The sequence below is a fragment of the Phocaeicola vulgatus ATCC 8482 genome (assembly GCF_000012825.1).
GTDB classification, from domain to species: domain Bacteria; phylum Bacteroidota; class Bacteroidia; order Bacteroidales; family Bacteroidaceae; genus Phocaeicola; species Phocaeicola vulgatus.
Map to the genome: position 1 here is coordinate 1,038,084 of NC_009614.1, position 115,343 is coordinate 1,153,426.

A 115,343-nucleotide genomic window follows, 5' to 3' on the forward strand; every position below is an offset into this window, starting at 1 on the left:
TCTCTTGAATCACATTGATCACTTTATTCATAAACTCCTCATCCGCCTTGTTCATCTGCATATTATGCACAGGGAAAAAAGGACGTTTGGAGAATGCCTCACGCTCTTTCCTTCGATTACTGAGTAAAGATAAAATCTGAGTCTTCAAATAGTTGAAAGAAAAAGGCTTTTCCACATAAGCTTCTGCTCCTATCTTCAATCCGTTAATTTTACTCTCCAAATCGTTCTTGGCGGTAAGGAAAATAACCGGAATATGGCACAAATCAATATCCGCCTTTATTTCCTTACATAATTCATAGCCATTCATCACCGGCATCATTATATCACTGATAACCAAATCTATGTGATTACTACGTAAAATATCCAACGCTTCCTGCCCATTCACAGCAGTTTCTACTGTAAACAAGGCTTCCAATCGTTCAAAGATAAAAGATCTCATGCTTTCATTGTCCTCTACTAACAATAAAGTATAACCTTTCATCTGATCTGTTTCTGTTGATGTTTCCTCATCCAATACTTCTATATTTTGCTCAACGACCTTCTCTATTTGCTGCCTTACTTCCTCCTTATTCAAAGGAATGGTCAAAACAAATGTATTCTCCGGTTGTTCTATATCCAAATAAAGCCTGCCTTTATGCAAAGTGGCTAGCGAACGAGCTAAAGGTAACCCTATGCCTACTCCCATCCGAACTGTATCCTTCTTCTTTTCTACCTGATAAAAGGGTTCAAAAATCTGCTGGCTGGACGCTTCAGGTATCTTTTCTCCATCACTGACAACACGAACTGTAAAATCTGCTCCATCTTGGAATAAATCTATCATAATGGTATGACGGGCATATTTCAAAGCATTATTCAACAAATTACTCAATACTTTTGTGATAGCCTCCTTATCTATGGCAGCCATAATTCTTTCTTGGGGAATATGTTGCAATAACTCTTTCTGCTTTTGCAGAATAGTAGGCTCAAAACGAGTAATCGTTTCATTCAGCAATGCCGTTACATCAACCGTTTCAAATTTCAGTTCAAATTTACTCGCTCCTATTTTTTGAAAATCAAGCAGCTGGCCGGTCAGGTCTAATAATCTCTTGGTATTCTGCCCGATTACTTTCAAATTCTTGTTCAATTTCTGATCCTTGATATCCATTTCCTCAATGGCTTCCAACGGACCATTAATCAATGTCAAGGGCGTGCGCACCTCATGAGCTATTTCAGTAAAGAAACTGACTTTTGATTCATAGAGTTCTTTCTCTTTCTCAACTTCAAATAACTTCTGCTTTTCTTCCATCTGTTTCTCTTTACGTCTTTTATACCAGAAGAACCAACAAAGTACAACACAGATTCCCCAGATAATATACAGGAAATAAGCCCAAACCGACTGCCACCAAGGAGGCAGAATAACAATAGATAAAGACCGGGTAGCATAGGGACCTTCTTTGACACTATTGGTAGCCCGAACCTGTAAAGTATAATTTCCCGGAGGCAATTTTGCATAAGAGATATTCTGATTACTTGCCGCTCTTATCCAATCTTTATCCAAGGGAACCAACTTATAATAGTATTGATTGGATTCCGTAGTAGAATAACTTAATAAAGCAACATCAAAACTAATATTTGACTGATCATAAGGCAATACGATTTCATCCGTATGTTCTATACACTTTTTCAAAGGAGAATTAGGAGTATGAACTGTTATCTCCTGATTATAAATACTGAATTTTGAGATATAAACAGGTGGCAAGAAATTGATTTTTTCCGAAGAATTAGGATCAAATGCAATCAATCCGTCTATACCGCCAAAATAAAACTTACCATCCTCCCCCTTCAAAGCTGACTTATAATTAAACTGATTCCCTAACAAACCATCCTTAGTAGTATATACCCGCACGTCCTTCGATTCCGGATTAAACCTGACCAAACCCCGATTTGTCCCAAACCATAAATTTGATTGCTCGTCTTCCAATATCTTATAAGCCACATCATCCGGCAAACCGTCTTTAATGGAAAAAGAGGTAAAATCATCCGTTTGAGAATTATAACGGCAAATTCCACCACGATCAGTAGAAATCCAAATCCGCCCTTTGCTATCCTGCATTACCGAACTGACAGAATTGGATCCCAAAGTATTCTCCTTACCTTCCTCATAAGTATACTTTTTAAAGCTATTCTTTCCCGGATCATGCTTCCATAACCCGCTTCCCATGGAAGCGAACCATATCATTCCATCCTTATCTTGAAATACATCGAAAATCCAATCATAACCCACTTCTTCCACCTTTTCAAAATGAAAACTTGCAGGAGCTGCTTTATAAAGTCCCCAACCCGTACCAATCCACTTATATCCTGCCTCATCTATAAAGAAAGTGTAAACACTTCCTTCTCCTATATTCAACTCCTCAGGAGTATAATGATAAACTTTATTCTCTGGCAACTGAATCACATCCAATCCTTGTTTGAACAAACCACAAAACAGTTGGTTTCCTTTAACAAACATCCCCAAAGTAACCATATGACTCCTTTTATCATCATCATCTAACCTCAATCGGTTTACCTGTCCAGAAGCAATATCCAATATATTAATTCCATCGTCTTCAGTTCCAACCCATATATTGCCCTTATTATCAGAAGCTATTTCCCTTATCCGTTTTGTAGTCAACGAACGCCCATCACTTCCAGGCACATATTTATCAAATAACAAGTCATGATGAGGCAGATAATTCACTCCGCCAAACATGGTCCCCAGCCAAATTCCACCTTCCCGATCTTGATAAATAGTATAAATAATCTTATCCGACAGACTGAACGAACGCATCAAATCTTGTTTCAAATGAACTCTTTTATTCTTCCTCTCATTCACAACAAATAAGCCTTCATGAGTTCCCACCCACAGTTCATCGTCAAAACAAGCCACATTACGTACAAATGTATGGTTAGCCTCAGGTATATCTATTTTTACAAGCTGATTCGTACCGGGATTATATTTCATCAATTCCCCTTCATGAATAGCCATTGCAATCCAATCACCATAATTACAAATAGAATTAATATTCTTTCCCTTTAACGAACGCCCGGTTTTATCAACACAATATTGTTCAAATTTATCCGTATTTCTATCATATCGAAAAAGTCCGACCCCCCATGTACCAACCCAGACATCACCATCAGGGCGTACCAAAATACAATCCGGAGCTTCTGTTTTAAAATGCTCTTTGTTGGTTACTTCATAAAAATAAAGTTTCTCATCCTTATAGCGAAAAACTCCCTGATCAGGAATCACAATCCAAATATTACCAATAGAATCCGCCACAATATTAGATACCCAATTATTCATATTCACCCCTTCCTCTGTTTCCATATTCATTGCCGTGAATATATCCAAGGCAGGATTATAACGATAGACTCCTCTATCCGTTCCTACCCATAACTGACGTTCCTTATCTTCAAACAAAGCAGAAATATTATGGTTTCCGGTACCGACTACATAGTCATCACAGTTCATCTGTACAATAGAAGTTCCATCAAAACGGTTCAAACCATTTTTTGTACCAAACCACATAAACCCGTAACTATCCTGAATGATAGCCTTCACATTACTTTGTGATAGTCCATTTTCACCCGTTATATGAGAAAAATAAAAATTGGATAATCCCTTATCAACAGCCTGTAATGTAAATACAACATACAAACAACATAAAATGAGCAAAGTCTTTTTCATAGCCTGTTCAAAATTTGAGCCAAAGATAAAAGAAAAAAAGGATAAATAATGCCAATATAAAAGAAATAGAGGATTGCCCTCTATTACTTTTCACGAATGACCATTACAAATCCCCCACCAGAAGCCATAAACATTTCAATAATATTCTTATTATCCATATCCATTATTTTATGTTCGTATAAATTAGCATTCTTGTTACTTCTTTTTTTATCCTGAAAAATTTCAATGGTATATTTCTTATCCTGAAGCAGGAAAGAGCAATCCACCTGAATTGTTCTCTCACCCCAAGCGTTCAATCCGCCTATATACCAAGTATTTCCTTTCTGCTTAGCCAACACAGCATATTCGCCCACACGAGCAGCTAAGGGAATCGTCTGATCCCATGAAGTCGGTACTTCCGCTAAATACTTTAAAATATCAGGATACTTACGATACTCATCCGGAGAATCACATAAACTGGCAAATGGTGCGGAAAGTACAACAAACAAGGCCTATTCATGTGAACGAGTCCCCAATGAACTAGGCAACCCCGGATCGATCGGCTTAAATTTTTCCAATGTGCTGTTACGCATCGACCCCGGAGTATAATCAATTCCACCTCCCAACATACGGGCAAAGATACATTGAAGCTGATAATCCGGATTAGAAGTGGTATCCCACTTAAAACACTCCGCACATCGCATGGCTTCATAAGAAAGGATATTAGGATATGCCCGATGAAGTCCGGTAGGCTTGCTGCATCCATGAAAATCCACCATAAGATGCCGCTCAGCACAAGCCTTTGCCAGATTTTCATATTGAGGGATTATTTGAGCATCATCACGATCAAAAAAATCTATTTTCACCCCAACAGCACCCCACTTGCTGATAGAATCCAAATAACAATGCGGATGCTGGAATAAAGTAGCAGCAACAGTCCAAAGCCATACACCTACTTTTTTTTCTTTTCCATAGCGTATCACCTCTTTTATATCAATATTCTTATTCAAATCTGCATGATTAAAAACATTGCTCCAACCGGCATCGACCAGCAGATAAGGTATTTTGTTTTCGGAAGCGAAATCAATATAATACTTGTACATCTGTGTCGAAAGATTTTGATGACCAGAAGGGAAAGGAGCTTTTTCCAAAATAGCACAATGCCACCATTCCCAAGTTGCTTTACCAGGACGAATCCAATCCGTATCCTTTATTTGTTGGGGCTTGGCCAGTAAGTAAATCATTTCATTAGTCAGTAGTTCCTTATCATCCTTGGCAACAATAGCCATACGCCAAGGGAAAGCATGGTTACCAGCAGTACGTGCTAAATAATTCTCCCTTTCTTTTACCACCGTAATAAAATTTCCCCAACTGCCCATCTCTATTTTTTTAGGATAGGTCGCCCAATAACCTTTCATCTTGCCATCTTCTTTACGAAGATACATACCCGGATAGTTATTTAAATCCGATTCAGCCACCACAACACGCACATTTTGCATCTTGTTTGTAAATAAAGTTGGTGTAATACCATATTTATGTTCTTCTATTTTAGAAATGCCCTCGTAAAGCACATTGCTCAACTCCCAAGCTGTAAAATTAGTTGTTTCAGGTAAAATAACTGCCGGATCATCAGCCAGATTAAAAGAAGCTTCTTCATCAACTACAATCAAAGAATCCTGCTCCGGAAGATTTCCACAAAAACGATATGCCATTCCTTCATTATACATCCGGAATATAACTGAATAACCATCCTTGAATTTCAAGGAAAGTTCATTATAATGGTCTGTTAATTCACGATAATTACCAGCTACCGGATAAACCTTCTCAGAAGTACTACTTGTAGAAGTCCCTACCACTTCACCATTCTTTCCCCATATATTACCATTTTGCATCGTCATACAAATATCAGAGGGATGAATGACAGACCTACCTTCCAAACTTAAAGAATATTGTAAGACCCTTCCATTCTCTACAGTAAGTACCAATTGCCCGTTTGGGGATGATAATTCATAAACAGACAGCATTTGTGCCTGTGCAAAAATGCACAGACACAATGTTACCAACAAAAGGAAAAAATTCTTTTTTCTCATACAGCACACAAATTACGATGGATTTGTCCACCTTGATGGTTTATGTCCAATTCTCGCACCTTATCCAAAAAATCAATGGCTTTTCCCATTTCACGCAATCCTAAATACCCCAACCCCATCACATAATTACAATGAATGCAGTTACGTTTATCCAAGTCATCTTCCCAAATAGCCAGATCAGGCAGAGAAACAGCAAAATAATCAATCCGACAGTGGTCAAACAAATGCTTCTCACCATGCTTTATCAATTTGTTAAAGCAGCTGCATGCCTTATCCTCTCTACCCAACGCACGCCATGCCAAACCTTGATAGAAAATTTTGTCAGGCTGTTGGTCATTGTAGAAGAAAGCCTGTTGTGGTTCTGAAGAACCAATGGTCGCTTTGGTAAAGCAATCTATAGCTTGTTGCTCATTTCCCAAGCCACGAAACGCCTCACCTTTATAATACCAGATATCATTCTCTTCAGCATTTGCCAATTTTCCCTCACCCAAATTAAATGGATAAGCATCCGTTTCATCCAAAAGAACTAAAGCATCGGCATAACGTTTTTCACTTAAAGCAATCTTTGCTAATTCTATATGGCACAATACATATTGTCCGGTGATTTTTCCTTCTCCTCCTTCCCATGGATGGAATTTACGTGCAGCAATCAATTCTTTTGCTTCAGTATAGCGCCCTAGTTGATTATACAAAGTGATACGCTCAATGGACAGATCATCACGCTGTTCCACTTCAGGCAGATGTGCTTCCAAAAAAGCCAAACGTTCTGTATGAGGTCGGCCTAAACGCTTATAAAGTTGATCCAGCTCCATTAATATACGAGAATCGTGCTCATCCAATGCATAAGCTTTTTCCAGAGTTTCCAAAGCTCTTTGTTTATCATTACGCTTATTATAATAAGCCAAAGATAAATTACGCCATACGGTAGGGAATGTTGGCTCTATAGCAGCCGAATCTTCCCAACAAGCAATGGCATTATCATACTGACGATTAGCATACCAAAAATTTCCTAAACTATATGCCGCTTTTGCTCCATGAATATTCAAACGTAAAGCATCTTGAAGAATCAATACTTCTTCTATACGATTCGGGAAACAATATGAATGATTTTCCTTTTCTGCCCGCTGATAATATTCCAATGCTTTGCTCTCATCTCCCTTACAGGTATGGAAATACCCCATTGTATAATAAACGACAGGATATACTTCTGTAACTCCGATTACGTAGCATTCCAGCAAAGAAAAAGCTTCCTCGTACAGTCCGGCAGCAGCAAAATCCAATGCATATTCTATATATCCGTGAGCCCAGCTACGCATCAACTTTTTCATTTCCTCCAACACTTCCACATCCCGGGTCAACAAATAATGTTCAAAACGGCATCCCATATTAAAACGATCTATCTGCAATGATTCAGCTACGAGCGCCAAAGCTTCCTCTTTACGACCCAATTTGCGTAGAATGGAAGTTTTCAACTGACGCGCTTTGTGATTATGCCAATTACGAATCAATGAACGGTCTATCTTGTCCAAAGCACTTTCATACTTTCCTTTACGAGTGTCAAGTTGTGCTAGTGCATAATAAGCCGCATCCTGCCAAGCAGCATTCCATGCCGACTTAAAGAAAGCATCATAAGCCTCATCCCACTTCTGTTGCATCATACAACTCCAGCCCAAATTATAATAAGGTTCACCGTCATAAGGATTCGGATTACGTTCAGTCAAGGTTTCCACCGCTTTCCGGAAATAGCTTTCTGCCATTGCAAATTGTCCTTTACGCATCAACAATAACCCCACCGCATTGTTACAACGTACATCTCCCGGTTCACGCCTTAATGCTTCCATATAATAATCCATCGGATTATAAGTAGCATGGCGATATTGTTCCAAGTGTAGTCCGGTCAAAAACAGTTGTTCAACAGAAGCAATATTCTGAGGATCTTTAGCAGCCTTAGCAGGATCAGGAACCGGCCTGATTTCCGGTTTATCCGCCTGATAAGAAAGCAAAATTTGTCCTTCCTTATCACGAACCTCTGCACATACCTCCTCTTCTTTTAGTCCTTCTGCCGCAAAAGTCGTAATAAACGGTTCTGATGGCGAAATTTGTGTAGTCTTATCCAATAATACAGTGCCTTTAATAGCTTTTACTATAATACGTACTCCACTATTCGCTCCCGTAGTATAAAGCACCAAACGGGCTTTACCTTCCTTTATTTCCAAATTCAACAAAGCATCTTTGGTTGCATTCTTTACATAACCCACTTCACTATAAGGCATAAAATACTGTACCCATGATTTTTCCTCATAGGGCTGTAACCAAGTAAAGTCCGGTTGGTTATCCGTATACATACCGGTCATCAGCTCAATATAAGGTCCGTCCTCATCAGTCAGATTACGATCCCAAGCCTTACCGAAATCACCATTTCCCCATGTCCATTGTTTCTTTCCCGGAGAAACATGATGATCGGCCACGTGCAGAAGTCCCCCACGAACATCTTCTTCATAGCCACCCACAAAATCATATTTAGACTTGATAGCCATATATGATGTAGGAACCGGAATATTCTTATATTTAGAGATATCCACACCAGCAGAATAATCCTGCTTATAATAAACCCCTGTAGCAATAGGGAAAGAAGAGACATCGCGCTTGCCGTGATCGAACACCGCATTCACATCAGGCGGGAATACCGAATGATAATGGTCATTGACCACCACTGCAGGGTTGGCCCACCACAAGAAAGTCTGAGGGAAAGACGTACGATTATAAATCTTCACTTTAATTTCTATATAAGCCTTGCCCGGATAAAGCGTAAATCCCTGCATACCTTTAGTACGAAACATTCTCTCCACTTCATTGCACCATATTGTCTTGCTGCCATCCGCATTTTCCTCTATCAAGAAATCAGTAGGCAAAAAAGTAGAAGGACGGTGATGCTGAGGCCAGTTAAATTCGATTCCTCCAGAAATCCAAGGTCCTGTCAGTCCCACCAATGCCGGTTTCACAACTTGGTTGTAATAAACAAAGTGACGTTTCTTCACCTTATCATAAGCCATGTGTATACGTCCTCCCAACTCGGGAAGCACCATCACCTTAATGTATTCATTCTCGATAAACAACGCATGATATTTCTTGTCTGCTTTCTTATCTGAAATCTTCTCGACTACCGGATAAGGATAAACAGCTCCACAACTTCCCTGATAAACTCTCTTTTCAAGAAAAATAGGATTCTTCTCTTCCTCTCCTATCTCATAAGTAGGAAGCATAATATCTTCCTCCCATGCACGCACCTCACTGCCATGAACGGTACTTTGAATTAAATATTGAGTTATTTTTTCCATAATAAATGATTGTTATTTCACTAATTCTTTTTCTATTTCCTCCAGACTCTTTCCTTTGGTCTCCGGCAAACGGAATACAACAAATATTCCCCCACTCAGGCAAATCAGCCCATACAGCCAGAATGTCCCGGCAGCTCCCAAACCACTATTCAACATCGGGAAAGTATAGGTCAGTATAAAGCAGGCCGCCCACAAAGCGAAAGTGCAAACAGACATGGCAACTCCACGAATACGGTTCGGGAAAATCTCAGAGATAATGACCCACATCACTGTAGCCAAAGTCATGGCATAACAGGCAATAGCCATCACAACAATAATCAACAGCACAACTCCTGTGATATGAAAATAATAAGCGGCTCCCATAAAGGCATAAATTACTGCCAGTCCAAATGATCCGATCAGTGTCAACGCCTTACGTCCCCAACGGTCTACCACAAACATGGCTAGAATAGTAAATATGACATTTGTAATACCGGTCACCACAATATTCATCAAGACATCAGACACGCCATAACCTGCCGCCATAAATATTTCCTGTGCATAGTTGAAAATAACATTAATACCACACCATTGCTGCAAAATAGCCATGACAACACCTATAGTCAGCACTTTATACATAGCAGGATTCAATAATTGACGAAAACCTCCTTCTTGCGTCTGACAGGCTGAAGCCGCTTCTATGGCCGCCAACTCAGTAACAGCATATTCCTTTCCTCCCATACGGGTAAACACCTTGAGTGCAGCCTCCCGCTTTCCCGAAGAGGCTAACCAACGAGGACTCTCCGGTAATATAAAACTAAAAACAAAGAACAAGGCGGCCGGGACAGTCATTGCCCAAAACATCCAGCGCCATCCCATCTGTCCGTTCCATGATTCACGGATCATTTCATGAGTAGCTCCTAATGCCACAGGCTCGGCTATCTGCCAATTAACAATCTGAGAAGTCAAGATACCTAACACTACCGTCAACTGATTGATGGACACAAACCGTCCCCGCAAATGTGCCGGAGCTATTTCTGCTATATACATAGGTGACAAACTGGAAGCAATCCCAATGGCAAAGCCCCCCACCAAACGAAATACATTAAAGAAAGTAAAAGAATGCACCGCCCCTGTACCGACAGCCGTACAGATAAATAATCCTGCCGCCAAAATCAAAATAGGCTTACGTCCCAAACGGTCACTCAGCTTACCGGCACTTAGCGCCCCAAACAAACAACCAATCAAGGCACTGCTCATAGCCCATCCCTGCATAACAGGGTTACCAGCTATACCAAAATATTGTTCATAAAAAGGTTTTGCTCCTCCGATCACTACCCAGTCATATCCAAACAGGAAACCTCCCATAGCAGAAATCAAAGCAATAAGAAATAGATAAAAATTAGATTGTGTTTTCATGAATATCATATATTAGTTATTTTTATGATGCAAAGTAACAAGGATTCAAGGACTTAAAGAATAGAAAAAATTACTGAGGATATGGACAATATTACTATTTCTAATTTAAAATGAGACGCAAGCCTTAGGCAGAAGCTGTACCGGATAAAAAAATGGCCACGCCCAAATCGGACGTAGCCATGCCAAAAGTCTCCTGTCTAATCTGATTATATCAAACATCAATCAACTGTTCCCCAATTCTCATTTGGAGTATCTCCCAACCATAACTCCAATAAGCCCCCCTGTGCAAAGACCGAATGTGGAAGCTGGAATGAACTATATTCTTTTCCGTTTAAACGAGCACATTGAATGTAACAATTTTCCTTTGAATTATGATAAGTCTTGATTCTGAATTCCCTCCCTTTATAATAAGCCGGATCCAACTTTATAGTAACCTCATCGAATATCGGACTTGTTATATCATAGGCAGGATGTTGCCCGGATCCGCCATCCAAGCCAAATAGTCCAATCGCCATCAATACACCAACACCTCCCATTTGTCCTTGATCTTCATCATGCCCGCCATACCCTTTATCGGGTGTTATGGCACCATGCGCCTGTTCCTTTACCCGCCGCACCCAATACTGGCTCAGCCAAGGCTTTCCTGCATGAGCAAACACATGTGCATTTGAACACCCGGGTTGATTGGCATAGCTCACATAGCCACCTCCATATCCAAATACAAAATCCGTAGCCGTAGCTTTTTCAAAAGCATCGTTCAACATGGCACATAATGTATCATTACCTCCCATTTTACTAGCCAATCCCGGAATATCATGTGACAAGCCAAAAGTAGCCTGCCAGGCATTAGCTTCCACATATCCCCAACCATTAGTCAAGTCTGTATGCAACCAGCTTCCATCTTCCCTACGCGGAAGTATCAGTTTCGCTCCCTCATGAAATGAAGCAGGCCACCCCATAGAACGTTGATGAAAATAAGCGTAGTCCTTCCACTTCCCCATCCTGGCAGCCATTTCAGCCAAAGCCCAATCTTCAAAAGCCCATTGAATAGTCAGCCCCGCATTATCAGGACAATACCCATTTTGTATATAAAAGTCCAACTCTTTATCCATATCCAAAGCAAGCATTCCTCCTTTTGCATGATTCTTTTTCATCATACGATAACCAGCGGATGGTGACCACTTCCGAGTTATTCCTCTTTGATAGGCACTTGTAATCAAGGAAGTAGCGGGGCAGCCGGTCATAATATAAGAGTATCCTCCGGCACAAGGTCCGCGAGGCAATAAATCTCCATTCAGACTGTACCGAATGAGTGAAGCAGCAAAATCATCGAGCACAGACGGATAGGCAAGTCCCCACAATGTATTCAGATTCCATTGAGTCAGCCAAAAAGCATCGGAATTATACATGTGATGAATGGAATTTCCCATCTTGTCTTTCTCCAGTTGCCTGATTTGGCATTCAGCATTCAAGGTATGTGTTCCTTTCCGTGTGCCTCCCTGGGTATAATCAGGATATTCACCATTACAGTCGTCTATTTTATGACGCCCTAGTAAAGTATGCCATAAATCGGTGTAGAATTTAATTTTTTGTGCATCTGTCCCCCCTTTTACATCTATCTTTCCAAGCCATTGGTTCCATTCCTCTTGTGAATCCCTGCGGACTTTATCAAAATCCCAATGGTTGCACTCCGTTTCCAAATTCTCTTTTGCATTGGCTATACTTACATAGGAAACTGCCATTTTCAAGCAAACCTGTTCCCCGCGACGAACCTGGTACTGGGCACTGACTCCCGATGTAGGCGCATCATGATAACTCCAGCCGGAGTCACTTCGAGGAGTACTTTCCGTAGTTCCCTGCAACTCCTCTATATCCGGGAAGCATTCTTTATCAGCCCAACCGTCCAAAGATTCGAAAGGCTTGTCAAAACAGACTGCAAAATAGATTCTTACCACATCCGGGCCTCCCCATAAACGCCCCTTGGTATCAAAATATCCGGTAAGTTCGTTGCTGCTTGTTTTATTTACATGAGCATTTACCATAGTGGAAGTGGCAACATATCCACCCAGATTGAGCAAAATATGAGCTGTGGCATCTTCGGTGTAAGTCAATCTGTAAAAGCTGACCCGGTCTGTAGTAGTCTGTTCCACCCAAGTATTATATTTTTCCAGATACAAACGATGATAGCCCGACTGCACTATCTCTCCGTCATGGGAAAAAGAGGATTGCCAGCCTTCTTCTCCGAGGGTAGGATTCACATGACCGGTAGTCGGCATAAGTGTCAGGCCGGACAGCATCCAGCAATGAATCTGAGGGAAACCCAGTACATGGGTGGAATTATAGTTATACCCCCCTCCATATTGATTTTTATTCCGGGGCAATGGTGCTGCACCGATCATTCCAAAAGGCTGGTTACCGGTAATAAAGAAAAAGTATCGCCCTCTGGCAGACTCTATGTACGGGTCTACCCATGAAACATAATCAGAATAATCTTCGGGGGCTGGGAAAACTTCTATTTCTGACAATCCTAGATTCTCCCCATCGCCATCTGTTACTTCAAAGCGCATCCATTGCGTTTTCCGGGCAGGAAATTCAATTACTTTCGGAGCGCCGTCATTGGGAATCTGACAGACATTGATTGAACTTCCATCACTGAAATGCAGCGTCCCTCCGGCTATATGTGTTTCTTTCTCCGGACGGTCATACAAGATGACTTTATTGATGCATACCGGTGTCTCCCAGTCCAATTGTATCCAAGGATAATCAATCTGCCCCCAAAAGGTCATTGTACTTTTTGATGCCCATGCTCCTTTTCCCGGTATGCGTATCACTTGGTCGGTGACATTCTCTGCATCATACTCTCCGCTACATACAGAAGAGGCGGAAACACGACTTTTCGCTGCTATATTATAAGGTGAGGCATACATGGCTGTTACAGCAAACAAAGCAAGCAAACCGAGCAATAAAAAAGATTTTTTCATGAGCAAATTATAATCTTATCCAATGCAGGGACAGAATAAATCCGTCCCTACAATGAACTAACAATTTAAATTATCTTATTTCCAACAAATCATTCTTCTTCATATCCACTGTTATCAATCCTTTGGCATCCGGATTGGCAACCGCTTCTTTTCCGTTCAGCATCACCTTATAACTCTTTCCCTGAGGAAGTTTCACTTTGAAAGTCTGATTGGCTGTAGCCTTCAATGAAGCACTATTGATGACCGCATTCGTCCACTCGGCCGCTACTTCGGCTCCCCCACGGATGCACAGACCTTTGAAGCTACCCTCTTTCCATTCATCGGGCAAACAAGGAAGGAACTCTACATAACCTTCGTGGTTCTGCACCAGCATTTCTGCCATACCGGCTGTACCGGCGGGATTTCCGTCGAATGAATAAATATCACCTTCCGCACCTGCAATGCCACCTGGAGATACAGTCATTAAATTCTCACGTGAAAGCTTGCCCTGCAATAATTGAACACTCTTATATGCTTCCTGTGCATCTTTCAAGCGGGCATACATACAAATCATATTGGCACGACTCCACTCTGTATCTTCCCAGTTCTCGGCAGACAAACGATTCTCGATGGTCTTGCGGGCAGCTTCCGCCAATTCGGGAGTCTTCTCCAAAGTGATTTGGGAGAAAGGATAGAGTGCCAGCAGGTGGGAAGTGTGACGATGGTTGGGATGAGCTTCCTCGAAATCTTCAAACCATTCACGAATGGCACCATTGGCACGCAACTGGATGGGAGGAAGTTGGGCGATGGCAGTACGCAGGCTATCGGCAAACTCGCGGTCGGTATTCAATATCTCTGAAGCCTGAACACAATTCGACAAGATCTCGTAGGCCAGTTCACGGTCACAGGCAGGCATCATGGAGGCAACCATTTCTTCACCGCCTGCTGTACGAAACCAGTTTTCGGGTGAGATGCTCGGCCCTGTCATCAGATAACCACTCTTCGGGTCTTTTGCCAAGAAATCCAGGATGAACTGTGCATTACCTTTCAAAAGCGGATAGGCCGTTTCGGCCAGATATTGCTTGTCCTGTGTAAATTCATATTGTGTCCACAGATGGGAAGCTATCCATGAGCTTGCCATCGGGAACAGTCCCCAAATAATGGTACTGGAGGCAGGAGTATATCCCCAGACATTGGCTGTTGTGTGAGCAGTCCAGCCTTTACATCCATAGACCACTTCGGCAGTCTTCGCACCGTGATGCGCCAAATCCTTAATATAGGTAAACAGGGGGGCATTACATTCGGCAAGATTGCCAACATTGGCTGCCCAATAATTCTGTTCAGTATTGATATCCAGATGATAGTCATTGGTCCAGCCCATGTTGCACGCCTTGTTGTCATTGAAAAAACCCTGCAAGGCAATGGGCAATGGAGAGTTTTCGCGGGAACTGGCAATGGTGAGGTAACGGCCATACTGGAAAAACAAGGCATCCAGACCAGTATCAGTTTTGCCTTCCTTCACTTGTTTCCAACGGACATCCGTAGGCAACGCGCGGTTAGCGTCTTGTCCGAAATGAATAGAGACACGATTGTACAACGTGTTATAATCCTTTATATGCGCCTGCTTCAATTCATCATAAGATTTAGCTGCAGCCTTCTTCACGCCATCAGCACAAAGAGTCTTGTAATCAGGACTTTTATAATCGGTACGCACATCGACAATCAAAGTCACGGCATCAGCTTCTTTTATACCTACTTCAGACTGTTCCATCTTTACCTCTCCATTATCAGCCAGAACGGCTATTCTTCCTTCAAAACAGACTCCGCCCGGACCATGCAAGGGAAAATCTACTTTCCCGGTAAATACCAATTGGTTATCTTCTACAGAAAGATCGGCTTGACGCATCAAATCCAATCCCATATTCATAGTAATGGACTTTTGCTTATCAGCGGTCAAGCGGAGTACGAGAACATTATCCGGGTTTGTAGCAAAATACTCACGTTTATAGTTCACACCGCCGGAGTTGAAAGAAACGCTGCTGACAGCCTCATCCAAGCTTAACGAACGACGGTAGCCGGTCACTTTACCTTCGGGGTAAATGAATTGCATCTTCAAATCTCCAATGGGAAGATGAGTTCCGAAAGAAGTCTGGTTGCCATGAAGATTATCTCCGGCTATACGGTTTCCTTCCGATAGTTTTCCCTCAAAGAACAACTTTCTGAGCTGGTTCATTTTCTCTCGTCCGAAAGGTATGTTCTGGTTCTCATTGTACTGGCCGGACCACATTGTCGATTCATTCAACGCCAGTTTCTCTTCCTCTATTCCACCATAAGTCATAGCTCCCAAGCGTCCATTACCAATAGGTAAAGATTCCATCCAAACTTCTGCCGGCTGGGCATACCATAATTCTGTAGTTTCGCAGGAATCAGTCGCACTCTGGCATCCGGAAAGCGCCAAAGCCATTGCTCCCAAATAAGTCTTAAAATGTTTCATATTTTTCATGATTAATAGTTTCTTCCAAGGCAAAAGTAAACATACCTCTCCCATCAGGTAGAGAATATTTCGCCATTTTTAGGCTCTTTTGCTTCAATTACAGCCTATAAAAGGAGGATTCAGTGCTTAGGATCTTTTCCCAGCACAAATTCCAGAACGCCACCCTTTGTTATCTCTTCATGGGTAATCCAAAGACGGTTCAAAGGCTTTCCATTCAAGGAAACAGACTGGATATATACATTCTCCGGAGAATTATGATGTGCTATGATCGTAAATGTCCTTCCTTTATAATATCGATTATCTAAAGACAAAATAACTTTACGGAATACAGGACTTGTCAATTCATAACGGTTATTGCCGGGACAAATAGGATGGAATCCCATAGCCGCCAGAATATACCAGGCAGACATCTGTCCCACATCCTCATTTCCACACAATCCGTTCACTGTATCACCGTATGCATTCCGGCAGATACGCCGTGTCCAATATTGGGTGAGCCACGGACGCGAAGTATAGTTCAACATGAAAGGTACCTGATGATCAGGCTCGTTAGGATGATTATAGTAATCCCCCCACATGAAACGTTCATCTGCTCCCTCGAAGAATGCTACCAATTCCCGTTCAAAGTACTCTTTTCCCATAAGAGAAATCAATCCTTCCAGATCATGCGGGACAAACCAGCCCTGCTGATAATTATTACTTTCTATACAACCTTGCCAATGTACATTCCGCCCCTTCCACGGCATCCAGCTACCATCTGCCGAACGTGCACGGAACCATTTCACACTATCACACCATACCTGATGATAAGATTGTGCCTTCCTCTCAAATGCCACAGCTTCCTGTTCCCTTCCCATATCACGAAGCATAGTGCTGACACACCAGTCCGTATAAGCATACTCCAACGTTTTCGAAAGATCATCCGGCGTATATCCCTGCTCATTATTGCCAAATGTGCGGACTGTGTTCAAAGAATATTCCAAAGCTTTCCGGGTATCATAATTCCGGATACCTTTATTGTAAGCATCCGCCACCACCGAAACGGCCGGATTACCCACCATACAACCCGAATAGGCATTCAAGAATTCCCAACGTGGAAAATATTTCTTACCGCTCAGTTCCGCCAGTTGAATCAATGAGTTTATTTCATCGTCCACCAGCCGGGGATTGGTAATGGTCTGTAAAGGAAACTGGCTACGGAATACATCCCAGCCGCTGAAAATAGTACGATAGATAAAATTATCCGCATAATGCACCTTGCCATCCGCCCCCGGATAGGCGCCGTCCACATCCGAGAAACAACGCGGATCTATCATCGTGTGATATAAAGATGTATAGAAAATAGTCTTATCCTTTTCCTCTCCTTCCACCTGTACACCCGAGAGAGCCTCATTCCACTGCCTGCGGGCACGCTGACGCACTCCATCAAAATTCCAATCGGAAATATCGCTTTGCAGATTCTTTCGCGCACCCTCTATGCTGACAAACGAGATGCCGCATTTCAACAAAGCCTGCTCCCCTTCACGAGTGGAGAACTCAGTATAAAAGCCCAGATGTTTCCCTTGAGCTATCTTTTTCCGAGGAAATACATGAGCATTCTTGATATATTCATGGTAAGCCGGATCATCATTGGAAGCATTCTTACGTTCCACTCCCTCGGGGATATCCGCACTCCATAAGCCAAAATTTTTCAAAGGACGGTCAAAGCAGCAATAGAAATAAGCTGTATAGTTACCTTGTCCTGCCCCATCTCCCCAACCGCCACCATCGGGGGTACATTTCATCCAACCTTTAATGGTATAATCGTCCACCACTTCTACATATTGTTCGGTAGAAGTACCTCCGATACGGCGTGCCAAATCTATCTGTATGCGGGAAACCTCAGACTGAGGATAGGTAAAACGCATCATTCCCGAACGGGAAGCCGCTGCCAATTCCACCTGAATACCATAATCATCCAGCATCACAGAATAACCGTCCACTTTTGCCACCTCACGGTCATGAGAGTAACGGGAACGGTAACCGCTTTCGGGATTCTCTTCCGTACCTTTGAACGTATGCAGTTCTCCCGTGGTAGGCATAACCAGGAAATTACCCAAATCGCCATACCAACCGATGCCGCTCATGTGGGTGAAGCTGAATCCTTCGATGGTAGAATGATGCCAGGAATACCCGGGGCCGTTATCTCCTCCGGTCTTTGTATCGGGACTCAATTGCACCAGGCCGAAAGGAGTGCACACACCGGGAAATGTTTTTCCCAGTCCGTGATCGGAGCCAGCCATTTCATCGGCGGTTGTAGCACCGATAATCGGATTGACATAATCTGCGGGAGACTTCTGAGCCCACGCATTCAGTACATTCAAACTGATAAACAACAAATATACAACGATAAGTCTTTTCATAAAATAATCAAACTAAAGGACAACAAACCATTCATTATTTTCGCGGTGTGGCACTCATTACAAACTCCAGCGTTCCGCCATTCATAATATCCTGATGGGTAATATAATTCTTTGTATATTTCTTGCCTTTCAGTTTCATGGAACGGATATAAATCTCATTGTGCTTTTTACGTGGGGCTTTGATGGTAAAAGTCTTTCCATCAGGCAACTGAATAGCCGCTTCCTCCAACATAGGAGTACCGATAATGTACTCTCCGCTGACCGGATTTACCGGATAAAAGCCAAGTGCGCCAAACACATACCAAGCAGACATTTCCCCGCAATCATCATTACCGGCATAGCCCGAAGAAGAATCGTTGTACAGTTCATTCATGATATGCGCCACATATTTCTGTGTCTTCCAAGGTTCTCCCGCACAAGCATACAGATAAGCCACGTGATGGCTCGGCTCATTGCCATGCGCATATTGCCCTACAAAACCGGAAGCATTGTCATTCAGCTCACCACTTTGATAATTGACAGTGAAGAAGGTATCCAATTTTGCGGTAAAAGCGTTGTTGCCCCCTGTCAGTGAAATCAAGTCGGGTATATTCTGGGGTACATACCAGAAGTATTGCCAGGCATTCCCCTCAGTGAAAGGATAGCCGCCATTGGCTCCATATTTATAAGGATCGAAAGGTTCCATCCATTCTCCTTTCTTATTTTTCGGTTGAAAGAATTTTGTCTCTGCATTAAACAGATTCCGGTAAAAAGCAGAACGCCTCATAAAGCGGCTATAATCTTCTTCTTTCCCTAATTTCCGGGCCAACTGTGCGACACACCAATCATCAAAAGCTTGTTCTAAAGTAATAGAAACAGATTGTGTCTGAATGTCCTCAGGCATATATCCATATTTCTCCCATACTTCAAAAGGAGAGTTCGGATGAGATACGATGGAACTGCTATGAACCGCTTCATAAGCTTTTTCCGCATCCACTCCTGCAACACCTTTCAGCACAGCATCCACAATAACAGGAATGGAGTGATTACCAATCATACAATAATTATCCTGCCCCCATAATTGCCACACAGGCAAATAACCATAATAGTCATATTGCCTCATCATGCTTTTAATAAAATCAGGAATGCGGTCGGTATGCAGCAAAGTATAAAGCGGATGAGCTGCTCTGAATGTATCCCATAAAGAAAAAGTGGAATAATGAACTTCATTATCGGCTACCTTACGTGTCGTATAATCGGCAGCCATATATTCACCATTTACATCGCTCATCGTATTAGGTTGTATCATAGTATGATATAAAGCTGTATAAAAAATCTTTTTCTGCAAACCGGTACCTTGGATGATGACTTTCTTCAATTCTTTCTCCCAGCTGGCTTCGGCAGCAGAAGCAATATGTTCAAAGTTCCATCCGGGAACCTCAGCTGCCATATTCAACCGGGCATTTTCAATGGAAACTGAAGATAAAGCGACTTTACATATCAATTCATTATTCCACTTCTTGTCGAAACAGAATAATCCACACAGTTCTGTACCATTAATGACAGGAGTATTCTCATACCTCCGATTGCCATCATGTAACTGACTGGATAAGATTGGTTGGGAAAATTCAAGATGGAAATATATTTTCCTCAGTTTTGCCCATCCTGTAATAACACGATATCCTTCTACTACTGTAGGAGAAACTACACGGATTTGTGATTGAATTATCCGGCGGTTCCAACTCTCCTTATTTGCCGAATGATCTAAATCCAACCATAATTTCAACTGACCGCCATCAGAATAGATATAGCGATGTATCCCTACATGCACAGAAGCCGTCAACTCCGCTTGAATCTTCTCATCCGTTAATAATACTTGATAATACCCCGGACGCGCCTGTTCGTTTTGATGAGTAAAAGACGATTTCCTTTTATCACTCATGGTAGGAAATAGAAGGATATCTATAAAATCGGAAGCACCGGTTCCGCTTAAACGTGTATGACTGAAACCATAAATAATAGAATCATTATAATCATATCCCGAAGCTTGTGCCCAATCAGGCGCTTCACGAGTATCGGGACTCAGCTGCACCATACCAAAAGGGACAGTAGCTCCTGGATAATTATTCCCGGAAAGACTGGATTGAACAGCACCGGTTCCAATAAACGGATTAACCCAACGAGTTAGATTTTGGGCACTAATACAATTTACAGAAAGAATAAAAACAGCCAATAAATTTGCAAATCTTTTCATCATAGATTTAAGTTTCATTTATTGGCAAAATTAGTATATCCACACTCCCCACACAGATAAATTCTCGTCTATTTTAGCTTCATTTGCTTCATAAAGGCAAGTTTCTTGCCTCATCACCACTAAATATTACCATTATTCCGTTCATCCCAATTCATTTACCGCTAATAATGATTATCCCGACATCTCCAATCCCTCTTAATGTAAAAAAATCATAAATTCAGGAATGTTACCCCAATTACCGTATTCTTTTCACCTATTTTCTTATATTTGTAAATTATTCCATCACACAAACGTAAAAACAAATGGACCAGACCTTACTAAAATACTGGAAAACTTGTCTTCAAGATGCAGAGCGCAAAGCTATTGCTCTCAAAGGACCACGAATCACCCTAAACATTGGTGACAAGATACTTAAATTCATTCCTCTCAAAAGTATTCCTGTTATTTTCCCTGATTGGAAAGCAGAAGACAGCAATGAAAAACAAAAAGTAATGATTGCTCCTTGTATTCTTTTGCCCGAATTTGAAAACGGCTGGACTTCCCAATCTGAAAGACCGGAATATCCCTTCTTGATTACTGCCACCATGTTGCCTGACGGCAAACTAACCGTATGCGGGAACGAATCAGACAGAATCCCAATATTTATTCGTAAATTTTTGGAGCCTAATGCAGCCAATGACCGCACTATAGCTTCTCTTTCAAAAGTAGATCAACTACTATCCAATTTTAACACTGAAGAAACAAAATGGGAGGCCTATTGGCAAGCATGCGAGCAGCTTTTCAAGAAAGCAACCGGCAAAACTTTCAGCGCAATGAATTACTATGATAATCCAGAAATCATTATCATAAAAGCCTCCGAGCGCAATATGGCACAGCCCATAATCACACTATATGACAAACTCTTAAAAGATGACAATACCACTCCACATCCCCTGTTGAATTTATTAATACAAACAAAATCTGCTAACGCTCTTCCTATTCCAACTAACCGGAAAGTATATTGCAACCAAGAACACTGGGCACAAATGAGCAGCGACTTTCCTTTGTCCATATCTCAACGCGAAACACTAGCAATGTACACAACACCGGAATGTGCTGATATTTTTGTCGTCAACGGTCCTCCGGGAACAGGAAAAACCACTTTTCTGCAAACTGTCATCGCAAACAGACTTGCTCATAATATTCTAAACAATCCGGAAGAGCCGGAAATTATAGTTGCAAGTTCAGCTAATAATCAGGCAATCACCAATATCCTGAAGGATTTCAAAGCGGAAACAACCAATGACACAACACATCCCCGGTTGTCCAACCGCTGGCTACCCGAACTGGATACATTAGGCTTATATCTGTCAGGGAAAAAAGAGCTGCAACAACAGTACAAAATGATGTTCAATCCCAAAGGGGATGGATTTCCGGCAGCATACGATACACCTGAACGTCAAGAAGAGTACAAACAATTCTATCTGCAATGCTTCAATAACTTTTTCAAGAAAAACTATCAAGACGAAACAAAATGCCGACAATTTCTCCGTAAAGAAATGCAAGCCCTCCAAAAAAAGATTATTCTCTGTATCCAAGCTGCCGAAACAACAGAATACGGAAACCGGAAGGAAAACAATATATTACAGAAGTTTATCCGCAAATTCCATGAGCCATTACCCTCCTACGACAAAGTAATAGAACAGTGGACTTTGACAGAAGAATTCAAAGAACGTTACGAAAAAATAAGTTCCAACCCTGAGTATGGCAACTTGCCTTATACAGAAGACATGGCAGTAAGGCTGGATATCAGCTATCGGTATCAAATGTTCTGGTATGCCATACATTATCGGGAAGCCGAGTTTATTCACCGGTTAAGCAAGTGCGATGAAGGCAAGCAGCGCACACAAGAAGCCTATACCCAAAGATTAAAACGTTTGGCTTGCGTAATGCCTGTTTTCATCTCTACTTTCCATTCTCTACCCAAGTATATGACCTATGCGGAGAACGGAAAATGGGATATTCCTTTATACAATGGAATAGATCTGTTGATTGTAGATGAATCCGGACAAGTTTCACCCGAACTTGCCGTTCCCTCCTTCAGTTTGGCCAAGCAAGCGATTTTAGTAGGTGATATTCAACAAATAGAGCCTGTATGGTCCATTTCTGATGAATATTCATTCATTAATTTAAAGAATCTGGGCATTGTTTCCAACCAGTCCTCGGAAAAATACCGTTTTTTAGAAAACAATGGTTTCCTTTCTTCTTCCGGAAGTATAATGAAACTGGCACGTAAAAGCTGTAATTTTACAGTAAAAGGTGAAAAAGGAGCTTTTCTGACCGAACACAGACGATGCGTAGATTCCATTATTGCCTATTGCAATGATTATGTTTACCACGGCAGGTTACTTCCTAAAAAAGGTAACGAAGTAAAATACAAGTCCCTCCCTTCCAAAGGATATGTACACATCAACAGTTACAGCAGCCCTGGAAAAACAGGAAGTCGCCTCAACCGGGCTGAAGCGGAAGCCATTGTCTGTTGGCTGGAACTGGAAAAAGATAATCTGGAAAAGACCTATAAAAAGCCTATTCATGAAATTGTAGCCGTAGTAACTCCTTTTAAAGCCCAAGAAGCCGAAATACGGTATCAAATACAAAAAATATCAGGAAATGAGAAATATAAAGATATGATCATCGGCACAGTACATTCCCTGCAAGGTGCCCAATGTCCGATTGTTCTTTTTTCAACAGTCAACTCTCCCGAAGACCATTCTCTTTTTATGGAGCGTGATGGAAAATACAATATGCTCAATGTAGCGATATCGCGCGCTCAGCATCATTTCATTGTTTTTGGCAACATGAATATTTTCCATCCGGAAGAAAACACCCCGGTAGGAAATATGGCTAAATGGCTTTTCGATGATCCATCCAACGAGATTTCCAACAACTTTATTTACCAACAGGAAGTTCCGCTGTGCACCTACCACCCCACCCTTCGTCTGTCCACCACAGAAGAGCATATCCAGGTTCTGCACCAAGCTTTTGAAAAAGCAAGACACCGTCTGCTGATTGTATCTCCATTCATATCTATCCACGCCATAGAAAACGACCAGTTGGTTCCGCTGATACGCCACACGGTACAACGAGGAGTGGATGTCACAGTCTACACCGATTCGTCTCTAGATTATGATACGAAAACCAATCAGTTGCTCAGCCGTGCCGAAGAGGGACGGAACATATTAATAGAAAATGGCGCAACCCTCATTGAAGTAAAAGGTATCCACAATAAATCATTGGCCATTGATAACCATACACTTATAGAGGGTTCTTTCAACTGGTTATCTGCCAACCGCCATAAAGAATACTCCCGCCACGAATGTTCCATAGTTGTATCATCTGTTCAAGCCGATGAGTACATCAACAATCTGATAAAGGAACTAGAAAGCAGAGAAAAAACCTTTCAATCCCTATCTAAGCCTACAATCAATCTTGACATTGACCAAAAATATCCGGGGTTCTTTACAAAAGAATCTTTTAATGATTGTACAGAAGAAGATATTTGCCGTATAAAACAAAAAGTCCAAGAGTTAGGCATTCAGAAAACAGTCCTTCCACCTTATATCCATAAACAACGTGAAACTTTCCCACGTGCTTATGAACCTTGGTGCACAGAAGAAAAGGAAATTATATGTGAGTTGATGCAAAAGACCAATCATCTTTCTATTTTTATAGAATGTCTGCAACGTACAGGACAAGCAATTCAAATTCAGATAGAAGGCAAAAACAATTGATTATAATCCTGAACTGATATCCTTTTTATGATATTCGGGAAACTTGGGAAACAAGAATCAGTCCCTATACGGAAGAGAGGAAAAGACAAATTACTTTTTGCCTTTTCCTCTCTTCCGTATAGCATATGCAACTCCTGCCCAGAGTTCCTTATTTTTTGGAATACATCCAGGTCCATTTATGCCAAAGACTCTCTAACGGTCCCTGCTTATGTCCTTTCAACCACCACTTGCAGAACTGTACTTGCAACAAAAAGAGTACAAAACCAACCAACAAACTCAACGTATATCCACAGTACGGAGCCAGATAAAGTCCGAAAGGGAAATAAATAATAGCTCCGGCAATAGATTGAGTGATATAATTAGTCAGACTCATCCTACCATAATAACGAAGATTTGATACAAAATTCTTGAACCTATCCCGTTGATAAAGCAATACAAAAGAAGCAACCAGTACAAATGTAAAAGCGAACTTTTGCCACATATCAAAAGCAGTTCCGGCAGTCTGGCGAATGAGTTCACTGTCACTAGCCATAATCAACTCTTTCAGTTGGAAAAGCGGAGCAAAAGAGATAGCGGAAATGATAAGAGCCTTCACCCAAAAACGAGTATGTTTTTCGGAAGTTACAAATAATTGTTTGCGTCCGATATACAACCCCATCAAGAACAAGCCGGCAGTCTGCCAGAAACGCCCTGCTCCCAGAGCCCAATATAGACTGGCTTTCTGACCAAAGGTCATATTCTTACCCAAAAACTCCCACAAATTCCCCTCTTTGGTATATTCCGCCACTTCTTTATACATCGCGCCCACTCCCCAATCGGGCAAAGTATGAGAAGGATCAAACAGACCTACTATATAATGATACCACTCAACGGGCTGCAATAAAAACAAAATAGCCGTAACAAGTATGGCACAGTCACTCCACTTGCGCACCACAAACAATACGATTCCCACTACCGAGAACAGCAACAGCACATCTCCTGCCGGAAAAAAAGCTGCATTCAGCGTAGCAAAAGCTACCAATAACAGCAAACGCCACAGAAAACGATAACCAAAATCTTTTCCTTTACGCTGTTGGTTAGCCGACTGAATATAAAATGTAAATCCAAACAGCAAAGCAAAAATGGCATACGATTTTCCAGCCAATAAAGTAAATGTAACATTGAATACCCCGTCATTCAGTATATTCAACCATGCAGGCTGGTCTACCGGATAAACCGGAAAGATGAAATGCTCCAAACTATGCACTAAAAGAATTGCCATGACTGCAAATCCCCGTAAAGCATCCACCACCTCAACGCGTGGCAGTTTTTCTGATAATTGTTTTTCCATGAACTAGTTATTATTGTTTATTTAAAATTCGTTTTACCCAGCGGTTGCTCGGTTTCTCAAAATAATAATAAGAAAGCAGACTCAGCCCGATAGTGACTGCAAAGATAAGCGGAATACTGATATACAGACTGATATGCCAATCGTATGTTTGCGCCAACTGCACATAAGCAAATAATATCCACTATACTCTCCTCTTCGGTGCTATTCCTGCTCTACATATCCGGGGGAGCGGTGAGCAACATTGGATAATAGACTACAGACAATATCATCAGAGTTTTGACAACTCTTACCAAAAACTGTATATTAAAAAGAGAAACTGATTTCCTACAATATTTCCTTTAAATTCCAAGCCTGTATATGCCTGACCCCTTCATTGGAAGGGAATTGTACCTCATCCATGGAAACGACATATTTTTCATAATTATCACCTATCGTCAGCAAAGGAGCATATTCCCGTTCCATGGTTTGTGCCGTTTCCAACATGTAAGTTGCTTGAAGATAAATCACTCTATCGTCCTTCATAGCAACAAAATCAACTTCTTTATCCCGAAAAGAACCTGTATATACAATATAGCCTAAACGACGAAGTTCCAAATATACTGCATTCTCCAACAAATACCCGACTCCATAAGCAAAGCCCGGATAAAGAAAATTCTTAAAGGACAAGTCATTCAGATAATACTTGCAATTACCTGCCACCACATCCTTTCCTTTTATATTGTAACGTTCTGTTTTATAAGCAAGAAAAGCTTCTTCTATATAACCTAGATAATTAGATAAGGTATCATAACTCACCTTCCGGTTCTTGGATTTAAAGAAATTAACAATATGCTGAACGGAAAACAGATTGGACGCATTATTCACCAAATAAATAAAAATATCATCCAATAACCTTACATCACGAACGGGTTTACGCTTCACTATATCACGCAACAAAATCGTATCTTTCACAGAAGCGACGTACTGTTTTTCTGACTCGACAGTGGGCAGGTTGTACAATTCGGGCAAACCGCCTTTCTGTAAATAGGCCAAATAAGAAGCCCGACCGGCAGGTTGCTGCATCAACTGTAAATATTCAGCATAACTATAGGGGAATATATGAAATTCTACATAACGTCCCGACAAAAGAGTGGCAAGTTCACTGGAAAGCATTTTAGAGTTAGAACCGCTGATAAACAATTCACTCTCTTCGACAAAGTCTTGCGAATGGGAGTTTACAAACCTTTCCCAGCCATCCACATTTTGAATTTCATCGAAAAACAAATATACTTTTCCTTGCGGTTTAAGCTTTTCCCGATAAAAACGATACAGACTTTCCAATGCTTTATAATCATCAATAAAATCAAATTCCAGATACTCCTTATTTATATATAGGATATTAGCCGGATTTACTCCTCGTTCCGAGACAAGACTTGAAGCAATTTGCCTGAGAATATAACTTTTGCCCGAACGACGTTGTCCTATAAGTACCTTCACCAAGTTATTCCCCACAAAATTGCCAATCTTGTCGGTATAAGATTTCCGTTCCAGTCCCAATTGATACGTATTTCCACCCCAAAGGTTATACTTTTCTAAAGCTTTCCATTTATCGTCCATACTCGAATCTTTTCCCACAAAGATAGTTTTTTTCGAGTATAATCGAAAAAAAAGCACTGTTTATTTCTTTTTTCGAGTATAATCGAAAAAACGTATCTATCTCAAACTGAATTAAAGAAAACGAATACAATCCGGCAGTATGTAAAATTTAACAAATTACTTAAACAAGCAAACTATTATTTTCCTACATTTGTTACCAGTGAAACTTTAAATACGAAAGAACATGAAAGCAAATCCTGTATTTAGTTTATACATCCCTACCAAATTAGTATTTGGCTGCGAAGAAATCAAGAAATTATCCAGTGAAAAATTACCGGGAAAAAAGGCACTGGTCGTCATCTCATCCGGAACTTCCATGCGAAAATATGGATATTTGGAGAGAGTACTTGCCCAATTAAGACTGAATAATGTAGAAACACTGGTTTACGATAAAATCCTTCCCAACCCCATCAAAGAACACGTCATGGAAGCAGCCGCCATCTGCCGGGAGGAAAAGTGCGACTTTGTAGTAGGACTGGGAGGCGGAAGTTCCATCGACTCCGCCAAAAGTATAGCTGTTATGGCCTGCAACGATGGTGACTACTGGGATTATGTATCAGGGGGTAGTGGTAAAGGACGCCCTGTTACCAAAGCACTTCCCATTATCGCCATACCTACTACCGCCGGAACCGGAACAGAAATGGATCCATGGACAGTGATTACCCACGAAACGGCTCAAGAAAAGATAGGCTTCGGTTGTCAGCTGACTTTCCCTACCTTATCTATTGTAGACCCGGAACTGATGGTTTCCATTCCTCCGCACCTCACCGCCTATCAAGGGTTCGATGCATTCTTCCATGCCGCAGAGGGTTTTATCGCCAATTGTGCAACACCCATCAGTGATCTTTACGCCTTAGAAGCCATCCGTCTGATCTACAAATATCTGCCAGTAGCCGTAGCCGACGGAAAGAATTTGAAAGCGCGTGCCAAAATTGCTTGGGCCAGCACCTTGGCAGGCATGGTGGAAGCCACTTCAAGCTGCACTTCCGAACATTCATTAGAACATGCCATGAGTGCTTATTATCCACAACTTCCTCATGGAGCAGGACTCATTGCCTTGTCTGAGGCATACTTCGAAACTTTCCGGCATGACTGTACAAAACGTTACATGAAAATGGCTGAAATGATGACCCAGAAAAAGAGCAACCGTCCGTCCGATTTCATTGATGCATTGATTACACTGCAAAAAGAATGTAAAGTACATTCTATCAAACTGAGCGAATTTGGTATCCAATCCGAAGATTTCCCCAAATTCCTGCAAAATGCAAGAGATACGATGGGAGGACTGTTCACTCTCGACCCACGCCCGATTACAGACGAAGAAATCCTGCATATCTTTAAAAATTCTTATAAATAATGGATAAAGAACTAGACCTTGCCGTAACCTGTTACGGCAAGGTAAAACCATTGAAATATGATTTGGTCCTCCTCCCTTGGGGAGCTACCGAACCGCATAATCTGCACCTGCCTTATCTGACAGACTGTATTCTAAGCCACGACATCGCACTAGATGCTGCAAAACTGGCAAAAACACATTACGGTATTCGTTGCATGGTCATGCCTTACGTCACTGCCGGTTCACAGAATCCGGGACAACGCGAGCTGGATTTCTGCATCCATTATCGCTATGAAACGCAAAAAGCGATTTTAAGCGACCTAGTTGCCTCTCTATACGCCCAGGGATACCGCAAAATGGTCATTATCAACGGACATGGCGGCAATACATTCAAAAGTATGATACGTGACTTGTCACTGGACTATCCCGACTTCCTGATAGCCAGCAGCGAATGGTTTGCCTTTATCCCTGCTAAAGAGTACTTTGATGAACCGGGTGACCATGCAGATGAATTGGAAACTTCTGTTATGATGCATTATCATCCGGAATTGGTAAACCTGGATGAAGCCGGAGATGGAAATTATAAGAAGTTCGCTTCGCAAATGCTGAATGAAAAAGTGGCATGGATTCCGAGAAACTGGCAAAACGTTTCGCAAGATACCGGTATAGGCAATCCTAAAAAAGCAAGTGCCGGAAAAGGGAAGAAATACGCCGAAGCAGTCGTCGCAAAATATGCATTACTGTTTGAAGAGTTGGTACATAAAGAACTTTATTAATGCCTCATCACTCAAGAAGATCATCTGACCTTTTTAAACGATGGTCTTCTATATTCATATCACCTCCGCTTCTTCGTTATCAGATACATTTTCAGCTACCTTAGTTATACTTGCCATTTCAAAGTCCATACATATCCATATAAATATATGTATAACCATCGACTATGAAAAGAATAAATGTCCCCATGTGCCCATAAACAAACCACTCCCTGCACTATCTGCACAAGGATACTTCTCCAAATAATTTATTTCATCTCCAAAGGCTGAAATAAAATTCATTTAACAAAATAAAGAGATTTCCTTTATAGGATAAGTTCTACCAGAACTACATTTTTAAATTAAGATTATATCACATCGCAAATATAGGATATTTTTTATTAAATCAACTTTAATTATAAAATTATTTTTTGATATACGACACAAAAAGTACAAAACGGTCAATATTTACGGATAAATAAGCTAAATAAAAGTATATAAAAAGGGATATCTTTTATCTTTTTCCGTCTCAAAGTAGCATAACAGTAGAAATTCAGTAGAAAAATCCTTTTAAAATTCCTTCTTAAATAAAATAAAATACAATCTATTTTCCCTTTATGGACACGGAATAGTTCTGGTAGAACTTCAAACAGTAACTTTAAAAACAAATCTATGAAGAAAACCTTATTCATGCTTTTTTGCCTGTTATGCTCCATAGGAGCCATGGCACAAAAGAAAACAATCACGGGTGTGGTCACAGACGCCACAGGTGAAGCGGTTATTGGCGCCAGTATTGTAGAAACAGGCACCACGAATGGTACAGTTACCGACTTAGATGGTAATTTTACACTTTCCGTAGCCAACGATGGCAGTATCAGAGTATCATTTGTCGGTTATCAGACACAAACTTTAAGCGTAAAGGGAAAGTCAACTTTTAAAATAGCATTGAAAGAAGACTCAGAAATGCTCCAAGAAGTTGTTGTAACCGGATATGGCGGCAAACAGTTGCGCACAAAAGTAACCAACTCCATTTCCAAGGTAAAAGAAGAAACATTAAAACAAGGACTTTATTCCAATCCGGCACAAGCCTTATCAGGAGCCGTGGCAGGTCTGTCCGTCAGCCAGACTTCCGGTAATCCGGGAGCAGCTCCTACCTTGGTACTTCGAGGAGGTACTAATTTTGACGGTTCAGGTTCACCTTTAATCCTGGTAGACGGCCAAGTACGCGGTTCTTTAAGTGACATCAACCCGGCCGATATTGAATCCATGGAAGTATTAAAAGATGCCGGAGCCACCGCCATCTATGGCGCCCGAGCCAATGACGGTGTAGTACTAGTCACTACCAAACGAGGCAAAGAGGGAAGTACACGTGTAGAGCTTTCGGCCAAACTAGGCTGGAACTACTTCCACAACTCTTATAACTTTATGAATGCGCGTGATTACATTTACTGGATGCGCACTGGTTACATGAATGCTTACACGGGAGACATGAAACATCCGGACGGATCGGCCGTACAAGGATGGTCTTCACTGACCGGTCTGACCGGTGCCACTCCTTATGGAACAGGCAACAAATATTGGGCAGATGATGACAAGACAATCCCGCTGAATGGAAACGAAAACAGCCAGGCTATATGGAGTACCATGAAATATTCGGACGATCTGGCTTTCCTGCTCAACCAAGGATGGGAAACCATGACTGATCCTATTTATGGAGACCAACTGATTTTCAAGAATACAGATATAGCGGATTTCAATATCAATTCCCCATCTTTCTCACAAGACTACAACCTGAGTGTAAGCGGAGGAAATGAAAAGGGAAACTACTATGCAGGCTTGGGATACAACCATAGTGAAGGTACAGCCGTAGGAAACAAGTACCAACGTATCACTTTCACATTCAATGCCGATTACAAGCTGAAACCATGGTTAACCTCCAACTCCAGCTTCAACTTTGCAGATGCAACCTGGAACGATCTTCCTCCTACCCAAAGCGCAGAAGCCAACTACTTCTCACGCGTTTTATCATTACCTCCCACTTTCCGTGGATATAATGCTGACGGTGAAATGCTTTTGGGACCCAATTCAGGCGACGGAAACCAACAAATCAATTTTGACAAGTTTGTCCGTGACAACAATACAGACAAGTTCACCATGAACCAATCTTTTACCGCAGATATCATGAAAGGACTCTCATTAAAAGTGAACGCCATCTGGTTCTATTCAGAAGAAAAATATGAAGCTTTCAACAAAGATTATTTATCTTCTCCCGGAAACTGGGTAACCTCACACAGCACCTCGGCTTCCTACGGACGCACATTGGACCAAACTTATAATGCAGTGTTAAACTACAACTATCAAATAAACAAAGACCACTATCTGGATGCCATGGCCGGCTTCGAGTACTACGACTCATATTATAAAGGTTTCAGTGCCTCAGGATCGGGAGCTCCCAGTGACGCTTTCGGCGATTTGGAATATACCAGTGATGACAAAGGCAAACGCAGCATAGACTCCTCACACAGCCGCCAGCGTATCATGTCATTCTTCGGTCGTGTAAATTATGACTACCAGTCAAAATACTTGCTGTCTTTTGTTCTAAGACGGGACGGCTACTCCAAACTGGCCAAAGACAACCGCTGGGGTGTCTTCCCCGGAGTATCTACCGGATGGGTGTTCTCCAAAGAAAAATTTGCCAGTGAATGGGCCGATATCATCTCATTCGGTAAATTGCGTGCCAGCTTCGGTCTGAATGGTAATGTAAACAAAGATTTTGTAGGAAACTACACAGTACAAGGTGCTTATGCAGGCAGCAAATACAACGGCAACGCTTACTTCCTGTTAAACAACCTTCCTAATCCCTACTTGAAATGGGAGAAGTCAAGAACTTTCGAAATCGGTCTGGATCTAGGCTTTCTGGCCAACCGCATCAATGCCAATTTGACTTACTACAACCGACTGACCAGTGACAAGTATGCCAACATCACCATCCCGTCTACTTCGGGTGTTTCTTCCTTTACCTCCAACAACGGTAAGTTCCAGAACCAAGGCTTTGAATTCGAACTGGCATTCAAAGTTATCGACTCCAAAGACTGGAAATGGAATCTGAACTGGAACGGCGCATTAAATAAAAACAAAGTAGTGGCATTGCCCGACAACGGTCTGGAAAGAAACCGTCAAAATGCATTTCAAGTATATACCGGACGCCAGCTGGAGGACGGAAGCTATGAAAAAGCATGGGTAGGCGGTTATCAGGAAGGACAACGCCCAGGTGATTTGTACATGTTCGTAGCCGAAGGAATCTATCGTTCCGAAGATGAAATACCAGGAGGACTGATCGACTTGTCAAGTGGTAACAACGGCTCAAGCAACCGTCCCCTTTACGGAGGTGAGGAAGGATATAACAAACTGACAGCCAATCAGAAAGCGAATTCTCTCCGCATACAGCCGGGTGATGTGAAATGGAAGGATGTAAACGGTGACGGCATCATCGACAATTACGACATGGTGAAAGTGGGCAACACTGTACCCAAATGGACAGGAGGTATCAATACTTCAGTCACCTGGAAAGACCTTACTTTATCAGCACGTTTTGACTATGCGCTTGGTTTCAAAGCGGTAGACTGGAAAACCATGTGGATCATGTCTTGCGCACAAGGTACTTATAACACCATTGCGGAAACCCACGACACCTGGTCACCCGAAAATCCCGGTGCACAATATCCTACTTATGTATGGGCCGACCAGTTGGGCAAGCGCAATTACTGCCGTCAATCCTCCATGTTTGCCTACAACGGTAACTATCTGTCTTTCCGTGAAATAGCCTTGTCATATAATCTGCCAAGCAACTGGGTGCGCAAAGCAGGACTAGGCTCAGTCATGCTCTCGGTAACCGGTCAGAACCTGGGTTACCTGACAGAAGCCAAACATTTATTCTCTCCGGAAAAGACAGACAACAATGGTGGATACCCATTGCCCCGCACTGTCATTCTCGGCGTAAACGTTTCTTTCTAAACTTATAAACTCTAACAGATTATGAAAAAAATATTCTATATCCTTTCAATATGTGTGATGACCATTCTCCAACCGTCCTGTGACGCACTGGATCTGGCACCGGAAGATTATTATGGAGCCGGAAATTTCTGGAAAGAAGCTTCCCAGCCCAAAGCATTCATGTTGGGTCTGCACGCCCAATTAAGAAGTTACTATGACATGTTCTACACCTTGGGCGAACTCCGCGGCGGCACACAACGTGTGGGCACCTCCTCGCTGAACACCAGCTTGAACTATGCCGATATCCGGTCACAGAATATCTCGGAAGATATTCCCGGCATATCCAATTGGAACGGGCTATACTCTCCCATCATGCAAGTAAACCATTTTATCCAAGAAGTAGAAAATGGGTGTACGTTTCTGGATGATGCAACCCGGAGCCGGTACTTGGGACAAGCGTATGGCATGAGAGCCCTGTATTACTTCATGCTATACAGAACTTTCGGGGGAGTACCTCTCATCACCAAAGTAGATATACTGGACGGCAAACCATCGGCAGACAAATTCTATGTGGAGCGCGCCACACCCGAAGCCACCATGGAGTTTATCAAAGCGGATATTAATAAATCCGAAAACTATTTCGGAAATAACACCTCTTTTGATGCATACGACTGGTCACGCTATGCCACTTTGATGCTTAAAGCAGAAATCTATATGTGGGCAGCGAAAGTATCCATCACCGGATTCACAGCAACCGGGGCAACCGATTTACAGACTGCCAAGACTGCCTTATCCGGGATCATAGGACATTTTGAATTAATGGACAACTTTGCCTCCATCTTCTCATGCGACAATAAAAAGAACACTGAGATTATTTTCGCCATGCCGTTTATAGAAGGTGAGGCCAGCAATGACGGAGGCAGATTCCTTTATCAGGATGCTGTATTTCTGGGGCAAGCATATGGTCGTAACGGTAAGGTGATTGAAAAAGATACCTTAAACTTGAAAGGTACCGGTGGAGTATTCCGTGACGAGTACACTGAAGATTTCTGGAAAACGTTCAAAGAAGGAGACAGCCGCCGTGATGCCACATTCATGGAGTATTACATGAAAAATGATAATGGCACGCTCAGCGAATTCGGATGCGTAATGAAAAAACGTATAGGTACAATCAATTCCAATGACAACCGCATCTATATTTCGGACATCCCCGTTTACCGCTATGCCGATGCGTTACTGATGATGGCGGAAATTGAAAACGGATTGAACAACCCTTGCGCTTCGTATATCAACGAAGTACGCAAACGTGCATACGGAGACACCTTTGAAGAAAACAAATACACGGAAGGCAGCTATGCGGAAAATGAACTAGCCATTTTGCAGGAACGGGACAAAGAGTTTGTCAGTGAAGGCAAGCGCTGGTTTGACGTATTGCGTATGCACGATGCATCCGGACGTTCTTTGGTCTTTTCTGCCAATGCCAACTATCCGGGCACAAATCCTATCCTCGGTACAGAAGAAGCATATAAAATGCTTTGGCCGGTTAATATCGGTACTTTGAATGTGAATCCGTTATTAACTCAAACTCCGGGATACGGGAAAAAATAAGCCAAATCCTCCTGTTTAGTTTTCAGGACAGATATTTTAACATAGAAAAATAAAGGTGTGTCGTGAGATACACCTTTATTCATTATGCATATAGTTGATAAAACATCAATAACACAGAAAATCAATAACTATTTCCGTTCTTTTGAAAGTTCCTCCAATGTTTTTTCCTCGTACCTGCAAATCGCCTCCTTATAATCCTCGGAAATCAATTTCGGTTCTTTGTTTCTGTTAAATCAGTCTGATATATCTTTTTTAAGTTTAGTCACTTCAAAGAAAAAACTATCCGACTGATATGAAAACCTCATAAGAAAAATATTTCAGAGATTTTTAAACAGGCTATCAAAATATATTTGATATAATAAAATTTTAATATACATTTGTGAAGTTAACTATATACTAACCTTTAAAAGCAGATCTTATGAAAAACAAATCACTTTTTTTAGCCCTAGTCATTCTTTGTTTGACTAGCGTAGAGATCTATTCTTCCCGACAAGAATTAAAGTTTGATGCACCTCTTCCGAGCAACACAGAAAACGGAAATGCTCGCAGTGATTACGGACCTCCCGGTGAAGGAGACGGTTGCTGGTATTTCGGAGGTTCCGGATGTGTAAAATTTTCACACAATAATTGTGCAGCTGAAGCACATAATAATTGTGAAGGATTTACAACACAACCAGGACACCCTGAATGAGCAAGACAATTATCTAAATAACTTTTGAAGGGCTCTTAATATTCCTATATTATAATATATATTCTCAGATTTAGAAAAAGGATTATTAATAGCCCTTCTATCATCTATTAACTAATATGAATTATGAAAAATACTTGGAATATCCTATTTGTCCTCTTTCTACTCTTTGAAACAGCATGTAATTCACCATCACAATCCATAAAAAATACAGATTTAGTAGCCGAAGACTCCATTTGTTTTCCTATAGACGAACATACATACTATGCAAGTAAATCCATATTCCAATTTGAAGAAAATGGGCACGAATATCTATCCTTTTTAGATGCAGAGTACTCACAAAAAATTAATATTTATGATATTAAGAATCAAAAATTAATAAAAACCATATTGTTACAAAAAGAAGGTCCAAACGGAATGAATGTACTGAGCGGTTGCCATCCACTGAACCTAAATCATTTCATAATTACCAGTTGGAACGGAACATTTTCACTAGTCAATGACAAAGGAGAAATAGAAAAGAAATTTGACTTTTGGGAAAAAGGAGTGAATTTTCAAGAGTTTGATCACATAAGTTTTTCAAGTTACTCTTATAAACCTGCTATAATAAAAGATTCTATTTTGTATTTCAGCCAATCATTCTTAAAACATCCTCGAAAGAAAAGCGATTGGAACAAAATCCCAATGTTTGCATTCGCTAACCTTAATACAGGTAAGACAGGATGGAGTGAACTTCGCTACCCTTTGATTTTCAACAAAGACGAAGATTTTAAAAATGTCAAATTATATGACCCTGAAATCTGTTATACATATACAGGTAAGGATGTGGTCATTTCATTAGGACAATATGATAGCATTATGGTTTCCTCTGATTTTAAGCATAAAATCTCATACAATGCCAAAAGCCGTTACTTAGCCCATGCATATCCACATTTGCAAGACGGACAAATAGATTTGTTTAAGAATATACAAATACAAGGGAAATTACCACACTATTCTCACTTGATGTATGATAAATACCGAAAAGTATTCTATCGGTTTGCCTTAATGCCGGATGATAATATAAAACCATTCTCCAACAATCCGCATCAAAGTTTCTCCATCATCATTCTAAACAAAGACTATGAAATTATTGGTGAAACAAAATTTCCCGGCAACACCTATACCCATCACTTGTGCTTCGTAGGTAAAAAAGGCCTGTATATTTCAGAGAATAATGAAAACAATCCTCAGTTTGACGAAAACAAACTGGTATTCAGGTGTTTCACACTTCAAGACCGGAAAAAATGAAGAAAAAGAACTACTCAATCATTCTATGTGGAGGACTGTTCCTGGCAAGCTGTATGTCCAATAATGACAAATGCCTTCAAAAACTGTTTGATGAAGTCGGAGTTGAGAAATCACAAATCCACAATGCCACCCACCTTGTTACCATATTGGGTAATGGTTGCAAAGGATGCATACACAAAGCTCTGTCAGAAATACATAACTCGACCGATACCATTTATATAATTGCATGTAAAAGTAAAAAGACTTTCAATTTAATTGCAAATAAAAATATAGATGACTACTCCAATGTATATCTAGACACTAAATCCATATTAGTGGAATTGGATATGGCTAAAAACACACCTAGAGTCTACCTTTTAAATAATGGTAAATATGTGTCGCACTCTTTTTATGGAAATGAATCTCCCAGCAAAGAAGCGAACACCACCATTACATTCAACACAAATGAGATAGATTTAGGCAAAATCAGCCGCACGGAAAAGGCAAGAATCAAATTCACAATATGGAATACAGGGAAGAACATAGTAAGAATCAGTCATATAGATCTTTCATGCGAATGTTTGAATATTGAAAATGAAATTACTGAAATAAATCCGGGAGACAGCACTTGTCTGAATATCATTTTCCATCCCGATGACATAGGAAAGTTTCAAAGAGAAATTTTATTATATGGTAATTTTGACTCATCTCCCAAACTTTTAACCATTACAGGAGAATGCTTTTAATAAAATAATACAATCTCGCTATAAATAACTTTTTAGCTATTTATAGCGAGTATACCATCCATTTCTACCCTTTTGAAAGCTCCTCCAATGTTTTTTCCTCGTACCTGCAAATCGCCTCCTTATAATCCTCGGAAATCAATTTCGGTTCTTTGGTAGCCAGGTCATAACCTACCATCACCGTGCGGCACTCACACTTCACCTCATGGGTATCCGTAGTCACGGCACGCTGCAACAAGGTAAAACTCTTATGCCCCAAATGTACCACAGCCGTTTCTATCACCAGATGATCCGAGAAAAATACCGGCATAAAGAAGTTTGCATTGATATTGGCTACCACAATAGCCAGCTTGCTCCAGTCGGCACTGCCTAATACATCTTTTATATAAGTAGTCTTTGCCAAATCGTACAAAGAAAAGTAAACTGAATTGTTCATATGACCAAACTGGTCCACATCGCTGAATCGTATCTGCACCGGCATAGTATGCCTGAATTTTGGCTCAGCGGAAATTTCTGGTTGGTAAGTTTTAAAATTAGCTATCTTTGCTTACCTTTGTTTTATGAAACCCGAACGACTCCTTCGTGCCATCCTTCCGGATGTGCTTATAGACAACTTTGATATTGTCAATTTCGACAAGAGTGCTGACCGTTTTGATATTTATCTTGATGAAAAAAAAGTTCAGCTAAAAGAAGATAAGACCAACCCGGATATCATATCCTATGGTTTTGGTGAGTACCGTACAATCCAAGACTACCCTATTCGTGGTCGCGCCACTTATCTCCATGTCCGTAAACGTAAATGGCTTGACAAGTCTTCCAATGAAATCTTCAGCTATGACTGGGATTTATCCGAATTTGACGGTACACGGCTCAATTCTGAGTTCGTTTCTTTTTTAAAAGAAGGAGATTGAATCTACTCCTGTGAGCATCTGTGTGCTTGCGGAACGTTATGGCGTAAAAGGACAGACTCTTCGTAAACAATACAAGGAGAAAATCAGTGATTACCGGAACTGGGACCAACTCGAACATGCGCATGACTACCTCCTTTATCCTGAAAACATTGGAGAAAACCTTTCTTTGGATGAAACTTGCCTGAGCAATGGAGATGTTTATACGATTCTGACCAATAAAGCAGCCAAAGGCCGTAAGGGGGCTTTAGTTGCAATGGTTCGTGGAGTGGCCACAGATGCGGTAAGCGGAATCTTGCGCAGGCTTCCGCACCGGAAACGGCTGTCTGTCAAGACTGTCACTACAGATTTATCTTCAGCCATGATGCTGACGGTCAGAAAGGTGTTTCCTGCCGCAAAGCTGATCAATGACCGTTTTCATGTACAGCAGCTCATGTCTGAAGCTGTTGACCGGTTAAGAATACGCTATCGGTGGAAAGTACTTGATGCGGAAAATCAGGCTATCAGGGAGCACCGTCAAAAGAAGAAAGAAGCAAAGAGTAAGGCGGAAAGGGAGAGAATAGGGAAATGGGAGCCTGAAAGAATGGAGAACGGAGAAACCCTGCCACAGATAGTAAGCAGAAGCAAGCATATTATACTGAAACACTGGAGCAAATGGAATGAACAGCAAAAGACCAGGGCTGCCATTCTCTTTGATAAATTCCCCAAGCTTCTGGAAGGATACAGCCTTAGCATGAAACTGACAGACATCTTCAACAAGAAGTCAGGTCCCGATGAAGCAAGGCTAAATCTCGCAAGATGGTACAATGAAGTGGAAAAGTTTGACTATATGGAGTTCAACAAGGTACTTGATACCTTTTCAAACCATAGTACGACCATCATAAATTATTTTGAAGAACGATTGACAAATGCTTCAGCGGAGTCGTTCAATGCTAAAATCAAAGCTTTTCGAAGCCAGTTAAGAGGGGTGGCTGATCTGAAATTCTTCATGTTCAGACTGGCTAGGCTATACGCTTAAAAGAAAGCTTACCAACCAGGAAAATCCGCTGACCCTGAATTTTATATCCTCTGCCATAGTTAAGCTTATTAAAATCGTTCAAATATAACACTTTTCCCAGTAATTGAACCCTAAATGACAGATTATTCTTAATTTTGCTGCGAAATAAATGAATATGTAATTTTAATAACAATATAAACATGGATAAGAAGTATAGCAGGGAGACCTTATGCGTACAGGCAGGCTGGACTCCGAAAAAAGGCGAACCGCGCGTTTTGCCTATTTATCAAAGTACCACATTCAAGTATGACACCAGCGAACAGATGGCGCGTCTGTTCGATCTGGAAGATTCGGGATATTTCTATACACGCTTGCAAAACCCCACCAATGATGCCGTCGCCGCAAAAATCGCAGCATTGGAAGGTGGTGTGGGTGCTATGCTGACCTCGTCCGGCCAGGCTGCCAACTTCTATGCCATTTTCAATATCTGTCAGGCAGGCGACCACTTCGTATGCTCGTCTACCATCTACGGAGGTACATTCAATCTGTTTGGCGTCACGCTGAAAAAACTGGGCATCGAGTGTACCTTCATTGACGCCAATGCATCCGAGGAGGAAATAGACAAGGCTTTCCGCCCGAATACCAAAGCGTTGTTCGGCGAAACCATCTCCAATCCGAGCATCGACGTGCTGGACATCGAAAAGTTCGCACGTATCGCACACAAACACGGTGTGCCTTTGATTGTGGACAACACCTTCGCCACTCCCATCAACTGCCGCCCGTTTGAATGGGGAGCGGATATCGTCACCCATTCCACAACCAAATACATGGACGGTCATGCCACCAGTGTAGGAGGCGCCATTGTGGACAGCGGCAACTTTGACTGGGAAGCCCATGCGGACAAATTCCCCGGTCTGACCCAGCCCGACGAATCTTATCACGGACTGACTTATACCAAAGCGTTCGGCAAAATGGCTTACATGACGAAAGCAACCGCCCAACTGATGCGTGACCTCGGCTCCATCCAGTCTCCGCAAAATGCGTTCCTGCTGAATCTGGGATTGGAAACATTGCACCTGCGCGTGCCCCGTCATTGCGAAAACGCACAGAAAGTGGCCGAATGGCTGGAAGCCAACCCGAAAGTGAAATGGGTGAATTATTGCGGACTGAAAAGCAGCAAATACTATGATCTGGCACAGAAATACATGCCAAACGGCTCGTGCGGTGTCATCGCTTTCGGCTTGAACGGAACCCGTGAGGAAGCGATAGAATTTATGGACAGGCTGAAATTCATCTGCATCGTAACCCATGTGGCCGACGCACGTACCTGCGTACTGCATCCCGCCAGCCATACTCACCGCCAGCTCACCGACGAGCAGTTGCGCGAAGCGGGAGTCGCTCCGGACCTGATCCGTTTGTCGGTAGGTATTGAGAATGTAAGCGACATCATTGCCGATATTGAACAAGCTTTACAATAAGGCGAAGCGGATGAAAAGAATCATTATCATTGGCGCCACTTCCGGCATCGGACTGGAAGTGGCGCGATGCTATCTGAAAGCCGGCTGGCAGGTAGGCGTGGCAGGACGTAGAGAGGAAGAACTGGAAAAGCTCCGGCAGTCCGCTCCCGGACAGGTATGTACCCAGCGGATAGATGTCACCCGCGAGGATGCCCCTGCCTTATTGGAGCAACTGATTATGAAAACCGGCGGCATGGATGTGTTCCTGCTCAGTTCGGGCATAGGCAAACAAAATCTTTCACTCTACCCCGATATAGAATTACAGACCGCAGCCACCAATGTTTCGGGATTCATACGAATGGTCAATGCCGCCTATCACTATTTCGAACAGCAAGGCAAAGGACATATAGCGGTGATCAGTTCCATAGCAGGCACCAAGGGACTGGGATCCGCCCCTGCCTATTCAGCGACCAAACGGTTTCAAAACACCTATCTGGATGCTTTGGACCAATTGGCGCACATGAACAAGCTACACATTTCCTTCACCGACATCCGTCCCGGATTTGTCGCCACCCCTCTGTTGAAAGATGACAAATACCCGCTGCTGATGCATGCTCCCTACGTGGCATCACAAATTGTAAGAGCCATCTCCCGAAGGAAAAGAGTAGCTGTCATAGACCGGCGTTATCAGATGCTGGTGTTTTTCTGGAAACTGATTCCCGGATGGCTATGGGTGAGGCTGCCCGTGCGGAACCAATAATCCTCCAACCCATATCATTTCATAAGAAAGCCTCTTGTTCTCATCCTGAACTTGTGAAAGATTTGTAAACAAGGCAAGGGTTTCTTCGTTCCCCCCTGGAATTACCTGAATGAAAGGAATCGGTCAAGGGAACCGGCACAGCCTGTGCTCATGCTGATGAAAGATCAAACAGGCTATTGAATGATGCTTTCTTTGTAAAGCGGAACCACTTTACAAACATAGAAACTTAAAAAAATTCTTTTCCCTTTGTAACAACTTTCCCGCTTCCCCCGTCTATCTGATTGAAAGTGCTTTCAAAAACAAATTCAGTTATGAACAAAAACAAAATAAAACCATGAAAAAGTTTGTATTTACTCTATTGCTAGTCTTAGGATGTCAGATTAGTCTTGCACAAAATTCAGCAGCACTCTTTGATGAGTTCCGCCGGGAAAAAAATGCTGAATATGTCAGTGCATCCCCTTTCCTCATGTTTATAGGAAAAATGTTTTATCCTTATAATGATGAGGGCAAAGAAATAGCAAGCAAAATACGCTCCGCCAAAATACTAGATCTGGATGAGTGCTCACCGGACGTAAAGCAACGCTTTTCACGACAATTCGAGGCATTGTCCAACAACGGCTACGAAACGCTGATGCAAATGAATGAAGATGGAGAACGCATACACATACAAATGAGAATGAAAAAGGAGGTCATCCGGGAATTGCTCATCGCTATCATAGAGGATGATGAATGCTCACTGATACAAGTAAACGGAAAAATACGCAAACAAGATATTGCCCAACTTATAAACGATCAGACAACAAATAAGAAGAAGCATGGACGCCGCTGAGTTTAAACAACAATTCCTGCCTTACCACCGCAAACTCTACCGGACAGCCTTCCGGCTGACAGAAAACCCTCAGGAGGCGGAAGATATGGTGCAGGAGGCGTATCTGAAATTGTGGAACAAGCGCGATGAGCTGGCGGGCGTGCTGAACACCGAAGCCTACTGCGTCACCCTTGTCAAGAACCTGTGCTACGACGCCCTCCGCAGGAGCCGGCCCGATGAAGACGGACATGCACCCGAAGAGCTGAACCTCCCTACGGACACCAACATAGCGCGGGAAGTGGAACAACGGGATGAGGTGAACCAGGTACGCCGGCTCATCGGCAGACTGCCAGAGCAACAAAAGCGGGTGATTCTGCTCCGTGATGTCAATGACTGCTCCTTTGAGGAGATAGAGCAAGCCACAGGACTGAATGCCATCAACATACGTGTGTTGCTGAGCCGCGCCCGCAAAAAGATACGTGAACAATATAATGCAATAATGAACTATGAAAGTAAATGAAATAGAAAGACTATTGGCCCGGTATTACGATGGAGAAACCAGCGAAACCGAAGAAAAGGAACTGAAACGCTTTTTTACCGAAGAGGACATTCCGGCTCATTTACTTGCCGAGAAGGAAATCTTCATGCAACTGGCAGCACAGCCCGCTCCCGAAATACCGGAAGGACTGGAAAGCAGGCTGAGCCGCAAGATAGACCAATGGGACACAGGCGAAAGACGCACGCTGAAAATAAAAAAACATACACGGACCCTCCGCTTGCAATGGATAGGGAGCATAGCCGCCAGCCTGCTCATCCTGCTCTCCGTAGGACTGTACCTATACAAGCCCTATCCGGCACCGCAAGATACCTGCGCCACCCCCGAAGAAGCATACGTACAGGCCCAGAAGGCACTTATCATGCTTTCCAGCAGCCTGAATAAAGGAATAGAAAAAGTGGAATCGGTGCAGGAAGCCACCGGAAAAATTCAAGAGAACGTAAACGAACAATTAAACCGATTAAATAACATAAAACAATGAAACGTACATATATCATTACCTTATTGCTCTCTCTGTGCTCACTGTTCACCTACGCACAGGACAGTTTTTTCGACAAGTTCGCTGATATGGACGGGGTAACCTCTGTCTATATCTCAAAAGCCATGCTCAGCCTGATGCCCGACATGAAAACGGAAGGGGTAAATATAGGCGAAGTAGCCTCCAAACTGGATAACATCCAGATTCTAAGTTGTGAAAAACCCGACATTATCGCCAAGCTGAAAAAAGAGACAGCTTTCATCAGTCCCAAGAACGGCTACGAGGAACTGATGCGCATAAACGATGAAGGCGAAAAGACCATCATTTATCTGAAACGGAACAAAAACAAAGAAAAGGAATTTGTATTGATGAGTCAGGAAAAAAATGAATTTACCATCATCGCCATCACAGGAAATCTGACCCTGCAAGAGATACAAGGCATCATCAACAAGGAGTAACTCCACACATCCCCCACCCTAAGGCCTTTTCTCCCGCCTGCTAAGGTCTGAAGAAAGGATATATACTATCTCCATAGCACTATGGAGTTATCTCCAAAGCTTGCGGAGTTAACTCCAAAGGCTATGGAGATAACTCCGCAGGCTTTGGAGATAGTAACCGGACGGTCGGAAAGGCTTAACAATAGGGCTGCGAATGCTTACGTTATCTCCGGAAAATGGTTATCCGCCCGCAGAAGCCCCACCAATGAAGGAACTTATTTCTTTATCCGTTTTTGGGTAGGCAAAGTAAACTCATGCGCTTCGGTCACCGCCCCGTTGCTCTCTGTTGCAAAAACACGGAATTGCGCCTGGCCTGTTTTCAACTTCCTGCCTCCACGAATGGTGGCCGTGTACCTTATCTGATTCCCGACAGGCATATAGGCAATCTGAGCCGAAGGTGAAATCAAAATATGTTTCATGCCGCTCATTTCCTCTATTACCGGAGTAACATTGTAAGCGGGCACATCACCATCATTCACCACATCGAACACCAGTTTGCTGTCTTCTTCCGCATCAATAACATGGTTACGGTTATCATCGATAAAACGCAGGTTGATAATCCTCAATCCCGATGAAGGCTCATAAGAGGAAGTGTGCTCATACTGCGAAGAAGAAGGATAAGTCTTTACGTAATACTCCTCCACCTGATAAGTTTCCTCCCGAGGTGTAGTTATGGCATTTCCCACAGCAGCCCCCGTTACAGTTCCCAGCAGGGCGCCGAATTGCGAACCGTTGTATCCGCCGGCCCTGTCACCCACAATAGCGCCTAATACTCCGCCGATGGCCGCACCGGCTTGTACTGCCGCCGGATTGCCTTGCATTCCGGATGGTGAGCAAGCCGAAAGCAAAGCGGTCGGAATGCATAAAATGAATATCATTTTTCTCATACCCCAAGTAGTTTATAATCTTTATCAGACAGACAAATATACTTTTTCCTATTGACAATGGGTTCATCGGCTATGTTAAAATTTCATTTCCTGTCATGCATCCTCATCGGTCTAACCGCCATCATTCCGGATGGAAGGCTCTTCTTCCTAAAATGAAAAGATAAGTCTAAATAACACAAGAAACAGAAGGAGACGTTTTTTTTTCTATATATTTGCCGGAAAACAAATGAAAAGTTCTTCGCCATACCCTTGCATCGCCGCAGAAGGCTTCCCCCTCTCCGCTGCAAAACCGCGCCCGGTATGGCAAGGAAATATTTATAACCTATCATTATGGAATTGAAAGCAAAATACGAACAGCGCATTGAACAGGCTGAGGCAGAACTCCGCCAGATAAAAAATAAGATTCTCCGCATCAGCACGCTGAGGGTCTTGTTATTTGCAGCAGGGATTATAGGAACAATCTACTTCTATCAGGCAGGGACACCCACTATATGTCTAACCATAGCGGTCACTTTCGTTCCTTTTCTGGCATTGGTGAAGTATCACAACCGGTTGTTTTTCCGCAAAGACTGGCTGGAAACCTGCATACGGGTGAATAGTGACGAGCTTTCCGCACTGGCGGACAACTATGAGCCTTTTGAGGACGGAAAGGAATTCACAAACCCGGCCCACAGGTATTCTTTTGACCTGGACTTGTTCGGAAGGCACTCCTTGTTCCAGGCCTTGAACCGTACCTGCACTTCATTCGGAAAGGAAAAACTGGCAGAATGGTTGCAAAATCATCTGGAGATAAAGGAAGAGATAATCCAACGGCAGGAGGCGACAAAGGAACTGGCTGCTTATTCCGATTTCCGGGAAACATTCCGGATCACCGGCCTGCTCTACAAAGGGGCGACAAGCGACCGCGAAGAAATTAAAGAGTGGACGGAAGCACCTGCCTATTTCAGCAAGAAATGGTGGAGCCGCCCGTTATTGGGAATCGTTCCCGGAGTCAACATCGTACTGGCTATGCTGGGAGTGGCGGGGGTCATTCCGATGACATGGTTCGGACTGGCCTTCGGACTGTTCGTGATAGGTAGTTTCGGACTGATAAAGCCTGTCAGCAACCTGCAAAGAGTGTATGACAAGAAATTACGTATCCTGTCTATCTACGCCGAACTGATCAGCCTGATAGAAAACCGGGAAATGAACGCTCCGCTACTCAGACACCTGAAAGCTGAATTCGGCATGAACGGGAAATCCACCACCCATATCTTGAAAGAGCTTTCACGGGAACTGGACAAACTGGACTTGCGCAACAACCAACTGCTATATGTCTTGCTGGAAGGTTCCATGTTCTGGCAACTCCGGCAGGTAATGCGCATTGAGCAATGGAGGCACAAATATGGAAAATATCTGCTCCACTGGCTGGACGTATTGGGTGACATTGATGCTCTTTGTTCTCTGGCGACATTTGCCGGCAACCATCCCGCATACACCTATCCGACCATTGCCGGCAAGCCTTTTGTATTCCTTGCAAAGGATATGGGACATCCCCTGATGCCTGCACGGCAATGTGTGACCAATGATGCCGATATCCCCTCAAGACCGTTCTTTGTCATCATCACAGGAGCCAACATGGCAGGAAAAAGTACTTATCTGCGTACAATCGGAGTGAATTATGTATTGGCATGTACCGGCTGCCCCGTATGCTGTTCCTCCCTTGAAATATATCCTGCCAAACTAGTGACAAGCTTGCGGACTTCCGATTCGTTGACAGACAACGAATCTTACTTCTTTGCCGAACTAAAACGATTGAAACAAATTATAGACCGCCTGAATAAGGGAGAGGAGTTGTTCATCATTCTGGATGAGATTTTAAAAGGAACCAACTCGATGGACAAGCAGAAAGGCTCATTCGCCCTGGTACGCCAACTGATGGAACTGAAGACGAATGGCATCATTGCCACACACGACCTGCTATTAGGGAAACTAATAGAATATTTCCCCAAAGAGATACGGAATTATTGCTTTGAAGCTGATATTACCAACGATGAACTGACTTTTTCATACAAACTCCGTGAAGGTATCGCACAAAATATGAATGCCTGCTTCCTGATGAAAAAGATGGGGCTAATCATCAACGACTAACCCCACCCGACAATTTATCACATTAACGTCTTAAGCAAATAAAGCAGACCTTCACAGGCACACCTTATTTCATAACATAAAGAGTCATAGAAAATCAAAATTCACTTGTTTCCAAGCAATGTACAAACGCACTTGCATCATCTCCCGTGAAATAAAACACAGAAGATGCAGGTTCGTATGTATAGGGGATGAAACGGAACAGCTGGGCCGCAACGAATTTCTTGTCCTGAGAAATCATATAGTCCATACGTACGTTTCCGTTTGTCTTTACTTTCACGTCATTCCTGGTTTCAAAACCTTTTTTCTCCAACGCGTCCGTCAAAGCCTGTAAATCGCATACATCAAAGAAGCAGGTCCCTTCTTTAGCTACGCTGCCGGTAGGTGCATACACCCATTCCTTGCCTCGCCAGAAAAAGCGGAATACGGCCCACAGAAACAAAATGGTTCCACCGGCCATAAGCACCATGCTCATGGTGGATGAGGAATCCCCCATCTTTAAAGAGGTTGCAAATGCACCCGCACCTATCACACAAAGGATAGCGGATATGATAATAGAAGAAACACTAGTACGTTTTACGACATCAGGGTGTGTTGTTGAAAACAAGGTTGCTTCAGTAGAAACTGTATTACTCATAATAATTTAAATTTTATTCTTTACTAATTAAAAATACAATAATTCATACCAAGGTCACATCTCGCCAATCACCCGGCAAGACAGAACCATGAAAAACAAATTGGTAAAAGAATAAAAGCTAAATAAGAATGCGCCTCATACCAAAGATATAGTGCTCGCAAGCACTATCCCAGGGAAGGGAATGGGAAGAGGCATACACATGGGTATGACAGCTTGCAAGACTGGCCATCCGGGCGGCCATCTTACGCAACAAAATTTTGATAAATTGGGTAGTTTCTATGGAGGAAAAACGGTACATGCGCTCTGCAGAGGCACTGACACGATGTGCTAAAGTATGAGCGTCCCCAAACTCCATATCTGCTATTCCCTTATTGCTATCCAAGGGAATGACACGATCTTCATTGATGGAGTGCTGCGGAGTAGTATCCGTATGCTGTACAGTACATACCGTCATTGATGCAGCTGGAACTGCATCTACATATTCTGTTCCGGCAAAAGCCAAGGCAAACAGAAAAAATAATATGACTGTAACAAATCCTTTCATTGCTTACTGTTTGGTTTACAAAGATAACATAAATAGCGTTTTAGATTTCATTTCATACAATAATTAACACATATCAAAGGTATTTTGTTTTAAGGGAGCTATGAAGGATTATCCAAAATTATGAAGGATCGGTTCTCAATTCCTTCATGGTTTCTTCCTGAAAAGCAACAGGTTACCTATCTATGACGGTTTTGAAGGAATTATTCGATGTTTCTAATTCCGACTTTAAATTAAAAGCTGTTCTTGCTCTGCATGCCTCGTCCGTATCAAAACTTTTGTAAACAGAACAAGTAATATGCATGTGGACAGAAGCCTCACAGCTTGTTTTCTCATTACTGCCGGTCAGGGCATAAAATAAAAAAAGCCACAGCTTTTATAGCTATGGCTTTTATATATATGATGATTACAGATTATTCAGCTTTAGGGGCTTCCTCTGTAGTTTCAGCTGCCGGTGCTGCAGGAGCTTCTGTAGCGGCTGCACTCTTCTTAGAACGACGAGTACGAGTTGCTTTCTTAGCAGTTGCAGTCTTAGCCATGTTTTCATCGTAATCTACCAATTCGATAAAGCACATTTCAGCATTATCACCCAAACGATGACCTGTTTTGATGATACGAGTATAACCACCCGGACGATCTGCTACTTTTACAGAGATTTCTTTGAACAACTCCGTTACAGCAAACTTATCTTGCAAGTTGCTAAATACAACACGACGTGAATTAGTTGTGTCGTCTTTAGATTTTGTAATTAAAGGCTCAACGAATTTCTTCAAAGCTTTAGCCTTTGCAACAGTCGTAGTGATTCTTTTGTGCTTGATCAAAGAACAAGCCATGTTAGATAACATAGCACTTCTATGAGAAGCAGTACGACCTAAATGATTGAATTTCTTATTATGTCTCATTTTTTATTCTTTATCTAATTTATATTTAGAGATATCGGTTCCAAACGACAGATTCAGACCCTCGAGCAAATCATCAAGCTCCGTGAGCGATTTCTTACCGAAGTTTCTGAACTTCAACAGATCTGTCTTGTTGAACTGTACCAAGTCACCCAATGTTTCCACATCGGCAGCTTTCAAGCAGTTCAAGGCACGAACTGAGAGGTCCATATCAACAAGCTTAGTCTTAAGCAGCTGGCGCATGTGCAATACTTCTTCATCAAATTCTTCATTGCCGTCCACATCGGATGTTTCAAGAGTAATCTTTTCATCAGAGAACAACATGAAATGATAAATCAATATTTTAGCGGCTTCTTTCAAAGCTTCCTTCGGGTGAATGGAACCATCGGTAGTAATTTCCAATACCAGCTTTTCGTAGTCAGTCTTCTGTTCAACACGGAAGTTTTCCACCTGATATTTTACATTACGTATCGGTGTGTAAATAGAATCGATAGGAATTACATTAACATCGGTACAATATTCGCGGTTTTCGTCGGCCGGAACATACCCTCTACCTTTATTAATGGTAATGTCCATCTGCATTGTTGCTTTTGAATCTAAATGGCAAATAACCAATTCAGGATTTAACACTTCAAATCCAGTCAAATACTTACTTATATCACCTGCCTTAAATTCACTAGAATTCTCAACGGTAATGCTTACCTTTTCATTTTCGAACTCTTCTACTACTTGCTTAAATCTGACTTGCTTCAGATTTAAGATAATGTTGGTCACGTCTTCTTTAACACCGGGTACAGATGCGAACTCATGTTCTACACCTTCGATCTTAATCGTGTTGATTGCAAATCCTTCCAATGAAGAAAGAAGAATACGGCGTAAAGCATTACCTACGGTAATACCGAAACCGGGTTCGAGTGGACGGAACTCAAATTTTCCAAATCTGGAGTCCGCTTCCAACATTAATACTTTATCAGGTTTTTGAAATGCTAATATCGCCATGAAATTAATTATTATTTAGAGTACAATTCAACGATCAAGTGTTCTTTAATGTTTTCAGGAATGTCTGCTCTTTCAGGTATATGTAACAACTTACCTACCTTAGAACTTTCATCCCACTCCAACCAAGGATATTTGCTGTGATTGAATCCTGCAAGTGAATTAGCAATCACTTCCAAAGATTTAGATCTTTCGCGTACACCCACAATCTGACCGGGTTTTACAGAGAATGAAGGAATATTAACTACCTTTCCATCTACTGTAATGTGCTTGTGACTTACTAACTGACGGGCAGCAGCACGAGTCGGAGCAATACCCAAACGGAACACCACGTTGTCAAGACGAGCCTCTAAACTCTGCAACAAGATTTCACCGGTAATACCGTTAGCACTTGCAGCCTTTTCAAACAGGTTACGGAATTGTTTTTCCAATACACCGTAAGTATATTTAGCTTTTTGTTTTTCTGCCAACATGACACCATACTCAGAAGTCTTTCTTCTTCTGTTGTTACCATGTTGTCCGGGAGGATAATTCTTCTTAGATAAAACTTTATCTGCTCCAAAGATTCCTTCACCGAATTTACGGGCAATTCTTGATTTTGGTCCAGTATATCTAGCCATTTCTTTTTCTAATTTAATTGTTACTAATGAACTTAATTTGTTGCAGCCGCGATTACAGAAAGGAAGTGCAATCCATTATTAACAAAATCAAGTTACATATAAAAATAGGTTATCTATTAAACTCTTCTTCTTTTCGGAGGACGACAACCGTTGTGCGGAAGCGGAGTTACATCAATAATTTCAGTAACCTCGATACCAGCTCCGTGAACAGTTCTGATAGCAGACTCACGTCCGTTTCCAGGACCCTTTACATAAGCTTTCACCTTTCTCAGGCCAAGATCAAACGCTACCTTAGCGCAATCTTGTGCAGCCATCTGTGCTGCATAAGGAGTGTTCTTCTTAGAACCTCTAAATCCCATCTTACCTGCAGAAGACCATGAGATAATCTGACCTTCACTATTTGCCAGAGATACAATGATGTTGTTGAATGAAGAATGAACATGCAACTGTCCATTAGCGTCAACCTTCACATTTCTCTTCTTAGCTGCGACTGTTTTTTTTGCCATATCAACAATTATTATTTAGTAGCTTTTTTCTTATTTGCAACTGTTTTCTTTCTTCCCTTACGTGTACGAGCGTTGTTCTTAGTGCTCTGGCCACGAACCGGCAGACCAATACGGTGACGTACACCACGATAGCAACCAATATCCATTAATCGCTTAATGTTTAATTGCACTTCTGAACGAAGATCACCTTCTACTTTGTATTCAGCACCAATGATTTCACGAATTTTAGCAGCCTGGTCATCTGTCCAGTCTTTTACTTTCACATCTCTGTCAACACCAGCCTTATCCAAGATTTTTGCTGAACTACTGCGTCCAATACCATATACATAGGTTAACGCAATCTCGCCTCTCTTATTCTGAGGCAAATCTACACCAACTATTCTTATAGCCATATACTAAATTATTTTTTTTGCAAAAATAATAAATTATCCTTGACGTTGTTTATACTTAGGATTTTTCTTGTTAATAACATACAAACGGCCATTTCGTCTAACGATTTTGCATTCCGGCGTACGTTTCTTTAATGATGCTCTTACTTTCATATCTTATTTCTTTTTTATTTATATCTAAAAACGATTCTTCCTTTAGATAAGTCATAAGGAGACATCTCTACTCTGACCTTATCCCCGGGTAATATTTTAATGTAATGCATTCTCATCTTGCCAGAGATATGAGCAGTAATCTCATGCCCGTTTTCTAGCTCAACACGAAACATTGCATTAGACAATGCTTCAACTATAACTCCATCTTGTTCTATTGCGGATTGCTTTGCCATATTAAATTGCTTTATCTCCTAATACTTGTTCGACATATTCAAATGAGGACAAAATATCTGCCTTCCCAACTCCTATTGCAACTGTATGCTCAAAGTGAGCGGCACATTTCCTATCGCGTGTACGCACTGTCCATCCATCTCTTTCCATTACTATCTGGCGGGAACCCAATGTTATCATCGGTTCGATGGCAATGCACATACCCTTTTTCAACTGAGTGCCGTATCCTCTTTTTCCATAATTGGGTACCTGCGGATCTTCATGCATATCTTTTCCAATACCATGACCTACGAATTCTCTTACCACACCATAGGAATTAGCCTCGCAATGTTGCTGGACAGCAAAACCTATATCACCCAAACGCTTTCCATGAATGGCATTCTCTATACCTAAATATAAAGCTTCTTTTGTTGTCTTCAAAAGTTTCAAGACCTCAGGATCAACTTCTCCTACACAGAAGGTATAAGCTGAATCCCCACAAAACCCATTCATATAAGTACCACAATCAACAGAAACAATATCACCTTCTTTCAAAGGGATATCATTGGGAATACCGTGTACAACCTGATCATTTACCGAAGTACACAAGGTACTGGGAAACGGATCACCATACTGATTGGGAAAACCTTTAAAAGTAGGAACAGCTCCATTATCTCTAATAAACTCTTCAGCCACCTTGTCAAGTTCCTTAGTTGTCACACCGGGTTTTATCAATTTAGCAACTTCAGCCAGAGTCCTACCTACAAGTAGGTTACTCTGACGAAGCAGCTCTATCTCATCATCTGTCTTAAGAAATATCATCTCAGACTAATTAATATGCAGCAACATTACCAGCACGCCCCTTGATTCTTCCGGAATTTAACAATCCGTCGTAATGGCGCATCAGCAAATGACTTTCTACCTGTTGGAGTGTATCCAATACAACACCTACAAGAATCAATAAGGATGTACCACCGAAGAACTGGGCGAACTCAGCTTTTACTCCAAAAATACCGGCAAATGCAGGCATGATGGCTACAAGAGCCAAGAATATAGAACCCGGCAGAGTAATACGAGACATGATCGCATCTATATACTCAGCTGTATTCTTACCTGGTTTTATTCCCGGAATAAAACCATTATTTCTCTTCATATCTTCTGCCATCTGGTTAGGATTAATTGTTATTGCAGTATAGAAGTATGTAAACACAATAATCAATATTGCAAAAACAAAATTATACCAGAAGCTAGTATGATCTACAAATGCACGTACAATACCACTTGCTGTTGCAGCATTTGAGAAACCTACCAATGTAATAGGGATAAACATGATTGCCTGGGCAAAGATGATAGGCATTACATTCGCAGCATTCACCTTTAAAGGAATATATTGTCTTGCACCACCATATTGTTTGTTTCCTACAATACGTTTCGCATACTGTACGGGAACTTTGCGGACGCCTTGAACCAGCAAAATTGCTGCTGCAATAACGAACAACAAAAATACTATTTCCAACAAAAACATGATGATACCACCTGCACCCGGAGAAGCCAGACGAGAAACAAACTCCTGGAATAAAGATTGTGGCAGACGGGCAATAATACCAATCAAAATGATGAATGATATACCATTACCTATCCCCTTATCTGTTATTCTTTCTCCAAGCCACAGAATAAACATACTTCCAGCTGCCAAAATGATGGTAGAAGTAATTATAAAGAATGTCCAATCTAATGAAGCATTAAGTGATGGTCCGGCTTGCATCTTAAGGTTAAGCAAGTATGAGGGAGCTTGGAAAACCAAAATTGCAATTGTCAATATACGAGTATACTGATTGATTTTTCTTCTACCACTTTCACCTTCACGCTGGATTTTCTGAAAGTAGGGAACAGCAATCGCCAAAAGCTGAATTACAATTGATGCCGAGATATATGGCATGATTCCCAATGCAAAAATAGATGCATTGGAAAACGCTCCTCCAGAGAACATGTTTAACAAGGCTAACAAACCTTCACTCGTTTGTTTATGCAACTGAGTTAACATAGCAGGGTTAATACCTGGCAGAACCACGTAAGAACCAAACCTGTAAATTGCAACAAATAATATAGTAATGAGGATCCTTTGTCTCAGATCCTCAATTTTCCATATATTCTTTAATGTTTCAATAGATTTTCTCATTGAATCAGAGTTTTACTGCATTACCACCAACAGCTTCGATTGCAGCTACCGCACTCTTTGAAAAAGCATTAGCTTCCACATCAAGCTTAGTAGTCAAACTACCGTTACCTAGTACTTTTACCAATTGATTAGAAGAAATGAAACCAGCTTCAATAAAGTCATTCATACCTACCTTAGTCAGATTCTTAGCTTCAGCCAATTTCTGAATAGTTTCAAGGTTAATAGCTTTATATTCTACACGGTTAATATTCTTAAAACCAAACTTCGGAACACGACGTTGAAGAGGCATCTGTCCACCTTCAAAACCAATCTTCTTTGAATAACCTGATCTTGATTTAGCACCTTTATGACCTCTTGTAGAAGTACCACCCAAACCAGATCCCGGGCCACGGCCAATTCTTTTTCTAGTCTTTGTAGATCCTTCTGCAGGTTTTAAATTACTTAAATTCATATCGTAATTAGTTTTTTTATTAACAATGAATTACTTAACGATGGCAACCAGGTGTTTTACCTTTTCAACCATTCCCAGAATAGAAGGAGTTGCTTCGTGCTCAACCACACGATTCATCTTGCGAAGTCCCAGCGCATCGAGTACTCTCTTTTGATCAGCAGGAGCACCAATTCTACTTTTTACTTGTTTAATCTTAATAGTTGACATAATTCCTCCTTATCCTCTAAATACTTTTTCCATACTTACGCCTCTGTTCTGAGCAACCATACGGGCATCTCTCATCTCGCCCAAAGCTAAAATAGTAGCTTTTACCAAGTTGTGCGGATTAGAAGAACCTTTTGACTTAGCCAAAACGTCTGTAACACCCACACTTTCCAAAACAGCACGCATCGCACCACCTGCTACCACACCAGTACCGGTAGAAGCCGGCTTGATGAATACTTCAGCACCACCAAATTTAGCCGACTGTTCATGAGGAACTGTACCTTTCAATACAGGAACACGAGTCAAGTTCTTTTTAGCTGCTTCAACACCTTTAGCAATAGCAGCTGTTACTTCACCTGCTTTACCAAGGCCCCAACCAATAATACCGTCTTCGTTTCCAACAACGACAATTGCAGAGAAGCTGAATGTTCTACCACCCTTTGTTACCTTTGTAACACGGTTGATAGCAACCAATCTGTCTTTTAACTCTATATCGTTAGTTATCTTAACTCTATTATTAACTGCCATAATTGATTAAAATTTAAGTCCACCGTTACGAGCAGCGTCAGCTACTTCTTTTATTCTCCCATGATACAAGTAACCATTACGGTCGAATACGACAGTCGTAATACCAGCTTCCTGAGCCTTCTTGGCAATCAGTTCACCAACTTTAGCAGCCTGTTCTTTCTTAGGCATAGCTTCCATTCCCAAAGATGAAGCTGCAGCCAAAGTTCTACCAGACAAGTCATCGATAACTTGAACGTAAATCTGCTTGTTACTTCTAAACACACTCATACGCGGACGTTCAGTAGTACCTGAAATCTTATTGCGTACTCTATATTTGATCTTGATTCGTCTTTCTAATTTTGTTGTCATGATAATACAATTTTATGTAAATTATTTAGCACCGGCTGACTTACCAGACTTTCTACGAATTTCTTCGCCAACAAACTTAATACCTTTACCTTTATAAGGTTCCGGCTTACGGAAAGAACGTATTTTTGAACAAACCTGACCCAGCAGTTGTTTGTCACAAGATTCCAATATAATAAGAGGGTTCTTATTTCTTTCTGACTTAGTTTCTACCTTGATTTCAGGAGGTAACTGCATAAAGATATTATGAGTATAACCTAAAGCGAAATCAATAATATTACCATTGTTTGAAGCACGGTAACCTACACCGACAAGTTCCAGTTCTTTCTTATAACCTTCAGAAACACCAATAACCATGTTGTTAACCAAAGAACGATACAAGCCATGAAAAGCATGTCTTTGTTTTACGTTATCCAACATCGCGTTTTCGTTTTCTGTCAACATCACATGTCCATCTTCAATTGCAACATTGATAGAAGGATCAACAAATTGGCTAAGTTCGCCTTTAGGACCTTTTACAGTAACTACATTATCCTTCAGAGTAACTGTTACTCCAGTGGGAATACTAATGGGTAATTTTCCTATTCTTGACATTGCTTATCCTCCTATTAATATACGTAACAAAGAACTTCACCACCGATTTTCAGTTCAGCAGCTTCTTTGTTAGTCATTACACCTTTGGAAGTAGATATTATAGCAATACCTAAACCATTAATAACTCTCGGCATGTCTTTGTAACCCGTATACTTACGTAAACCCGGAGTAGAAACTCTAATAAGCTTCTTAATAGCATTTACTTTGTTTACTGAGTCGTACTTCAAAGCCACTTTGATAGTTCCTTGAGGACCATCTTCTACAAACTTGTAGTTCAGAATGTAGCCTTTGTCGAAAAGGATCTTAGTGATTTCCTTTTTCAAATTTGAGGCAGGCACTTCTACTACTCTGTGCTTTGCACTAATTGCATTTCTCAATCTGGTGAGATAATCTGCGATTGGATCTGTCATATAATAATAAATTAAATTAATCAGGACTACCCTGACAATATTTAAAAATAAAAAGAATTACCAGCTTGCTTTCTTTACGCCCGGAATCAAACCATTAGAAGCCATTTCGCGGAACTGAATTCTTGAAATTCCGAACTGACGAATATAGCCTTTAGGACGACCGGTCAATTTACAACGGTTGTGCAAACGAATAGGATTAGCATTCTTAGGAATAGCCTGTAATTTCTGAGCAGCTTCAAAAGCTTCAGCAGGATCACCTGAGTTGACAATCTTTTTCAACGCAGCACGTTTTTCAGCATATTTGGCTACAAGTTTGGCTCTTTTTACTTCACGAGCCTTCATTGATTCTTTTGCCATAATATATTAATCTTTTTTTGAGTTTTTAAACGGTAAACCAAATTCCTTCAACAAAGCATAACCTTCTTCATCTGTCGGAGCAGAAGTTACAAAGGTAATATTCATTCCGAGAATTTTAGTAATACTATCGATATTTATTTCAGGGAAAATGATTTGTTCCTGAATACCCAATGTATAATTACCTCTTCCATCGAACTTGCTTTCGATACCTTTGAAGTCACGAATACGTGGCAAAGCAACACGAACAAGTTTTTCAAGGAACTCATACATTCTTTCACGACGCAAAGTCACCATTACGCCAATCGGCATTTTCTTACGTAACTTAAAGTTAGCGATATCTTTACGTGAAACTGTTGCAACAGCTTTCTGACCAGTAATTGCTGTTAACTCATTAATAGCAACTTCAATAATCTTCTTATCAGCAACAGCCATACCCAATCCTTGATTGATAACAATCTTCTTAAGTACGGGGATCTGCATTGTTGAAGAATATTGGAACTGATTCTTCAATGCAGGCGCAATGCGCTCTGCATATTCTTTCTTAAGGCTAGCAGTATTACTCATTATTTAATCTCCTCTCCTGATTTTTTAGCATAACGAACAAATGTTCTACCATCAGAACTTTCTCTTCTTCCCACACGTGTTGGCTTGCCTGTTTTAGGATCAACCAAATTCAAGTTTGAGATATGTATAGCAGCTTCCTGCTTTACGATACCACCCTGAGGGTTCTTTGCATTAGGTTTGGTACTTTTTGATACCATATTGATACCTTCTACAAGTGCACGTCCTTCTTTAACAAGAACTTTCAGCACACGGCCAGTTTTACCTTTATCTTCACCAGAGTTTACGTAAACTGTATCGCCTTTTTTTATATGTAATTTACTCATTACTTAAATCTTTTACAAAATTAAAGTACTTCAGGTGCAAGTGATACCACTTTCATGTTTGCAGCACGCAACTCTCTTGCAACAGGGCCAAAAATACGACTTCCTCTAATTTCACCTGCATTATTCAACAATACGCAAGCATTATCATCAAAACGAATATAAGAACCATCAGCACGACGGATTTCTTTCTTAGTACGTACAATTAAAGCCTTTGATACTGCACCTTTTTTAACATCACTAGAGGGGATTACACTCTTGATAGAAACTACAATGACATCCCCTACAGAAGCGTAACGTCTCTTCGTACCGCCTAATACGCGGATACAAAGAGCTTCTTTAGCGCCACTGTTGTCACACACTGTAAGTCTGGATTCTACTTGTATCATAATTACTTAGCTCTTTCAATTATTTCAACCAATCTCCATCTCTTAGTTTTGCTCAAAGGACGAGTTTCCATGATGTGTACTGTATCACCTACATTACATTCATTCTTTTCATCATGAGCATGGTATTTTTTCGTTTTAGAAACGAACTTACCATAAATAGGGTGTTTTTCTTTAAACTTAGCAGCAACAGTAATGGTCTTATCCATCTTATTGCTTACTACAACACCTGTTCTTTCTTTTCTTAAATTTCTAGCTTCCATGAGGACCATTATTATTTGTTAAGTTCTCTCTGATGCAATTCTGCCTTCATACGCGCAATCGTTCTGCGTAACTTTTTAATCTGTGCAGGATTATCCAGCGGAGAGATAGAATGATTTAAAACCATCTGATTGTAATTGGCTACTTCAGCTTCAATTCTTTCTGCCAATTCATTGGTAGCTATTTCTCTAATTTCTGCAATCTTCATAATAAATTAAGCATTTTGATTTTGAGCATCGTAATCACGTCTAACTATAAACTTAGTAGTAACAGGAAGCTTCTGTGCTGCAAGACGCAAAGCTTCTTTAGCTACCTCATAAGGAACACCTTCTGCCTCGATGATAATACGACCCGGAGTAACCGGAGCAACGAAACCTTCAGGAGCACCTTTACCTTTACCCATACGCACATCAGCAGGCTTGCGAGTAATAGGTTTGTCCGGGAAAATACGGATCCAAATCTGTCCTTGACGTTGCATATATCTTGTTACCGCAATACGTGCAGCTTCAATTTGTCTACCTGTAATCCATTTAGTCTCCAAAGATTTAATACCAAATGAGCCGAAAGCCAATTGGTTTCCTCTTTGAGCATTTCCTTTCTGACTGCCCTTCTGCTGTCTTCTGAATTTTGTCTTTTTCGGTTGTAACATAATTCCTAAAATTCAAATCCGTTAGCGATTGTTTTTCTTTCTTTTGAAGTTCTTACCACCGTTATTGTTGCCATTACCACCACGACCACTCTCTTTAGTCTGAGTAAAGTTGGGCGCTAATTCTCTCTTACCATACACTTCACCACGGCAAATCCATACTTTAATACCCAGCAAACCAACTTTAGTCAAAGCTTCTGCATGACAGTAGTCAATATCTGCACGGAAAGTATGCAACGGAGTTCTTCCTTCTTTATACATTTCAGAACGGGCCATTTCTGCTCCATTCAAACGTCCTGAAATCAACACTTTGATACCTTCAGCGCCCATACGCATTGTGTTAGCGATAGCCATCTTGATGGCACGGCGATAGGCAATCTTACCTTCTACCTGACGAGCGATATTATTAGCTACAATAACAGCATCCAACTCAGGTCTCTTCACTTCAAAGATATTGATCTGAATATCTTTGTCCGTGATCTTCTTCAACTCTTCTTTCAGCTTGTCAACTTCCTGACCGCCTTTACCAATGATAATACCCGGACGTGCTGTACAAACCGTAATTGTCACCAATTTCAGTGTACGTTCAATAACAATTCTTGAAACGCTGGCTTTTGCAAGTCTGGCATTCAAATATTTACGGATTTTGCTGTCTTCCAACAAAGCATCACCATAATCATTGCCACCGTACCAATTAGAATCCCATCCTCTGATAATTCCTAAACGGTTGCTTATCGGATTAACTTTCTGTCCCATCTAGTCTTAATTTTGATTATCATTAGTACTCTTAGAATCAACGAACAAAGTCACGTGATTTGAACGTTTACGAATTCTGTAACCTCTTCCCTGCGGAGCCGGACGCATTCTTTTCAGCGTTGCACCACCATCAACATAAATCTTTGTTACAAACAATTCGCCACTTTCTGCCTTACGTTCGTTTTTCTGTTCCCAGTTAGCAATAGCAGAGCGCAACAGTTTTTCCACTCTTGCAGAAGCTTCTTTAGAAGAAAACTTCAAGACACCCAGTGCACGGTTCACTTCCATACCACGGATCATGTCAGCCACGAGACGCATTTTTCGCGGAGAAGTAGGAACATTTTGCAACTTTGCAAAATACATGGTCTTAAGGGCTTCTTTTCTTTTTTCAGCCGATATTTTTTTTCTTGCTCCCATTATTTATTACTTTATTATTTCTTCAGATTATCCTGCTTATTTTTTCTTATTACCTGCATGGCCGCGGAATGTACGTGTCGGTGCAAATTCACCTAATTTGTGTCCTACCATGTTTTCTGTAACGTAAACAGGAATAAATTTATTTCCGTTATGAACTGCAACTGTGTGCCCTACAAAATCAGGCGAGATCATCGAAGCTCTAGCCCAAGTCTTAACGACAACCTTCTTGCCGCTTTCATTCATAGCAAGCACTTTCTTTTCAAGTTTAACGTTAATATATGGACCTTTTTTTAATGAACGACTCATAATTTACTCAATTAATCAGTTATTACTTTCTTCTCTCAATAATATACTTAGAAGACTGTTTTTTCGGAGCTCTTGTCTTCAAGCCCTTAGCATACAAGCCTGTACGTGATCTTGGATGACCTCCTGAAGCGCGTCCTTCACCACCACCCATCGGGTGATCAACAGGATTCATAACAACACCACGGTTGCGAGGACGACGCCCCATCCAACGAGTACGACCTGCCTTACCGGAAGATTCCAATCCATGATCAGAGTTACCAACGCTACCAATAGTAGCCTTACAAGCACTAAGTATTTGTCTTACCTCACCTGAAGGCAATTTAATCACACAATACTTGCCTTCTCTTGAAGTTAACTGAGCAAAATTACCAGCTGATCTTACCAAAGCTGCACCTTGGCCCGGACGTAATTCTATATTGTGAATTACAGTACCAACGGGGATGTTTTCAAGCGGAAGTGCGTTACCAATCTCAGGCGCTGCATTCGCTCCAGACACCAATGTGCTACCAACTTGCAATCCATTAGGAGCAATAATATATCTCTTTTCACCATCAGCATAAAACAGCAAAGCAATACGAGCCGAACGATTCGGATCGTATTCTATAGTTTTAACAACTGCGGGTACACCGTCTTTGTTTCTCTTGAAATCAATAAGTCTGTATTTTCTCTTGTGACCACCGCCCATATAGCGCATTGTCATTTTACCAACGTTGTTGCGACCACCTGTTGAGCGCTTTCCAAATACAAGAGACTTTTCTGGTACCGATGCAGTAATCTCTTCAAAAGTACCAATAATTTTATGTCTTTGCCCCGGTGTTGTGGGCTTAAATTTACGTACTGCCATCTTTATTAAATATTGCTATAAAAATCAATAGTATCGCCTTCTTTCAATGTTACGATAGCTTTCTTATAAGCATTCGTACGACCATTGATGATTCCAGACTTAGTGTAACGGCTTTTACTCTTTCCCGAGTATTTTAGCGTATTTACATCTACTACTGTAACATTATACAAAGCTTCAATCTCACTCTTAATTTCCAACTTGTTAGCTTCAGGACGTACAATAAAGCCGAATCGATTTAACTTCTCGGTAATTGCAGTCATTTTCTCAGTAACCAACGGTTTAATAATAATTCCCATTATCTAAGCCTCCTTTTTAAATTAAGATAAGATATTCTCGATAGCCTTGAGCGAGTTTTCTGTAACAACAAGAGTTTCAGCATTCAATACATTGTAAGTATTTAATGCAGAAGCAATTGCTACATTAGCACGTTCGATGTTACGAGCTGACAAATATACATTTTTATTAGCTTCCGGCAAAACAAGAAGCAACTTTTTGTCAGCAATTTTAAGATTATTTACCATAGAAACGAAATCCTTAGTCTTTGGAGCCTCAAATGTGAAGTCTTCAACAATAATGATTGCGTTCTCTTGAGCTTTATAAGACAATGCCGACTTGCGAGCCAATGTCTTAACTTTTTTATTCAACTTAAACCAATAGTCACGAGGTTTAGGACCAAACACGCGAGCACCACCCACCAATACCGGAGAGTTGATATCACCACGACGAGCACCGCCACCACCTTTCTGACGACCTAATTTACGAGTAGAACCGCTGATTTCGCTTCTTTCTTTAGATTTATGAGTTCCCTGACGTTGGTTAGCCATAAACTGCTTAACGTCCAAATAGATAGCGTGGTCATTGGGTTCAATTCCGAAGATAGATTCGTTTAACGTAACCTTTCTTCCGGTGTCTTCACCTTTAATATTTAATACGTTAACTTCCATTATTTCTCAATTATTACGATTGAACCTTTGCAACCCGGTACCGAACCTTTAATCAAAAGAAGATTGTGTTCCGGAATCACTTTTAATACCTGTAAGTTATGTGTAGTAACGCGGTCACCACCCATTTGGCCACCCATACGCATTCCTTTGAATACTTTTGCAGGGTAAGAACATGCACCGATAGAACCCGGTTTACGAGCGCGGTTGTGCTGACCGTGAGTAGTCTGACCTACTCCACCAAATCCATGTCTTTTAACTACACCTTGGAAGCCTTTACCTTTAGAAGTACCAACAACGTCAACATAAGCCGCATCATTGAACAACTCCACTGTAATAGTGTCTCCCAAATTCAATTCTGTTTCAAAATCTTTGAACTCGGCCAAGTGTCTCTTCGGAGTTACACCAGCTTTTTTAAAGTGCCCCATCAAAGGTTTGGTAGTATGCTTTTCCTTTTTGTCCTGGAAACCTACCTGAACAGCTGCATAGCCGTCTTTCTCAACACTCTTAATCTGAGTAACTACACAAGGACCAGCTTCGATAACAGTGCATGGTACATTTTTACCATCAGCACTGAAAACGGATGTCATTCCGATTTTCTTTCCTAATAATCCTGGCATTTCAGTTAATTTTTAATGCATTAAACTTTAATTTCTACTTCAACTCCACTCGGTAATTCCAACTTCATCAGAGCGTCTACTGTCTTAGCTGTTGAGCTATAGATGTCGATTAATCTCTTGTAAGAAGACAATTCAAACTGTTCACGTGACTTCTTGTTAACGAAAGTCGAACGGTTTACCGTAAAAATACGCTTGTGTGTAGGCAATGGAATAGGACCGCTAACAATAGCACCTGTTGCCTTCACTGTTCTAACGATCTTTTCAGCAGACTTGTCTACCAAGTTGTGATCGTAAGATTTCAGTTTAATTCTAATTTTTTGACTCATTAAATTTTAAATTAAAAAATGATTAAATATAAAGTGGGGCCGGATTAAGAGTCATTCGCTAACCCGTCGCCCCTGTTTTTTTTATTATACTAAGTCTACGCGACCTTTCACTTCTTCAAGTACAGCCTTAGCAATAGAGCTGGAAACTTGAGCATGATGATCATAAGTCATAGATGATGTAGCACGGCCCGAAGTAATAGTACGCAAAGCTGTTACGTAACCAAACATTTCTGCCAAAGGTACTTTAGCTTTTACAATACGAGCTCCAGAACGGCTTGATTCCATACCTTCTACTTGACCACGACGCTTATTCAAGTCACCAATAACATCACCCATGTTTTCTTCAGGAGTTACAACCTCCAGTTTCATAATAGGTTCAGTCAATACAGGACCTGCTTTAGCACATGCATTTTTGTAAGCCTGGATAGCACAGATCTCGAATGACAACTGGTCAGAGTCAACCGGATGGAATGAACCATCCTTCAAAACTACTTTCAGTGAATCAAGCGGATACCCTGCCAACACACCATTCTTCATTGCGGTCTGGAAACCTTTCTGAACTGATGGGATAAATTCCTTAGGAACATTACCGCCCTTCACTTCATCAATAAACTGCAAACCACCTTGTGTAAAGTCTTCATCAACCGGGCCGATTGCCACAATGATATCGGCAAACTTACCACGACCACCAGACTGCTTCTTATAAACTTCACGCAATTCAACAGTCTTAGTGATAGCTTCCTTATAGTTAACCTGAGGTTTACCCTGGTTACATTCTACTTTAAACTCACGTTTCAGACGGTCGATAATAATATCCAAATGAAGCTCACCCATACCGGAAATAATAGTCTGACCGGACTGCTCATCAGTCTTAACAGTAAATGTCGGGTCTTCTTCAGCCAGTTTAGCCAAGCCATTAGACAACTTGTCCAAATCTTTCTGAGTCTTAGGTTCAACTGCAATACCAATTACAGGATCAGGGAATTCCATTGATTCCAATACGATCGGTGCATCTTCATCACACAACGTATCACCTGTACGGATATCCTTGAAACCAACACCGGCACCAATATCACCAGCTCCAATCACCTCTACAGGATTCTGTTTGTTTGAGTGCATCTGGAACAAACGTGATACACGTTCTTTTTTACCCGAACGAGTGTTATAGATATATGAACCAGCCTCTACCTTACCAGAGTAAACACGGAAGAAAGTCAAACGTCCGACATAGGGGTCAGTTGCAATCTTAAATGCCAAAGCTGATGTTTTTTCATCCTCGCTAGGTTTACGGTCTTCCTCTGCTCCTGTAGTCGGATTAGTACCTACAATAGCAGGTGTATCCAACGGAGAAGGCAAGAACGCACAAACATAGTCAAGCAATGTCTGAACTCCCTTATTCTTGAATGAAGAGCCGCAGAACATCGGAACGATATCCATTTTCAATGTACCTGCACGCAAAGCACGCAAGATTTCTTCTTCAGTGATTGTAGAAGGATCATCAAAGAATTTCTCCATTAAAGCATCGTCAAATTCAGCCACTTTTTCGAGCATTTTCTCTCTCCATTCATTAGCTTCATCAACCAAGTTCGCCGGAATTTCTTCTACGCTATAATCTGCACCCATTGTTTCATCGTGCCACAAAATAGCTTTCATTTTAATCAAATCAACAACTCCTTTGAAGCTCTCTTCAGCACCAATAGGAATTACCACAGGGCAAGCATTTGCGCCTAATACATCCTTCATCTGGCGAACAACTTCGAAAAAGTCAGCACCAGAACGGTCCATTTTATTAACGTAACCAATACGAGGCACATTGTATTTATCAGCCTGACGCCATACGGTTTCTGACTGAGGTTCAACACCACCAACCGCACAATAAGCTGCAACAGCTCCATCCAAGACACGTAAAGAACGTTCTACTTCAGCAGTAAAGTCAACGTGTCCCGGAGTGTCAATCAAGTTTATTTTATAAGTATTTCCCGCATATTTCCAACGAGTAGTAGTAGCAGCAGATGTAATAGTAATACCACGTTCCTGCTCCTGCTCCATCCAGTCCATTGTTGCTGCACCATCATGCACCTCACCAATTTTGTGAGTCAAGCCAGTGTAGAACAAAATACGTTCTGAAGTCGTTGTCTTACCAGCATCAATGTGAGCCATGATACCGATATTGCGGGTCAAATGCAAATCATGTTTAGCCATCTTCGTCCTTTACTTATTAATTATTACTTGATTAGAATCTAAAGTGAGCGAATGCACGGTTAGCTTCAGCCATACGGTGCATATCTTCTTTACGCTTATAAGCACCACCCTGTTCGTTGAAAGCGTCAATAATCTCAGCTGCCAGTTTATCTGCCATTGATTTACCACCGCGTTTACGAGCGAAAAGAATCAAGTTTTTCATTGAGATTGACTCTTTACGATCAGGACGAATTTCAGTAGGAACCTGGAAAGTAGCGCCACCTACACGACGAGACTTTACTTCAATCTGCGGAGTTACATTATCCAAAGCTTTCTTCCAGATTTCCAAAGCTGATTTTTCTTCATTAGGAAGTTTTGTTTTCACTGTTTCCAGTGCTGCATAGAAGATCTCATAAGATGTATTCTTTTTTCCATCATACATCAAGTGATTTACGAATTTAGAAACCTTCTGATCATTAAATACCGGATCCGGAAGGATCACACGTTTTTTTGGTTTTGCTTTTCTCATTTTTTCTCAAAATAATGTTTTTGTTTGGGGCTGCACTTTTTCCGTTTACTTCAACGCTTCCTCTGAAGCATTTACTCAACCTTTATAGCTTATTCCAACAAACCAAAACTTAAATTAATATTCTTTGTTTCAGGAATTCAGTTACAATTTACTTCTTTCCTTTTCCTTTTGCAGGAGCTGCAGCTTGTCCTGCTTTAGGACGCTTCGCACCATATTTAGAACGTCTTTGTGTACGACCAGCTACGCCTGCTGTATCCAAAGTACCACGAACGATGTGATAACGTACACCCGGAAGGTCTTTCACACGACCACCACGAACCAACACGATTGAGTGTTCCTGCAAGTTATGACCTTCTCCCGGAATATAAGAGTTTACTTCCTTAGAGTTAGTCAGACGCACACGAGCAACTTTACGCATTGCTGAATTCGGCTTTTTCGGAGTAGTAGTATACACACGAACACAAACGCCACGTCTTTGAGGACATGAATCCAGTGCCGGAGATTTACTCTTCTCAACCAAAACCTCTCTTCCTTTTCTTACTAATTGTTGAATAGTAGGCATTTTGTTTGATTTTTAATTATTATATATTGTTTATTAATTTGCTGTACTAAGTCCAAAACTATACATTTTGGGCTGCAAAGTTACGAATAACATTTTAATAAACAATACTTTCTACTAATAAAAATAGTCTGTTTCTCAAAAAAGTTTTTGAAAAACAGACTACTATGTTATTTTTGCTACAAAAGCCCTTATGCTTCCCCTTTAAATCCGCTTATAGGAGGAATGAATGTTTTTCCATCCGGTCCATTATTTCCCCCATTCATTTCTTCCGGCATTCGAATAGGTCCAAAATTACGTTCGTATTTTGCAACATTCTCCTGTAATGCATACATCAAACGTTTTGCATGTTCAGGAGTCAGTACAATACGTGACTGCACTCCAGCTTTAGGTAATCCCGGCATTACACGCACAAAATCAACAATAAATTCCGAACTGGAATGGGTAATAATGGCAAGATTTGCATACGTTCCTTGAGCTACTTCTTCTTTCAACTCTATCTGCAACTGATTGTTATTTTTTTCGTTTTCCATGATTTTATACTTTAGCATTAAAAAATATTCTGAATTTCAAGGTCCCCAACTTCTATTCTTTGGTTGGAGTACAAATATAGACATTTATTTGTAATAATACAACATACTGATTATTCTATATAATTTTCCTATAGCATTTACTATAAACCTAAAGAAGGTGTGTCGTAATACACGATGCGCCTTCTTTTTTTTCATTGACTATAAAAATCGACTCATTTTTTTAAGCTGCGATATTTTGAGGATTTCTTTGATTTATGCGTTCGCAACATCTAAATAGAACAACTGTAAGCTCATAAAACGGTCTAATCAGCCAATCCATACCTTCTTTAGTTATTTTTGCACACATCTTTTTTATATTGAAGGCAATGGCAAAGAAGGCAAAGTCCATGAAGACCTTATCCTTTCCAAAATGGCGGAAACGTTTGTAATTCATATTGTTTTTCATTTGTCCGAACACGGCTTCCGGTTCTATGCATCTCTGTCCTCTGTGTTTCAGCCCTTCCTCTGAGCAGAGCAACTCTTTGGCTTTTTGCTTGTATTTTCTGAGTCTGTGATTCAACTCTATCGTTCTGTTCCCCTTTGCTTTAAAACATCGGCATCTTAGCGGACAGCCTTCACATCTGATGGCTCTGTACCTGGCATTTTCGCTGACATATCCGGATGCTGTTTTCACATGTCTAGTCCCTATCCTTTGCATCTTCTGTCCCATGGGGCAGATACAAAAGTCTTGTTCTTCATTGTAGTAGAAGTTTTCCGCCTTGAACGGGTCCGGTTTGAATCTCGGCCGCTGTTCCATGTGGAAGTAGTTGTACTTGACGTAGGCTTCCATACCGTTTTCTGACATGAAGCGGTAATTCTCCTCAGAACCGTAGCCGGAATCGGCAACCACCGTATGGGCCAGCCTGTCATATCTGCTTGAGAAGGATTGCAGGAAAGGTATCAGGGTCAGTGTATCCGTAGGGTTCGGGAAGAGTGCAAAGTCGGTAATGAACTGGTTCCCGGTGCCGATCTGGAGGTTGTAACCGGGCTTTGTCTGGCCGTTACGCATGGCATCCTCCTTCATTCTCATGAAAGTAGCGTCATTGTCCGTTTTGGAATAGGAATTCCTGTCCTGCAGCGTGTCCAGACGGTTGTCGTATTCCTGTAGCTTGTCCCTGTGCTCTTCCAACTCCTTCAGCTGTTTGCGTTTCTTTTTCAACGCAGTCTTTTCCTCTTTCGTGGAGGGTTCAGGAACCTGTTCGAGTGCTTGACGCAATTCTCCTGCCATTTCAGTCAGCATGGCCGGAGTGAACTCAATCTCCTCATTGCTTTCCGATGAGTTCTCCTGGGCGATGACATTGTCTATCTGCCCTAGCAGGATATGTATCTTCTTCATCAGGCGTTCACGGTTCCGCTCAACCGTTTTCCGCCAGACGAAAGTATACTTATTGGCTTTGGACTCAATCTTTGTCCCGTCAATGTATTCCACATTCAAGCTGATGAAGCCTTTGGAAGAGAGAAGGAGTACGGTTTGGGTAAACACCTCGTTGATTTCATTCTTCACCCGGTTGCGGAAACGGTTGATGGTGATGAAATCCGGTTTCTCATATCCGGCAAGCCAGATATAATGGATGTCACGGTGAAGGAGCTTTTCGATTTTCCGGCAGGAGTAGATGTTGTTCATATAGGCATACAGGATGACCTTGAGCATCATCCTGGGATGGTAAGGGCTGCGCCCGCATTCCTTATACAACTTCCTGAAACTTTCAAGGTTCAGGCTCTCAACCAAAGCGTCAACCATCCGAACTGGATCATGCTCTGCAATATCCTCGTCAATTCTTGGAGGAAAAAGCACTGTTTGGTTGGGATTGTAAGGACGAAAATGTATCTTTGTCATAGTATAAAATGTTATGCTTAAAGATACAAAATCTTTAGGTAATAACAAAGCCCCTGCTTGTGAAAGTCGGGGCTTTGTGCATAAAAAAAGAAGGTGCGCATTTTGACACACCTTCTTTTACAGTGTATGTATTAAAAATTACTCTACCTCACTATAATCGAGTACATTCTTACGATTAGCAAGAATGCGATCATATTCTTCCTTCGAACCAACAATAATCTTTTCGAATTCACGCTGACCGGTACCGGCAGGAATCAAGTGACCACAAATCACATTCTCCTTCATACCCTCCAATCTATCAACCTTACCATTGATGGCAGCCTCATTCAAAACTTTCGTTGTTTCCTGGAATGATGCAGCAGACATGAAACTTGAAGTTCCCAAAGCGGCACGGGTAATACCTTGCAGAATCTGAGTAGATGTAGCAGGAATAGCATCACGTACTTCAACAGGCTTCAAATCACGACGTTTCAACATACTGTTCTCATCACGCAACTTACGGGCAGTAACAATCTGACCCGGCTGCAAATTCTGAGAATCACCAGAGTCAACAACTACTTTCTTGCCCCAAATACGATCGTTTTCTTCCATGAACTCTTGCTTATCCACTACCTGCTGTTCCAAGAAGCGAGTATCGCCCGGCTCATCGATTTCTACCTTACGCATCATTTGACGAACAATAATCTCAAAGTGTTTGTCGTTAATCTTCACACCCTGCAAACGGTAAACGTCTTGCACTTCATTTACGATATATTCCTGTACAGCCGTGGGACCTTTAATGGCCAAAATGTCAGCAGGAGTAATCGCACCGTCAGATAACGGAGTTCCGGCACGAACGTAGTCATTCTCCTGAACCAATATTTGTTTAGACAGATTCACCAAATACTTTTTCACTTCACCTGTCTTAGATGTGACAATAATTTCACGGTTACCACGCTTAATCTTACCCATAGTAATTTCACCGTCTATTTCAGAAACGACAGCAGGATTAGATGGGTTACGAGCCTCAAACAGTTCTGTAACACGAGGAAGACCACCGGTGATATCACCAGCCTTGCCTACAGCACGAGGAATCTTCACAATAATGTCACCAGCTTTCACTGCCTGACCGTTTTCAACCACAACATGCCCCCCCACGGGTAAGTTATAAGTACGGATCAAATTACCATCCTCGGTTACAATATGGGCAGAAGGTACTTTTGTCTTGTCCTTAGACTCGATAATGATAATTTCACGCAAACCGGTAGCTTCATCAGACTCTACCTTATAAGTTACGTTTTCAACCACACTCTCGAATTCAATCTTACCAGTAGCCTCTGTAATAATAACAGCGTTGAACGGATCCCACTTAGCAATCAGTTTTCCTTTCTCAACAATATCACCGTCTGCAGCATATAATTTTGAACCATAAGGCACATTATGAGTTGACAGGATAATCCCTGTATTCACATCGATAAAGCGGACTTCAGCCAAACGACCGACTACCACTTTCACAGCCTCACCCATTTCATCAACCGTATCTACCGTACGCAATTCTTCGAATTCCAAACGTGCATTATTCTTGGCCACAATGCTTGCATTAGCAGCCATATTACCTGCGATACCACCGGCATGGAATGTACGCAATGTCAACTGTGTACCCGGCTCACCAATAGATTGGGCAGCGATTACGCCGACTGCTTCACCTTTCTGAACCATACGACTGGATGCCAAGTTACGTCCATAACACTTAGCACATACCCCTTTCTTAGATTCACAAGTTAATACCGAACGGATTTCAACGCTTTCAATCGGAGAATCCTCGATTTCCTGCGCAATATCCTCTGTAATCTCCTCTCCACCGGCTACAATCAGTTTACCAGTAGTAGGATGGACGATATCATGTACAGAAACACGTCCTAGAATACGTTCGTACAAAGTAGCAATAACTTCATCGTTATTCTTCAAAGCCGTACAAACCAAACCACGAAGTGTTCCACAGTCTTCTTCATTGATAATCACATCATGCGACACGTCTACCAGACGGCGGGTCAAGTATCCCGCATCAGCAGTCTTCAACGCTGTATCCGCCAAACCTTTACGAGCACCGTGGGTAGAAATAAAATACTCTAACACAGACAAACCTTCTTTAAAGTTTGAAAGAATAGGGTTTTCAATAATCTGTGCGCCTTCAGCACCGGCTTTCTGCGGTTTTGCCATCAAACCACGCATACCAGACAACTGACGAATCTGCTCTTTAGAACCACGGGCCCCGGAATCAAGCATCATAAATACTGAATTGAAGCCTTGGTCATCATTCTTAATCGTCTTGTAAAGTATATCAGACAGGTCACTGTTCACGTGAGTCCATGTATCGATAACCTGGTTATAACGTTCATTGTCAGTAATGAAACCCATATTATAGTTCATCATAATCTGTTCCACTTCCTCATTACCACGTTTTACCAGTTCTTCTTTTTCTTTCGGGATAATAATATCACCCAAGTTGAATGACAGACCACCCTTGAACGCCATATAGTAACCTAAGTTCTTAATACCATCCAAGAATTCACAAGCACGTGCAACACCGACAGCTTTGATAACATCACTAATGATATCTCGCAAAGACTTTTTGGAAATAATGGTATTCAAGTACCCCACTTCCGCTGGAACGATTTCATTTACAATCACACGCCCTACGGAGGTTTCTTTCATCATCACATCTACGATTTTGCCATCTTTGTCCAAGTCCTTCACCACTACGTTGACGATAGCATGAATATCCACTTTACCTTCATTATAAGCAATCAAAGCCTCTTCCGGACCGTAGAAAGTCAAGCCTTCACCTTTAGCCCCTTTTCTCAGCTTGGTAATATAATACAAACCAAGTACCATATCCTGTGCAGGCACAGTAATAGGAGCACCATTAGCAGGATTCAGAATGTTATGAGCTTGAAGCATCAACATCTGTGCTTCCAGAATCGCATCATTACTCAAAGGCAAGTGAACCGCCATCTGGTCACCATCGAAGTCGGCATTGAACGCTGTACAAGCCAACGGGTGCAACTGAATAGCTTTACCTTCAATCATATGCGGTTGGAAAGCCTGAATACCCAAACGGTGCAGAGTCGGCGCACGGTTCAGCAATACAGGATGACCTTTCATGACATGTTCCAAGATATCCCAGATCACAGGCTCCTTGCGGTCTACAATCTTCTTTGCAGATTTTACAGTCTTCACAATACCACGTTCAATCAACTTACGGATGATAAACGGCTTGTAAAGCTCTGCAGCCATCAGTTTAGGAATACCACATTCACCCATCTTCAATTCAGGACCAACAACGATAACCGAACGAGCAGAGTAGTCAACACGCTTACCCAGCAAGTTCTGACGGAAACGTCCTTGCTTACCCTTCAAGCTATCGGACAGTGATTTCAATGGACGATTAGCGTCAGTCTTCACTGCACTTGATTTACGTGAGTTATCGAACAAGGAATCGACAGCCTCCTGCAACATACGTTTTTCGTTACGCAAAATCACTTCGGGAGCCTTGATTTCAATCAGTCGCTTCAAACGGTTGTTACGGATAATCACACGACGATACAAGTCATTCAAGTCAGAGGTAGCGAAACGGCCACCATCCAACGGAACCAATGGACGCAGTTCAGGAGGAATAACCGGCACAATACGTACAATCATCCATTCAGGTTTATTACGTCCGCGAGATGCACGGAACGATTCAACTACCTGCAGACGCTTCAAAGCCTCGTTCTTACGTTGCTGCGAAGAATCATTACTTGCTTTATGACGTAATTCATAAGATAAAGCATCCAAATCCAAAGTTGAGAGCAGATCATAAATGGCTTCTGCTCCCATCTTAGCTATAAACTTATTCGGATCTGTATCTTCCAAATATTGGTTTTCTTTAGGAAGTGTATCCAAGATATCCAAATACTCTTCTTCAGAAAGCAAATCATATTTATTAATGCCATCTTCAGCCTTCACACCCGGCTGGATAACCACATAACGTTCATAATATACAATAGCGTCTAGTTTCTTTGTAGGCAGCCCCAACAAATAACCGATCTTGTTCGGCAATGAACGAAAATACCAGATATGCGCTACAGGCACAACTAACTGAATATGTCCCATACGTTCACGACGGACCTTCTTTTCAGTCACTTCAACGCCACATCGGTCACAAACAATACCTTTATAACGGATACGTTTGTACTTACCGCAATGACATTCGTAATCTTTCACCGGACCGAAAATACGCTCGCAGAACAAACCATCACGTTCCGGTTTGTAGGTACGGTAGTTGATCGTTTCAGGCTTCAACACCTCACCGCTCGAATTCTCAAGGATTTCTTCGGGTGAAGCCAAGCCAATTGAGATTTTCGAGAAATTACTCTTTATCTTAGTTTCTTTTCTAAAAGCCATACTTCCTTATTTATAATGTAAAGAGTTATATTTTTTTATTATTCAAGGTTGATACTCAAGCCAAGACCTCTCAGTTCGTGTAACAATACATTCAGAGATTCGGGGATACCCGGAGTTGGCATAGGTTCACCTTTCACAATAGCTTCGTAAGCCTTTGAGCGTCCTACAACGTCATCAGACTTAATGGTCAGGATTTCCTGTAAGATATGTGCTGCGCCGAATGCTTCAAGCGCCCAAACTTCCATTTCTCCGAAACGCTGACCACCGAACTGTGCCTTACCACCAAGCGGCTGCTGAGTAATAAGGGAGTACGGACCGATAGAACGGGCATGCATCTTATCTTCAACCATGTGCCCTAGTTTCAACATATAAGTTACACCCACTGTTGCAGGTTGGTCAAAGCGTTCGCCTGTACCACCATCACAAAGATAAGTCTTACAATAACGAGGCAATCCAGCTTTATCTGTCCATTCATTTAAATCATCCATAGAAGCACCGTCAAAAATAGGAGTAGCAAATTTCACACCCAACTCTTTTCCGGCACGACCTAATACGGCTTCGAAAATCTGACCAATATTCATACGAGAAGGCACACCCAACGGATTCAATACGATATCTACTGGAGTACCATCTGCTAAGAACGGCATATCTTCCTGACGAACCACACGAGAAACAATACCCTTGTTACCGTGACGTCCCGCCATCTTATCACCTACACCAATCTTACGCTTCTTGGCAATATAAACCTTAGCCATCTGAATAATGCCCGCAGGAAGTTCATCACCGATAGTGATAGCAAACTTCTTACGCTTTAATTCAGCATCCAATTCTTTATATTTCTTCAAATAATTCATCACCAAGTCACGAATCATGTCATTCTTATGAGCATCAGCTGTCCACTTGCTCAACTGGATAATAGTATAATCCAATGATTCCAAATCGCGTTTGGTGAACTTCGCCCCCTTGGCAATAACTTCCGTTCCCAAATAATCTTTCACTCCTTGGGAAACCTTACCATTAGTCAAAACCAATAGTTTCTCAATCAAGATATCTTTCAGTTTTGCTGCCTTTTCTTCGAATTCATCATTCAGTTTAGGCAGAATAGCCTTATCGGCATTCTTCTCACTTCTGCTCTTGATAACACGTGAGAACAACTTCTTGTCAATAACGACACCACGTAATGACGGAGAAGCTTTCAATGAAGCATCCTTCACATCACCTGCCTTATCACCGAAAATAGCACGAAGCAATTTTTCTTCCGGAGAAGGATCTGATTCACCTTTCGGAGTAATCTTACCAATCAGGATATCACCCGGTTCGATACGTGCACCTACACGTACAATACCGTTTTCATCCAAATCTTTAGTAGCTTCTTCACTCACGTTAGGAATATCAGAAGTTAATTCTTCCATACCGCGTTTCGTTTCGCGGACCTCCAAAATATATTCATCAACGTGTACAGAAGTCAGCAAGTCCTCACGTACAACGCGTTCATTCAATACAATAGCATCCTCGTAGTTATAACCTTTCCAAGGCATATAAGCCACCAACAGGTTTTTACCCAATGCAAGCTCACCACCCTGAGTTGAATATCCTTCAGTCAGGATATCACCCTTCTTCACACGCTGTCCTTTATCACAAGTAGGACGGAGGTCAATGGTCATGCTCTGATTAGTCTTACGGAATTTAGGAATTCTGTATTCCTTCAAAGCAGGTTCAAAGCTTACAAATTCTTCATCTTCATTTCTGTCATACAAGATACGAATAGTTGTTGCATCGACATATTCTACAACACCATCACCCTCTGCTGCAATCTGAGTACGAGAGTCTTCAACCAACTGTTTTTCAATACCTGTACCTACAATAGGAGCCTCTGTACGCAACAAAGGAACTGCCTGGCGCATCATGTTTGATCCCATCAATGCACGGTTAGCATCGTCATGTTCCAAGAACGGAATCAAAGAAGCAGCGATAGAAGCAATCTGCTGTGGAGAAACATCCATCAACTCTACCTGGTCAGGAGTAACAACAGGATAATCAGCATCACGACGAGCTTTTACTTTCTCACGAACAAATTTGCCTTCATCATCCAATGGAGCATTACCCTGAGCGATTATCTTATCCTCTTCCTCTTCGGCTGTCAGATATTCAATACCTTCATCAGATATATCCACCTTACCATCAGCTACTTTACGATAAGGAGTTGAAATAAAGCCAAGCTCATTAATCTTAGCATACACACACAAAGAAGAAATCAAACCGATATTCGGACCTTCAGGAGTTTCAATCGGACACAAACGACCATAATGAGTATAGTGTACGTCACGAACCTCAAAACCAGCACGTTCACGTGACAGACCACCAGGTCCTAACGCTGACAAACGACGCTTGTGAGTGATTTCAGCCAATGGATTAGTTTGATCCATGAACTGCGACAAAGCATTTGTTCCAAAGAATGAATTGATAACAGAAGAAATAGTCTTCGCATTAATCAAATCAATCGGAGTAAACACTTCATTGTCACGCACATTCATACGCTCACGGATGGTACGAGACATACGTGCCAGACCAATCGCAAATTGATTGGACAACTGTTCTCCTACAGTACGTACACGACGGTTACTCAAGTGGTCAATATCATCAACATCCGCTTTAGAGTTAATCAGCTCAATCAGATACTTAATGATTTCAATAATATCTTGTTTTGTCAATACCTTCACATCCATGTCCGTAGTCAGTCCCAACTTTTTGTTGATTCTGTAACGTCCTACCTCGCCAAGGTCATATCTTTTTTCAGAGAAGAACAGGTTATTGATAACCTCACGAGCACTGGCATCATCAGCCGGATCTGCATTACGCAACTGACGGTAAATGTAAAGTACAGCCTCTTTTTCAGAGTTGCTCGGGTCTTTCTGAAGGGTATTAAATATAATAGAGTAGTCGGATGAATTCGCTTCTTCCTTGTGAACAAGGATATTCTGAACGCCTGAGTCTATAATTTCATCGATATGATCCTCTTCAATCACAGTTTCACGGTCGATAATAACCTCATTACGTTCAATAGAAACAACTTCACCTGTGTCTTCATCTACGAAATCTTCTGTCCATGTTTTTAAAACACGAGCAGCGAGTTTTCTTCCTACGACTTTCTTCAAGTTAGTCTTATTAACCTTAACGTCTTCAGCCAAATTGAAGATTTCGAGGATATCTTTATCATTTTCAAAACCTACAGCTCTTAACAGAGTAGTAACAGGCAATTTCTTTTTACGGTCGATATACGCATACATTACATTGTTAATATCTGTAGCGAATTCGATCCATGAACCTTTGAATGGAATAATACGGGCAGAGTACAATTTAGTACCGTTAGCATGTACGCTCTGACCAAAGAACACGCCCGGAGAACGGTGCAACTGAGAAACAACTACACGCTCAGCACCATTAATAACAAAAGTTCCTTTCGGAGTCATATACGGAATAGGACCCAGATAAACATCCTGAATAACCGTATCGAAATCTTCATGATCAGGATCAGTACAATACAACTTCAGTTTTGCTTTCAAAGGCACGCTGTATGTGAGCCCGCGCTCCAAACACTCGTCTATTGAATAGTGAGGCGGATCAATGTAATAGTCCAAGAATTCAAGGACAAAGTTATTACGAGTGTCAGCAATAGGGAAGTTTTCAGCGAACACCTTATACAGCCCGTCATTCTTACGCTTTTCGGGCGGGGTATCCAACTGTAAAAAGTCTTGGAATGACTTCAATTGCACTTCCAAGAAATCCGGATACTTCATCGGATTCTTGATGGAAGCAAAATTAACTCTTTGATTTTCAGTATTTGAAGACATTTGTTAATATTTTGTAGAACTTAATAATAATATAGACACAAAAAGGTTAAGAATCCTCTACCAGAGGATTCCTAACCGTATTACCTGATACTCAGGCTAATATTATTTAAGCTCAACTTCAGCTCCAGCTTCTTCCAAAGTTTTCTTCAGTGATTCAGCTTCGTCTTTAGCCAAGCCTTCTTTTACTGTGCTAGGAGCACCGTCTACCATGTCTTTAGCTTCTTTCAAGCCAAGACCACATGCTTCTTTAACGGCTTTAACAACCTGCAATTTTGCAGCACCAGCGCTCTTCAAAACTACATCAAAAGATGTTTTTTCTTCAGCAGCAGCTGCACCAGCAGCAGGACCAGCAGCAACAGCTACAGCTGCAGCAGCAGGTTCAATACCGTATTCTTCTTTAAGGATAGTTGCAAGTTCATTAACTTCTTTTACTGTCAAGTTAACTAATTGTTCTGCAAAAGCTTTCAAATCTGCCATTTTTGTATGATTTTAATTGTTTGTTACTAATTGATTATAAAATTGATTATTCGGCACGTTCGCCCAGAGTCTTAAGAACTCCATGAATGGTGTTACCACCTGATTGAAGAGCAGAAATAACATTTTTCGCCGGTGATTGCAGCAATGCAATAATATCAGCAATAACTTCATTCTTACTCTTAATGTTGCAAAGAGCATCCAGTTGATTAGCACCTACATAGAAACCTTCTTCAGCATAAGCTGCTTTCAATGCAGGAATTTCCTCTTTGTATTCTTTCAACAACTTTGCAGGAGCGTTAGCTACTTCGCTAAACATTACTGAAGTTGTACCTTTTAAAGAATCGAACAACGGAGAGAAATCAACACCTTCCATGCTCATCAGAGCTTTGTGAAGCAAAGAATTCTTCACAACAACCAGCTTAATACCTGCTTTGAAACATTTTCTTCTCAGTTCACTTGTCTTAGCTGCATCCATAGCAGTTGTGTCAACCAAATAGAAATGTCCGTATTGCTTAACGGTTTCAGCCAACTGACCAATAATAACGCCTTTATCTTCCTTTCTCATGATTCCTCCTTATTGTTAGTTTTCTTCTACAGTTTTGGGATCAATCTTGATACCCTTACTCATAGTACTTGAAAGATAAATACTCTTAATATAAGTACCCTTAGCTGAACTTGGTTTCAATTTAATGATAGTAGCGATAAATTCTTTCGCATTATCACGAATCTGATCTGCAGTGAAAGAAACCTTGCCAATTGAAGTATGAACGATACCGCTCTTATCAACCTTAAAGTCAATCTTACCTTGCTTAACTTCCTTAACAGCCTTAGCTACATCCATAGTTACAGTACCACTCTTCGGATTCGGCATTAATCCACGAGGACCAAGAACACGACCCAAAGCACCGATCTTACCCATGATAGACGGCATTGTAATGATTACATCAATATCAGTCCATCCACCTTTGATCTTTTCAATATATTCATCAAGACCAACATAGTCAGCACCAGCTTCTTTTGCAGCAGCTTCAGCATCAGGTGTACACAGAACCAAAACACGCACTTGCTTACCTGTTCCGTGAGGCAATGAAACTACACCACGAACCATCTGGTTAGCTTTACGAGGGTCTACACCTAAACGTACGTCAATATCTAATGAAGCATCAAACTTAGAAAAAGTAATATCTTTAACTAACTGTGCAGCTTCTTTCAGTGAGTATGCTTTCCCTGCTTCAATTTTTTCTGCAGCCAACTTTTGATTTTTTGTCAGTTTACCCATTATAATTGAAGTTTATTAGTTATTACCCGGGAATTCCCCTTTTACAGCGATACCCATACTTCTAGCTGTACCAGCTACCATAGTCATAGCAGACTCGATAGTGAAGCAGTTCAAGTCAACCATTTTGTCCTGAGCAATCGTACGAACTTGTTCCCAAGTAATTTCGGCAACCTTCTTACGGTTAGGCTCAGCAGAACCACTCTTAATCTTAGCCAATTCAAGCAATTGAATAGCTACGGGAGGAGTCTTGATAACAAAATCAAAAGACTTATCTGCGTAGTAGGTAATGATTACAGGTAAAATCTTACCTGCCTTGTCCTGGGTTCTGGCATTGAATTGCTTGCAAAATTCCATGATATTAATACCCTTAGAACCCAAAGCAGGTCCAACGGGAGGTGATGGATTTGCAGCGCCTCCTTTAATCTGTAATTTGATTAGTCCAGCAACTTCTTTAGCCATTTTGTTTCTAATTTTTATATATTAATTATAGCGAAAGTCCAATGCACGTAACAGAATGCATTATTCTTTCTCGACATCCATAAAGCCAAGTTCCAGCGGAGTTTTACGTCCGAAGATCTTAACCATAACCTTCAACTTCCGTTTTTCGGTATTCACCTCTTCAATGAGACCACTGAAGCCACTGAACGGTCCAACGGTAACTTTCACTGTTTCTCCTACGGTATAAGGTACATTAAGTTCCTCACCACCTTCCTGAAGTTCATCCACCGTACCAAGTATACGATTCACTTCCGATTGTCTCAAAGGAACCGGATTTTCGGAACCTCCCAAGAAACCGATTACATTCGGGGTGTTTCTCAAATGATGAGCAACCTCACCGACCAAAGCGGCCTCGACTAAAACGTATCCGGGAAGATAACTTCTTTCTTTCACAATTTTCTTACCATTGCGAACCTGATACACTTTCTCGGTAGGAATCAACACCTGAGACACATACTCGCTAAGATCACTGTTCTTAATGTCAGCATCAAGATACTCCTTAACCTTGCTTTCTTTTCCACTAACAGCACGTAATACGTACCACTTTTTTTCAATCTCAGACATTTTATTCAATTAATTAGTGCGGATAGATAATATCCTCCATTACAAACTGGAAGGCTGAATCCATAAGAAAAACAACTAGCGCAATGAGTAGGGAAGCATATAAAACAACCACTGCGCTACTAGAAAGTTCTTTACGAGTAGGCCATGATACTTTATGGACTAATTCGTCATAAGATTCTTTACAATAATTTGCTACTTTCTGAAACATATTCTTTCAAGTTTAGCACGGGAGGAGAGGCTCGAACTCCCGACACCCGGTTTTGGAGACCGGTGCTCTACCAACTGAGCTACTCCCGTAAAAATCAGTTCCCGGTGTCTTACGACCGAGAACTGATCATATTAATTATCTAGTGATTAGTCAAGAAGTTCTGTAATCTGACCTGCACCTACAGTACGTCCACCTTCACGGATAGCAAAACGCAAACCTACATTCAATGCAACCGGGTAGATCAACTCAACTGTAATAGTTACGTTATCACCAGGCATTACCATTTCAGTTCCTTCCGGCAAAGTGATTTCACCTGTACAGTCCATAGTACGCAAGTAGAACTGAGGACGATACTTGTTATGGAACGGAGTATGACGACCACCTTCTTCTTTCTTCAAGATATAAACCTCAGCTTTGAACTTAGAGTGAGCCTTAACCTGACCCGGCTTACACAAAATCATACCACGTTTGATTTCGTTTTTGTCGATACCACGCAACAACAAACCAACATTATCACCAGCTTCACCTTGATCCAATAATTTACGGAACATTTCAACGCCAGTAACAACTGATTTCTTATCTTCACCCAAACCAAGAATTTCAACTTCGTCACCTACATGGATAATACCAGCTTCGATACGACCTGTAGCAACAGTACCACGACCAGTGATAGAGAACACGTCTTCAACAGGCATCAAGAAAGGTTTATCAATATCACGCGGAGGCAATGGAATCCAAGTATCAACTGCATCCATCAACTCCATTACTTTATCTTCCCATTGAGGAACACCATTCAAAGCACCTAATGCAGAACCACGAATAATAGGAGTATTATCACCATCGAAATCATAGAATGAAAGCAATTCACGCATTTCCATTTCTACCAATTCCAACATTTCTTCATCATCAACCATATCACACTTGTTCAAGAAAACAACCAAACGAGGTACGTTTACCTGACGAGCCAACAGGATGTGTTCACGAGTCTGAGGCATCGGACCATCAGTTGCAGCACAAACAATAATTGCGCCATCCATCTGAGCAGCACCTGTAACCATGTTTTTTACATAGTCGGCGTGACCCGGACAGTCAACGTGAGCATAGTGACGATTTGCAGTTTGATATTCTACGTGAGAAGTATTGATAGTAATACCTCTTTCTTTTTCTTCAGGAGCGTTGTCGATAGAATCGAAAGAACGCAATTCTGAAAGACCTTTTTTAGCCAACACAGTAGTGATAGCAGCAGTCAAAGTGGTTTTACCGTGGTCAACGTGACCGATAGTACCAATGTTAACGTGCGGTTTCGAACGTTCAAATTTCTCTTTAGCCATAGCTTTACTTGTTATTTATTTGATTAATAATCAGCAATTACGTTATCAAAGAGCTGTTAACGAGACTTGAACTCGTGACCTCTTCCTTACCAAGGAAGTGCTCTACCACTGAGCTATAACAGCAAGAAAAAAAAGAGCGGAAGACGGGGCTCAAACCCGCGACCCTCAGCTTGGAAGGCTAATGCTCTATCAACTGAGCTACTTCCGCAAAAAACCAAAGACCTTTCAAGTCTTAAGAATGTGGGCAAAGATGGATTCGAACCACCGAAGTCGAAAGACAGCAGATTTACAGTCTGCCCCATTTGGCCACTCTGGTATTTGCCCAACTTACTTTCAAAGAACAACAGCTTCTCAGCATCTTTTCTTGAGCCTCTTGTCGGATTCGAACCAACGACCCCGAGATTACAAATCACGTGCTCTGGCCAACTGAGCTAAAGAGGCTTGTCATATCTAACTTCGCAACCATTCCGCCTTGAATGGTTAAGCGGCTGCAAAGTTAGATATTTATTTTAAATCTCAAAAACTTTCGGTGTTTTTTTTTATTTACCGCGTAGTTTTTCTTTATATTTTGTCAATTGCTTAGAAAGCGCATCTACGCATACATCAACCGACTCTTCAAATGTATCACTCACCTTTTCTGCAAAAAATTCACCATTAGGCACCAGCACTTTTATACTAGCCTCCTTATTCATCGCAGTTTCAGGCTTTACAACTTTTAATGACACCTCCACTTTATTTATATCGTCACAATACTTTTCTAACTTAGCAGTTTTCTTCTGAATAAAATCCTGAAGTTTTTCTGTTGCATCGAAATGAATGGCTTGAATTCTAACTTCCATAAATACCTCCTTTTTTACGCTCTTGGATGAGCTTGTTCATAAACTTTTTTAAGTTCCTCAAAAGTCGTATGCGTATAAATTTCCGTTGTAGTCAGACTACTATGACCCAGTAATTCCTTCACTGCGCCCAACTCTGCCTCATTATTCAACATAGCAGTTGCAAAAGTATGCCTCAACACATGCGGACTTCTTTTTTTTAACGACACCACTTTTGACAGGTTCCGTTTCACTAAAAGATACACCTTTCCAGGATACATCCGTTTTCCGTTTTTTAGGACGAAAAACGCCTCTGCCTTTCCAGGCAACACTTCATTTCTTATTTTCAGATAAACAGACATCGCCCTTCGCAATTCTTCTCCAAAAGGAATTAAACGCTGTTTATTTCTCTTTCCCGTTACTTTTATCAGAAACGCAGAAAAATCGACATCCACATCATTCAGCCCTATCAACTCGGAAAGCCGCATGCCTGTAGCATAAAACATTTCCAACACCATTCTATCCCGACAACCTGTAAAATCCTCCTTAAAAGGAACATCATCCAAGAGTCGGTCCATTTCACGTTCTTTTAGAAATACAGGAAGAGGTTTCTTATTTTTCGGTCCAATGATTTTCAACATCGGATCCTCCTCTATCACACCTTTCTTTAGAAGGAAACGATAAAACGACCGGAGTGAACTCAGTTTTCGGTTTACAGAAGCAGATGTATATCCATTCTCCATCAGGTTCATCACCCAACCACGAACCAAATCAGCATCTACCGTTGTAAAATCGACTTTCTCGTCTTTCCCCTTGAAGTATTCTTCGAACTTGGTCAAATCTATTCCATAACTAACTATTGTTTTTTCAGAATAGTTTTTTTCAAATCGAAGATAATCCAAAAAAGAGTCTGTCATCATAAGAAACGTCGCTTATCAATTCAGCAACGAATATATGAAAAAGAATTCAATTATTCAAAGAATGTGCGAGTTTTTAATTATTCTTCTACTTGCTGAAGTTTCTGAACATAGATAGCACGTTCTCTTTTCAGTCTGTTCAATACAGACGGCTTGTCGAACTGCTGTCTAGCTCTTAGTTCTTTTACAACACCTGTTTTCTCAAATTTTCTTTTGAACTTCTTCAGCGCTTTTTCAATGTTTTCGCCTTCTTTTACTGGTACTACAATCATTGTTTTTAATTATTAAATATGTTGTTATTAATATTTTCCGATAGTCAAATTGCGGCGCAAAATTACACATACTTTCTTTATTTACAAAACTTTCCGCAATTATTTATTTAAAATAATCTAGAAATCGTATCTTTGCTTTCTAGTACAAACCATTATAAACCTATTAAAATGAAATCGGAAATTATAAATAGAATAGCTAGTCTGCGCAATTTCATGCGTAAACACAAGCTTTCAGCCTTTATTATTCCCAGTACGGATCCCCATTCGGGAGAGTATATCCCCAAACATTGGGAAGCACGTAAATGGATATCAGGTTTCACAGGTTCGGCAGGTACGGTTGTCGTAACACTGGATAAAGCCGGACTTTGGACAGATTCACGCTATTTTCTTCAAGCGGCCGAACAATTAGAAAACACAGGTATTACTTTATTCAAGGAACGATTACCGGAAACTCCTTCCATTGTAGAGTGGTTGGGCTGTGTATTGAATGCAGAAGACAATGTGGGTATAGACGGTTGGGTGAACAGCTATCAAGAAACAAGCAACTTACAGAAAGAATTAGAAAAAAAACAGATACACTTAACCCTTGCTCCCGATCCATTCAATGAATTATGGACAGATCGGCCTGCATTGCCCGATAACAAAGTGTTTATACATGAATTGAAATATGCCGGTCTCAGTTGCAAGGATAAAATCACTCAAATACGAGAAGCAATCCGTCGTAACAGTTGCACAGGCATTTTAATTTCCGCACTGGATGAAGTGGCATGGACCCTAAACTTACGGGGAAGTGACGTACACTGCAATCCGGTATTTGTAAGTTACCTTCTCATCACGGAATATAGTTCTACCTTATATATAATAGAGAATAAACTGTCAGATGAAGTAAAAGACTATCTAACAGAAAACGAAATTAAAGTAAGGCCTTATTCAACAATTGAAAAAGATTTAAAAGATTTTACCGGCAAACTCCTGTTGTCAGCTAATATCAATGCCGCTGTCCATGCAGCAGCCTGCGCCCATTCCTTAATAAAAATAGCTCCTTCGCCTGTACTTTTTTTAAAAGCGATAAAGAATGAGACAGAAATAGAAGGCTTCCATCGCGCAATGAAACGCGACGGAGTAGCCATGGTTAAATTTCTCCGCTGGCTGAAAGCTGCTGTTTCTACTGGAAATGAAACCGAAATAAGTATAGATAAGAAATTATACGAATTCCGCGCCGGACAACCCCACTTCAATGGTATCAGTTTTGACACCATTGCCGGATATAAAGCTCATGGCGCTATTGTTCACTATGAAGCAACCCCCGAAACCGATATTCCCTTAAAACCTGAAGGCATGCTGCTGCTGGACAGTGGAGCACAATATTTGGACGGAACAACTGATATTACTCGTACTATCGTTTTAGGAGCACTCACGAAAGAAGAAAAAACAGATTACACATTAGTCTTAAAAGGATTTATCCAACTCTCAATGGCTCAATTTCCACATGGAACTTGCGGAACACAACTAGATGCGCTGGCTCGCCTCCCTATGTGGAAAGCCGGAATCAATTACCTGCATGGAACAGGCCACGGTGTAGGTTGTTTTCTGAATGTACACGAAGGTCCTCACCAATTCCGCATGAACCACATGCCGGCCTTACTTGTTCCAGGCATGACAGTAACCAACGAGCCCGGTATATATAAAACCGGACGCCATGGAGTACGTACGGAAAATACCATGTTAATTGTTCCGTCACAAGAAACAGAATTCGGCACTTACTATAAATTCGAGCCACTTACCCTCTGCCCTATTGACAAAGAAGCCATCCTGACAGATATGCTGAGCGATGAAGAAATAACATGGTTCAACCAATATCATGAAAAAGTTTACAATTGTTTGAATCCGGAATTGAACAACGAGGAACGCGAGTGGTTAAAAGAAGTAACATCTCCTTTAAAACGGTAGAAATTAATTATGGCACTTATAAAATCAGTGAGAGGATTCACTCCAAAAATCGGCGAGAACTGTTATTTAGCCGATAATGCCACTATTATTGGCGATGTTGTAATTGGAAAAGATTGCAGCATTTGGTTTAACGCCGTATTACGCGGCGATGTTAATGCTATCCGCATAGGTAACCGCGTAAATATCCAGGACGGCAGTGTAGTACATACATTATATCAAAAATCAGTTGTCGAAATCGGGAATGATGTTTCTGTAGGACATAATGTAACCATACATGGTGCGACTATAAAAGACGGCGCTCTAATTGGAATGGGCTCTACCATACTAGACCATGCGGTCGTAGGTGAAGGAGCTATTGTAGCTGCCGGAGCGCTGGTACTCAGTAACACCGTCATCGAACCTGGAAGCCTATGGGCAGGAGTTCCAGCCAAATTTATCAAAAAGATTCCCGAGGCACAAAGCAAAGAACTCAATCAGAAAATAGCCAATGGATATTTAATGTATGCTTCCTGGTTTAAGGAGGAAGAAAAATAATTCTACATATAAAGAAAAGTTAGTATTCATTTAAAATGAGTGATTATGAAAAAAATTATTATTGCCGCATGCATGGCACTTTTAGGTTGTGGTTCTGTTTTTGCACAACAAGGGAAACAAGCTATTGGTGGAAATCTAAGTTATGGAACTGAAATAGAGAGCGTTGGTATTGGTCTGAAATATCAATATAATATTACTGATCAAATCAGAATAGAGCCGTCTATGAATTACTTCTTTAAAAATGATGGACTTAGCATGTTTGACATCAACGCAAATATCCACTACCTTTTTCCCATAGCAAGCAATATTAGTCTATATCCATTAGCAGGATTTACATACACTAACTGGCATTTGGATTTAGGGAAAGCAGGCGATTACGATGTCAGTGGAAGTGATGGAAAATTTGGAGTTAATTTAGGGGCAGGTATGGAGTTTGACTTAGACAAAAGCTGGAGTTTAAACTTTGATATTAAATACCAATTAATCAGCGACCTAGACCAAGCCGTATTCAATCTTGGCGTAGCCTATAATTTCTAGTTAATAGCCAAAGAAGGATAAAGTTGTTTTTAAATGCACCTTTATCCTTCTTCACCTTACTAAAAACATACCTGCTCTACCTATTTTTACACTAATCTACAATATGGCATACCATGAATAACATACGACAACTCACAAAAGATGAATACCCAAAAGCCATCGAACTATCTTGGCAAGTTTTCACCATCACCGGCAAAGAAGATTTCAACAATGAGGGATTGGAATTTTTCAAAAGCTTTATTTATAACAAAAAATGTATAAACGAAATCATATTTTATGGTAGTTTTGACAATGAAGCTCTAACAGGCATTTTAGGTATAAAAAGTAATGGCAAACATATCTCCCTATTTTTTATCAAGCCAGAATATCACAGGCACGGATTAGGAAAAAAACTTTTCCACTACGCCTCCACCCTCCATCCTTCCATTGAAACAACGGTTAATTCTTCTACTTATGCTATTCCTTTCTACCGGAGTCTGGGATTTGCTGTCGTAGGAGAAAAACAAAATTACCATGGGCTCTGCAGTACCCCCATGAGACGCTATCATGCTGTATTTGTACAAAAGAACAAGTACACACTACGTACTTGGCAAACAGAAGACGCTCATTCATTAGTTCAAGAACTGAATAACAAAAAGATTTGGGACAATTGCCGCAACGTATTCCCCCACCCTTACAGGCTAGAGCATGCGGAAACCTTTATTGACCTCATCCAGAAAAAAGAAGGCATTCATGATTTTTGTATTGAAGTTAATGGAAAAGCCGTAGGCAATATCGGATTTACACCAGGCACAGATGTGGAATGCTTCAATGCCGAAGTAGGGTACGTTATCGGAGAAAAATATTGGAACCAAGGTATTGTAACCGACGCATTACAAGAAGCCATCTACCATTACTTCACTTATACGAATACAATACGTATATTCGCACTTGTCTTTGAACACAACCTTCCTTCCATGCGAGTATTAGAAAAGGCCGGCTTCAACAAAGTCGGAATAATGACAAAATCCATTTTCAAGAACGGTCATTTCACCAATGCACATCTTTTCGAGTTGCTTAAAAACGTTTAGTATCCGGAAAATGCCAAAAGAACTTACAATAAATGTTATATTACACATATTCATCCTTTGTCCGAAAGACATAAACCCACTCCTTTCACAGTCTTTATCTGTATCCGTTCATCATCAGCAAACAATTTTCTAAGTCGAGTAACAAAAACATCGAGACTACGTGATGCAAAAAAATCATCCTCCGTATCCCATAGTCTTGAAAGAATAATATCCCGCCTCACTAGTTCATTTTTCTTTTTACAAAGCATCTGAAGCAATTTCGCTTCGCGTTCCGTCATTGTCTTTTGTACACACGACGAATGCTTTAATACTGCATGAACAGCATCAAATGTATAATTTTCACCAATCCGATAAATCTCACTTTCATTAGCGGCTCCCATTCCCCGCTTCATTTTCAACAAAGCACCAATATGCGCATCCAGTTCTTCCGCCAAAAAAGGTTTCTTAATATAATTATTCACCCCCAATTCATAACCTTTCACCACATCTTTAGGCGAAACCCTGCCCGAGGTAAAAACAATGGGAATAAATCCATCCGTTTCCCGAATACGACGTACCATTTCATAACCATCCATAACAGGCATCTCAATGTCTGAAATAATGATATCAAGATGTTGCTCCTTCCATATCTTCAACCCTTCTTCGCCATTAGAAGCGGTCATCACCTCGTATCCACCTATCATATCCTCCAATCCACCACGAATAATATAACAAAGATTGGCATCATCTTCCACCAACAACAGTTTTATCATATCATCTTCCTCCTTAAAAAATATTTATTTCTTCTCCCCACTCGGCAAAAAAAGAAAAAATTCACTATACTCCCCTTCAATGCTTTCTACACACACTTTTCCACCATGCGCTTCAGCCACGCGGAAAACATAATTCAAACCCAATCCGAAGCCTGACGCACCGCCTTTACGGCTGCGGTCGGCAGCCGAAGCACGCTCGTACTTCTCGAAAATACGACTCTGGTCCTTCAACGGAATACCTATGCCGTTATCTCTTACCTTTATCAAATAAAAGTTATAGTCCTGACGCAAGGATGAAATCTGTATGTCCACCTCTTCACCTGAATATTTTATAGAATTATCTACCAAATTACCGATAGCTTCTTTCAAGAATTCTTCATCAGCATATACCCATTCCGATTCCAAATGAAGAGAGAAATGTACTGGTTTATCTGCCTTAGCAGTATATTTCTCAATAAGATCCTCTAACATCGGACGGAGTTGTATCTCCTTTTTCCAAAGCCTCAATTGAGCATTTTCCAATTTTGACAGCGTCAGCACTTTGTTAGTCAGTGACAATAAATGTTCACTCTCGTCCTCCAATATCTGAAAATGCTTCTCGCGTTTATCCGGAAAAATATCCAACTTTCCTGATTTCAACATTCGGGTCCCCATCAAAATACAGGCAAGAGGAGTCTTCATCTCATGAATCATGGCGTATGAGAAATCCTCACGCATCCTAGCTATTTTATTCTGATGAGCAATAATACGAATCTGATAAACAAGACAATAGACGATCATTGCCATCATCAAGACAGTAGCAATGAGGAGCAAGGTCATCTGCTGGAAAATAACCCAATAAGGATTAACAATAAAAGCCTGAAGATTCTCCGTACATTTATAATTGATAGGTTGTAATCCGGTTTTCAACAAGCCATAATCCCCTACCTGTATGGAACGGGAACTTCTAAGAATATTCCCCAGCGAATCTGTCACACAAGTTATTACTTCTGCATCCAATCCTTCGGCAGCAAGGCCTGTCCGATAAATAGAATCTAAACTTGACAAAGAAACAGACAATTTATAATCCCTCTTGACAATTTCTTGCATGGAAACCTGCATATTGGACATCAACCATTGGTTCACATTTTTATCACCTCTGCCATCCTCAAAAAAATCATAATCTTCATCCAGATTTATTCTAACCATAATGGAAGTATCTTTGTCCTTATACTTCTTTTGCAAAGAATCTTGATATACTTCCATGCGATAAAACACCTCACGCATCGTTGCATCTCTAAATACTTCATTGCTTCTGAACTGTATACTTTCCTTAGTTAGCTTATAGGTATTTACAAGCCAAACGTACTGCAAACAGATGATTGCCAACAGTCCGATACAAGCTACCCAACGAATATGTTTGATTGTCATACACTTATATCCTATCCATACTTTGTTAACATTGTGTTAACCTGCCATTAACCACGTAAGGAAAAAAGTCTCCCTACTTTTGTTTCGTCAAAGTTAAAGAAAATATTAAAAACAAATAGATATGAAAAAGCAAAATTTTATCATCACATCGCTATTTTTATTTTGGGTTATAGGAACAACCACTGCACAAACCATTACCGGAAAGGTTACAAACATCCATGCACAAGCCATTGACGGTGCAACCGTCATCCTACAAACCATTGATTCTACTTTTGTGGACGCCGTAATCACAGATACCACCGGTTACTTCAGGTTCAACCGGCAACCAGCATCTTATCGGCTGATTTTCCAACACATCATGTACGAAACCCTCTTATTGACAACTACAGGAGAAGACGCAGGCACGATTACCCTGAAAAGTAAAGATTATGCTTTGGACGAAGTTATCGTCAAAGGGGAACGCCCTCTTGTAAAAGTGGAAGGAGGAAAATTATCCTATGATCTGTCACAGCTCACCACACATAAGATCGTGAGCAATGCCTATGAAATCCTTCAGCAATTACCCGGTGTACAGGAAATAAACGGCAACCTTTCATTAGCAGGCACACACAATCTGAGCATTATTTTAAACGGAAGGCCCACAACAATGAATCACGAACAGTTGACCATTTTATTAAAAAACACTCCGGCTTCACGTGTAGAAAAGGCAGAAATTATGTATAGCACACCGCCGCAATATCATGTAAGAGGTGCTGCCATCAACTTACTTTTGAAAGGTTACCGTCCTGAAGAAAGTGGGTTGCAAGGAGAAGTTAACGCCGGATATCTATACAATTACAGAAGTGGCACACAAGGAGGAATCAGCCTGCTTTACACCACTCCTAAATGGAATATAGACTTGCTATATAATACCCATTATGAACAAAACAGACAAACAACAGATACGTACTCACATCACACCTTAAAAAATAATATATATGATATCTGTCAACACAATGATATTGACAGGAAAGGAATAACACATTATGTACGAACAGGCGCTGAATATAAATTCAATGATAATGCTCATATCAATCTAGCCTATACTGGTGTCTTCAACCCTAACAACGATAATCATTCATATTCCGACGGGAACATCACAACCGCAGACAACCGGACAAAAAAGGAGGCTCGAATGCACAATATCGCTTTAGATTATCTCTCTGGCTTCGGTATGAAAGCTGGAATAAACTATACCTCCTACCATTCCGAAAGTCATCAGCAATTCACCAACAAAGACAACAAGAACCAAACAAGCGAATTTCACACGACTAGCGGACAAACAATAGACCGCTGGAAAATATACGTAGACCAGTCACACACACTACCACGAGAGTGGACCTTAAACTATGGCACCTCTTTAACTTATGCCAGTGACCATAATACTCAGTTCTATCATACCCAAAACGGAACAGACATGAGCGAACTCAATACAAACAATCGTTATAATGAATATACATATGACTTCTACGTCGGATTCAGCAAAAACATGGGAGAACATTTGTCTTTCAGCGCGTCCATAACCGGAGAATATTACAAAACGGCCCGTTATCATGCATGGGCGGCTTATCCTACAACTGAATTAACATACGTAATGACCCCAGCACATATTCTACAACTTTCATTCACATCAGATAAGACCTATCCCAGCTACTGGGATCTGAGCGAAAGTACCGGCTATATAAGTGGTTATGAAGAAGTACAAGGCAATCCAATGTTAAAGCCATCCACCGATTATTCCGCAAATCTGAATTATATTTTAAAGAACAAGTATATCTTCAGCCTGGCTTATGATTATCAACCCGATTTATTTCAGCAACTAGCCTATCAAAGCACAGAACGCCTGGCTTTGATTTACAAAACCTTAAACTGGGATTATCAGCAAAGTTTCTCAGCCACGACTATCATTCCCTTCAAAATCGGACATTGGTTGGACAGTCACGTCACACTGCAAGCTGAATACCGTCAAGCAAAATGTAACAAATTCTTCGATCTTTCTTTCAACCACAGCAAGTGGATCGGACTCGCCATGTTACAAAATAATATAATACTTTCTACCAAACCGGATATTCGCATGGAACTGACCGGACTTTATTTGAGCCCATCTATCCAGGGAAGTTATGATTTAAATCATATCTGGGCCATCCATACCGGAATACGTTGGAACTTTGCTAACCAAAAAGCAAGTATCCAAGTGAAGGCCAATGATCTGTTCAATTCGATGGAAGGCAACATAGATGTGACACTACGTAATAAAGGACAATACATGGACATGCACACCAACAACTATTCACGCAACATAACTTTATCCTTTACCTACAAGTTCGGAGGGTATAAAGAAAAACAGCATAAACCAATAGATACTTCCCGGTTCAAATAAAGCATCATCAATGGTATCATGATACAATAATGAGGGGCAGATTCGTACATCCGCCCCTCATTCGATTATTTCATAACAGAAAGTATCTTACTATATTCAGACTGATTGTTCAATGTCTCAATAGCTTTTTTCAAATCAGGATCATCTTTCAAGCGTTGCAATATCGCGCCACGTTGGAAATAATAACGTTTCAAAATCTCCTGAGCAATAGCATCTTTTATCTCTTTCGAGAACCTGTCCAGCTCATGATCCAAATTATGCGTCAATTTCGTTTCCAAAGCGGCAAACTCCTCTTTTGCCCCATCCATATATCCTTCAAACTCCGCTATTTCTTTCAAGTTCTTCAGCATCTTCTCACTTTGACGGTCATAAGTAAACTTACGCTTATGTAACATCTTCTTAAAATCAACATAGTCAGCATCTGTTATTGTAAAGTCTTTCACTTCCCCTACCTGAGAATGCTTGATACAATATTGGGTAGCATAATCAAAAATCATATCATCATTAAGCAGATAAAACATAATGTTTGGGAAATTTTCAACTTTCACCTCCACATCCGGACGAATACCGCCACCATCACGCACTTCACGTCCGGCTGCTGTATGGAATACATTGGTCAGGCTGTCCGGAGTACGAGCCACCGCCCCGTCAGCATTACGTTTAGCGTAATCAATGGCTTGAATGCATCGTCCGCTGGGAATATAATACTTTGCAGTAGTCACTTTCATGCTACTGTTATAAGGCAATTCACGAGGTACCTGTACCAACCCTTTACCATACGTACGGCTTCCTACCACAATAGCCCGATCAAGGTCCTGCAAGGAACCTGAAACAATCTCGGATGCCGAAGCTGTAGAACCGTCCACTAGCACAGCCAGCGGAATCTCTGTATCTACCGGTTCATTCATTGTTTTATAAGTGGTACCAGCTTGTTTAATCTTACCTTTTGTTACCACAATCTCTTTCCCTTTCGGCACAAAGAAATTCACTACATTCACTGCTTCCCCCAACAAACCGCCACCATTGCCACGCAAATCGAGAACAATAGATTTAGCACCTTGCTGTTTCAATTCTATCAATGCCTTCTTTATATCTTTTGAACAGTTCTCTATAGCAAAAGTACTGATAACAATATATCCCACATTATTGCCTACGATTCCATAATAAGGTACAGGGTTCGTACGGATGGTAGAACGGGTTATTTTAAATTCCATTGGCACATAAGTACTATCAGAAGTAGGTCTCTCAACTTTCAACACACAAGTTGTTCCCGGCTCACCACGCAAATTATCACTGACATACGAGGTCAGATCATTGGGAATTCTATCTCCCTGGGCCATATCTTTTCCATTGATCTCCATGATGATATCACCGGCTTTCAGTCCTATTTCGGCAGCAGGGCTTCCTTCGGAAGGTTCAATAATAGCCACACGCTTTCGGGGAGTATAATAACGTATTACCGATCCGATACCGCCAAACTTTCCGCTAGTCATTTCCTTTAGTGTATTATCTTCTTCAGGATAATACTCCGTGTAAGGGTCGGTCTGCGCCAACATAGCATCAATACCATATTTTATCACTTTCTCAGGATCAATAGTATCAACATAAAACATATCCAATTCCTTGAATATCGCATTGAAGATATCCAAGTTTTTTGCTATCTGGAAATTACGGTCATCACCTTTATTAAAACTAAACAAAGCGCTACCTGTCAGGCCCACGCAAATCATTAACAATATTTTCTTACTATTCCACTTCATCACTTTATGTATTTGTGAACCGCAAATTAATACATTATTCTATTCAAGCCTGTAGAAGGGCCTCTATATTTAACTTTATTTCGTCCCATTTTTTCTTTGATAAGGTTGTACCCACCACTTGTATCACATTGGATGCTAAAATAGAACCTATAATGGAACACTTCTCCAAAGAATAACCACAAGTCAGTCCATACAGAAAACCTGCTGCATAATAATCTCCCGCGCCAGTGGTATCCACGACTTTTTTTACCGGAGGTACCTCTAGTTTGATGCATTCCGTACCTTTCTTTATACATGAACCTTGGGCACCTAGTTTTACTATTACAACACTGCATTTAGAAGCAATTTCATTGATAGCCCCCCATGCATCCTTGCCTGTATAAGCCTTTGCCTCTTCCTCATTAGCAAAAACAATATCCACGTATTTAGTTATCAAAATATCGAAGAATTCCAAGTCCCCTTCCACAATATTATAACTGGCCATATCCAAGCAGATTTGCAATCCAGCCTCTTTTCCTAATTGCATAGCACGAAGAATCAATTCATGATCCTGTACCAAGTATCCTTCTATATATAGATATGCATACCCCTTAAACATATCCAACGTCAGATTTTCGGCTTTCATAGTAGCAGCAGCTCCCAGATAAGTTCCAAAAGTACGTTCCCCATCCGGTGAAATGAAAGTAGAAGCCACTCCTGTAGGCAAATCACCGGCGAGCAATTTCATGTCAATTCCCTGCTTCAAACCGTTTTTTTTAAAATATTGCCCAAAATCATCGTTTCCTATCTTTCCGATAAATCCCGGGTATGCCCCTAGGTTAGCTAACGCCAAAACTGTATTTCCCGCACTTCCCCCTGTAGCTTTATGCGTTTTCATACCAGAGAATTTACCACTGATTTTCAAAAACTTATCTTCATTTATAAGTTGCATGCTTCCTTTGGGCAAACTCATCTCATCTAGTAGCGAATCATCTTGCAAAGTAACAAGAACGTCAACCAATGCATTGCCCATTCCAATTATTTTATCCATTTATCTAAAATTTTTCTGCAAAGATATTGCATATTTCGGAAAAACCTATTATCTTTGCACCGCATTTGAGAGAAAAACCTTCTTCGTTAGCTCAGTCGGTTAGAGCATCTGACTGTTAATCAGAGGGTCCTTGGTTCAAGTCCAAGACGAAGAGCTCTTTTAAAGTCAAATGCAAATTTTCTTCGTTAGCTCAGTCGGTTAGAGCATCTGACTGTTAATCAGAGGGTCCTTGGTTCAAGTCCAAGACGAAGAGCACAAAGGTTCGCAGATAGCGAGCCTTTTTTGTTATCATACATATCATAAAAGGATCAGGGCGGCTCAGTTTGAAAACTTAGGGAAATTAGTTAAAAACCTTATCTTTGGCGCATAAGACAGAAGCTTCCCACCCCCGTGACTCCACTGGAGATATTGAGCTTGTTCCTTCCTGCAGGCCTGCTTGACTACTTCTTACGGCTACTTACTACAGACTCCGCCAATGGACCGTAGAGCCCATTGCAGCAGACTGTATAGTCCACCCAAGCAGACCTTACAGTCCACTGGCGGAGACTGTAGCAGATGACTGTAAAAAAAGGCTTAACTATATGGAAGAAACAGCTTACACAACCACTCTATTCCGGTTTTATCTTTTTCAGATAATCAGAAGGAGCCATACCGAATTCATCTTTAAAACACTGACGAAAATAGACCGTACTGTTAATTCCCACCTTGAACGCAACTTCTGAAATATTGTATTTCCCCTCTAATAACAAACGTTCCGCATATTGCATCTTTATTTTGCGGATATATTCATTGGTGGAAAGTCCGGTCAATGCCTTCATCTTCCGATATAGGGTAGAATTACTCATACACATGGCGTCCGACAAATAACCGATATCAATTTTCTCAGAAGAAAGACGATCTTCAATCAGCTTGTTAATCTTCTCAAGGAACTCATTATCCAATTTATTCATAGACTCGGTTACTGCCGCACGTTTGTCAATGAGTATGGAATTCGTATTAAAACGCTCTGCCAACAACTTGCGGGATTCAAGCAAATTATGGATACGGCTATGCAACAAAGTAGCACTGAAAGGCTTTGTCAGATAAGAGTCAGCACCCACTTGATACCCTTCTTCCTTATCTTGCAAAGAATCCTTTGCCGTCAGCAAAATAATGGGAATATGGCTGGTACGCAAGTCTTCTTTCAATTTCCGGCACATCACAATGCCGTTCATCACCGGCATCATGATATCACTGACTATAATATCAGGAATGCAGCCCAATGCTTGTTCCAAACCTTGTTCACCATTGGCGGCAGTCCTCACTTCAAAATCGTCCGAGAAAGATTCTACAATATAATCACAGATGTCCCTATTATCTTCCACTATCAGCAGAATACGCTTACCACTATGCACAGGTTCTATATTTTCTTCTTTTTCGTCCTTTTCATCGGAAGTTTTCTCCGTCGAGTCAGCATGCAGCACATGGGGATACGTGTTATCCGTCAGCAGACTGACATAAAAAGTACTTCCCACATTCAAAGAACTTTCAACCCTGATCTCCCCCTCATGCAAAACTACCAGGTTCTTTACCAGAGCCAGACCAATACCTGTTCCTGAAGCCTGATGTTCGCTTCCCTCTTGATAATAACGGTCAAAAATATGAGGCAATGCATCGGGAGCAATACCGAAACCGGTGTCACTCACACTGATTTCCGTATGGTGTATATTATTCCGGACCACCTGATGTAATCCTAAAGTTATAGTTCCTTTCTCTGTATATTTTATAGCATTGGAGATCAAATTATCCAGCATAATCGTTACTACCTCCTTATCAAAAAACAAAGACATATCTTCCTGCTCAATCTCAAGACAGAAATCAATCTCAGGTTTCCGGTTCAATTCCTTATACTTCAGTCCGATCTCGTGTACAAGGGCTGCCAGATTGTCACGACTTACACATAATTTCTTGTTTTGGGTTTCCGTTTTTCTGAACTCCAGTATCTGATTAATCAGGTTCAACAACCGGATGGCGCTTTGATGGATAACCGATATTTTCTGTGAATCTTTCCCTGATAAAGAATTACTTTTCTGCATATCTTCCAACGGTCCCAGAATCAACGTCAAAGGGGTACGCAACTCATGTGTGATATTGGTATAGAAACGTAAACGCTCATTATTCAGTTCCTGTTCCTGCTCATGATTTTTCTTCTCCAACTCATAGAGAGACTCCATATCCAGTTTCTTTTTATAGGCATGAAGAATAAAATACAGGACAGAAACACCCGAAAGAATATAAAATAACTTGGCCCACCACGTAAGCCATACAGGCGGGTCAATACGGATATCCAGAGAAGCTATCTCATCCGCCCATTCCTGATTCCGTATTCTTGTCTTTACCTGAAAACAATAATTTCCCGGAGGTATATTACGGAAAGTCACATTATTAGGATCGGTTACTGTATACCATGAATTTTCCAACCCTTTCAACATATAAGCATATTCCACTTGATCGGCCAAGGCATAATTCTGTATATTGAAGGTGACGCTGAAGTTATTTTGCATATAGCTTAAACGTACTTCCGACTGGCCTTCAAGCGCCATCACCTTTTCATTACTGTCCGTATCACGCAACGGGCCGAATATACGCATCTCCGTAATAATTGCAGCAGGTGACTCTCGTTTTTCCAATACCTGATCTGGATTAAAACGGCATAAGCCATTGATTGAGCCAAAATAAAGTGTTCCATCCTTAGCTTCCGCCACACTTCCACTCATGAAATTGCCCATAGGCACATTATCCCAATGATCGTAATTATAGAAAACCTCCTTGTCTTTCAACAAGCAGCTGATACCTTTATTGGTGCTCACCCATATATTTCCATGATTATCTTCCGTAATGGCACGTATATGGACATTGGACAAACCCTCCTCACTGCGATATACTTTATAGTCCCAACTCTGAGAGGATGGAAAACAAACCAGACCTTCTCCCGTTCCTATCCACATTCTGTTCTGACTATCCATATAAACAGTATTGATAGTATTAGAGGGAAAAAGAGAAGTCACGTTAAAAAGTTTAACGCACTGAAAATGTTCATCAAAAACCCCTAATCCTCCTCCGAAAGTACCAATCCATAAACGATTAAGATTATCTTTCGAGATACATCTCACCAGATTATTCTCTACTGTATAATGATCTGCAATGCCTTTATCATGCAAGCGTACCTTATAGATGCCATTACTAGTTCCTATCCATACATATTCTGCATCTTCATATAGTGCACGCACATCTTCCCCTGTTTTATCTTTAGGAAAAATCTGGTGAAAACTTTTCTTTTTCACATCATAAAAATCCACTCCTCCCATAAACGATCCAAACCAAAGGTTTCCTTCCGAATCACAAAGTGCAGCCTGTATGGAATTATCAGTCAAATCACCGGTTTCTTCTTTATAAACCGCCACCCGCTTGCCTTTATCAAATACATTGATGCCTCCCCCATCGGTTCCGATCCATAACTTTCCATCCCTTGCTACGCATACACTACTTGCTGTCTTATTATTCAGGCTACTACCCGAATGCTGGATAGGAGAATAACTATAAACATTAAAATAGGAAGATTCATGGCTAAGAAAATTAATTCCACCTCCCCACATACCAGCCCATACATTTTTAAAGGAGTCCTGAAACAAACAACGTACAGTAGAATTAGAGAGACTGTATTCATCATCCCCTTCCTTTATATATTGAAAACGCACTTGGTCAGGAGAAAGAAACATACGTTGCGTTAAATCCAAAATGGCTATTCCTCCAAATTCCATGGCAATCCAAAGTTTATTCCCATCAAATTGTCTGATATCAAATACGGTATGAGGAACCCCGTCCTCACTATGATGAAAATGGATAAAATTTTCGGCTTCCGGATTGAACAGTGCCAGCCCCCGGTCTGTTCCCAGCCAAATATTACCGCTTAAGTCCTTATAAATGCAAGTTACCCCATTACCTGGCAAACTGACCGGATCTTCAGGGTCATGCATAAAGTTCTTTACTTTTTTATCTTTAAGAGACAACACACTGAATCCATGATGCACATGCCCCATATACAACTTTCCATCTCCTCCATCAACAACCGACCAAATATTATCGCTAGCCAATCCCGGAACTGTTTGAGTATTGTAATGAATGAATTTTCCAGCCTTTTTATCGAAATAATCTACTCCCCGCCAATATGTCGTAATCCAAAGATTACCATCTGTAGCTGCCACAATCTTAGTAACATCATCCGTTATCAGACTTTCGGGGTTCTCGCCATCATGCCTATAGCAAAGAAAAGTGTTATTTACATAGTCATACGCATTCAGACCGGCCCTTTGCGTGCCTATCCAAAGGATAGAATCCTGAGGATCATCCAACAAACAATTCAGTTCATTGCCTGTTATACCCTGCCTTGTCAAATCTTCATTCTTCAAATAAGTAATGAAACGGGTACCATCGAATTTGTTCAACCCTTCCTCCGTGGCAAACCACAGAAAGCCCTGTTTGTCTTGAGCAATGCTCACCACATAATTATTGGATAATCCCTTCTCTATACCAAGCTGCTTAACAGAATAAGGTTGTGCCAATGAAACAACCGACAGCAGCAAGAGCCAAAGTACGAATATCTTTCTCATAGCATCAGTGTACACATTGTTAAATAATATGGTTCAAAAATACAAATAAAGTCTGTATTTTAGATACATAATCATGCATTGCAAGATTTACCTCCCTTTTCTGCAAGATTTATATCAGGATTTTAATTCTTCTTCACGTACATTTGCACCACTAACGAATTTAATTCGTCCTCTATTAGAGTAGATGTTTAATCTTCAAATACTAATAAAATATGAAAAAGAAACATTTGTATGGTGCCATGTTATGGGCTTTTCTTGTAACTGCAAACCTATGTACGGGATGTAGTGATGATAACGACTACCCCGATGTAGACGGGCAAAATCCAACAATGACATTAGCAACAGACCACATCGAGTCCGGAGCGGGACATCGATTTACTATTGAAGGGGCATTAGAAGACAAAGACGGTATTGCTTCTATCAGCCTACAATGTGCCGACCTGCATTTGAACAAGACAATTGATTTAATCGAAATCTATGGTGCTCCGCAAGAGAGTTATGATTTAAGTTATTACTTTGACATAAACCGAAATGAAATCGGCGAACGTTTCACAGTCAAAGTTACTGTAACCGATGTAGGAGGACGCAGTATATCTCAAGATGTATTAATCACAATGGACGGAGATTTTGCAGCTCCGGTATTTTCTGCTGCCCCGGATGCCACTGTTACAGTATTAATGAAAAATGAAACGAAATTCAATCTTCGGTTCACGGCTACAGATGATCGTGCATTGGATTATGTCACAATTAATATTCCAGGTATAGACGGGTTTGACAACCGCCGTGTAGATGCTGATGGAAAAAGTTCATTGAACTTTGCCGAAATAATAGTATTCCCCAATGAACCGAAAAGTTATAATGTGACAATTACCGCTTTTGACAAGAAAGAAAACTCAACCACTACCACCAGTGTATTGAATATCTCAGAAATGCCGGATTTTCCCAAAATGTATCTGGCAGATGTGGCAACTGCCGAAGAACTGAATAGTGATATATTCGGGGTACCGATGGTAATTGAACATACAGGTGAATATCAGTATAAAGCAAATTATTACTGTCAAAAAGCCGGAACTAAAATATTCTTCTTACCACAAAAGAGTGACTTCACTCCTATTTGTTTCGGGCTTGATCCAGAGGATAACACCAAACTGACAGACGATCCCGAAACAGCAATGCCAATCGTACTTGACCAAGCCAATGTTTATTATGAAATTAATATTGATGTGAAGAACAGTACATACAATCTGAAAACTTACTCAATTGCCGATGCTGTAGACCCCATACCTCACACATACGGTTCTATCAGCCTTGACACATGGGGTGACGGTGGTTCGTGGTTACAGGAATTCTATTTCGGATATATGACCAGTAGCCCAACTGAAGTCCTGCGTTTCACTCAAGATAAGACCAATCCTCACCTGTTCTATTTGGATACCCCCCTATTCCTGGAGGCAGGTACTAAAATGAATTTCGTTATTCATAACTGGCACTCCGACGGATGGTGGAATTATTGCACGTGGCGTGTAGACAACTCAGACGAACCGGAGATCTTCGGATATTATGGTAAAGAAGCCAAATATACCAATCCGGCATGGACCAAACCCGATCATGTAGGTGACAATTGGGCAAAACCAACAGTGAACGTCACAGGGAATTATAAACTTATATTCGACGCTCATTTGGAAAGAGCTAAACTCATTCCGGCCAATTAACAAGTAACATTAGATTTAAGATATGAAAAAGCAAATATTATTATTGTGTCTTGCGCTGACAAGTCTATGTAGCTATGCGCAGACCATCACTGTAAAAGGTGTAGTAACCTCGGCTTCAGATAAAGAACCGATGATTGGTGCAACAGTGCAAGTAAAAGGTACAGGTACAGGTACTATTACAAGTATTGATGGTGATTATTCACTAAACGATGTTGCCAAGGATGCCGTACTTGTGTTCTCCAGCATAGGATATGAGACTCAAGAAATAAAGGTAAACGGACAAACCGTTATCAATGTAGTGCTGAAAGATGCCAGTGAATTACTGGACGAAGTAGTGGTTATTGGTTATGGAGCCGTGAAAAAAAGTGACCTGACCAGTTCTATATCTACCGTAAAAGGAAAAGAAATTACCGAAACTGTAACCGGTAATGCAATGGACGCCTTGCAAGGTAAAATCAACGGTGTTCAAGTAACCAGTGGTGGTGGTCCGGGCGCACAACCAAAAGTTCTAATCCGTGGTGTAACAACAGTAAACGGAACCGATCCTTTGTATGTAGTAGATGGCATGCCGGTAGGTACAAACATCAACTTCCTAAACAGTAATGACATTGAATCTATGGAAGTTTTAAAAGACGCTTCGGCTGCTGCCATTTACGGAACACGTGCTTCTAACGGTGTCATTCTAATCACAACCAAAAAAGGAATGGCAGGAAAAACAAATATCAGTTTTAATGCATCTGCAGGTTTCCAAACATTGTCAAAACCCAAAATGGCTAATGCCGCCGAATATAAAGAAGTATTCAATACCCGATACACAAATGACGGAGGAACTTCTATTTGGAATGATACAGGCGCTACTACCAATCCCGGAGGAACAGACTGGTGGGACGAAGTAATCAACAAAACTGCTTTAGTGCAAAATTACTCACTCAATATCTCCGGTGGTTCAGACAAACTGGTTTATAACCTGAGTATGGGTTACTACCGTAACAATTCACAATATGACTATGGTTATTGGGACAAAATCAACGCACGCCTTAATACAGAATATACATTTAATAAATATGTAAAAATGGGTTTCGACATTGCCCCACGTGTAGAATCATGGGATGATACCCCCGATCTTTTTTCAGCTGCCATGTCTATGGACCCCACAACTCCTATATTCAAGCCGGAAGATCAATGGGTGGATAACGAATTCAATAACTATCAGCGTTCTTACAACAACCAGGAGTGGAACCCTGCCGGTTCATTGGCTCGCCAAAATTCCCACTCCCGTGAAATGGGTACAATTGTAAATACTTATTTACAGATAAACCCTATTCAAAAACTGACCCTGCGCACGCAGTTCGGCGCTAATGCACACTTCCGCCGTACAGACAAATTCACTCCTGAATTCTATATTGATGCTTTGGAACAATCTACATTAAGTAATGTTTCCCGTGAAATGCAGGAATGGCTTGATTGGAACTGGACTAATACTGCTACTTACATCACGACTTTTGCAGAAAAGCATAATATTAATGTAATGGGTGGCTTTACAGCTGAACGCTTTGCTGAATTCCAATCAAAAGCCTCACGTGACGATGTTCCTAATAATATGGATCAAATGCAGGAAGTAAATGCCGGTACACAAAACCAAAAGTCAGAAGGTAAAACTGCTTACAGCACATTAGTATCTTATTTAGGACGCGTGATGTATAACTATGACAATCGTTACTATCTAACAGCTTCTATTCGTGCAGACGGTTCTTCTCGTTTCCCCAAAGGAAACAAATATGCCATCTTCCCTTCTGTTTCTGCTTCATGGCGTATCATCAGTGAAAGTTTCATGCAAGACCAGAAGATTTTCAGTAACTTGAAATTACGCGGAGGTTGGGGACGTGTAGGTAATCAAAACATAGATAATGATGCTACGCTGACTTTGTTAGGACAATCTGATTATGTATTCGGTACAGCTCCAGGACGTGTTTCAGGTACTATGGTATCAGGCGTTGGCAATAATTTGCTAAAATGGGAAACAGTAGAAGACTGGAACGTAGGTGTGGATATGTCCTTCCTTGACTCCCGTCTAGACATGACCTTTGAGTATTTCCAAAAGAAATCTTCTGATATGCTCTATCAGAAACAAAATATCTTCGCCATCGGATACCCCGACTGGAACAGTACAGTATGGATGAATATAGGTAGTATGAAAGCTAGCGGTTGGGAATTAAGTCTGAACTGGCACGACAAAGTAGCAGACTTCCGATATAATGTGGGATTGAACCTTTCCGCAGTGAAAAATAAAGCTGTTAAATTCTCCGGTGACGGTCCTATCCAAACTGGAGGTTTCAACAGCGACCAAATTATCCGTAATGAAGACGGTGGCTTGATTTCACGCTTCTACGGCTACGTAGCCGATGGTATTTTCCAAAATTGGGATGAAGTTTATGCTCACACCAACGAAAATGGCAAGCTGGTACAATCCAATGCCCAACCCGGTGACATTCGCTTTAAGGATTTGAATCATGACGGAGTGCTAGATGAAAATGATAAAACATGGATCGGTAACCCATATCCCGATTTGATGGTAGGTTTGAACTTGGGTTTCAGCTATAAAAACATCGATTTCACAGCCAACTTCTATGGTACATTCGGTAATGATATTTTCAATAAGACCAAAGGTTTATACTCCGGCGTAAGTGGGCAAAACGTTTGGACAGGTACATTGCAGAAAGCATGGCATGGCGAAGGAACCAGCAACGATATTCCTCGTCTGTCCTACAATGATTTGAATCAGAATTACACACGCGTTTCAAGTTTCTTTGTAGAAGACGGCTCTTATATGCGTTGCAAACTATTACAAGTGGGTTACACACTCCCCAAGAAGTGGTTGAACGGAACCGAATTGCGTCTCTCATTGTCGGCTCAAAATCCTTTCACTATCACCAGCTACTCAGGTATGGATCCTGAACGTCCACAGATTGGTAAAGATGGCAGTGTAATTGAAACCGGTATTGACGGCATCGCTTATCCTAACCCACGTACTTTCTTATTTGGAATTGATTTAAAATTTTAACCCTCAAGGTATAAACCATGAAAAAGATATTAACAATATTAACAATGATTGCCTCGCTGACATTCACTTCTTGTGAGGATTTCCTAACAGAGGAAGTGCGCGGGCAACAAAATTTGGATACTTATTTCCAAAGTGCAGAAGAAGCCGAAGCATTTATTACTGGTTGTTACCAGGCCATTACTTTTGGCGGATGGTGGAATATCAACACAGTATGGTTGCTTTCCGAGATGTGTAGTGATGACGGTTGGATGGGCAATACCAGCCAAAGTCAAAGTGACTATATTTCTTTGGCCCACTATCAAGGTACCGGACAAAGCAATGGTGCCATCTCCAACTTTTGGCAGTATCGATACAAAGGCATTCTACGTTGCAATATCGCAGTGGAACGCATTTCACAAGCTGATTTCTCAGATGAAGAAATGAAGAACCGGCTTGTAGCCGAAGCACGTTTTCTCCGTGGATACTTCTATTTTGAACTTGTGAAGAATTTTGGTGGTGTGCCTCTCATTACAGGCTTCCTGTTGCCCGAAGAAATACAAGGTATTACCCGCGCTTCGGCCGAAGATGTATATAAGTTCATTGAAGATGATTTAAAAGCCGCTGCTGATGTGTTGCCACAACGTAGTCAATATGCTGCTACAGATATGGGACGCGCTACCCGTGGAGCTGCATTAGGCCTATTGGGAAAGGTTTACCTCTACCAAAGCAAATGGCAAGAGGCACATGATGTATTGAAAACAGTCATCGACGAAGGTGAATATAAATTACTCGACAACTTCGGTGATGTATGGGATGTTGACCATAACAATAGCGAAGAAAGTCTGTTTGAAGTACAATATATGTATGATGGAACTTATGCATTGGGTGGTTCTTTGACTGTTATTACCGGTGCCCGTAGTGGTCCCGGCGACGGATGGTCTTGGGGACAGCCAACCGCTAACCTTGAACAAGCCTACATCGATGCAGGAGATACAGAACGTTTACGTTGGACTATTATTAAAACCGGTTGTACAGAAATTGCCGGAGAGAATAACTTCGACAAGTTCGTTGAAAACAACACAAAAATCGCCAATTATAAAGATTATATCGAAAAGTACGGTTGGGATCCCGAATGTTATATTATAGATCCGTCACAACATAAATCAGCACGTATTGTCCGGAAGTATTTTGTACCTATTGAAAAACGTCCGGAAGTATACAATATCGACAAAATTCCATTAGATCATCGTATCTTACGCTATGCAGATGTATTGTTGATGTATGCTGAAGCCTGCAACGAATTGGGCGAAGATGGTACAGCACGTACCTATCTTAATGAGGTACGGAATCGTGTAAAATTACCTGCTGTCACATCCAGTGGAAACGAGCTTCGCAAAGCTATCCGGCTAGAACGTCGTTTGGAACTGGCATGGGAACAAAACAGAATCTATGATATCCGCCGTTGGACAGATGACAATGGCAAGAAAATGATTTGTAACCTGATGGGAGCAAACGGTACATTTGTAAAATACAATACAGATCCCGCTACCCGCGACATTTACGAATGGGAAAATCAAGGTGAGGCAAGTGATAAAGGAATCAGCTTCAACGAAAACCGGGATATGGTATTCCCGATACCTTTATATGAGATTACAATGTCTAATGGTTCTATCACCCAAAATCCGGGCTGGAATTAATCATTTTCCAAAAAGAACAGATTGTTACAGGAATTAAACATTCAATAGGTCTTTATATTCTGTCGCGGATAGTTTGCTAGGATTATCCGCGACTATTTTTTAATCCATCTAAAACAATGAAACTAAAATATATTTTTACTCTTCCACTGTTCTTTTCTACTGTAGCCTGCAGTGACGATTCTCCCCAAACACCGGATACATCGGGGCAACCGGACAGCAGCATAAACGTAGAAAAAACAGTAACCATAGATGCCGGACAATCTTTTCAGACTCTGACAGGATTTGGCGCATCAGATTGTTGGGCACCTGCCTTCGTAGGAAAAAGCTGGATAACGAATCGTGACAAAATCAGTGAACTGCTATTCTCTTCTGAAATACAATCAGGACAACCTAAAGGTATAGGACTCTCCATGTGGCGTGTGAATCTAGGTGGTGGCAGTGCAGAACAAGGTGAAGCAAGTGGAATAGAAGACAAATCACGCAGAGCAGAATCTTATCTGACTGATGACTTAACATTAGACTGGACACGCTGTAAAGGGCAGCGCTACTTCTTGCAGCGCGCCAAAGAGTTTGGTTGTCAGAGTATAGTACTTTTCAGCAATACCCCTCCTGTACAATATACCTCCAACGGAAAAGGATTCTCCAATAGCGGAGGAGTTTCTAATTTGAAGGATGAATGTTATACGGACTTTGCCAGATACATGTCAGATGTAGCAAAATACTATGTAAACGAAGGATATCCAGTGACACATATCTCACCAGTTAACGAACCCCAATATAATTGGGACAGCGGCCAGGAAGGCAGCGGATGGACTAATGATGAAGTAGCCAAACTTATACGTGAATTGGATACCGCCATCACTTCTGCCGGTCTTTCTATTGATATTCTTCCAGGGGAATCTGGAGATTATGAATATCTCTACAAATTTAAGAATGATGCCGCCCATAGTAACGTACTTTCAGCATTTTTCACACCTGGAACTTCCACCTATATAGGCAACCTGACTCATGTAAAGAAACTTATCTGCGGCCACAGCTACTGGACAGATGGCACATGGGATGGTATGCGTAATGTCCGGAAACAACTGGCCCAAGCAGCCCAACAATATGATGTAGAAATATGGCAAAGTGAGTGGAGTATGTTAGGCGACGGATACAGCTCTTCCGAGTTTATAGGCTATGACCAAGCAACCGAAATGGACATTGCACTTTATATGTCAAAAGTAATACACAATGACCTAACTATAGCAGGAGTTTCCTCCTGGAGTTACTGGACCTCAATGGATATCCCCCGCTGGGGACACAAAAACCGCTTCTTACTGATTTCACTGGAACCCTCCGATGGAGTTTATGGGGATATAGAGAAAGAAGGCACTTATAAAGCTACTCCCACACTTTGGGTATTAGGTAACTACAGCCTATTCATCCGACCAGGTTATCGCCGTATCATGCTTAACATGAATGAATCATCCAGTTTCTTCGGGTCAGCATGGATTTCACCGAAAAAAGATAAAATTGTTGCTGTTTATACCAATCTATCAGAAAAAGGAGTCCGGCTAAACGAAATTCATAAAGAATGGGTAAGTGAAATAAGCTCCATCACTACTTATACAACAACAAATAACAAAAATTTGCAAGAGGTACACGTCACGGCAGACCAACAAGTAATTGTGCCTTCGGAAAGTGTTACAACTGTCATTTATAATCTGAAATAATCCCTCAACTTTATGAAATACAAAGCATTATTATTCTCTTTATTTGCAACAGCAAACCTGTTTGCTCAACATCCTGCCATTCACTTTGAAATAGAAACAGACCAACCCTGTCAAACCATGGACTATTTCGGAGCATCAGACTGTTGGAGCATGCAATTTATCGGCTTATGGCCGCAAGAAAAACAAAACCAAGTAGCCGACTGGCTGTTCAGTACGGAAAACCATGAAAACGGACAACCTAAAGGAATCGGTCTGTCTTTATGGCGTTTCAATGTAGGAGCCGGAAGTGCGGAACAAGGAGAAGCCAGCCAGATAGCCTCTCCCTGGATGCGTGCCGAATGTTTCCTTCAGGCAGATGGTAACTATAATTGGAATAAACAACAAGGGCAGCGCAACTTCCTGCGTCTGGCAAAAGAACGGGGTGTAAACAAATTTTTGGCATTTCTTAATTCACCTCCCGTATATTTCACACAAAACGGTCTTGCCACCAACACAGGCCGTGGAGGAACCTTAAACTTAAAGGAAGAGCATTATAAGAATTTTGCCCGTTTTCTTGCCAATGTCATAAAAGGGGTGGAGAAACACGATGGAATCAAGTTCAATTACCTCTGTCCATTCAATGAACCCGATGGGCATTGGAACTGGATTGGCCCCAAACAAGAAGGTACACCGGCTACCAACCGCGAAATAGCCCGTGCCATACGCCTCATCAGTAAAGAGTTCGTAAATAACCAAATTGACACACAGATTCTAGTCAATGAGTCCTCTGACTATCGTTGTATGTTCGATACTCACATGACTAATTGGGAACGGGGGTATCAAATCCAGTCTTTCTTTAATCCGGACAGTACAGCCACCTATCTGGGTGATACTCCCAATGTTCCCCGGCTGATGGTAGGGCATAGTTATTGGACTAATACTCCTCTGAATAATTTACACGATATCCGTTGTCAATTAAAAGATACTTTAGACAAGTATAAGGTGGATTTCTGGCAGACAGAAACCTGTATCATGGGCAATGACGAAGAAATCGGCGGAGGCGGAGGATATGACTTCACCATGAAGACAGCATTATATGTAGCACGGATCATTCATCATGACATTGTATATGCAGGTGCTCGCAGTTGGCAATGGTGGCGATCTATCGGTGGAGATTATAAGGACGGATTAATCCGTGAGTATAGTGATCCGACTTTTCTGAATGGTGAGGTGAAAGACTCCAAATTAATGTGGGCTTTGGGAAACTACAGTAGATTTATACGCCCGGGAGCTGTTCGGAAAGCAATTATAGCCAAAGACAACCAAGGGAAAATCATTCCTGAAGGCGATACAGATGTAACCGGACTAATGTGTTCAGCATACCAAAATACAGACGGAAAGGAGGTTTTCGTTATGATTAATTATGCAGCGGAAGATAAAGAGTTTACTTTCTATCAGCGTAACGGAATTATAAAAAACTGGAAAATCTATCGTACTTCGGATAAAGATGGAGAGAATCTTCTACCGGTGGGAAGCATCAAAAACCATGAAAAAGTTGTGATTCCGGCACGTTCCATTATTACGTTGGTCACTCAATAATACTCCAATATATAAAGAAATAAGGTTGGCTCTTTGTGAAGAGTTCAGCCTTATTCTCTTCTTAAAATACATTTCGGTTCTCAATCCTTCCTTTTTATACTGCTTTCCCTCACCTGCAAACAAGTAGGAATAATGATTTGCCTGATTTTTTTATCTCCCTTAATCTTATCAATCAACATCTGACATGCGGCTTCCCCCATCTTATAAGTCTGATGCGAGACGGCCGAAAGGCGAGGCACTACATAATTGGCATGTTGCTCATCTGTATACCCAATAAGCGCTATATCCTGAGGAATACGAAGATTATGATTTCTAATCACTTCCATAGCGGCAAATGCCAATGTATCATTCATGGCAAGAATTGCATCGGGAGGCTCCGGAAGCGATAATAAAATTTCTGTAGCTATTTTCCCTTCTTCAAAATCAATTTTCCGACACACAACCAAATCTTTCTCAATAGGTATCTTATTTTCCCTTAACGCTTCAAGGTAACCATGTTTTCTCTTTCTTACTATATCCAGATGGTTTGCACCACCGATAAAAGCAATCCGTTTGCTTCCATGATCCAACAAGTGCTGTGTAGCCATCTGAGCAGAATATACTCCATCAGCCACTACCGTAGAAAAACGGTCAGGCATGCAAACACGATCAAATAGAACAAGCGGCATATTCATATCATCCAAACTCAACCAATGGGCATAATCTGTTGTTTCTTGAGATAAACAACCTATAATACCTTCCACATGCATATTGACCAAATTCTCAATATTTCTTTTCTCATGGTCGTATGACTCATGGGAAGTCGTGATGATAACAAAATAGCCGTTTGCTATAGCGGTATCTTCTATACCACTTAAAATAGACGCAAAGAAATGAGTAACAATATCAGGTACAATTACTCCAATGGTACGGGGAGTATTTTTCCGGAGACTCATAGCAAAAGGATTGGGGTGATAATTCATCTCTTTTGCCAATTTTTGAGCTTTAATACAAAGTTCCCGACTGATTTCGGGACTATTTTTCAAGGCACGGGATACTGTAGGTATGGATACACCTAATATCTGTGCCAAATCTTTCAATGAAGTACGTCTCGATTCTGCCATATCAATGCTGTAAACGGTGATTCACCTACAAAGAAAGCATATTCTCACCAATATACATACAAAGAGTGCATTTTTTAGTGATAAGATTAGTGGTAAATACTGCGATATGCACCCACTATTCACCACCAACCACTTATCACTAATAAATCGTTCCGCGCATCCGGTCTTCGAATGCAGCTAAAGCAGCCTTGGCGCCTTCCCCCATTGCTATAACTATCTGTTTATAGGAAACATCCGTTACATCTCCGGCAGCATAGATACCTTTTACAGAGGTCCGGCCATTTTTATCAGTCAGAATTTCACCCATGCGGTTCGTTTCCAGCAATTCTTTAAACAAAGTGCTATTGGCAGTCAAACCTATTTGGACAAAAATACCATCCAAGGCAAAGATCTCTTCTTTTTCGGATGAACGGTCTTTCTTTATAAGCCCCACCACTTTATCACCGTTTCCTAACACCTCTACCGTTTGAGTATTAGTAATAATATCCACATTGGGCAGGCTTTTAGCTTTCTCCTGCAAAACAGTATCCGCTTTCAAAGTATCCATGAATTCGAATACAGTCACTTTGGAACAGACTCCCGCCAAATCAATAGCAGCCTCAACCCCGGAGTTTCCACCACCTATGACTGCTACTTCCTTATTTTTATAAAATGGTCCGTCACAATGAGGACAGAAAGCAACTCCATGACCGATGTATTTTTCTTCACCGGGAACATTCAATTTTCTCCAATTCGCCCCGGTAGCAATGATCAGTACGGGAGCCTTATACGTTTCTCCACCTTTCACAGACAACACTTTCATGCCCTCTGCCACTTCCACTTTCTCTATCCGGCGATTTTCTAAAATATCAATATGATATTCCGCCAAATGTTTTTTCAGATCCTGGGCCAACTGTTTACCGGTAGTCTGATGCACAGATATCAAGTTCTCAATCCCCATCGTTTCATTGACTTGTCCACCAATACGCTCGGCTATTATTGCTACTTTCAACCCTTTACGAGCCGAGTAGATAGCAGCTGTCGCACCGGCAGGACCAGCACCGGCTACCAGTACATCATATTCTTTTGTTTCAACAGCTTCCAATTCCACCGAACCGTAACGGGCTTCCAGCTTCTCCAACAGATCCCCCATACTGCTACGCCCCACATGAATCTGTTCACCATCAGCAAATACAGTAGGAACGGCCTGTACTTTCATCCGTTCTACTTCTTCTTCATTTATAGATCCATCTACTGCCTCATGGCGTATCTGACCATTCAGAAGTACCATCATATTCAAAGCTTGAACCACATCGGGACAATTGGTACAGGTGAGAGACAAATAGGTGGTCAAACTAATCGCCCCCTGTAATGCCTTGATACGTCTGGTAATAAACTCGTCCGGAAAATTCTTTCCTTTGCCGTCAGCATTCAGAACAGCCATCAACAAAGAAGTAAATTCATGACCACCAGGTACGGCACGAAATGTGATTCCCGTATCCTTTCCTTCTTTTAAAAGGATAAACTTCAGCCCTTCACTATCCTGCAACCGACAGGAAAGTTTATCCGAACAGGAAGCCACTTCTTCCAACAAGTCCACCAACTCGGCACGACTTTCGTGCTGAGGGTGGACAAAGATGTCAAAAGTATAGTGCGCTTCCAATTGGGCAAAAAGACCTTTTAACTGATCTTTTATCGCACTATCTAACATGAGTTCTATACTTTAAATTTTACCTACCAAATCAATACTCGGTTTCAAGGTCTCAGCACCTTTCTTCCATTTAGCAGGACAAACCTCACCATCATGAGTGGCTACAAACTGGGCAGCTTCTACCTTACGAAGAAGTTCATCAGCATTACGCCCGATGCTGTTGTCCTGAATTTCAGCTAATTTGATCTTGCCTTCGGGATTCACTACAAAAGTACCACGATAAGCCATACCGTCTTCTTCAATCATCACACCAAATGCACGCGACAAAGCACCTGTAGGATCTGCCAACATCGGATAAGTGATTTTGCGGATACTTTCAGACGCATCATGCCATGCTTTATGAACGAAATGTGAATCGGTGCTTACAGAATATACTTCCACTCCCATTGCTTTGAACTGATTATACTTTTCAGCAATATCTACAAGTTCGGTAGGGCATACAAACGTAAAGTCAGCAGGATAGAAGAAGAAAATAGCCCATTTACCTTCAATATCTTTATTAGTTACGGTTTTAAACTCTCCATTATGGAATGCCTGAACTTTAAATTCAGGAACTTGTGAATTAATAATTGGTTCCATACTCTTTTTATTTTTAAATTAAAACTGATTTTTAAATTGTAATTATTACATTTGCAAAGGTAGCCGACTTCAGCACCTTCCACAATACCTAATTATTAGGATTATATAGAACAAGATTCATCATAAATAGGTATTGGACAAACGATTTTTTAAGTGAATTTTGCATGTAATTAAAAGGATGCTAAATGTTTTAACAACAATAGTTTCCACCAGGGAACTTAATCGGTAAACACAGTACGTTAGAACTGCGCTATGGCGACAAAACCATCATTGCTCCGGCACTGATTGCTTTCCGGTGATATTCTTAAAAAAAATATAAAAGCCTCCTGACTCCTGTCTGTCCTTTAAAGGTTTTATGTACTTTTGTACCGCTTAAAACAAAAAACAATCAACAAAAATGGACGATTCAATACCACGAACGTGCAATAGTATTAACTGATCCGACAGGGCAATCACTACTCTGAATGCCTCTGAACGGATATAAACGAACGAAAGGAGGCAATAAGATGAGAAAATATCTTTATTGTGAGAATGGCTTTGTAGAAAAGTCACAATGGATGCCAAACTGCTGGGTGAATGTAGAATGCCCCGACCAAAGTGATTTTGAGTTTCTGACTAAAGAATTAAAAGTTCCCGAAACTTTTTTAGAGGACATCGCCGATATGGATGAACGTCCGAGAACGGATACGGAAGACAACTGGCTACTGACCATTATCCGAATCCCCCTGCAACAACAGGGAAGCATCCCTTATATCACTATCCCCATCGGTATCATTACAAATAATGAAATCATTGTTACCGTGTGTTATCACTCCACTGAAATGATTCCTGATTTTATTGACCACACCCGACGTAAAGGAATCATTGTGCCTAATAAATTTGAATTGATTTTACGGTTAATTTACTCATCTGCCGTATGGTTCTTGAAATATCTGAAACAAATAAACAATGATGTAGCTGCCGCAGAAAAAGAATTGGAAAGGAGCATACGTAATGAGGACCTGCTCAGATTGATGAAACTACAAAAAACATTGGTTTATTTCAATACGTCCATTCGTGGAAATGAGGTGATGGTAGGTAAATTGCAAAGTATCTTCCAGGAAAAAGATTATCAAAACCGCGATTTGGTAGAAGATGTAGTCATTGAATTAAAACAAGCATATAACACGGTTAATATCTACAGTGATATCTTAACCGGAACCATGGACGCATTTGCTTCCATCATATCCAACAATGTGAACACCATCATGAAACGCATGACCAGTATTTCCATCATTCTGATGGTACCCACATTAATAGCTAGTTTCTATGGAATGAATGTAGATGTACATGTAGATGCATTACCACATGCTTTTAGTTTTATTATTTTGGCGTCCATCACATTATCTGCGTTGGCTTTTGTTATTTTCAGAAAGATAAAGTGGTTCTAAAAAATCCTGTAACAATATCATATGACCTGTCATTCACGACAACAGGTCATATGATAAAATTCTTTTCGCCCCCTAATCTTATAACAAAGATATTCAACTTACTCTTACTTTCTTTCTCCAAATACGTTTTATCCATAAATAGTATCCTGTCAATGGCAAGGTGGCTCCTATCAAAGCTGCTATAAACGTCAGTAAACGGGTAAGCATACCGCCCCAACTACCAACATGTACAGAATAGATCCATCCGCGAATCTTTCCAACCTTCTCAGCATCTTTATATAAAACTACCTCATTAATCTTACCTGTATGAGGATTGAATTTATAACGGTCGGAAGCACGTTGATTACCGAAGGTATTGAAAGAAACATTTGCTGCCCCATCTGATAAGGTTATCTGTTTGTAGCCGGGATTATTCAGGGCTAATTGGTCATAAACTTGTTGCCAACAAACATAGGACGAAGAATGAGAAACATTCTTTCCGGATTGGTCGCCGCCTTTCCCCCCACGCCGGGTCACCCCACCATGAGCACCTCCCTGCTGTACTTCCACGCCAAACACTTTATAGAAACCTGTCCGATACCATCCAAAAGACCATGTTAGCCCGGTAAGGGCCATAGCCAACAAAAAAAACAGCGCATACATACCACCTGCAACATGCAGGTCATACCAAAATCTTCTAAAGCCCCTGCCGACAGATATTCTTAAACTATTTTTCAAGGCTTTTCGTGTACGAGGCCACCAGATAACGATACCCGATATCAA

The 115,343-nt window shown here is 41.1% G+C and carries 99 protein-coding genes, 7 tRNA genes and 3 pseudogenes (2 of these 109 cut by a window edge); 31 read left to right on the forward strand and 78 right to left on the reverse strand.

Annotated elements, in window-relative coordinates; all coding sequences use genetic code 11:
* The 9 genes from BVU_RS03795 to BVU_RS03830 all read right to left on the reverse strand — a co-directional run.
* Positions 1–3,712, reverse strand: partial view of a hybrid sensor histidine kinase/response regulator transcription factor gene (locus tag BVU_RS03795; RefSeq protein ID WP_011964889.1) — the 5' portion only. Its footprint begins 326 nt before the window's first position; only the first 3,712 of its 4,038 coding nucleotides appear in the window; it begins with the start codon at positions 3,710–3,712; its stop codon lies beyond the left edge, outside the window.
* A gap of 83 nt (positions 3,713–3,795) precedes the next feature.
* Complete coding sequence (locus BVU_RS22660) at positions 3,796–4,200, reverse strand: glycoside hydrolase family 97 C-terminal domain-containing protein (RefSeq protein ID WP_229095256.1); 405 nt, start codon at positions 4,198–4,200, stop codon at positions 3,796–3,798.
* 3 nt (positions 4,201–4,203) lie between these two features.
* Positions 4,204–5,781, reverse strand: coding sequence for a glycoside hydrolase family 97 catalytic domain-containing protein (locus BVU_RS03800; RefSeq protein WP_229095255.1), 1,578 nt, complete (start codon positions 5,779–5,781; stop codon positions 4,204–4,206).
* Positions 5,778–9,119: a DUF5107 domain-containing protein gene (locus BVU_RS03805; protein ID WP_011964890.1), complete on the reverse strand. Its 3,342-nt coding sequence runs from the start codon at positions 9,117–9,119 to the stop codon at positions 5,778–5,780. Before BVU_RS03805 ends, BVU_RS03800 begins: the two co-directional genes overlap by 4 nt.
* Positions 9,120–9,131: 12 nt before the next feature.
* Positions 9,132–10,526 carry a sugar porter family MFS transporter gene (locus tag BVU_RS03810; RefSeq protein WP_011964891.1) on the reverse strand — a complete coding sequence of 465 codons (1,395 nt, stop codon included), beginning with the start codon at positions 10,524–10,526 and terminating at the stop codon, positions 9,132–9,134.
* A gap of 209 nt (positions 10,527–10,735) precedes the next feature.
* The gene (locus BVU_RS03815) at positions 10,736–13,498 is read right to left on the reverse strand and encodes a GH92 family glycosyl hydrolase (protein ID WP_011964892.1); all 2,763 of its coding nucleotides are present in this window, start codon (positions 13,496–13,498) and stop codon (positions 10,736–10,738) included.
* Between the two features lie 70 nt (positions 13,499–13,568).
* Positions 13,569–15,971, reverse strand: a complete 2,403-nt coding sequence (locus BVU_RS03820) for a glycoside hydrolase family 95 protein (protein WP_041174513.1) — start codon at positions 15,969–15,971, stop codon at positions 13,569–13,571.
* A 119-nt stretch (positions 15,972–16,090) separates the two neighbouring features.
* A complete protein-coding gene (locus tag BVU_RS03825; RefSeq protein WP_011964894.1) occupies positions 16,091–18,373 on the reverse strand; it encodes a GH92 family glycosyl hydrolase in 2,283 nt (760 codons plus the stop codon).
* A gap of 34 nt (positions 18,374–18,407) precedes the next feature.
* Positions 18,408–20,624 carry a GH92 family glycosyl hydrolase gene (locus BVU_RS03830; RefSeq protein WP_011964895.1) on the reverse strand — a complete coding sequence of 739 codons (2,217 nt, stop codon included), beginning with the start codon at positions 20,622–20,624 and terminating at the stop codon, positions 18,408–18,410.
* Positions 20,625–20,908: 284 nt separating this feature from the next.
* Between BVU_RS03830 and BVU_RS03835 the strand changes: the two genes are divergently transcribed.
* Positions 20,909–24,376: an AAA domain-containing protein gene (locus BVU_RS03835; protein ID WP_041174404.1), complete on the forward strand. Its 3,468-nt coding sequence runs from the start codon at positions 20,909–20,911 to the stop codon at positions 24,374–24,376.
* A gap of 148 nt (positions 24,377–24,524) precedes the next feature.
* Here the strand turns inward: BVU_RS03835 and BVU_RS03840 are convergent, their stop codons facing one another.
* From BVU_RS03840 to BVU_RS03845, 3 genes and pseudogenes are all read right to left on the reverse strand, one after another.
* Positions 24,525–25,706: a DUF418 domain-containing protein gene (locus BVU_RS03840; protein WP_005850669.1), complete on the reverse strand. Its 1,182-nt coding sequence runs from the start codon at positions 25,704–25,706 to the stop codon at positions 24,525–24,527.
* Between the two features lie 10 nt (positions 25,707–25,716).
* Positions 25,717–25,887, reverse strand: a pseudogene (locus BVU_RS22980) (acyltransferase); the annotation flags it as partial.
* 143 nt (positions 25,888–26,030) lie between these two features.
* Positions 26,031–27,302: an ATP-binding protein gene (locus tag BVU_RS03845; RefSeq protein ID WP_008781412.1), complete on the reverse strand. Its 1,272-nt coding sequence runs from the start codon at positions 27,300–27,302 to the stop codon at positions 26,031–26,033.
* Positions 27,303–27,525: 223 nt separating this feature from the next.
* On the opposite strand from BVU_RS03845, the gene BVU_RS03850 reads away from it, so the two are divergent.
* From BVU_RS03850 to BVU_RS03865, 4 genes are all read left to right on the forward strand, one after another.
* The gene (locus BVU_RS03850) at positions 27,526–28,698 is read left to right on the forward strand and encodes an iron-containing alcohol dehydrogenase (protein ID WP_011964898.1); all 1,173 of its coding nucleotides are present in this window, start codon (positions 27,526–27,528) and stop codon (positions 28,696–28,698) included.
* Complete coding sequence (locus BVU_RS03855) at positions 28,698–29,453, forward strand: creatininase family protein (protein ID WP_005850667.1); 756 nt, start codon at positions 28,698–28,700, stop codon at positions 29,451–29,453. The genes BVU_RS03850 and BVU_RS03855 overlap by 1 nt, the downstream gene beginning before the upstream one ends.
* A 648-nt stretch (positions 29,454–30,101) precedes the next feature.
* On the forward strand, positions 30,102–33,443 hold the full coding sequence (locus BVU_RS03860) for a SusC/RagA family TonB-linked outer membrane protein (RefSeq protein ID WP_005850665.1): 3,342 nt from the start codon (positions 30,102–30,104) through the stop codon (positions 33,441–33,443).
* A gap of 21 nt (positions 33,444–33,464) precedes the next feature.
* Complete coding sequence (locus BVU_RS03865) at positions 33,465–35,030, forward strand: RagB/SusD family nutrient uptake outer membrane protein (RefSeq protein ID WP_005850663.1); 1,566 nt, start codon at positions 33,465–33,467, stop codon at positions 35,028–35,030.
* A gap of 128 nt (positions 35,031–35,158) precedes the next feature.
* On the opposite strand, the pseudogene BVU_RS22985 reads toward BVU_RS03865, so the two are convergent.
* A pseudogene (locus BVU_RS22985) lies at positions 35,159–35,251 on the reverse strand (acyl-CoA thioesterase); the annotation flags it as partial.
* A gap of 197 nt (positions 35,252–35,448) precedes the next feature.
* Between BVU_RS22985 and BVU_RS03870 the strand changes: the two are divergent.
* The 3 genes from BVU_RS03870 (at position 35,449) to BVU_RS03880 (ending at position 37,733) form a co-directional block, all read left to right on the forward strand.
* A complete protein-coding gene (locus tag BVU_RS03870; protein WP_011964899.1) occupies positions 35,449–35,721 on the forward strand; it encodes a hypothetical protein in 273 nt (90 codons plus the stop codon).
* Between the two features lie 123 nt (positions 35,722–35,844).
* The gene (locus BVU_RS03875; protein ID WP_011964900.1) at positions 35,845–37,008 is read left to right on the forward strand and encodes a DUF4221 domain-containing protein; all 1,164 of its coding nucleotides are present in this window, start codon (positions 35,845–35,847) and stop codon (positions 37,006–37,008) included.
* Entirely contained in the window at positions 37,005–37,733 is a 729-nt protein-coding gene (locus tag BVU_RS03880; protein ID WP_005844928.1) for a DUF1573 domain-containing protein, read from the forward strand. The genes BVU_RS03875 and BVU_RS03880 overlap by 4 nt, the downstream gene beginning before the upstream one ends.
* Positions 37,734–37,797: 64 nt before the next feature.
* Here the strand turns inward: BVU_RS03880 and BVU_RS03885 are convergent, their stop codons facing one another.
* Positions 37,798–38,211 carry an acyl-CoA thioesterase gene (locus BVU_RS03885; protein ID WP_011964901.1) on the reverse strand — a complete coding sequence of 138 codons (414 nt, stop codon included), beginning with the start codon at positions 38,209–38,211 and terminating at the stop codon, positions 37,798–37,800.
* A 79-nt stretch (positions 38,212–38,290) separates the two neighbouring features.
* Here BVU_RS03885 and BVU_RS03890 point away from each other — a divergent pair, with 79 nt between their 5' ends.
* From BVU_RS03890 to BVU_RS03925, 8 genes are all read left to right on the forward strand, one after another.
* Entirely contained in the window at positions 38,291–38,641 is a 351-nt protein-coding gene (locus tag BVU_RS03890; protein ID WP_005645980.1) for an ISAon1 family transposase N-terminal region protein, read from the forward strand.
* Between the two features lie 10 nt (positions 38,642–38,651).
* A complete protein-coding gene (locus BVU_RS03895) occupies positions 38,652–39,656 on the forward strand; it encodes an ISAon1 family transposase (RefSeq protein WP_011964719.1) in 1,005 nt (334 codons plus the stop codon).
* Between the two features lie 179 nt (positions 39,657–39,835).
* Positions 39,836–41,113: an O-acetylhomoserine aminocarboxypropyltransferase/cysteine synthase family protein gene (locus BVU_RS03900; RefSeq protein WP_005850660.1), complete on the forward strand. Its 1,278-nt coding sequence runs from the start codon at positions 39,836–39,838 to the stop codon at positions 41,111–41,113.
* Positions 41,114–41,123: 10 nt separating this feature from the next.
* Positions 41,124–41,852, forward strand: coding sequence for an SDR family NAD(P)-dependent oxidoreductase (locus tag BVU_RS03905; RefSeq protein WP_011964902.1), 729 nt, complete (start codon positions 41,124–41,126; stop codon positions 41,850–41,852).
* Positions 41,853–42,186: 334 nt separating this feature from the next.
* Positions 42,187–42,681 carry a DUF4252 domain-containing protein gene (locus tag BVU_RS03910; protein WP_005844920.1) on the forward strand — a complete coding sequence of 165 codons (495 nt, stop codon included), beginning with the start codon at positions 42,187–42,189 and terminating at the stop codon, positions 42,679–42,681.
* Positions 42,668–43,180 carry an RNA polymerase sigma factor gene (locus tag BVU_RS03915; protein ID WP_005844918.1) on the forward strand — a complete coding sequence of 171 codons (513 nt, stop codon included), beginning with the start codon at positions 42,668–42,670 and terminating at the stop codon, positions 43,178–43,180. The genes BVU_RS03910 and BVU_RS03915 overlap by 14 nt, the downstream gene beginning before the upstream one ends.
* On the forward strand, positions 43,167–43,697 hold the full coding sequence (locus tag BVU_RS03920; RefSeq protein ID WP_011964903.1) for a hypothetical protein: 531 nt from the start codon (positions 43,167–43,169) through the stop codon (positions 43,695–43,697). The genes BVU_RS03915 and BVU_RS03920 overlap by 14 nt, the downstream gene beginning before the upstream one ends.
* On the forward strand, positions 43,694–44,152 hold the full coding sequence (locus BVU_RS03925) for a DUF4252 domain-containing protein (protein ID WP_005844914.1): 459 nt from the start codon (positions 43,694–43,696) through the stop codon (positions 44,150–44,152). Before BVU_RS03920 ends, BVU_RS03925 begins: the two co-directional genes overlap by 4 nt.
* A gap of 254 nt (positions 44,153–44,406) precedes the next feature.
* On the opposite strand, the gene BVU_RS03930 is transcribed toward BVU_RS03925, so the two are convergent.
* The gene (locus BVU_RS03930) at positions 44,407–45,078 is read right to left on the reverse strand and encodes a glycine zipper domain-containing protein (protein WP_005844912.1); all 672 of its coding nucleotides are present in this window, start codon (positions 45,076–45,078) and stop codon (positions 44,407–44,409) included.
* Positions 45,079–45,408: 330 nt separating this feature from the next.
* On the opposite strand from BVU_RS03930, the gene BVU_RS03940 reads away from it, so the two are divergent.
* Positions 45,409–47,208: a MutS family DNA mismatch repair protein gene (locus BVU_RS03940; RefSeq protein WP_011964904.1), complete on the forward strand. Its 1,800-nt coding sequence runs from the start codon at positions 45,409–45,411 to the stop codon at positions 47,206–47,208.
* Positions 47,209–47,302: 94 nt separating this feature from the next.
* Here BVU_RS03940 and BVU_RS03945 read toward each other — a convergent pair whose 3' ends face one another.
* The 54 genes from BVU_RS03945 to rpsU form a co-directional block, all read right to left on the reverse strand.
* Positions 47,303–47,842 (reverse strand): hypothetical protein, encoded by a 540-nt coding sequence (locus BVU_RS03945; RefSeq protein WP_005844908.1) that lies wholly within the window; start codon positions 47,840–47,842, stop codon positions 47,303–47,305.
* Between the two features lie 118 nt (positions 47,843–47,960).
* Entirely contained in the window at positions 47,961–48,386 is a 426-nt protein-coding gene (locus tag BVU_RS03950; protein WP_005850650.1) for a hypothetical protein, read from the reverse strand.
* Between the two features lie 410 nt (positions 48,387–48,796).
* The gene (gene rplQ, locus BVU_RS03955; RefSeq protein ID WP_005844904.1) at positions 48,797–49,285 is read right to left on the reverse strand and encodes a 50S ribosomal protein L17; all 489 of its coding nucleotides are present in this window, start codon (positions 49,283–49,285) and stop codon (positions 48,797–48,799) included.
* 3 nt (positions 49,286–49,288) lie between these two features.
* Positions 49,289–50,281, reverse strand: a complete 993-nt coding sequence (locus tag BVU_RS03960; RefSeq protein ID WP_005844902.1) for a DNA-directed RNA polymerase subunit alpha — start codon at positions 50,279–50,281, stop codon at positions 49,289–49,291.
* A gap of 11 nt (positions 50,282–50,292) precedes the next feature.
* Positions 50,293–50,898 (reverse strand): 30S ribosomal protein S4, encoded by a 606-nt coding sequence (gene rpsD / locus BVU_RS03965; protein ID WP_005844899.1) that lies wholly within the window; start codon positions 50,896–50,898, stop codon positions 50,293–50,295.
* 116 nt (positions 50,899–51,014) lie between these two features.
* Positions 51,015–51,404, reverse strand: a complete 390-nt coding sequence (gene rpsK / locus BVU_RS03970; RefSeq protein WP_005844897.1) for a 30S ribosomal protein S11 — start codon at positions 51,402–51,404, stop codon at positions 51,015–51,017.
* An 11-nt stretch (positions 51,405–51,415) separates the two neighbouring features.
* The gene (rpsM, locus tag BVU_RS03975) at positions 51,416–51,796 is read right to left on the reverse strand and encodes a 30S ribosomal protein S13 (protein WP_005844895.1); all 381 of its coding nucleotides are present in this window, start codon (positions 51,794–51,796) and stop codon (positions 51,416–51,418) included.
* A gap of 33 nt (positions 51,797–51,829) precedes the next feature.
* Positions 51,830–51,946 carry a type B 50S ribosomal protein L36 gene (gene ykgO, locus BVU_RS21295; protein ID WP_002558051.1) on the reverse strand — a complete coding sequence of 39 codons (117 nt, stop codon included), beginning with the start codon at positions 51,944–51,946 and terminating at the stop codon, positions 51,830–51,832.
* A 14-nt stretch (positions 51,947–51,960) separates the two neighbouring features.
* Positions 51,961–52,179 carry a translation initiation factor IF-1 gene (gene infA / locus BVU_RS03980; RefSeq protein ID WP_002558052.1) on the reverse strand — a complete coding sequence of 73 codons (219 nt, stop codon included), beginning with the start codon at positions 52,177–52,179 and terminating at the stop codon, positions 51,961–51,963.
* Position 52,180: 1 nt separating this feature from the next.
* Complete coding sequence (gene map / locus BVU_RS03985; protein WP_005844893.1) at positions 52,181–52,978, reverse strand: type I methionyl aminopeptidase; 798 nt, start codon at positions 52,976–52,978, stop codon at positions 52,181–52,183.
* A gap of 10 nt (positions 52,979–52,988) precedes the next feature.
* Entirely contained in the window at positions 52,989–54,335 is a 1,347-nt protein-coding gene (secY, locus tag BVU_RS03990; RefSeq protein WP_005844891.1) for a preprotein translocase subunit SecY, read from the reverse strand.
* A 4-nt stretch (positions 54,336–54,339) separates the two neighbouring features.
* Positions 54,340–54,786 carry a 50S ribosomal protein L15 gene (gene rplO, locus BVU_RS03995; RefSeq protein WP_005844889.1) on the reverse strand — a complete coding sequence of 149 codons (447 nt, stop codon included), beginning with the start codon at positions 54,784–54,786 and terminating at the stop codon, positions 54,340–54,342.
* Positions 54,787–54,816: 30 nt separating this feature from the next.
* Entirely contained in the window at positions 54,817–54,993 is a 177-nt protein-coding gene (gene rpmD / locus BVU_RS04000; protein WP_005844887.1) for a 50S ribosomal protein L30, read from the reverse strand.
* A gap of 9 nt (positions 54,994–55,002) precedes the next feature.
* Positions 55,003–55,518, reverse strand: coding sequence for a 30S ribosomal protein S5 (rpsE, locus tag BVU_RS04005; RefSeq protein ID WP_005844884.1), 516 nt, complete (start codon positions 55,516–55,518; stop codon positions 55,003–55,005).
* Between the two features lie 6 nt (positions 55,519–55,524).
* The gene (gene rplR / locus BVU_RS04010) at positions 55,525–55,866 is read right to left on the reverse strand and encodes a 50S ribosomal protein L18 (protein WP_005844882.1); all 342 of its coding nucleotides are present in this window, start codon (positions 55,864–55,866) and stop codon (positions 55,525–55,527) included.
* A 21-nt stretch (positions 55,867–55,887) separates the two neighbouring features.
* Entirely contained in the window at positions 55,888–56,457 is a 570-nt protein-coding gene (gene rplF, locus BVU_RS04015) for a 50S ribosomal protein L6 (protein WP_005844876.1), read from the reverse strand.
* A 14-nt stretch (positions 56,458–56,471) separates the two neighbouring features.
* Positions 56,472–56,867, reverse strand: coding sequence for a 30S ribosomal protein S8 (gene rpsH, locus BVU_RS04020; RefSeq protein WP_005844874.1), 396 nt, complete (start codon positions 56,865–56,867; stop codon positions 56,472–56,474).
* A gap of 57 nt (positions 56,868–56,924) precedes the next feature.
* On the reverse strand, positions 56,925–57,224 hold the full coding sequence (rpsN, locus tag BVU_RS04025) for a 30S ribosomal protein S14 (RefSeq protein WP_005844872.1): 300 nt from the start codon (positions 57,222–57,224) through the stop codon (positions 56,925–56,927).
* Positions 57,225–57,230: 6 nt separating this feature from the next.
* A complete protein-coding gene (gene rplE / locus BVU_RS04030; protein WP_005844870.1) occupies positions 57,231–57,788 on the reverse strand; it encodes a 50S ribosomal protein L5 in 558 nt (185 codons plus the stop codon).
* Positions 57,788–58,111, reverse strand: a complete 324-nt coding sequence (gene rplX / locus BVU_RS04035) for a 50S ribosomal protein L24 (protein ID WP_005844868.1) — start codon at positions 58,109–58,111, stop codon at positions 57,788–57,790. The genes rplE and rplX overlap by 1 nt, the downstream gene beginning before the upstream one ends.
* Before the next feature lie 20 nt (positions 58,112–58,131).
* Positions 58,132–58,497: a 50S ribosomal protein L14 gene (gene rplN / locus BVU_RS04040; RefSeq protein ID WP_005844866.1), complete on the reverse strand. Its 366-nt coding sequence runs from the start codon at positions 58,495–58,497 to the stop codon at positions 58,132–58,134.
* A 2-nt stretch (positions 58,498–58,499) separates the two neighbouring features.
* The gene (gene rpsQ / locus BVU_RS04045) at positions 58,500–58,757 is read right to left on the reverse strand and encodes a 30S ribosomal protein S17 (RefSeq protein ID WP_005844864.1); all 258 of its coding nucleotides are present in this window, start codon (positions 58,755–58,757) and stop codon (positions 58,500–58,502) included.
* 11 nt (positions 58,758–58,768) lie between these two features.
* A complete protein-coding gene (gene rpmC / locus BVU_RS04050) occupies positions 58,769–58,963 on the reverse strand; it encodes a 50S ribosomal protein L29 (RefSeq protein ID WP_005844862.1) in 195 nt (64 codons plus the stop codon).
* Between the two features lie 6 nt (positions 58,964–58,969).
* Positions 58,970–59,404 carry a 50S ribosomal protein L16 gene (rplP, locus tag BVU_RS04055; protein WP_005844860.1) on the reverse strand — a complete coding sequence of 145 codons (435 nt, stop codon included), beginning with the start codon at positions 59,402–59,404 and terminating at the stop codon, positions 58,970–58,972.
* Positions 59,405–59,425: 21 nt separating this feature from the next.
* On the reverse strand, positions 59,426–60,157 hold the full coding sequence (gene rpsC, locus BVU_RS04060; RefSeq protein ID WP_005844858.1) for a 30S ribosomal protein S3: 732 nt from the start codon (positions 60,155–60,157) through the stop codon (positions 59,426–59,428).
* 6 nt (positions 60,158–60,163) lie between these two features.
* Complete coding sequence (rplV, locus tag BVU_RS04065; RefSeq protein WP_005844856.1) at positions 60,164–60,574, reverse strand: 50S ribosomal protein L22; 411 nt, start codon at positions 60,572–60,574, stop codon at positions 60,164–60,166.
* 36 nt (positions 60,575–60,610) lie between these two features.
* Positions 60,611–60,880: a 30S ribosomal protein S19 gene (gene rpsS / locus BVU_RS04070; protein WP_002558070.1), complete on the reverse strand. Its 270-nt coding sequence runs from the start codon at positions 60,878–60,880 to the stop codon at positions 60,611–60,613.
* Between the two features lie 22 nt (positions 60,881–60,902).
* Positions 60,903–61,724, reverse strand: a complete 822-nt coding sequence (gene rplB, locus BVU_RS04075; RefSeq protein ID WP_005850640.1) for a 50S ribosomal protein L2 — start codon at positions 61,722–61,724, stop codon at positions 60,903–60,905.
* 5 nt (positions 61,725–61,729) lie between these two features.
* On the reverse strand, positions 61,730–62,020 hold the full coding sequence (gene rplW / locus BVU_RS04080) for a 50S ribosomal protein L23 (RefSeq protein WP_005844851.1): 291 nt from the start codon (positions 62,018–62,020) through the stop codon (positions 61,730–61,732).
* Between the two features lie 21 nt (positions 62,021–62,041).
* Positions 62,042–62,668, reverse strand: coding sequence for a 50S ribosomal protein L4 (gene rplD / locus BVU_RS04085; RefSeq protein WP_005844849.1), 627 nt, complete (start codon positions 62,666–62,668; stop codon positions 62,042–62,044).
* Positions 62,668–63,285: a 50S ribosomal protein L3 gene (gene rplC, locus BVU_RS04090; RefSeq protein WP_005844847.1), complete on the reverse strand. Its 618-nt coding sequence runs from the start codon at positions 63,283–63,285 to the stop codon at positions 62,668–62,670. Before rplC ends, rplD begins: the two co-directional genes overlap by 1 nt.
* A 20-nt stretch (positions 63,286–63,305) precedes the next feature.
* Positions 63,306–63,611, reverse strand: a complete 306-nt coding sequence (gene rpsJ / locus BVU_RS04095; RefSeq protein WP_002558075.1) for a 30S ribosomal protein S10 — start codon at positions 63,609–63,611, stop codon at positions 63,306–63,308.
* Positions 63,612–63,695: 84 nt separating this feature from the next.
* Positions 63,696–65,813, reverse strand: a complete 2,118-nt coding sequence (gene fusA / locus BVU_RS04100) for an elongation factor G (protein WP_005844844.1) — start codon at positions 65,811–65,813, stop codon at positions 63,696–63,698.
* Between the two features lie 31 nt (positions 65,814–65,844).
* The gene (gene rpsG / locus BVU_RS04105; RefSeq protein WP_005844842.1) at positions 65,845–66,321 is read right to left on the reverse strand and encodes a 30S ribosomal protein S7; all 477 of its coding nucleotides are present in this window, start codon (positions 66,319–66,321) and stop codon (positions 65,845–65,847) included.
* Positions 66,322–66,469: 148 nt separating this feature from the next.
* Entirely contained in the window at positions 66,470–66,883 is a 414-nt protein-coding gene (gene rpsL, locus BVU_RS04110; RefSeq protein ID WP_005844840.1) for a 30S ribosomal protein S12, read from the reverse strand.
* Positions 66,884–67,071: 188 nt separating this feature from the next.
* Positions 67,072–67,413, reverse strand: coding sequence for a DUF3467 domain-containing protein (locus tag BVU_RS04115; protein ID WP_005844838.1), 342 nt, complete (start codon positions 67,411–67,413; stop codon positions 67,072–67,074).
* 220 nt (positions 67,414–67,633) lie between these two features.
* Complete coding sequence (locus BVU_RS04120) at positions 67,634–69,289, reverse strand: IS1182 family transposase (protein ID WP_011964905.1); 1,656 nt, start codon at positions 69,287–69,289, stop codon at positions 67,634–67,636.
* A gap of 138 nt (positions 69,290–69,427) precedes the next feature.
* Positions 69,428–73,714 (reverse strand): DNA-directed RNA polymerase subunit beta', encoded by a 4,287-nt coding sequence (gene rpoC, locus BVU_RS04125; protein ID WP_005844836.1) that lies wholly within the window; start codon positions 73,712–73,714, stop codon positions 69,428–69,430.
* Positions 73,715–73,752: 38 nt separating this feature from the next.
* The gene (gene rpoB / locus BVU_RS04130; protein WP_005844834.1) at positions 73,753–77,565 is read right to left on the reverse strand and encodes a DNA-directed RNA polymerase subunit beta; all 3,813 of its coding nucleotides are present in this window, start codon (positions 77,563–77,565) and stop codon (positions 73,753–73,755) included.
* 102 nt (positions 77,566–77,667) lie between these two features.
* On the reverse strand, positions 77,668–78,042 hold the full coding sequence (gene rplL, locus BVU_RS04135; protein ID WP_005844832.1) for a 50S ribosomal protein L7/L12: 375 nt from the start codon (positions 78,040–78,042) through the stop codon (positions 77,668–77,670).
* A 46-nt stretch (positions 78,043–78,088) separates the two neighbouring features.
* On the reverse strand, positions 78,089–78,607 hold the full coding sequence (gene rplJ, locus BVU_RS04140) for a 50S ribosomal protein L10 (RefSeq protein ID WP_005844830.1): 519 nt from the start codon (positions 78,605–78,607) through the stop codon (positions 78,089–78,091).
* Between the two features lie 15 nt (positions 78,608–78,622).
* Positions 78,623–79,321 carry a 50S ribosomal protein L1 gene (gene rplA / locus BVU_RS04145; RefSeq protein ID WP_005844828.1) on the reverse strand — a complete coding sequence of 233 codons (699 nt, stop codon included), beginning with the start codon at positions 79,319–79,321 and terminating at the stop codon, positions 78,623–78,625.
* A 15-nt stretch (positions 79,322–79,336) separates the two neighbouring features.
* A complete protein-coding gene (rplK, locus tag BVU_RS04150; RefSeq protein WP_005844826.1) occupies positions 79,337–79,780 on the reverse strand; it encodes a 50S ribosomal protein L11 in 444 nt (147 codons plus the stop codon).
* A gap of 60 nt (positions 79,781–79,840) precedes the next feature.
* Positions 79,841–80,383 carry a transcription termination/antitermination protein NusG gene (nusG, locus tag BVU_RS04155; RefSeq protein WP_005844824.1) on the reverse strand — a complete coding sequence of 181 codons (543 nt, stop codon included), beginning with the start codon at positions 80,381–80,383 and terminating at the stop codon, positions 79,841–79,843.
* A gap of 13 nt (positions 80,384–80,396) precedes the next feature.
* A complete protein-coding gene (gene secE, locus BVU_RS21300; protein WP_005850630.1) occupies positions 80,397–80,591 on the reverse strand; it encodes a preprotein translocase subunit SecE in 195 nt (64 codons plus the stop codon).
* Between the two features lie 16 nt (positions 80,592–80,607).
* Positions 80,608–80,680 (reverse strand) — tRNA-Trp (locus tag BVU_RS04160).
* 57 nt (positions 80,681–80,737) lie between these two features.
* A complete protein-coding gene (gene tuf, locus BVU_RS04165) occupies positions 80,738–81,922 on the reverse strand; it encodes an elongation factor Tu (protein WP_005844822.1) in 1,185 nt (394 codons plus the stop codon).
* Between the two features lie 51 nt (positions 81,923–81,973).
* Positions 81,974–82,045 (reverse strand) — tRNA-Thr (locus BVU_RS04170).
* A gap of 12 nt (positions 82,046–82,057) precedes the next feature.
* Positions 82,058–82,130 (reverse strand) — tRNA-Gly (locus tag BVU_RS04175).
* 33 nt (positions 82,131–82,163) lie between these two features.
* Positions 82,164–82,246: transfer RNA gene (locus tag BVU_RS04180), tRNA-Tyr, on the reverse strand.
* A 43-nt stretch (positions 82,247–82,289) separates the two neighbouring features.
* A tRNA-Thr gene (locus tag BVU_RS04185) sits at positions 82,290–82,363 on the reverse strand.
* Between the two features lie 98 nt (positions 82,364–82,461).
* Positions 82,462–82,761, reverse strand: coding sequence for a ribosome hibernation-promoting factor, HPF/YfiA family (gene hpf / locus BVU_RS04190; protein ID WP_005844821.1), 300 nt, complete (start codon positions 82,759–82,761; stop codon positions 82,462–82,464).
* 14 nt (positions 82,762–82,775) lie between these two features.
* The gene (locus BVU_RS04195; RefSeq protein WP_005844819.1) at positions 82,776–83,657 is read right to left on the reverse strand and encodes a tyrosine-type recombinase/integrase; all 882 of its coding nucleotides are present in this window, start codon (positions 83,655–83,657) and stop codon (positions 82,776–82,778) included.
* Positions 83,658–83,734: 77 nt separating this feature from the next.
* On the reverse strand, positions 83,735–83,926 hold the full coding sequence (rpsU, locus tag BVU_RS04200; RefSeq protein WP_005844817.1) for a 30S ribosomal protein S21: 192 nt from the start codon (positions 83,924–83,926) through the stop codon (positions 83,735–83,737).
* Between the two features lie 168 nt (positions 83,927–84,094).
* On the opposite strand from rpsU, the gene BVU_RS04205 reads away from it, so the two are divergent.
* The 5 genes and pseudogenes from BVU_RS04205 (at position 84,095) to BVU_RS22995 (ending at position 88,017) form a co-directional block, all read left to right on the forward strand.
* Complete coding sequence (locus BVU_RS04205; protein ID WP_005850627.1) at positions 84,095–85,876, forward strand: aminopeptidase P family protein; 1,782 nt, start codon at positions 84,095–84,097, stop codon at positions 85,874–85,876.
* Positions 85,877–85,885: 9 nt separating this feature from the next.
* Positions 85,886–86,410 carry a gamma carbonic anhydrase family protein gene (locus BVU_RS04210; RefSeq protein WP_005844814.1) on the forward strand — a complete coding sequence of 175 codons (525 nt, stop codon included), beginning with the start codon at positions 85,886–85,888 and terminating at the stop codon, positions 86,408–86,410.
* 45 nt (positions 86,411–86,455) lie between these two features.
* The gene (locus tag BVU_RS04215) at positions 86,456–86,947 is read left to right on the forward strand and encodes a porin family protein (protein WP_005850625.1); all 492 of its coding nucleotides are present in this window, start codon (positions 86,456–86,458) and stop codon (positions 86,945–86,947) included.
* A 113-nt stretch (positions 86,948–87,060) separates the two neighbouring features.
* Positions 87,061–87,429 (forward strand): annotated as a pseudogene (locus BVU_RS22990) (GNAT family N-acetyltransferase); the annotation flags it as partial.
* Positions 87,430–87,480: 51 nt separating this feature from the next.
* On the forward strand, positions 87,481–88,017 hold the full coding sequence (locus BVU_RS22995) for a GNAT family N-acetyltransferase (RefSeq protein WP_008781407.1): 537 nt from the start codon (positions 87,481–87,483) through the stop codon (positions 88,015–88,017).
* A gap of 50 nt (positions 88,018–88,067) precedes the next feature.
* Here the strand turns inward: BVU_RS22995 and BVU_RS04225 are convergent, their stop codons facing one another.
* Positions 88,068–88,769 carry a response regulator transcription factor gene (locus BVU_RS04225; protein ID WP_005844593.1) on the reverse strand — a complete coding sequence of 234 codons (702 nt, stop codon included), beginning with the start codon at positions 88,767–88,769 and terminating at the stop codon, positions 88,068–88,070.
* Between the two features lie 24 nt (positions 88,770–88,793).
* The gene (locus BVU_RS04230) at positions 88,794–90,179 is read right to left on the reverse strand and encodes a sensor histidine kinase (protein WP_005844590.1); all 1,386 of its coding nucleotides are present in this window, start codon (positions 90,177–90,179) and stop codon (positions 88,794–88,796) included.
* Positions 90,180–90,300: 121 nt separating this feature from the next.
* Here BVU_RS04230 and BVU_RS04235 point away from each other — a divergent pair, with 121 nt between their 5' ends.
* Positions 90,301–92,598 (forward strand): outer membrane beta-barrel family protein, encoded by a 2,298-nt coding sequence (locus BVU_RS04235; RefSeq protein WP_005850621.1) that lies wholly within the window; start codon positions 90,301–90,303, stop codon positions 92,596–92,598.
* A gap of 65 nt (positions 92,599–92,663) precedes the next feature.
* Here the strand turns inward: BVU_RS04235 and BVU_RS04240 are convergent, their stop codons facing one another.
* Positions 92,664–94,358, reverse strand: a complete 1,695-nt coding sequence (locus BVU_RS04240) for a S41 family peptidase (protein WP_011964907.1) — start codon at positions 94,356–94,358, stop codon at positions 92,664–92,666.
* Positions 94,359–94,401: 43 nt separating this feature from the next.
* On the reverse strand, positions 94,402–95,388 hold the full coding sequence (locus tag BVU_RS04245) for an adenosine kinase (protein ID WP_011964908.1): 987 nt from the start codon (positions 95,386–95,388) through the stop codon (positions 94,402–94,404).
* 80 nt (positions 95,389–95,468) lie between these two features.
* Here BVU_RS04245 and BVU_RS04250 point away from each other — a divergent pair.
* Positions 95,469–95,542, forward strand: a tRNA-Asn gene (locus BVU_RS04250).
* 25 nt (positions 95,543–95,567) lie between these two features.
* Positions 95,568–95,641: transfer RNA gene (locus BVU_RS04255), tRNA-Asn, on the forward strand.
* 355 nt (positions 95,642–95,996) lie between these two features.
* Here the strand turns inward: BVU_RS04255 and BVU_RS04260 are convergent.
* On the reverse strand, positions 95,997–100,037 hold the full coding sequence (locus tag BVU_RS04260) for a hybrid sensor histidine kinase/response regulator transcription factor (protein WP_011964909.1): 4,041 nt from the start codon (positions 100,035–100,037) through the stop codon (positions 95,997–95,999).
* A 212-nt stretch (positions 100,038–100,249) separates the two neighbouring features.
* On the opposite strand from BVU_RS04260, the gene BVU_RS04265 reads away from it, so the two are divergent.
* The 5 genes from BVU_RS04265 (at position 100,250) to BVU_RS04285 (ending at position 109,779) form a co-directional block, all read left to right on the forward strand.
* Positions 100,250–101,749 carry a hypothetical protein gene (locus BVU_RS04265; protein WP_011964910.1) on the forward strand — a complete coding sequence of 500 codons (1,500 nt, stop codon included), beginning with the start codon at positions 100,250–100,252 and terminating at the stop codon, positions 101,747–101,749.
* Positions 101,750–101,771: 22 nt separating this feature from the next.
* Entirely contained in the window at positions 101,772–104,810 is a 3,039-nt protein-coding gene (locus tag BVU_RS04270; protein WP_011964911.1) for a SusC/RagA family TonB-linked outer membrane protein, read from the forward strand.
* A 17-nt stretch (positions 104,811–104,827) separates the two neighbouring features.
* Positions 104,828–106,486, forward strand: coding sequence for a RagB/SusD family nutrient uptake outer membrane protein (locus BVU_RS04275; protein WP_005844547.1), 1,659 nt, complete (start codon positions 104,828–104,830; stop codon positions 106,484–106,486).
* A 116-nt stretch (positions 106,487–106,602) separates the two neighbouring features.
* Positions 106,603–108,201: a glycoside hydrolase gene (locus tag BVU_RS04280; RefSeq protein ID WP_011964912.1), complete on the forward strand. Its 1,599-nt coding sequence runs from the start codon at positions 106,603–106,605 to the stop codon at positions 108,199–108,201.
* Between the two features lie 12 nt (positions 108,202–108,213).
* The gene (locus tag BVU_RS04285) at positions 108,214–109,779 is read left to right on the forward strand and encodes a glycoside hydrolase (RefSeq protein WP_011964913.1); all 1,566 of its coding nucleotides are present in this window, start codon (positions 108,214–108,216) and stop codon (positions 109,777–109,779) included.
* A gap of 80 nt (positions 109,780–109,859) precedes the next feature.
* On the opposite strand, the gene BVU_RS04290 is transcribed toward BVU_RS04285, so the two are convergent.
* The 3 genes from BVU_RS04290 to ahpC form a co-directional block, all read right to left on the reverse strand.
* Positions 109,860–110,882 carry a LacI family DNA-binding transcriptional regulator gene (locus tag BVU_RS04290; protein WP_005844540.1) on the reverse strand — a complete coding sequence of 341 codons (1,023 nt, stop codon included), beginning with the start codon at positions 110,880–110,882 and terminating at the stop codon, positions 109,860–109,862.
* A 139-nt stretch (positions 110,883–111,021) separates the two neighbouring features.
* Entirely contained in the window at positions 111,022–112,572 is a 1,551-nt protein-coding gene (gene ahpF, locus BVU_RS04295) for an alkyl hydroperoxide reductase subunit F (protein ID WP_011964915.1), read from the reverse strand.
* 12 nt (positions 112,573–112,584) lie between these two features.
* Positions 112,585–113,151 (reverse strand): alkyl hydroperoxide reductase subunit C, encoded by a 567-nt coding sequence (ahpC, locus tag BVU_RS04300; RefSeq protein ID WP_007839044.1) that lies wholly within the window; start codon positions 113,149–113,151, stop codon positions 112,585–112,587.
* 506 nt (positions 113,152–113,657) lie between these two features.
* On the opposite strand from ahpC, the gene BVU_RS04305 reads away from it, so the two are divergent.
* Positions 113,658–114,581 carry a magnesium transporter CorA family protein gene (locus tag BVU_RS04305; protein ID WP_011964916.1) on the forward strand — a complete coding sequence of 308 codons (924 nt, stop codon included), beginning with the start codon at positions 113,658–113,660 and terminating at the stop codon, positions 114,579–114,581.
* 93 nt (positions 114,582–114,674) lie between these two features.
* On the opposite strand, the gene BVU_RS04310 is transcribed toward BVU_RS04305, so the two are convergent.
* On the reverse strand, positions 114,675–115,343 hold the 3' portion of the coding sequence (locus BVU_RS04310) for a PepSY-associated TM helix domain-containing protein (protein WP_022508485.1). It continues 528 nt past the right edge of the window; only the last 669 of its 1,197 coding nucleotides appear in the window; its start codon lies off the right edge, out of view; it ends in the stop codon at positions 114,675–114,677.

Bases quoted from the DNA above. Each gene is read 5' to 3' on its own strand.
- BVU_RS03800 (WP_229095255.1), bottom strand. From the start codon at position 5,781: ATGAGAAAAAAGAATTTTTTCCTTTTGTTGGTAACATTGTGTCTGTGC.
- BVU_RS03805 (WP_011964890.1), bottom strand. From the start codon at position 9,119: ATGGAAAAAATAACTCAATATTTAATTCAAAGTACCGTTCATGGCAGT.
- BVU_RS03810 (WP_011964891.1), bottom strand. From the start codon at position 10,526: ATGATATTCATGAAAACACAATCTAATTTTTATCTATTTCTTATTGCT.
- BVU_RS03815 (WP_011964892.1), bottom strand. From the start codon at position 13,498: ATGAAAAAATCTTTTTTATTGCTCGGTTTGCTTGCTTTGTTTGCTGTA.
- BVU_RS03820 (WP_041174513.1), bottom strand. From the start codon at position 15,971: ATGAAACATTTTAAGACTTATTTGGGAGCAATGGCTTTGGCGCTTTCC.
- BVU_RS03825 (WP_011964894.1), bottom strand. From the start codon at position 18,373: ATGAAAAGACTTATCGTTGTATATTTGTTGTTTATCAGTTTGAATGTA.
- BVU_RS03830 (WP_011964895.1), bottom strand. From the start codon at position 20,624: ATGAAACTTAAATCTATGATGAAAAGATTTGCAAATTTATTGGCTGTT.
- BVU_RS03835 (WP_041174404.1), top strand. From the start codon at position 20,909: ATGGACCAGACCTTACTAAAATACTGGAAAACTTGTCTTCAAGATGCA.
- BVU_RS03840 (WP_005850669.1), bottom strand. From the start codon at position 25,706: ATGGAAAAACAATTATCAGAAAAACTGCCACGCGTTGAGGTGGTGGAT.
- BVU_RS03845 (WP_008781412.1), bottom strand. From the start codon at position 27,302: ATGGACGATAAATGGAAAGCTTTAGAAAAGTATAACCTTTGGGGTGGA.
- BVU_RS03850 (WP_011964898.1), top strand. From the start codon at position 27,526: ATGAAAGCAAATCCTGTATTTAGTTTATACATCCCTACCAAATTAGTA.
- BVU_RS03855 (WP_005850667.1), top strand. From the start codon at position 28,698: ATGGATAAAGAACTAGACCTTGCCGTAACCTGTTACGGCAAGGTAAAA.
- BVU_RS03860 (WP_005850665.1), top strand. From the start codon at position 30,102: ATGAAGAAAACCTTATTCATGCTTTTTTGCCTGTTATGCTCCATAGGA.
- BVU_RS03865 (WP_005850663.1), top strand. From the start codon at position 33,465: ATGAAAAAAATATTCTATATCCTTTCAATATGTGTGATGACCATTCTC.
- BVU_RS03870 (WP_011964899.1), top strand. From the start codon at position 35,449: ATGAAAAACAAATCACTTTTTTTAGCCCTAGTCATTCTTTGTTTGACT.
- BVU_RS03875 (WP_011964900.1), top strand. From the start codon at position 35,845: ATGAAAAATACTTGGAATATCCTATTTGTCCTCTTTCTACTCTTTGAA.
- BVU_RS03880 (WP_005844928.1), top strand. From the start codon at position 37,005: ATGAAGAAAAAGAACTACTCAATCATTCTATGTGGAGGACTGTTCCTG.
- BVU_RS03885 (WP_011964901.1), bottom strand. From the start codon at position 38,211: ATGCCGGTGCAGATACGATTCAGCGATGTGGACCAGTTTGGTCATATG.
- BVU_RS03890 (WP_005645980.1), top strand. From the start codon at position 38,291: ATGAAACCCGAACGACTCCTTCGTGCCATCCTTCCGGATGTGCTTATA.
- BVU_RS03900 (WP_005850660.1), top strand. From the start codon at position 39,836: ATGGATAAGAAGTATAGCAGGGAGACCTTATGCGTACAGGCAGGCTGG.
- BVU_RS03905 (WP_011964902.1), top strand. From the start codon at position 41,124: ATGAAAAGAATCATTATCATTGGCGCCACTTCCGGCATCGGACTGGAA.
- BVU_RS03910 (WP_005844920.1), top strand. From the start codon at position 42,187: ATGAAAAAGTTTGTATTTACTCTATTGCTAGTCTTAGGATGTCAGATT.
- BVU_RS03915 (WP_005844918.1), top strand. From the start codon at position 42,668: ATGGACGCCGCTGAGTTTAAACAACAATTCCTGCCTTACCACCGCAAA.
- BVU_RS03920 (WP_011964903.1), top strand. From the start codon at position 43,167: ATGAAAGTAAATGAAATAGAAAGACTATTGGCCCGGTATTACGATGGA.
- BVU_RS03925 (WP_005844914.1), top strand. From the start codon at position 43,694: ATGAAACGTACATATATCATTACCTTATTGCTCTCTCTGTGCTCACTG.
- BVU_RS03930 (WP_005844912.1), bottom strand. From the start codon at position 45,078: ATGAGAAAAATGATATTCATTTTATGCATTCCGACCGCTTTGCTTTCG.
- BVU_RS03940 (WP_011964904.1), top strand. From the start codon at position 45,409: ATGGAATTGAAAGCAAAATACGAACAGCGCATTGAACAGGCTGAGGCA.
- BVU_RS03945 (WP_005844908.1), bottom strand. From the start codon at position 47,842: ATGAGTAATACAGTTTCTACTGAAGCAACCTTGTTTTCAACAACACAC.
- BVU_RS03950 (WP_005850650.1), bottom strand. From the start codon at position 48,386: ATGAAAGGATTTGTTACAGTCATATTATTTTTTCTGTTTGCCTTGGCT.
- rplQ (WP_005844904.1), bottom strand. From the start codon at position 49,285: ATGAGACATAATAAGAAATTCAATCATTTAGGTCGTACTGCTTCTCAT.
- BVU_RS03960 (WP_005844902.1), bottom strand. From the start codon at position 50,281: ATGGCGATATTAGCATTTCAAAAACCTGATAAAGTATTAATGTTGGAA.
- rpsD (WP_005844899.1), bottom strand. From the start codon at position 50,898: ATGGCTAGATATACTGGACCAAAATCAAGAATTGCCCGTAAATTCGGT.
- rpsK (WP_005844897.1), bottom strand. From the start codon at position 51,404: ATGGCAAAAAAAACAGTCGCAGCTAAGAAGAGAAATGTGAAGGTTGAC.
- rpsM (WP_005844895.1), bottom strand. From the start codon at position 51,796: ATGGCTATAAGAATAGTTGGTGTAGATTTGCCTCAGAATAAGAGAGGC.
- ykgO (WP_002558051.1), bottom strand. From the start codon at position 51,946: ATGAAAGTAAGAGCATCATTAAAGAAACGTACGCCGGAATGCAAAATC.
- infA (WP_002558052.1), bottom strand. From the start codon at position 52,179: ATGGCAAAGCAATCCGCAATAGAACAAGATGGAGTTATAGTTGAAGCA.
- map (WP_005844893.1), bottom strand. From the start codon at position 52,978: ATGATATTTCTTAAGACAGATGATGAGATAGAGCTGCTTCGTCAGAGT.
- secY (WP_005844891.1), bottom strand. From the start codon at position 54,335: ATGAGAAAATCTATTGAAACATTAAAGAATATATGGAAAATTGAGGAT.
- rplO (WP_005844889.1), bottom strand. From the start codon at position 54,786: ATGAATTTAAGTAATTTAAAACCTGCAGAAGGATCTACAAAGACTAGA.
- rpmD (WP_005844887.1), bottom strand. From the start codon at position 54,993: ATGTCAACTATTAAGATTAAACAAGTAAAAAGTAGAATTGGTGCTCCT.
- rpsE (WP_005844884.1), bottom strand. From the start codon at position 55,518: ATGGCAGTTAATAATAGAGTTAAGATAACTAACGATATAGAGTTAAAA.
- rplR (WP_005844882.1), bottom strand. From the start codon at position 55,866: ATGACAACAAAATTAGAAAGACGAATCAAGATCAAATATAGAGTACGC.
- rplF (WP_005844876.1), bottom strand. From the start codon at position 56,457: ATGTCAAGAATAGGAAAATTACCCATTAGTATTCCCACTGGAGTAACA.
- rpsH (WP_005844874.1), bottom strand. From the start codon at position 56,867: ATGACAGATCCAATCGCAGATTATCTCACCAGATTGAGAAATGCAATT.
- rpsN (WP_005844872.1), bottom strand. From the start codon at position 57,224: ATGGCAAAAGAATCAATGAAGGCTCGTGAAGTAAAAAGAGCCAAACTT.
- rplE (WP_005844870.1), bottom strand. From the start codon at position 57,788: ATGAGTAATACTGCTAGCCTTAAGAAAGAATATGCAGAGCGCATTGCG.
- rplX (WP_005844868.1), bottom strand. From the start codon at position 58,111: ATGAGTAAATTACATATAAAAAAAGGCGATACAGTTTACGTAAACTCT.
- rplN (WP_005844866.1), bottom strand. From the start codon at position 58,497: ATGATACAAGTAGAATCCAGACTTACAGTGTGTGACAACAGTGGCGCT.
- rpsQ (WP_005844864.1), bottom strand. From the start codon at position 58,757: ATGGAAGCTAGAAATTTAAGAAAAGAAAGAACAGGTGTTGTAGTAAGC.
- rpmC (WP_005844862.1), bottom strand. From the start codon at position 58,963: ATGAAGATTGCAGAAATTAGAGAAATAGCTACCAATGAATTGGCAGAA.
- rplP (WP_005844860.1), bottom strand. From the start codon at position 59,404: ATGTTACAACCGAAAAAGACAAAATTCAGAAGACAGCAGAAGGGCAGT.
- rpsC (WP_005844858.1), bottom strand. From the start codon at position 60,157: ATGGGACAGAAAGTTAATCCGATAAGCAACCGTTTAGGAATTATCAGA.
- rplV (WP_005844856.1), bottom strand. From the start codon at position 60,574: ATGGGAGCAAGAAAAAAAATATCGGCTGAAAAAAGAAAAGAAGCCCTT.
- rpsS (WP_002558070.1), bottom strand. From the start codon at position 60,880: ATGAGTCGTTCATTAAAAAAAGGTCCATATATTAACGTTAAACTTGAA.
- rplB (WP_005850640.1), bottom strand. From the start codon at position 61,724: ATGGCAGTACGTAAATTTAAGCCCACAACACCGGGGCAAAGACATAAA.
- rplW (WP_005844851.1), bottom strand. From the start codon at position 62,020: ATGGGAATTATTATTAAACCGTTGGTTACTGAGAAAATGACTGCAATT.
- rplD (WP_005844849.1), bottom strand. From the start codon at position 62,668: ATGGAAGTTAACGTATTAAATATTAAAGGTGAAGACACCGGAAGAAAG.
- rplC (WP_005844847.1), bottom strand. From the start codon at position 63,285: ATGCCAGGATTATTAGGAAAGAAAATCGGAATGACATCCGTTTTCAGT.
- rpsJ (WP_002558075.1), bottom strand. From the start codon at position 63,611: ATGAGTCAAAAAATTAGAATTAAACTGAAATCTTACGATCACAACTTG.
- fusA (WP_005844844.1), bottom strand. From the start codon at position 65,813: ATGGCTAAACATGATTTGCATTTGACCCGCAATATCGGTATCATGGCT.
- rpsG (WP_005844842.1), bottom strand. From the start codon at position 66,321: ATGAGAAAAGCAAAACCAAAAAAACGTGTGATCCTTCCGGATCCGGTA.
- rpsL (WP_005844840.1), bottom strand. From the start codon at position 66,883: ATGCCTACTATTCAACAATTAGTAAGAAAAGGAAGAGAGGTTTTGGTT.
- BVU_RS04115 (WP_005844838.1), bottom strand. From the start codon at position 67,413: ATGGAAAACGAAAAAAATAACAATCAGTTGCAGATAGAGTTGAAAGAA.
- BVU_RS04120 (WP_011964905.1), bottom strand. From the start codon at position 69,289: ATGACAAAGATACATTTTCGTCCTTACAATCCCAACCAAACAGTGCTT.
- rpoC (WP_005844836.1), bottom strand. From the start codon at position 73,714: ATGGCTTTTAGAAAAGAAACTAAGATAAAGAGTAATTTCTCGAAAATC.
- rpoB (WP_005844834.1), bottom strand. From the start codon at position 77,565: ATGTCTTCAAATACTGAAAATCAAAGAGTTAATTTTGCTTCCATCAAG.
- rplL (WP_005844832.1), bottom strand. From the start codon at position 78,042: ATGGCAGATTTGAAAGCTTTTGCAGAACAATTAGTTAACTTGACAGTA.
- rplJ (WP_005844830.1), bottom strand. From the start codon at position 78,607: ATGAGAAAGGAAGATAAAGGCGTTATTATTGGTCAGTTGGCTGAAACC.
- rplA (WP_005844828.1), bottom strand. From the start codon at position 79,321: ATGGGTAAACTGACAAAAAATCAAAAGTTGGCTGCAGAAAAAATTGAA.
- rplK (WP_005844826.1), bottom strand. From the start codon at position 79,780: ATGGCTAAAGAAGTTGCTGGACTAATCAAATTACAGATTAAAGGAGGC.
- nusG (WP_005844824.1), bottom strand. From the start codon at position 80,383: ATGTCTGAGATTGAAAAAAAGTGGTACGTATTACGTGCTGTTAGTGGA.
- secE (WP_005850630.1), bottom strand. From the start codon at position 80,591: ATGTTTCAGAAAGTAGCAAATTATTGTAAAGAATCTTATGACGAATTA.
- tuf (WP_005844822.1), bottom strand. From the start codon at position 81,922: ATGGCTAAAGAGAAATTTGAACGTTCGAAACCGCACGTTAACATTGGT.
- hpf (WP_005844821.1), bottom strand. From the start codon at position 82,761: ATGGAAGTTAGAATTCAAGCCATTCATTTCGATGCAACAGAAAAACTT.
- BVU_RS04195 (WP_005844819.1), bottom strand. From the start codon at position 83,657: ATGATGACAGACTCTTTTTTGGATTATCTTCGATTTGAAAAAAACTAT.
- rpsU (WP_005844817.1), bottom strand. From the start codon at position 83,926: ATGATTGTAGTACCAGTAAAAGAAGGCGAAAACATTGAAAAAGCGCTG.
- BVU_RS04205 (WP_005850627.1), top strand. From the start codon at position 84,095: ATGAAATCGGAAATTATAAATAGAATAGCTAGTCTGCGCAATTTCATG.
- BVU_RS04210 (WP_005844814.1), top strand. From the start codon at position 85,886: ATGGCACTTATAAAATCAGTGAGAGGATTCACTCCAAAAATCGGCGAG.
- BVU_RS04215 (WP_005850625.1), top strand. From the start codon at position 86,456: ATGAAAAAAATTATTATTGCCGCATGCATGGCACTTTTAGGTTGTGGT.
- BVU_RS22995 (WP_008781407.1), top strand. From the start codon at position 87,481: ATGAGACGCTATCATGCTGTATTTGTACAAAAGAACAAGTACACACTA.
- BVU_RS04225 (WP_005844593.1), bottom strand. From the start codon at position 88,769: ATGATAAAACTGTTGTTGGTGGAAGATGATGCCAATCTTTGTTATATT.
- BVU_RS04230 (WP_005844590.1), bottom strand. From the start codon at position 90,179: ATGACAATCAAACATATTCGTTGGGTAGCTTGTATCGGACTGTTGGCA.
- BVU_RS04235 (WP_005850621.1), top strand. From the start codon at position 90,301: ATGAAAAAGCAAAATTTTATCATCACATCGCTATTTTTATTTTGGGTT.
- BVU_RS04240 (WP_011964907.1), bottom strand. From the start codon at position 94,358: ATGAAGTGGAATAGTAAGAAAATATTGTTAATGATTTGCGTGGGCCTG.
- BVU_RS04245 (WP_011964908.1), bottom strand. From the start codon at position 95,388: ATGGATAAAATAATTGGAATGGGCAATGCATTGGTTGACGTTCTTGTT.
- BVU_RS04260 (WP_011964909.1), bottom strand. From the start codon at position 100,037: ATGAGAAAGATATTCGTACTTTGGCTCTTGCTGCTGTCGGTTGTTTCA.
- BVU_RS04265 (WP_011964910.1), top strand. From the start codon at position 100,250: ATGAAAAAGAAACATTTGTATGGTGCCATGTTATGGGCTTTTCTTGTA.
- BVU_RS04270 (WP_011964911.1), top strand. From the start codon at position 101,772: ATGAAAAAGCAAATATTATTATTGTGTCTTGCGCTGACAAGTCTATGT.
- BVU_RS04275 (WP_005844547.1), top strand. From the start codon at position 104,828: ATGAAAAAGATATTAACAATATTAACAATGATTGCCTCGCTGACATTC.
- BVU_RS04280 (WP_011964912.1), top strand. From the start codon at position 106,603: ATGAAACTAAAATATATTTTTACTCTTCCACTGTTCTTTTCTACTGTA.
- BVU_RS04285 (WP_011964913.1), top strand. From the start codon at position 108,214: ATGAAATACAAAGCATTATTATTCTCTTTATTTGCAACAGCAAACCTG.
- BVU_RS04290 (WP_005844540.1), bottom strand. From the start codon at position 110,882: ATGGCAGAATCGAGACGTACTTCATTGAAAGATTTGGCACAGATATTA.
- ahpF (WP_011964915.1), bottom strand. From the start codon at position 112,572: ATGTTAGATAGTGCGATAAAAGATCAGTTAAAAGGTCTTTTTGCCCAA.
- ahpC (WP_007839044.1), bottom strand. From the start codon at position 113,151: ATGGAACCAATTATTAATTCACAAGTTCCTGAATTTAAAGTTCAGGCA.
- BVU_RS04305 (WP_011964916.1), top strand. From the start codon at position 113,658: ATGAGAAAATATCTTTATTGTGAGAATGGCTTTGTAGAAAAGTCACAA.